The organism is uncultured Clostridium sp., from assembly GCF_910588715.1.
Lineage (GTDB): Bacteria > Bacillota > Clostridia > Clostridiales > Clostridiaceae > Clostridium.
Genome location: NZ_CAJURG010000003.1, coordinates 57,672 through 173,014, shown reverse-complemented (window position 1 = coordinate 173,014; position 115,343 = coordinate 57,672). Strand labels below are relative to the sequence as shown.

102 protein-coding genes, 1 tRNA gene, 1 pseudogene and 1 other annotated feature (2 of these 105 cut by a window edge) are annotated in these 115,343 nt (G+C 26.6%); of the genes and pseudogenes, 76 read left to right on the top strand and 28 right to left on the bottom strand.

The genetic code is table 11. From position 1 onward, the window contains the following. Positions 1–1,003, bottom strand: partial view of a glycoside hydrolase family 2 TIM barrel-domain containing protein gene (locus tag QZ321_RS07280; protein WP_291747163.1) — the start only. Its footprint begins 2,021 nt before the window's first position; the window shows 1,003 of its 3,024 coding nt (coding positions 1–1,003); it begins with the start codon at positions 1,001–1,003; its stop codon lies off the left edge, out of view. Positions 1,004–1,187: 184 nt separating this feature from the next. Here QZ321_RS07280 and QZ321_RS07275 point away from each other — a divergent pair, with 184 nt between their 5' ends. From QZ321_RS07275 to QZ321_RS07265, 3 genes are all read left to right on the top strand, one after another. Then, a complete protein-coding gene (locus tag QZ321_RS07275; RefSeq protein ID WP_291747162.1) occupies positions 1,188–2,021 on the top strand; it encodes an AraC family transcriptional regulator in 834 nt (277 codons plus the stop codon). A 521-nt stretch (positions 2,022–2,542) separates the two neighbouring features. Further along, positions 2,543–3,415, top strand: coding sequence for a UTP--glucose-1-phosphate uridylyltransferase GalU (gene galU / locus QZ321_RS07270; protein ID WP_291747160.1), 873 nt, complete (start codon positions 2,543–2,545; stop codon positions 3,413–3,415). A 112-nt stretch (positions 3,416–3,527) separates the two neighbouring features. Next, positions 3,528–4,091 carry a VanZ family protein gene (locus QZ321_RS07265; protein WP_291747157.1) on the top strand — a complete coding sequence of 188 codons (564 nt, stop codon included), beginning with the start codon at positions 3,528–3,530 and terminating at the stop codon, positions 4,089–4,091. A 211-nt stretch (positions 4,092–4,302) separates the two neighbouring features. Here QZ321_RS07265 and rbr read toward each other — a convergent pair whose 3' ends face one another. Continuing rightward, the gene (gene rbr / locus QZ321_RS07260; RefSeq protein ID WP_291747155.1) at positions 4,303–4,896 is read right to left on the bottom strand and encodes a rubrerythrin; all 594 of its coding nucleotides are present in this window, start codon (positions 4,894–4,896) and stop codon (positions 4,303–4,305) included. Between the two features lie 190 nt (positions 4,897–5,086). Between rbr and QZ321_RS07255 the strand changes: the two genes are divergently transcribed. The 3 genes from QZ321_RS07255 (at position 5,087) to QZ321_RS07245 (ending at position 7,589) form a co-directional block, all read left to right on the top strand. After that, positions 5,087–5,293, top strand: a complete 207-nt coding sequence (locus QZ321_RS07255) for a hypothetical protein (RefSeq protein ID WP_291743809.1) — start codon at positions 5,087–5,089, stop codon at positions 5,291–5,293. 204 nt (positions 5,294–5,497) lie between these two features. Further along, positions 5,498–6,622 (top strand): UDP-N-acetylglucosamine 2-epimerase (non-hydrolyzing), encoded by a 1,125-nt coding sequence (gene wecB, locus QZ321_RS07250; protein WP_291747152.1) that lies wholly within the window; start codon positions 5,498–5,500, stop codon positions 6,620–6,622. 196 nt (positions 6,623–6,818) lie between these two features. Beyond that, complete coding sequence (locus tag QZ321_RS07245) at positions 6,819–7,589, top strand: hypothetical protein (protein WP_291747149.1); 771 nt, start codon at positions 6,819–6,821, stop codon at positions 7,587–7,589. A 135-nt stretch (positions 7,590–7,724) separates the two neighbouring features. On the opposite strand, the gene QZ321_RS07240 is transcribed toward QZ321_RS07245, so the two are convergent. Beyond that, the gene (locus tag QZ321_RS07240) at positions 7,725–8,699 is read right to left on the bottom strand and encodes an LCP family protein (protein WP_291747146.1); all 975 of its coding nucleotides are present in this window, start codon (positions 8,697–8,699) and stop codon (positions 7,725–7,727) included. A gap of 263 nt (positions 8,700–8,962) precedes the next feature. Here QZ321_RS07240 and galE point away from each other — a divergent pair, with 263 nt between their 5' ends. Beyond that, on the top strand, positions 8,963–9,973 hold the full coding sequence (galE, locus tag QZ321_RS07235) for a UDP-glucose 4-epimerase GalE (protein WP_291747143.1): 1,011 nt from the start codon (positions 8,963–8,965) through the stop codon (positions 9,971–9,973). A gap of 97 nt (positions 9,974–10,070) precedes the next feature. On the opposite strand, the gene QZ321_RS07230 is transcribed toward galE, so the two are convergent. Then, complete coding sequence (locus tag QZ321_RS07230; RefSeq protein ID WP_291747141.1) at positions 10,071–12,137, bottom strand: LTA synthase family protein; 2,067 nt, start codon at positions 12,135–12,137, stop codon at positions 10,071–10,073. A 282-nt stretch (positions 12,138–12,419) separates the two neighbouring features. On the opposite strand from QZ321_RS07230, the gene QZ321_RS07225 reads away from it, so the two are divergent. From QZ321_RS07225 to rfbB, 13 genes are all read left to right on the top strand, one after another. Then, entirely contained in the window at positions 12,420–13,298 is an 879-nt protein-coding gene (locus QZ321_RS07225) for a glycosyltransferase family 2 protein (protein WP_291747138.1), read from the top strand. Positions 13,299–13,320: 22 nt separating this feature from the next. Continuing rightward, positions 13,321–14,232: a glycosyltransferase family 2 protein gene (locus tag QZ321_RS07220; protein WP_291747136.1), complete on the top strand. Its 912-nt coding sequence runs from the start codon at positions 13,321–13,323 to the stop codon at positions 14,230–14,232. Positions 14,233–14,248: 16 nt separating this feature from the next. Beyond that, on the top strand, positions 14,249–15,415 hold the full coding sequence (locus QZ321_RS07215; protein WP_291747132.1) for a glycosyltransferase: 1,167 nt from the start codon (positions 14,249–14,251) through the stop codon (positions 15,413–15,415). A 1-nt stretch (position 15,416) separates the two neighbouring features. Continuing rightward, the gene (locus QZ321_RS07210) at positions 15,417–16,859 is read left to right on the top strand and encodes a flippase (RefSeq protein ID WP_291747130.1); all 1,443 of its coding nucleotides are present in this window, start codon (positions 15,417–15,419) and stop codon (positions 16,857–16,859) included. A 62-nt stretch (positions 16,860–16,921) separates the two neighbouring features. Then, complete coding sequence (locus QZ321_RS07205) at positions 16,922–17,917, top strand: glycosyltransferase family 2 protein (protein ID WP_291747128.1); 996 nt, start codon at positions 16,922–16,924, stop codon at positions 17,915–17,917. Positions 17,918–17,934: 17 nt separating this feature from the next. Beyond that, the gene (locus QZ321_RS07200) at positions 17,935–18,822 is read left to right on the top strand and encodes a glycosyltransferase family 2 protein (protein ID WP_291747125.1); all 888 of its coding nucleotides are present in this window, start codon (positions 17,935–17,937) and stop codon (positions 18,820–18,822) included. An 18-nt stretch (positions 18,823–18,840) separates the two neighbouring features. Continuing rightward, positions 18,841–20,169 (top strand): O-antigen ligase family protein, encoded by a 1,329-nt coding sequence (locus QZ321_RS07195; protein WP_291747122.1) that lies wholly within the window; start codon positions 18,841–18,843, stop codon positions 20,167–20,169. Between the two features lie 388 nt (positions 20,170–20,557). After that, on the top strand, positions 20,558–21,187 hold the full coding sequence (locus tag QZ321_RS07190) for a sugar transferase (protein ID WP_291747290.1): 630 nt from the start codon (positions 20,558–20,560) through the stop codon (positions 21,185–21,187). A 26-nt stretch (positions 21,188–21,213) separates the two neighbouring features. After that, positions 21,214–22,059, top strand: a complete 846-nt coding sequence (locus QZ321_RS07185) for a glycosyltransferase (protein WP_291747120.1) — start codon at positions 21,214–21,216, stop codon at positions 22,057–22,059. Between the two features lie 16 nt (positions 22,060–22,075). Further along, on the top strand, positions 22,076–22,942 hold the full coding sequence (gene rfbA / locus QZ321_RS07180) for a glucose-1-phosphate thymidylyltransferase RfbA (RefSeq protein ID WP_291742244.1): 867 nt from the start codon (positions 22,076–22,078) through the stop codon (positions 22,940–22,942). Between the two features lie 5 nt (positions 22,943–22,947). Further along, complete coding sequence (rfbC, locus tag QZ321_RS07175) at positions 22,948–23,523, top strand: dTDP-4-dehydrorhamnose 3,5-epimerase (protein WP_291742246.1); 576 nt, start codon at positions 22,948–22,950, stop codon at positions 23,521–23,523. 47 nt (positions 23,524–23,570) lie between these two features. Then, entirely contained in the window at positions 23,571–24,464 is an 894-nt protein-coding gene (gene rfbD, locus QZ321_RS07170; protein WP_291747117.1) for a dTDP-4-dehydrorhamnose reductase, read from the top strand. Positions 24,465–24,520: 56 nt separating this feature from the next. After that, complete coding sequence (gene rfbB / locus QZ321_RS07165) at positions 24,521–25,573, top strand: dTDP-glucose 4,6-dehydratase (protein WP_291747114.1); 1,053 nt, start codon at positions 24,521–24,523, stop codon at positions 25,571–25,573. Positions 25,574–25,681: 108 nt separating this feature from the next. Here rfbB and QZ321_RS07160 read toward each other — a convergent pair whose 3' ends face one another. Continuing rightward, entirely contained in the window at positions 25,682–26,944 is a 1,263-nt protein-coding gene (locus QZ321_RS07160; protein ID WP_291747112.1) for a hypothetical protein, read from the bottom strand. Between the two features lie 391 nt (positions 26,945–27,335). Between QZ321_RS07160 and QZ321_RS07155 the strand changes: the two are divergent. Both QZ321_RS07155 and QZ321_RS12480 read left to right on the top strand, forming a co-directional pair. Continuing rightward, positions 27,336–27,845, top strand: a pseudogene (locus tag QZ321_RS07155) (glucosaminidase domain-containing protein); the annotation flags it as partial. Between the two features lie 1,914 nt (positions 27,846–29,759). After that, a complete protein-coding gene (locus QZ321_RS12480) occupies positions 29,760–30,521 on the top strand; it encodes an N-acetylmuramoyl-L-alanine amidase (protein WP_366665122.1) in 762 nt (253 codons plus the stop codon). A 119-nt stretch (positions 30,522–30,640) separates the two neighbouring features. Here the strand turns inward: QZ321_RS12480 and brnQ are convergent, their stop codons facing one another. Then, a complete protein-coding gene (gene brnQ, locus QZ321_RS07145) occupies positions 30,641–31,894 on the bottom strand; it encodes a branched-chain amino acid transport system II carrier protein (protein ID WP_291749971.1) in 1,254 nt (417 codons plus the stop codon). Between the two features lie 294 nt (positions 31,895–32,188). Here brnQ and galU (QZ321_RS07140) point away from each other — a divergent pair, with 294 nt between their 5' ends. Continuing rightward, positions 32,189–33,061 carry a UTP--glucose-1-phosphate uridylyltransferase GalU gene (galU, locus tag QZ321_RS07140; RefSeq protein WP_291749975.1) on the top strand — a complete coding sequence of 291 codons (873 nt, stop codon included), beginning with the start codon at positions 32,189–32,191 and terminating at the stop codon, positions 33,059–33,061. Positions 33,062–33,125: 64 nt separating this feature from the next. On the opposite strand, the gene trpS is transcribed toward galU (QZ321_RS07140), so the two are convergent. From trpS to QZ321_RS07125, 3 genes are all read right to left on the bottom strand, one after another. After that, on the bottom strand, positions 33,126–34,136 hold the full coding sequence (gene trpS / locus QZ321_RS07135) for a tryptophan--tRNA ligase (RefSeq protein WP_291750017.1): 1,011 nt from the start codon (positions 34,134–34,136) through the stop codon (positions 33,126–33,128). 182 nt (positions 34,137–34,318) lie between these two features. Further along, positions 34,319–34,483 (bottom strand): zinc-ribbon domain-containing protein, encoded by a 165-nt coding sequence (locus QZ321_RS07130; protein ID WP_133016848.1) that lies wholly within the window; start codon positions 34,481–34,483, stop codon positions 34,319–34,321. Positions 34,484–34,667: 184 nt separating this feature from the next. Further along, entirely contained in the window at positions 34,668–35,738 is a 1,071-nt protein-coding gene (locus QZ321_RS07125) for an endospore germination permease (RefSeq protein ID WP_291749978.1), read from the bottom strand. 98 nt (positions 35,739–35,836) lie between these two features. Between QZ321_RS07125 and QZ321_RS07120 the strand changes: the two genes are divergently transcribed. The 8 genes from QZ321_RS07120 (at position 35,837) to QZ321_RS07085 (ending at position 44,173) form a co-directional block, all read left to right on the top strand. Next, positions 35,837–37,258, top strand: coding sequence for a spore germination protein (locus tag QZ321_RS07120; protein WP_291749982.1), 1,422 nt, complete (start codon positions 35,837–35,839; stop codon positions 37,256–37,258). Next, positions 37,245–38,372 (top strand): Ger(x)C family spore germination protein, encoded by a 1,128-nt coding sequence (locus QZ321_RS07115; protein WP_291749987.1) that lies wholly within the window; start codon positions 37,245–37,247, stop codon positions 38,370–38,372. Before QZ321_RS07120 ends, QZ321_RS07115 begins: the two co-directional genes overlap by 14 nt. A gap of 204 nt (positions 38,373–38,576) precedes the next feature. Then, complete coding sequence (locus QZ321_RS07110; RefSeq protein WP_291749989.1) at positions 38,577–39,722, top strand: RNA-binding domain-containing protein; 1,146 nt, start codon at positions 38,577–38,579, stop codon at positions 39,720–39,722. Positions 39,723–39,907: 185 nt separating this feature from the next. Next, the gene (locus QZ321_RS07105; protein WP_291749991.1) at positions 39,908–40,321 is read left to right on the top strand and encodes a hypothetical protein; all 414 of its coding nucleotides are present in this window, start codon (positions 39,908–39,910) and stop codon (positions 40,319–40,321) included. 151 nt (positions 40,322–40,472) lie between these two features. Further along, positions 40,473–41,693: a tyrosine--tRNA ligase gene (tyrS, locus tag QZ321_RS07100; RefSeq protein ID WP_291744274.1), complete on the top strand. Its 1,221-nt coding sequence runs from the start codon at positions 40,473–40,475 to the stop codon at positions 41,691–41,693. 128 nt (positions 41,694–41,821) lie between these two features. After that, positions 41,822–42,511, top strand: a complete 690-nt coding sequence (locus QZ321_RS07095) for a metallophosphoesterase (protein WP_291749994.1) — start codon at positions 41,822–41,824, stop codon at positions 42,509–42,511. 140 nt (positions 42,512–42,651) lie between these two features. Then, complete coding sequence (locus QZ321_RS07090) at positions 42,652–43,449, top strand: GTP pyrophosphokinase family protein (protein ID WP_291743862.1); 798 nt, start codon at positions 42,652–42,654, stop codon at positions 43,447–43,449. 52 nt (positions 43,450–43,501) lie between these two features. Next, positions 43,502–44,173 (top strand): hypothetical protein, encoded by a 672-nt coding sequence (locus tag QZ321_RS07085; RefSeq protein ID WP_291749996.1) that lies wholly within the window; start codon positions 43,502–43,504, stop codon positions 44,171–44,173. Between the two features lie 78 nt (positions 44,174–44,251). Here the strand turns inward: QZ321_RS07085 and QZ321_RS07080 are convergent, their stop codons facing one another. Then, a complete protein-coding gene (locus QZ321_RS07080) occupies positions 44,252–44,584 on the bottom strand; it encodes a HesB-like protein (protein WP_291743868.1) in 333 nt (110 codons plus the stop codon). A gap of 176 nt (positions 44,585–44,760) precedes the next feature. Here QZ321_RS07080 and QZ321_RS07075 point away from each other — a divergent pair, with 176 nt between their 5' ends. The 5 genes from QZ321_RS07075 to QZ321_RS07055 all read left to right on the top strand — a co-directional run bounded on the left by QZ321_RS07075 (position 44,761) and on the right by QZ321_RS07055 (position 49,091). Further along, positions 44,761–46,254, top strand: a complete 1,494-nt coding sequence (locus QZ321_RS07075; protein WP_291749999.1) for a hypothetical protein — start codon at positions 44,761–44,763, stop codon at positions 46,252–46,254. Positions 46,255–46,496: 242 nt separating this feature from the next. After that, complete coding sequence (locus QZ321_RS07070) at positions 46,497–47,243, top strand: hypothetical protein (protein ID WP_291750002.1); 747 nt, start codon at positions 46,497–46,499, stop codon at positions 47,241–47,243. Between the two features lie 273 nt (positions 47,244–47,516). Then, positions 47,517–47,873, top strand: a complete 357-nt coding sequence (locus tag QZ321_RS07065) for a DUF5658 family protein (protein WP_291743874.1) — start codon at positions 47,517–47,519, stop codon at positions 47,871–47,873. Positions 47,874–48,000: 127 nt separating this feature from the next. Next, positions 48,001–48,312: a hypothetical protein gene (locus tag QZ321_RS07060; protein WP_291750005.1), complete on the top strand. Its 312-nt coding sequence runs from the start codon at positions 48,001–48,003 to the stop codon at positions 48,310–48,312. 161 nt (positions 48,313–48,473) lie between these two features. After that, a complete protein-coding gene (locus QZ321_RS07055; protein WP_291750008.1) occupies positions 48,474–49,091 on the top strand; it encodes a VanZ family protein in 618 nt (205 codons plus the stop codon). Positions 49,092–49,228: 137 nt separating this feature from the next. Here the strand turns inward: QZ321_RS07055 and leuS are convergent, their stop codons facing one another. Then, positions 49,229–51,679 carry a leucine--tRNA ligase gene (gene leuS, locus QZ321_RS07050; protein ID WP_291750011.1) on the bottom strand — a complete coding sequence of 817 codons (2,451 nt, stop codon included), beginning with the start codon at positions 51,677–51,679 and terminating at the stop codon, positions 49,229–49,231. A 140-nt stretch (positions 51,680–51,819) separates the two neighbouring features. Next, positions 51,820–52,078 (bottom strand) — a binding site (T-box leader). 204 nt (positions 52,079–52,282) lie between these two features. On the opposite strand from leuS, the gene QZ321_RS07045 reads away from it, so the two are divergent. The 17 genes from QZ321_RS07045 to QZ321_RS06965 all read left to right on the top strand — a co-directional run bounded on the left by QZ321_RS07045 (position 52,283) and on the right by QZ321_RS06965 (position 71,983). After that, positions 52,283–52,645: a YccF domain-containing protein gene (locus QZ321_RS07045; RefSeq protein ID WP_291750014.1), complete on the top strand. Its 363-nt coding sequence runs from the start codon at positions 52,283–52,285 to the stop codon at positions 52,643–52,645. 338 nt (positions 52,646–52,983) lie between these two features. Beyond that, entirely contained in the window at positions 52,984–53,694 is a 711-nt protein-coding gene (locus tag QZ321_RS07040; protein ID WP_294196469.1) for a response regulator transcription factor, read from the top strand. Beyond that, the gene (locus QZ321_RS07035) at positions 53,669–55,990 is read left to right on the top strand and encodes a histidine kinase dimerization/phospho-acceptor domain-containing protein (RefSeq protein ID WP_291750397.1); all 2,322 of its coding nucleotides are present in this window, start codon (positions 53,669–53,671) and stop codon (positions 55,988–55,990) included. The genes QZ321_RS07040 and QZ321_RS07035 overlap by 26 nt, the downstream gene beginning before the upstream one ends. Positions 55,991–56,380: 390 nt before the next feature. Then, positions 56,381–56,923, top strand: coding sequence for an NADH peroxidase (locus QZ321_RS07030; protein WP_294196467.1), 543 nt, complete (start codon positions 56,381–56,383; stop codon positions 56,921–56,923). A gap of 121 nt (positions 56,924–57,044) precedes the next feature. Continuing rightward, positions 57,045–57,587, top strand: coding sequence for an NADH peroxidase (locus tag QZ321_RS07025; protein ID WP_294196467.1), 543 nt, complete (start codon positions 57,045–57,047; stop codon positions 57,585–57,587). Between the two features lie 225 nt (positions 57,588–57,812). Further along, a complete protein-coding gene (gene cls / locus QZ321_RS07020) occupies positions 57,813–59,240 on the top strand; it encodes a cardiolipin synthase (RefSeq protein ID WP_291746573.1) in 1,428 nt (475 codons plus the stop codon). Between the two features lie 139 nt (positions 59,241–59,379). Next, positions 59,380–60,393, top strand: coding sequence for a 3-deoxy-7-phosphoheptulonate synthase (gene aroF, locus QZ321_RS07015; RefSeq protein ID WP_291742411.1), 1,014 nt, complete (start codon positions 59,380–59,382; stop codon positions 60,391–60,393). 13 nt (positions 60,394–60,406) lie between these two features. Then, positions 60,407–61,456 (top strand): 3-dehydroquinate synthase, encoded by a 1,050-nt coding sequence (aroB, locus tag QZ321_RS07010; RefSeq protein ID WP_291746576.1) that lies wholly within the window; start codon positions 60,407–60,409, stop codon positions 61,454–61,456. Between the two features lie 13 nt (positions 61,457–61,469). Continuing rightward, positions 61,470–62,765, top strand: a complete 1,296-nt coding sequence (gene aroA, locus QZ321_RS07005; protein WP_291746571.1) for a 3-phosphoshikimate 1-carboxyvinyltransferase — start codon at positions 61,470–61,472, stop codon at positions 62,763–62,765. Beyond that, on the top strand, positions 62,743–63,813 hold the full coding sequence (gene aroC / locus QZ321_RS07000; RefSeq protein ID WP_291746567.1) for a chorismate synthase: 1,071 nt from the start codon (positions 62,743–62,745) through the stop codon (positions 63,811–63,813). Before aroA ends, aroC begins: the two co-directional genes overlap by 23 nt. 135 nt (positions 63,814–63,948) lie before the next feature. Beyond that, a complete protein-coding gene (gene pheA, locus QZ321_RS06995) occupies positions 63,949–65,118 on the top strand; it encodes a prephenate dehydratase (RefSeq protein WP_291746564.1) in 1,170 nt (389 codons plus the stop codon). 17 nt (positions 65,119–65,135) lie between these two features. Continuing rightward, positions 65,136–65,951 (top strand): shikimate dehydrogenase, encoded by an 816-nt coding sequence (gene aroE / locus QZ321_RS06990; protein WP_291746563.1) that lies wholly within the window; start codon positions 65,136–65,138, stop codon positions 65,949–65,951. Between the two features lie 17 nt (positions 65,952–65,968). After that, complete coding sequence (locus tag QZ321_RS06985) at positions 65,969–66,457, top strand: shikimate kinase (protein WP_291746560.1); 489 nt, start codon at positions 65,969–65,971, stop codon at positions 66,455–66,457. A gap of 28 nt (positions 66,458–66,485) precedes the next feature. Continuing rightward, entirely contained in the window at positions 66,486–67,499 is a 1,014-nt protein-coding gene (gene aroF / locus QZ321_RS06980) for a 3-deoxy-7-phosphoheptulonate synthase (protein WP_291742431.1), read from the top strand. Positions 67,500–67,520: 21 nt separating this feature from the next. Then, positions 67,521–68,354 carry a prephenate dehydrogenase gene (locus tag QZ321_RS06975; protein WP_291746557.1) on the top strand — a complete coding sequence of 278 codons (834 nt, stop codon included), beginning with the start codon at positions 67,521–67,523 and terminating at the stop codon, positions 68,352–68,354. 357 nt (positions 68,355–68,711) lie between these two features. Next, positions 68,712–70,634, top strand: coding sequence for an FUSC family protein (locus tag QZ321_RS06970; RefSeq protein WP_291746554.1), 1,923 nt, complete (start codon positions 68,712–68,714; stop codon positions 70,632–70,634). A 386-nt stretch (positions 70,635–71,020) separates the two neighbouring features. After that, positions 71,021–71,983, top strand: a complete 963-nt coding sequence (locus QZ321_RS06965; protein WP_291746552.1) for a polysaccharide deacetylase family protein — start codon at positions 71,021–71,023, stop codon at positions 71,981–71,983. Positions 71,984–72,098: 115 nt separating this feature from the next. Here the strand turns inward: QZ321_RS06965 and QZ321_RS06960 are convergent, their stop codons facing one another. After that, a complete protein-coding gene (locus QZ321_RS06960) occupies positions 72,099–72,656 on the bottom strand; it encodes a CYTH domain-containing protein (protein ID WP_291746549.1) in 558 nt (185 codons plus the stop codon). Between the two features lie 221 nt (positions 72,657–72,877). Between QZ321_RS06960 and aroQ the strand changes: the two genes are divergently transcribed. After that, a complete protein-coding gene (gene aroQ / locus QZ321_RS06955; protein WP_291746547.1) occupies positions 72,878–73,324 on the top strand; it encodes a type II 3-dehydroquinate dehydratase in 447 nt (148 codons plus the stop codon). Positions 73,325–73,446: 122 nt separating this feature from the next. Here aroQ and QZ321_RS06950 read toward each other — a convergent pair whose 3' ends face one another. Genes QZ321_RS06950 through sdaAB (QZ321_RS06940) form a run of 3 tightly spaced genes read right to left on the bottom strand, consistent with a single transcriptional unit; the run spans position 73,447 to position 76,061 of the window. Then, positions 73,447–74,472, bottom strand: a complete 1,026-nt coding sequence (locus tag QZ321_RS06950) for a PTS sugar transporter subunit IIC (RefSeq protein ID WP_291746544.1) — start codon at positions 74,470–74,472, stop codon at positions 73,447–73,449. Positions 74,473–74,493: 21 nt separating this feature from the next. Continuing rightward, complete coding sequence (sdaAA, locus tag QZ321_RS06945; protein ID WP_294196462.1) at positions 74,494–75,381, bottom strand: L-serine ammonia-lyase, iron-sulfur-dependent, subunit alpha; 888 nt, start codon at positions 75,379–75,381, stop codon at positions 74,494–74,496. Between the two features lie 2 nt (positions 75,382–75,383). Then, entirely contained in the window at positions 75,384–76,061 is a 678-nt protein-coding gene (gene sdaAB, locus QZ321_RS06940; RefSeq protein ID WP_291743125.1) for an L-serine ammonia-lyase, iron-sulfur-dependent subunit beta, read from the bottom strand. Between the two features lie 255 nt (positions 76,062–76,316). On the opposite strand from sdaAB (QZ321_RS06940), the gene QZ321_RS06935 reads away from it, so the two are divergent. The 9 genes from QZ321_RS06935 (at position 76,317) to QZ321_RS06895 (ending at position 86,667) form a co-directional block, all read left to right on the top strand. Continuing rightward, positions 76,317–76,685, top strand: coding sequence for a sulfite exporter TauE/SafE family protein (locus tag QZ321_RS06935; RefSeq protein ID WP_291746539.1), 369 nt, complete (start codon positions 76,317–76,319; stop codon positions 76,683–76,685). Beyond that, entirely contained in the window at positions 76,685–77,053 is a 369-nt protein-coding gene (locus tag QZ321_RS06930) for a sulfite exporter TauE/SafE family protein (protein ID WP_291746535.1), read from the top strand. The genes QZ321_RS06935 and QZ321_RS06930 overlap by 1 nt, the downstream gene beginning before the upstream one ends. Before the next feature lie 279 nt (positions 77,054–77,332). After that, on the top strand, positions 77,333–80,089 hold the full coding sequence (locus QZ321_RS06925; protein ID WP_291746532.1) for an immunoglobulin-like domain-containing protein: 2,757 nt from the start codon (positions 77,333–77,335) through the stop codon (positions 80,087–80,089). Between the two features lie 46 nt (positions 80,090–80,135). Next, complete coding sequence (locus QZ321_RS06920) at positions 80,136–80,561, top strand: CHC2 zinc finger domain-containing protein (RefSeq protein ID WP_291746529.1); 426 nt, start codon at positions 80,136–80,138, stop codon at positions 80,559–80,561. A 2-nt stretch (positions 80,562–80,563) separates the two neighbouring features. Then, positions 80,564–81,532 (top strand): hypothetical protein, encoded by a 969-nt coding sequence (locus QZ321_RS06915; protein ID WP_291746526.1) that lies wholly within the window; start codon positions 80,564–80,566, stop codon positions 81,530–81,532. Between the two features lie 190 nt (positions 81,533–81,722). Further along, complete coding sequence (locus QZ321_RS06910; RefSeq protein ID WP_291746521.1) at positions 81,723–82,400, top strand: ABC transporter ATP-binding protein; 678 nt, start codon at positions 81,723–81,725, stop codon at positions 82,398–82,400. Continuing rightward, complete coding sequence (locus tag QZ321_RS06905; protein ID WP_291746517.1) at positions 82,400–84,907, top strand: FtsX-like permease family protein; 2,508 nt, start codon at positions 82,400–82,402, stop codon at positions 84,905–84,907. Before QZ321_RS06910 ends, QZ321_RS06905 begins: the two co-directional genes overlap by 1 nt. Before the next feature lie 61 nt (positions 84,908–84,968). Beyond that, positions 84,969–85,640, top strand: coding sequence for a response regulator transcription factor (locus QZ321_RS06900; RefSeq protein WP_291746514.1), 672 nt, complete (start codon positions 84,969–84,971; stop codon positions 85,638–85,640). A gap of 4 nt (positions 85,641–85,644) precedes the next feature. Further along, entirely contained in the window at positions 85,645–86,667 is a 1,023-nt protein-coding gene (locus QZ321_RS06895; protein WP_294196456.1) for a HAMP domain-containing sensor histidine kinase, read from the top strand. Positions 86,668–86,817: 150 nt separating this feature from the next. Here QZ321_RS06895 and QZ321_RS06890 read toward each other — a convergent pair whose 3' ends face one another. Further along, positions 86,818–87,822: a helix-turn-helix domain-containing protein gene (locus QZ321_RS06890; RefSeq protein WP_291746508.1), complete on the bottom strand. Its 1,005-nt coding sequence runs from the start codon at positions 87,820–87,822 to the stop codon at positions 86,818–86,820. A gap of 250 nt (positions 87,823–88,072) precedes the next feature. On the opposite strand from QZ321_RS06890, the gene QZ321_RS06885 reads away from it, so the two are divergent. From QZ321_RS06885 to QZ321_RS06865, 5 genes are read left to right on the top strand one after another with little or no spacing between them, the layout of a single operon-like run. After that, positions 88,073–89,023 (top strand): iron-hydroxamate ABC transporter substrate-binding protein, encoded by a 951-nt coding sequence (locus QZ321_RS06885; protein WP_291746505.1) that lies wholly within the window; start codon positions 88,073–88,075, stop codon positions 89,021–89,023. After that, positions 89,010–90,002, top strand: coding sequence for an iron ABC transporter permease (locus QZ321_RS06880; RefSeq protein ID WP_291746502.1), 993 nt, complete (start codon positions 89,010–89,012; stop codon positions 90,000–90,002). Before QZ321_RS06885 ends, QZ321_RS06880 begins: the two co-directional genes overlap by 14 nt. After that, on the top strand, positions 90,002–91,009 hold the full coding sequence (locus QZ321_RS06875; RefSeq protein ID WP_291746499.1) for an iron ABC transporter permease: 1,008 nt from the start codon (positions 90,002–90,004) through the stop codon (positions 91,007–91,009). The genes QZ321_RS06880 and QZ321_RS06875 overlap by 1 nt, the downstream gene beginning before the upstream one ends. A gap of 2 nt (positions 91,010–91,011) precedes the next feature. Further along, positions 91,012–91,806, top strand: coding sequence for an ABC transporter ATP-binding protein (locus QZ321_RS06870; protein ID WP_291742533.1), 795 nt, complete (start codon positions 91,012–91,014; stop codon positions 91,804–91,806). Further along, a complete protein-coding gene (locus QZ321_RS06865; RefSeq protein ID WP_291746497.1) occupies positions 91,803–93,077 on the top strand; it encodes an MFS transporter in 1,275 nt (424 codons plus the stop codon). The genes QZ321_RS06870 and QZ321_RS06865 overlap by 4 nt, the downstream gene beginning before the upstream one ends. Before the next feature lie 467 nt (positions 93,078–93,544). On the opposite strand, the gene QZ321_RS06860 is transcribed toward QZ321_RS06865, so the two are convergent. From QZ321_RS06860 to QZ321_RS06815, 10 genes are all read right to left on the bottom strand, one after another. Beyond that, positions 93,545–94,189, bottom strand: coding sequence for an abortive infection system toxin AbiGii family protein (locus QZ321_RS06860; RefSeq protein ID WP_291746494.1), 645 nt, complete (start codon positions 94,187–94,189; stop codon positions 93,545–93,547). Between the two features lie 211 nt (positions 94,190–94,400). Next, entirely contained in the window at positions 94,401–95,321 is a 921-nt protein-coding gene (argF, locus tag QZ321_RS06855; RefSeq protein WP_291746491.1) for an ornithine carbamoyltransferase, read from the bottom strand. Between the two features lie 19 nt (positions 95,322–95,340). Further along, positions 95,341–96,519, bottom strand: a complete 1,179-nt coding sequence (locus tag QZ321_RS06850; protein WP_291746489.1) for an aspartate aminotransferase family protein — start codon at positions 96,517–96,519, stop codon at positions 95,341–95,343. 23 nt (positions 96,520–96,542) lie between these two features. Further along, positions 96,543–97,397, bottom strand: coding sequence for an acetylglutamate kinase (gene argB / locus QZ321_RS06845; RefSeq protein WP_291746487.1), 855 nt, complete (start codon positions 97,395–97,397; stop codon positions 96,543–96,545). Positions 97,398–97,477: 80 nt separating this feature from the next. Then, a complete protein-coding gene (argJ, locus tag QZ321_RS06840; RefSeq protein WP_291746574.1) occupies positions 97,478–98,704 on the bottom strand; it encodes a bifunctional ornithine acetyltransferase/N-acetylglutamate synthase in 1,227 nt (408 codons plus the stop codon). A 21-nt stretch (positions 98,705–98,725) separates the two neighbouring features. After that, positions 98,726–99,760: an N-acetyl-gamma-glutamyl-phosphate reductase gene (gene argC, locus QZ321_RS06835; protein WP_291746485.1), complete on the bottom strand. Its 1,035-nt coding sequence runs from the start codon at positions 99,758–99,760 to the stop codon at positions 98,726–98,728. After that, positions 99,748–101,148: an argininosuccinate lyase gene (gene argH / locus QZ321_RS06830; RefSeq protein ID WP_291746483.1), complete on the bottom strand. Its 1,401-nt coding sequence runs from the start codon at positions 101,146–101,148 to the stop codon at positions 99,748–99,750. Before argH ends, argC begins: the two co-directional genes overlap by 13 nt. 1 nt (position 101,149) lies before the next feature. Next, positions 101,150–102,373, bottom strand: coding sequence for an argininosuccinate synthase (locus tag QZ321_RS06825; protein ID WP_291746478.1), 1,224 nt, complete (start codon positions 102,371–102,373; stop codon positions 101,150–101,152). 295 nt (positions 102,374–102,668) lie between these two features. Continuing rightward, positions 102,669–103,049, bottom strand: coding sequence for a DUF4363 family protein (locus QZ321_RS06820; RefSeq protein ID WP_291740870.1), 381 nt, complete (start codon positions 103,047–103,049; stop codon positions 102,669–102,671). Continuing rightward, complete coding sequence (locus QZ321_RS06815; protein ID WP_291746475.1) at positions 103,046–103,915, bottom strand: DUF421 domain-containing protein; 870 nt, start codon at positions 103,913–103,915, stop codon at positions 103,046–103,048. Before QZ321_RS06815 ends, QZ321_RS06820 begins: the two co-directional genes overlap by 4 nt. Before the next feature lie 278 nt (positions 103,916–104,193). Here QZ321_RS06815 and QZ321_RS06810 point away from each other — a divergent pair, with 278 nt between their 5' ends. The 4 genes from QZ321_RS06810 to QZ321_RS06795 all read left to right on the top strand — a co-directional run bounded on the left by QZ321_RS06810 (position 104,194) and on the right by QZ321_RS06795 (position 108,322). Next, positions 104,194–105,690 carry a nucleoside kinase gene (locus tag QZ321_RS06810; protein WP_291740868.1) on the top strand — a complete coding sequence of 499 codons (1,497 nt, stop codon included), beginning with the start codon at positions 104,194–104,196 and terminating at the stop codon, positions 105,688–105,690. Between the two features lie 167 nt (positions 105,691–105,857). Beyond that, positions 105,858–106,535, top strand: coding sequence for an L-serine ammonia-lyase, iron-sulfur-dependent subunit beta (gene sdaAB / locus QZ321_RS06805; protein ID WP_291746472.1), 678 nt, complete (start codon positions 105,858–105,860; stop codon positions 106,533–106,535). A gap of 1 nt (position 106,536) precedes the next feature. Further along, the gene (gene sdaAA, locus QZ321_RS06800) at positions 106,537–107,415 is read left to right on the top strand and encodes an L-serine ammonia-lyase, iron-sulfur-dependent, subunit alpha (protein ID WP_291746469.1); all 879 of its coding nucleotides are present in this window, start codon (positions 106,537–106,539) and stop codon (positions 107,413–107,415) included. A gap of 85 nt (positions 107,416–107,500) precedes the next feature. Continuing rightward, on the top strand, positions 107,501–108,322 hold the full coding sequence (locus QZ321_RS06795; protein ID WP_291746467.1) for a hydroxyethylthiazole kinase: 822 nt from the start codon (positions 107,501–107,503) through the stop codon (positions 108,320–108,322). Positions 108,323–108,374: 52 nt separating this feature from the next. Here the strand turns inward: QZ321_RS06795 and fba are convergent, their stop codons facing one another. Next, positions 108,375–109,238: a class II fructose-1,6-bisphosphate aldolase gene (gene fba, locus QZ321_RS06790; protein WP_291740861.1), complete on the bottom strand. Its 864-nt coding sequence runs from the start codon at positions 109,236–109,238 to the stop codon at positions 108,375–108,377. A 338-nt stretch (positions 109,239–109,576) separates the two neighbouring features. On the opposite strand from fba, the gene QZ321_RS06785 reads away from it, so the two are divergent. Both QZ321_RS06785 and QZ321_RS06780 read left to right on the top strand, forming a co-directional pair. Then, positions 109,577–110,413 carry a PHP domain-containing protein gene (locus tag QZ321_RS06785; RefSeq protein ID WP_291746464.1) on the top strand — a complete coding sequence of 279 codons (837 nt, stop codon included), beginning with the start codon at positions 109,577–109,579 and terminating at the stop codon, positions 110,411–110,413. Positions 110,414–110,538: 125 nt separating this feature from the next. Beyond that, a complete protein-coding gene (locus QZ321_RS06780) occupies positions 110,539–112,497 on the top strand; it encodes a HAMP domain-containing sensor histidine kinase (RefSeq protein WP_291746461.1) in 1,959 nt (652 codons plus the stop codon). Positions 112,498–112,538: 41 nt separating this feature from the next. Here QZ321_RS06780 and QZ321_RS06775 read toward each other — a convergent pair. Then, positions 112,539–112,625 (bottom strand) — tRNA-Leu (locus tag QZ321_RS06775). 132 nt (positions 112,626–112,757) lie between these two features. Between QZ321_RS06775 and recQ the strand changes: the two genes are divergently transcribed. After that, the gene (recQ, locus tag QZ321_RS06770; protein ID WP_291746458.1) at positions 112,758–114,512 is read left to right on the top strand and encodes a DNA helicase RecQ; all 1,755 of its coding nucleotides are present in this window, start codon (positions 112,758–112,760) and stop codon (positions 114,510–114,512) included. Positions 114,513–114,751: 239 nt separating this feature from the next. Beyond that, positions 114,752–115,343, top strand: the beginning of a protein-coding gene (locus QZ321_RS06765; RefSeq protein ID WP_291740857.1) for a PrkA family serine protein kinase. It continues 1,331 nt past the right edge of the window; 592 of the gene's 1,923 nt are visible here — the first part of the coding sequence; it begins with the start codon at positions 114,752–114,754; its stop codon lies off the right edge, out of view.

Here is a 115,343-nt window from a genome sequence, read left to right as displayed (position 1 = left end):
TAGTTGGACTAAAATCGTGATGATTAACACCTTTAAGTTTTATAGGTACATTATTAATCTTTAAAATAGAGTTTTCTATTTTAACTTCTCTCATACCTATTCTTTCTTTTATAACTTCATTTTTTGTTTCTATTAATAAAGTATATAATTTAGGTGATTCAGCATCCCAAAGCTCTACATTTTCAATATTTATTTGTAAATTATTATTTTTTATATTTCCAATTGAAATTACATTGTTGTTAGGATTAATTAAAGTATATTTAATATTTGGATTACCAATTACAGAAAGAATATCAATATCTAATATACCTTTTTTTAGTGATATATCTATTTTAGGATTTATTTTATAGTCTACAATTCTTGATTTAGCTCTTGTTAATATATAAACATCTCTAAAAATACCAGACATTCTGAATTTATCTTGATCTTCAAAGTAGGTACCATCACACCACTTTAATACTAATACAGTAATTTTATTTTTTCCATTTACTAAAAATGATGAAATATCAAATTCGGATATGCTGTGAGATATTTGGCTATATCCAACAAACATTTCATTTATCCAAAGGTAAAAACAAGAATCAACACCTTCAAAATTTATATGATAATCATGTTTTTCTGAATTTATGTTAAAGTCAAATTCCTTTTGATAAATTGCACATGGATTATCTTTAGGAACAAACGGGGGATTATAAGGAATAGGATATTTTACATTAATATATTGATTATAATCATATCCATTTACTTGCCAAACAGAAGGAACTTCCATTGTAGTTGATAAATTAATTTTATCTATATTTTCAGCTTCTTTAATTAATTGTAGGCTAGTGAAATAATTAAATTTCCATTCGCCATTAAGTGAAAAAAAGTTATTTTGATTACTTCTATCTTTAATATTAAGAGCTTCATTAGTATTAATAAAAGGAATATAGTAACTCCTTCTTTCCATCATATTTACATGTAATTTAGAAATATCTTCATGGTACTCATTTAATAATAGCATTTTTTCCTCCCCACAATTAATAATATTTTTTATGAAACATAATTCTATATTTATGAAACATAATTCCATAAAATTTATTTTTATTATTTATAATTTAATATTAATATGATGATTAATCTTTTAAAATAGTTAAAAGATTCTAAAATATGTTATAATGTTTCCTGTGGAAAGGGATGAGGTATATATGCAAATATTATGGAAAAAATATACTAAAGAAAATTTTGAGATGAATTTAGATGAATGTGGGATAGAGCAGGGTATTCCTGGATTTGGATATAAGTATGAGGTTTTAAAAAATGCTGTTATGCATTATGTAAGTAAAGGAAAGGGTACCTTTAAGGTTAATAATAAAATATTTAATTTAAAACAAGGGGGTATTTTTATTATATTAAAAGGGATGAGTGTTGAATATATGGCATCTATGGATGATCCCTGGGAGTATTATTGGATAGGTTTTAGTGGTTCAAATTCTATTGAATATTTAAATAGAACATCTATAATAGATTCTTATGTTGTTACATGCACAGAGAATTCAAAGATACCAAATATAATATTAAATATGTGTGAAATATCAAAAAATTATAATCCTTCATGTTCTGATGATATTGTTTTATTAAGAGAACTTTATTCATTATTATATACATTTATAAAAGAGTTTCCTAAGGAGTTTGAGTATAAGGATAAAGAGTTACATACATATATACAAGATGCTATTAATTTTATTAATTCTAATTATATGAATAGTATAACAGTTAATGAAATTGCTAATCATGTAAATTTAAGCAGAAGTTATTTATATAAAATGTTTATAAAAAATCTTAAGGTTTCTCCACAAAAATATTTGATAAATCTTAGAATGTATAAGGCAACCCTTTTATTGAAAAATACTAAGCTTCCTATAGGGGAAGTAGCTAATAAAGTTGGATATACCGATTCTTTATTATTTTCTAAAACTTTTTCAAAATATTTTTCTATGTCACCATTAAATTATAGAAATAATAAGTTAAGTAATAAATGATTTTTCATTTGAAGATTTTAAATTAATCAATTAAAATTTCAATATTGAACTATAGTTTAATATCCCCCTATTGAACTATAGTTTAATATTCATTTTTTAAAATCTCTTTTTCAATTATTATTTAATTAATTTTCCCTTAAGCTCTTTGCATTAATGAATTAAAGTTATTTTTTAATTCTTTTAGACTATTTTCAATTTAAAATTTTAATTTTTAAATTAGTATAATATAGTGCTTTAGATGTGAATAGGTTAAAATTATTGTTTTAACGTGAAATTATTATTATATTATAATTTATAATAAAAAATTACATAAACAATCCAAAGTGTATCCTGTTTGTTGAAACTTATCGTAAATATTTATGTTTAGAATACCTTTTAGAATGATATAATATACTAGTATGAAAAATGGAAAATAAATAAAGTTATAGTAGAATATTTGAAGAAAAGAACGCAAAATATATATTTATTGTTATAAATTTTGTGTTAAATTTATAGTAAAAAAGAAGGAGATATTAAAAACTATGGAAAAGAGAATAAGAAAAGCAATAATACCTGCAGCAGGGCTTGGAACTAGATTTTTACCAGCTACAAAAGCACAACCAAAGGAGATGCTTCCAATAGTTGATAAGCCAACATTACAATACATAATAGAAGAATGTGTTGCATCAGGTATAGAAGAAATTCTTATAATAACAGGAAGAAATAAAAAGAGTATAGAAGATCATTTTGATAGAAGTGTTGAGCTTGAAATGGAGCTTGAAAAAGCAGGAAAACAAGGAATGCTTGAAATGGTTAGAGAAATATCTGATATGGTTAATATTCATTTTATAAGACAAAAAGAGCCAAGAGGATTAGGACATGCTATTCTTTGTGCAAAGACTTTCGTAGGGGATGAGCCTTTTGCAGTATTACTTGGAGATGATGTTGTTTATAACGATCAAAAACCATGTTTAAGACAACTTATGGATTGTTATAATGAATATAAAACTTCAGTTTTAGGAGTACAAACAGTAGCGCCACAAGATGTTAATAAATATGGAATAGTTGGTGGATTACACATTGAGGATAGAGTTTATAAGGTTAAGGATTTAGTTGAAAAGCCATCATTAGAAGAAGCACCTTCAAATGTTGCAATATTAGGAAGATATATAATTACTCCAAAGATATTTGAAATATTAGAAAATACTAAACCTGGTAAGGGAAATGAAATTCAACTTACAGATGCTTTACTTAAATTAATTGAAGAAGAAGCAATGTATGCTTATGATTTTGAGGGAAGAAGATATGATGTTGGGGATAAACTTGGATTCCTTGAAGCTACAGTTGAATATGCTCTTAGAAAAGAAGAGTTAAGGGATGGATTTATTGAATACTTAAAGAATATTATAAAATAAAAAGAATTTTAAATTTTTATTAGAGCTATACTTTGTATAGCTTTTTTTCTTACATATATCAAAGGGGGGAATTAATATTTTTACTATAAATAGAATAGAGTTTTTTACATTAGTGACTGTAATAATTTTATATATTAATTTAGATGTATTACTTCAAATTATATTTAGTGAAAATAAAATTAGTATTGATTTATTAAAAAAGAAATTCATGAAGATGATATTTAATATATATATGACCTTAGTGATTTCAACAGTTTATTTTCCATTTACTATAGCATGGGGGGAGCATATAAAATATAAAAGGCCTAATATTCATATTGTTTTGTGGGAAGGTACTATTGGAATGTATAAAAAGGATGGATTGGATGTAGTTATTAAAAATATTGGCGGTAATTTATTATTATTAGCTCCAATGATTTTCTTTTTGTGTTATTACTTAAATAAGATACATTTTAATGTAAAAAGAGTTTTAATTATATCATTTTTTATATCTTTATTTATAGAGTGTAGTCAGGTTACTTTATCTGTTATAATCCCTAATTATTCAAGAACATTTGATACTATGGATTTACTTTGCAATAGTATTAGTGGATTAATAGGATATGGTTTATATTTATTTTATAAAAGGATAGTTTCAGAAAATATTGAGTTAGAAGATTCAAGTGATGTTGTTTAGTAATTTTAAAAAATGAAATGTGTTAAAATAAATTTTTATAAAATTATAAATAAAAATTCAATATAATAAAAAGGAGCTATATCAATGTTGAATTAAAAAATTTCACTATGATACAGCTCTTTTTTATTTTATGAAAAATTATCTTTTAAATAATAGTTTTATAAAATTAAAAAGATGATTTTTTAAAAAATTTTTTATGAATTATAATTTTTTATTTTTCAAATTCGGATTCTGAAAATCTTATAAAGTAACCTTGTGGATGAGCACAAACTGGGCATTTTAAAGGGGCTTCTAATCCTTCATAAATAAATCCACAGTTAGTACACATCCAAAGTGAATTAGATGTATCTTTAAATAGTGAGCCATTTTCTAGCATATCGGCATATCTTTTAAATCTTTCAGAATGAACTTTTTCTATTGAAGCAATATTAGTAAACAGTTTTTCTATATCTGGATAACCTTCTTCTTTAGCAACTCTAGCAAATTCATTATAAACATGTTCAAATTCGTTATTTTCGTGTTTTTCAGCAAGTCTTAATAAAGTTAATGTGCTAGTTTCAACAACAACAGGATATGAAGCTGTTATTTCTATTTCTTCTCCAGAAAATTCTTTTAATTTATCCATGAATTGTTTAGCATGAGCTTTTTCTTGATCTGCAGTATAGTTAAATAAATCTTGTAAAATAGAATATCCTTCTTTTTTAGCAGCGGATGCAGAAAATGTATATCTATTTCTAGCTTGGCTTTCTCCAGCAAATGCTTTTAATAAATTTTCCTTAGTTTTACTTGTATTAAAATCAGTCATTAAAATTACCTACCTTTATTTAAATTTTAAATATAATATCTTAGTTTCATATTTTTTATTCTTGTCATTGTAAAAATTTTTTATACTTATATATGTTAAATCTAAAAAATATATGATAGAAATTAATTGAATATATTAAGTTTATTAGGAAAGAATTATAATAAATTTTATATTATTTAGAGGTGATTTTTTGATTAAATATATTTTAATTGGTGGATTTATATGTTTAGTCTTAGTGGTTATTTTTGCTTTGTTAAAGGTTGCAAGTAATTTTGATGATGAGGTAGAACAGTTTTATAATAATTTTTCTAAAAATGATGGTTTAAATGAAGAATTTGACTATTATGATAATATGTATAAAGATATAGTAGATAAACATAAAAATAATGATATTTAGTACGTATTAATTTAAGTTCTAAAATCATAGTATAATATTTTACATAGAATTAGAACTAGGTTTTAAGTAGCACATTTTTAAAGCACGTAGGTTTACTATTTTTATTTATTTTGACAATTTAAATTATATGATATAATTAAAAACATGAATAATATGGATAAAGTAATTTGAAAATAGCATTTAGTTACTTAGGAGGGTTTTATTTTGAATAAAATAAAGGTTTTAAGTGTATTTGGAACAAGACCAGAAGCAATAAAAATGTGTCCTTTAGTTAAAATTTTAGAAAAGGATGATAAAATAGAATCAATTGTATGTGTTACAGCTCAACATAGAGAGATGCTTGATACAGTACTTGACATATTTAATGTTAAACCACAATATGATTTAGATATAATGGCACATGGTCAAACAATAGTTGATGTATCTAATAAGGTTTTAACAGGTGTTGATAAGGTAATAAAAGAATGTAACCCAGATATAGTTTTAGTACATGGAGATACTTCAACAACATTAAATGGAGCATTAGCGGCATTTTATAATCAAAAGCCAATAGGGCATGTTGAGGCAGGTCTTAGGACTGGGGATATTTATTCTCCATTTCCAGAAGAAGCAAATAGAAAATTGACAGGAGCAATTGCTACATTACACTTTTCAGCAACTAAAAGTAATAAAGTTAATTTAGAAAAGGAAAATATACATAATAATATATACATAACTGGTAATACTGTAATTGATGCTTTGCTTAGTGTAATAAACAAAAATCATACATTTAATGATGAAGTATTAAATAATATAGATTTTGAAAATAAAAAAATAGTTTTATTAACTGCACATAGGAGAGAAAATTGGGGTAATCCAATGAAGGATATATTTGAGGCAGTTAAAGAACTTGTAATTAAAAATGATGATGTAAATGTAATATTTCCAATGCATAAAAATCCATTAATAAGAGAACTTGCAAGTGGGGTTTTTAAAGGTATAGAAGATAAAATACATTTAATTGAACCACTTGAATATGTTGATTTTGCAAATCTTATGGCTAAGTGTTATCTTATAATGACAGATTCTGGTGGGATACAAGAAGAAGCACCAGCACTTGGTAAGCCAGTCATTGTTTTAAGGACGGAAACAGAAAGACCAGAGGCTGTTGAGGCTGGAACTGTAAAGCTAGCAGGAATTAAGAAGAATAATATATTTAATATTGCTAATGAACTTGTAAATGATAAAGAAGCTTATAATAAAATGGCACATGCTGTAAATCCATATGGAGATGGAAAAGCATGCTTTAGAATAGTTAATCATATAGTAGATTATTTTAAAAATAAATAAAAGTAAAATGGAGTTATATAATATTGAAGTTTTTAATTTAATATTATATAGCTCCTTTTATTATATGTAAATTTGCTTATAAACTATAAATGTAGTTATTTTTATATAATGCAATTTTTAAGATGTAATAATTATTGTGTTTATGGCAAGAATTAAGATAAATTAATTTATCTATAAAGGAGCCACATAATTAATTATGAAAAAAGTCTTTAGAATACTTATATTTTTGATATTAAGTTTATCACCTAAACTTGTACATGCTGAAATTTTAAGTTTAATAGGAGAAAGGTTAGAAAGTATAGGAATTGAAGAAAATTATAGTGATAATATTATTAGTCATATTAATAATTTAAATTTAAGTAAGGAAGAATTACAAAAAATATCAGAAGATATAGATAATATGATTGTAAGTATACAAAATAAAGAAAGTTATACTGATTTTAGTTTTAAAGAAATGATTAATATTTATGGAAAAACTTTAAATATAATGGATTCTTTAAACATTAACGTTGATTTAGATTTAGATAAAAAGGAAGTTGTATTAAAAGGTAAGGATAGTAAATTAACATTAATTAACTGTGACATAAATGAAGCAAAAAAATATTATGAGAATTATAAGCAATCACCATTTACAATTCAAGATTATGAAGAATTAAAAAGTTTTATTGAAGATAATAGTAGAACAAATAAAGAACTAGAAAATGAAAATATTTATAATAATAAATTTGAAAATAATGACAATACTTATTTAAATGATAAAGAGTTAATTGAAGATATTAAAGAAGAGATTAATACAGATGATTCTATTGAAAATAATAAAACTTTTAATACGGTTAGTGCTATAAAAAAAAGAAATATGAATAGAGTATTAGGAATAATATTTTTAGTTTTATTTGCTTGTGTATCTATATCTGTATTAATAAATTATGTATTTTTTAATAAGGAAGATGAAAAAAAGTATTATTAGTTATTAAAAAAGGTATATTTCTATTAAACATCTTTGTTTTAATAGAAATATACCTAATTTTATTTGTATATAATTTTTACTAAAATACTATATAGAAAGTTCTGATTTAATATAATTTCATTTTAAATTAAAATATTACTCTAAAGAATATAAGAATTTGTGTATATCACTAGTTGTTTCATCTATATCGATAGTTAAATGAAGCATATCAGTTGCAATCATTTCAGATTTGCCATCAAGGGGAAATCTAGATTGTTCAATTTGGGGTACTCCCATTCCTAAAACTTTACTTACTATTGATATTATTTCGGTATTTGTAAGGTTAGTTGAAACTAATGGCAATATTTCATTCATCATAATAGTTAAATCAGAAATTGAGGCAGTTTTGAATTTTTGAAATAAAGCAGATAAAACATCTCTTTGTCTTTCTGTTCGTTTAAAGTCTCTACCTTCAGTATATCTTATTCTACAATAAGCAGAAGCTTGTGTTCCATTTAATGTTTGAAGTCCTGTATTTGTTAGCTTTTTAGTGCTTGTACCATTTTCTTTATCAATACTAGTTATATAATTATTAATATAGTTTAGTTCCTCACTTGTTATATTTAATTCAACACCACCTAGCTTATCAATTATTGTTGGTAGAGTATGTAAGCTTACATAAATAAATTTATCTACAGTAAGGTTAAAATTAGAGTTAATAGTTTTTAATATAAGTTCAGGGCCACCATAAGCCATAGTGTAATTTAAATTTTGTTTTTTACCACTTCCATCTGGTAAATCTAAATAAAGATCTCTCATAAGTGAAAATAATTTAAGTCTATTATTTTTAGTGTCAATTCCTAAAATCATAGTAGCATCAGATGCTCCATAAAGGTTATCATACTTTTCATTTTGTGTAAAATCTGTACCAAATAAAGCAATAGTAATTACGTCTTTATCTTCTTTTGCAGGTTCTTTTCCAGTTTCAGTAACCACAGTTCTATCAATTTCAACTCTTTCAATTTTTGAAGTTAAATGATTAAATGCAAATACAGTTAAAGAAATTAATATTATAAATATTATTAAAATACTTATAATGACCTTTTTGGTTGTTGATAATTTTTTCTTCATAAGTTTCCCCTTTAATTTTATTAATATAGTTAATGTAATAATTATACTATAAAAAGTAAATTTACATATAAATTTGAATAAATAATTATTTTAAAAAAACAAAATATTATATAAATTAAGGTTATTATAAAAATATAATACAAGTAAATTATTATATAAATTAAAAACTTTATTAATTAATTTAAAAAAGTTATTTTAAAGATGTTGTAATTGTTATATAATATTAATGAGGAAATAAAACTTTTGTTGGGAGGAAATTGTATATGGCAGTTTTAGTATCAGGTGGAATGGGTTACATAGGTAGTCATACAACAGTAGAGCTTTTAAATGCTGGTTATGATGTTGTAATTGCTGATGATTTAAGTAATAGTAAGGAACTTGTTAAAGATAGAATAAGAGAGATAACAGGCAAAAATGTTAAATTCTATAATGTTGATTTAACAGATGTAGAAAAGACAGAAGAAATTTTTAGAGATAATAAAATAGATTCAGTTATTCACTTTGCAGCTTTTAAAGCAGTAGGAGAATCAGTAGAAAAGCCATTAGAATATTATTATAATAATTTAACAAGTGCATTAGTAGTTTTAAAGGCTATGAAGAAATATGGATGCAGAAATTTTGTATTTAGTTCATCTGCAACTGTTTATGGAGATGCTAAGGTTGTTCCAATAACAGAGGATTCATCATTATCAACTACAAATCCATATGGAAGTACTAAGCTTATGATTGAAGATATGTTAAGAGATATTGCTAAGGCAGAACCTCAATTTAACATAGCAATTCTTAGATATTTTAATCCAGTAGGAGCTCATAAGAGTGGAATAATAGGGGAAGATCCAAATGGAATTCCTAATAATTTAATGCCTTATATAACTAAGGTTGCTATTGGTGAGTTAGAGAAGCTTAGAGTATTTGGTAATGACTATCCAACTAATGATGGAACTGGAGTAAGAGATTACATTCATGTTGTAGATTTAGCTGTAGGTCATGTTAAGGCTTTAGAAAAGTTAGCTTCTAATCCAGGGCTTGTTACTTATAATTTGGGTACTGGTAATGGATATTCAGTATTAGATGTTGTTAAGGCATTTAGTGAAGCATCAGGAAGAGAAATCCCTTATGAAATAGCACCTAGAAGAGCTGGAGATATAGCAACATGTTATGCTGATCCAAAGAAGGCTAATGAGGAATTAGGATGGAAGGCTGAAAGAGGAATCAAAGAAATGTGTGAAGACTCTTGGAGATGGCAAAGTAATAATCCTAAGGGATATAACTAAAAAGTAAAACAATTAATAGAAATAAAAAAAGTAGAGGATTTTAATATTACTATAATAAATGTTAATAGTAAATTTTAAAATCCCCTATTTTATTATACTATTTAAATATTACTTCATTTGAATATGAAAATATAGTTGAACCAGTTGCAGATGGTTGACAAACTTGAACTATGCTATTAGGCTTACAAATATCTTTTGTAATAGCAAGAGTATTGCTATCTATAAAGGTTTTTTCAACTGGTTTCCCATCAATATATATACTGCTATAATTATTGAAGTTTTCACCTTTAATTAAAATATTATTTTCATTATAATTTTCCACACTATCAATTTTTACGTCTTTAAAACCTACTCTATATTCACTTGATGGAATAAGCTTTTCATATTCAGAAGTATAATTTTTTCCATAAAGCATATCATATTCTAATTGATTAAGATATTCTATTTTAGTCTTTGTATCAAGATTGCTATTATGAAGCATGCTTAATGTTGTATTTGTTAAGGATAATTTATTTAATATTAATGAAGTAAGATCATAAGCTTCAATATCTTTATCAGTTTTAGGCAAATTAATATTATCCCATATTAGGTAAGGTGTTGATTTAAGAGTATTAATAGAAATTTCATGACTTTCTATTCCTACAGCTGGAAAGTGATCACCATAAAAAGCAATTACAGTAGGTTCATTTAATTTATCAACAGCGTCTATTAAATTGCCAACAAATTGATCCATTTCATAAACTTGATTTATATAATATTCTAAACTATTTTTATTACTTTTAGAATAATCATTAGTAATATAAATTTCTTTATCTTCTATATAATCACTAGGGTAATTTCCATGTCCTTGAACTGAAACTCCAAATACTAAATCAGGGTTATCTGTAGATGAAATTATGTTACAAATTTCATCTATTAATACACTATCTTTTGCCCATCCTACAGGTGTTTTTTCGGGAACAGCCATGCATTCAATTGGAGTAAAGCTATCAAATCCTAAGTTTTTATAAACAACATCTCTTGAATAAAATTTTCCTTCATGATTATGAAGTGCATTAGCACTATATCCTAAGTCCTTTAATGTATAAGCAAGAGATGGCACAGCTTTTTTAGATGCTATAGTGTTAAATGGAAATTCTCCAGTACCAAAGAAGTCTGTAGACATTCCAGTAATAACTTCAAATTCTGTATTTGCTGTTCCACCACCTAAAGCAGGTACAGAAAATAGTCCTGAGGTAAATTCTTGTGATAATGAATCAAAATTACTAACTGGATTTTTATTAAAGGTAACATTATTTATCCAGTTAGGATTTATAAATGATTCAAGTTGTATTAATATAATATTAGGTTTAATTATTGAATTAAAATCGTTATTATCTAATGTTAATGTTTCTATAATATTGTTATTATCTAACTTATCTGAATTTAAAGTCATTGTGTTAGAACTTTCTTCATCTAATAAAGATAATTCATCTTTTATATTATTAATGGTGTTTTTTGAATAGCCGTTAGGTTTATTTATACCAGTATTAATAACACTATTAAAAAATGAATAAGAAAATCCATATTGTTTATATCCACCAGTTATATCCCAAAAATTTTTACTTATTATATTTGATTTTAATCCATAGTTTAATATGAAAGAAAAAGCTATATAAAACAAAAATAAAAGGGATATATTTCTGAAATATTTAACTTTTATTTTTTTAGATTTAAAAAATAATAAAATTAAGGTTAGAATAATTAGCAATAAAGATATACTTATTAAAATAATATAATTTTTAGTAAGATATTGATTACTAAGTTCTAAGCCGCTTTTAATCATTCCTAAATCTGCAAAGGTTAAAGGTGTTTCTCTAAAATTAATTAAAAAACTATTAGCTATTCCTAAAATAATCCAAATTAAAGAAATCACACTAAATGAAAATACTCTTCTTTGGAATAAAAAACATGGACTTAAAGTTAATGATACAATTAATACATTGTATAAGAAGGCTTTGAAAAAATGCCTTAAAAATTCGTAAGCACCATTAATATTTCCACGAGAAAACCATTCTATTGCAAACGTTAAGATTAAAGAGTACGTAATAAAAATTAAGATTTTCATTAAAAAATCTTTTTTAAAAATTTTTTTGTAATTTTTCCACCTATTATAAATTGTCATTCTTCCACCCATTATAAATTTTTATATGTTATATATGTATTATAAATGGTAGAAATAATATATACAATGTCAAAAATTATGAGAAAATGTTAAAAATATATAAACAGCAAAGCTATAGGAAAGACTATATATTATATTAAGAAAATCAAATAAACTAATAAATTCATAAAAAATTTCAAATGAATTTCATTATATGCTATAATTACTAAGATTAGACAAAATATTATAATGTTTTTAACTAAATTTAATAAGAAAATTTTTATATTAATAAGGAGAATGTTTATGGATAAAGTTGCAGCAATTATAGTTTCCTATAATCCTGATAATAATTTATTAGATAGTGTAAATTTGCTTATAAATCAGGTAGAAAAAATAATAATTGTGGATAATGGATCTGAAAATAAAAAGAAAAAAGATATAAATTTAATTAAGGATATAGATAAACAAAAAATAAATGTAATATCTAATGAAGAAAACTTAGGTATTGCTACGGCTTTAAATATAGGAGTTAAGCAAGCTTTAAAAGATGGATATGATTGGGTATTAACCATGGATCAAGATAGTAAAGCTAGTTCTAATATGATTGAAAAAATGCTTGAGGTATACAATAATATAGATAAAACTGAAAGGGATAATATATTAAGTATTTTTCCTAACTTTGTTGATGAAAGAGTTCAATCTATTGAAGAAAATTCTAATATGGATTCTTATGAGTATGTAGATGCAGATATTACATCAGGTAATCTTTTAAAAGCAGAAGTTTTTGATAAGGTTGGTTTTTTTGATGATAGTTTGTTTATAGATTTAGTTGATACTGATTTTTGTATGAGATTAAATGAAAAAAATATTAAAATGATAAAGGTAAGAGATGCTATTCTTTATCATAGTTTAGGGGAAAGTAAATCAGTAAAAAGTGGATTTTTAAAGTTTAATACATCTAATCATTCAGCTTTAAGAAGATATTATATGACAAGAAACAGATTTTATACTTGGGAAAAATATAAAGACTTAGATAGTTTTACTTTAAATAGAGATAAAAATTTATTTAAAAAGGAATTTGTAAAGATTATTTTAGGTGAAAAGGATAAAGTAAATAAAATAAGGATGGTTTTCAAAGGATATAAAGATTATAAAAAAGGCATTAGAGGCAAACTAAAATAGAGTAATTAAAAGGAGAAGAAATATGCTAGGAATAGTAATTGCTAATTGGAATGGTGAAAAATTAATTGATAAATGTCTTCTAAGTTTAGAAAATCAATCTTTTAAGGACTTTAAAGTTTATATAATTGATAATGATTCTAAAGATAATTCTAAAAAAGTGATTAGAAGTTATAGCAAGAGATTAAATATAGATTTAATAGAAATGAGTTATAATAGTGGTTTTGCCCCAGCTAATAATATTGGAATAAAAAAAGCTATTAATGATGGATGTGATTATATTTTAACATTAAATAATGATGTTGAAGTTCCAGTAAATTCTTTAAAAAATGCTATGAATGAAATATATAGTAATGAAGAGTTTGATGTATTTCAATTATTTATGATAAATTATTTTAATAAAAACGTTTGTGATGCAGCAGGTTTGAAATTTAAAAAGGATTTAATTCCAGTTCAAGTAGGATTTAAAGAAAGTGTATCAGATATCTTAAGTAAAGATAATATAATCATAGATGGAGTATGTGCCGGAGCTGCAATTTATTCAACAAGAGCACTAGAAAAAGTAAAGCTAGATAATAATAACTATTTTGATAGCAATTTTTTTGCATATTTTGAAGATGTTGATTTATCTTTAAGGCTTAAGTCAGCAGGATTTAAGTTTAAATTATTAAGAGAAAGCATTGTATATCATATGCATTCAGCAACTGGTAGTAAAACAAGTGGATTTAAGGAATATTATTTAACAAGAAATTTATTTATGTATACTAAAAGAAATCAAACTATTGAGGATTATAAATCACATAAAAAGGAATATTATATAAGGTTTTTAAAAACTCTTATAAAAAATATAAATAATTTTAATGCTATAAAATCTACTTTAAAAGGATTAAATGATGGTTTAAAAGAAAGTAAAAAAATCGAATATTTGAAGAACTAAACAAGGAGGCATTATTGTGAGAAAAATAGTAAAGGCGATGAGAAAAGTTATTTATTTAAGAGATCAAAGTAACTTTAAAAGATATATAAATAACTTATTGGAAGAAGTAGATTTTACTCCAATTGTAAATAAATTACCAAAACAAATAAAAAGTATAACATTTGTTATACCAGGAATGCCTGCTTTTAGTGGAGGACATACATCTATATTAAGGTTAGGGACAGAACTTAGTAAAAGGGGTTATGATGTAGGATATGTTTCTTTTGCACCTCAAAATATAGGTGATATGAAGAAAAATGCAGAGATAAATTTAAGCAATTATAAGGGAAATATTATTGGTGATGATATTACAAAAGTAAAGAGTGATATAGTAATCGCCACATCATGGGAATCTGTGTATTATTCAAGAAAAATGAGTGGATATAAAATGTATTTTATACAGGATTATGAACCATATTTTAATTTATATGGAGAGAGTTATATTATGGCTCAAAAAAGTTATGAAGTTGGATACCATATGGTTAGTTTGGGAAAATGGAATAAACATATGATAGAAAAGGAATGTTTCGTAAATTCAAAATTAGACTTTATTACTTTCCCTTATGAAAGTAAGGAGTATTTTGCAAAGAAAAGAGATTTTGATTCATATAAGGATAAAAAAGAATTTAATTTTGCTGTATATATTAAAGATGTTGGTAAAAGAGCTCCATATTTAATTCAATATTTACTTACGAAATTAAAAAATGATTTTAGCAAAGAAGATATCAGCATAAATATTAAATATTATGGTGAGGATAAGAATTTTAAATGTGAAGGTGGAGAAAACTTAGGGAAATTAAATAAGAGTGAACTATTAAATTTATATAATAATTCAGACTTTGGATTAGTTGCATCATTAACAAATATTTCATTAGTACCTTATGAAATGTTAGCTACAGGTTTACCAGTAATAGAGTTTAAAGAGGGTACTTTTGAGTATTTTTTCCCGGAAAACACTGCTATTATAACTTCTTTTGATTATAATGAATTTTACAAACAAGTTAAAGAGGTAATTAACAATCCAAAAAGATTAAAGGACATGAATCAAAATTCAATAAAATTTTTAAAGAAATTAAGTTGGGAAAAAACTACAGATGAATTTGTTAAAATTTTAGAAGGTATCAACGAAAGAAGAGGAGAGTAATATGGCAAGAAGTGTTAGGACAAATTACTTATATAATTTGATATATCAAATTACTGCTATTTTATTGCCTTTGATAACTATGCCATATGTATCTAGAGTATTAGGTCCACAAGGTGTAGGAACTAATAGCTTAACTAATGCAAATACACAATATTTTATGTTACTTGGAACACTTGGAATAACTATGTATGCTACTAAAAAAATTGCTACAGTTAGAGAGAATAGACGAAAATTAAGGCAAACTTTTTGGGAAATATTTTCAATTCAGTTTATTGGTTGTATGATTTCTTATATTATATTTGTATTAGTATTAGGTATTAGAAGTTCTTTAGGATTATATTATATGTTGCAAGGATTCTTTATTTTATCTAGTGCAATAGATATATCATGGTATTTTGTTGGAATAGAGGATTTTAAAAATGCATCAATAAGAAGTTTTTTAGTTAAAATTATATCTGTATTTTTAATATTTATTTTTGTAAAAGATAGTAATGATTTATGGCAATATATTCTTATAAATAGTTTAACTATGTTTATTGGTCAATTTGTAATGTGGATATATGTAGATAAGAGTACTTTTTCTTTTAAGTCTTTAGATAAATTAAAGTTAAGAAGACATATAACTCCTATTTTAGTTCTTTTTATACCTCAAGTAGCAACACAAATTTACACAGTTTTAGATAAAACTATGTTAGGTGTATTTTCACCTACTGTAGAGGTAGGATATTATGATCAATCTCAAAAGATTGTTAGAATATTACTTACAATATTGACTTCCTTAGGTACAGTAATGATGCCTAGGATAGCTAGTTTAATTAGTAAAAATCAACACGATATAGTAAAGAATACTCTTAAAAAATCATTTACTATTATAAGCTTTCTAGCGATACCAATTGCATTTGGAATAATGGGGGTAAGTGATAGGTTTATTCCTATGTTTTTTGGATATGAGTATCTTAGTGTTATACCTTTGTTAAAGATATCTTCAATTCTAGTAATAATAATTGGAGTAGGAAATGTTTTTGGTACACAATATATGATAGCTGTAGGAAAAAATAAAGAATATACAATTTCAGTTTGTGTTGGTGCTGCTGTTAACTTTATTCTTAATTTAATTTTAATTCCTAAGTTTTCAGCTTTAGGGGCAGTAATTGCAACAGTATCTGCAGAATTTTCAATTGCATTAATTCAATTATGGTATTCGAGAGAAATAGTAGATATTTCTTGGATTAAAGAAACATATAAGTATTGGATTTCAGGAATAGTTATGTTAATAATAGTTTCTTTTTTAGGTGAAGGAACTTATAGAAATATTTTTATATTGGCAAGACAAATAATAATTGGTTCTATAGTATATTTTGGAATTTTAATATTATTAAAAGATAATATTATTAAGAATTTTTTTAATTTATTAAAATCAAAACTAAAGAAAACAATCAATTAGGAGTTTTATATAATAATATTATAATTTTTAAATATTTACATTAGGAAGAGAGAATTTTATATATGGAAAAACTAGTTTCTATAGCGATAGTTAATTGGAATGGGGAAAAATACTTATATAAGTGTATAAAATCATTATTAAATCAAAATTATAAAAATATAGAAATAATAGTGATAGATAATGATTCTACAGATAATTCTGTAAAAATAATTGAAGAAAATTTTTTAGATAATGTTAAATTATTTAAAAATAAAAATACGGGATATGCTGGTGGAGCAAATAAGGGAATTGAATTATCAAAAGGTGACTATGTTATAATAGCTAATCCTGATATTGTTTTTGGAGAAAATTATATAGAAAATTGCATTAAAAAGTTTAAAGAAGATATTACTATTGGGGCAGTAACAGGAAAGCTTCTTAAATATGACTTTGATAATGATAAAAAATTAAACATAATTGATTCTGCAGGAATATCCTTTAATCATTACAGACAAGGAATTGATATTGGACAAAATGAAGCTGATGAAGGCAAATATGAAAAAGATAAAAGAGTATTTGGGGTTTGTGGAGCCGCTGCCGTTTTCAAGAAAGAAGTATTAGAAAAAATAAAAATTAATGGTGAATATTTTGATAATGATTTTTTTGCATATAAAGAAGATATAGATATTTGCTGGAGATTAAATCTTTATGGATTTAAATGTTATTATGTACATGATGCAATTGCTTATCATGGAAGAGGAATGAATAGCAGTAAAGGAATAATAAACACTATAAAAAATAGAAGAAGTCAGTCGGAATTTTTAAAGGGTATTTCTTTTAGAAATCACTATTTAATGATTATAAAAAATGAAACAAGTTATGCCTTTAAAAAAGACAAGAGTAAAATATATATAGGCTTAATGAAATACCTAGTATTTTTTACGATATTTGATTGGAAATGTTTAAAATATGTTAAAGAAATTAAAGTTAAAAAAAGCTTAATGGAAGATAAAAGATGTCAAATATTAAAAAATATAAATATATCTGATAAAGAAATATATAAATTATTTGATTTATAAATATGGAGGTATAATCCTTGAATAGTGTAGCAGCAGTTATTATAACTTATAATGTAGAAAATGATTTTAAAAAGCGTATCAATAAGCTTAAAGGAAAAGTAGATGAAATTATAGTTGTTGATAATGGTTCTAAAGATAAAACAATTAGTATGTTAAAAGAACTTGAAAGAGAAACTACTATAATATATTTGGAAGAAAATAAAGGAATAGCATATGCCTTAAATAAGGGAATAAATTATTCAATAAAAAAAGGATATAACTGGATATTAACTTTGGATCATGATAGTATTATTACAGATGACATGATTAAAAATATGTTAAATTGTTATGAAAGTTTTGATGAAGATTTCAAAGAAAAGGTAGCAATGCTTGTACCGATACATGTTGAGGAAAAGGAATATAAAAGCAATGCTAGTAGTATCACTCAAGTTTCATCAGTTTCTTATAGGGAGGTGTTAACAGAAATTACTTCGGGAGCATTAACAAAAGCTGAAATATATAAAAATATAGGAATGTATGATGAAAGATTATTCATTGATTTAGTGGATCATGATTATTGTTTATATTTAAATAAGAAAGGTTTTAAAATAATACAAGTTAAGTCAGCTATTTTAATACACAATTTAGGAGAGAGTGTGAAAAAAAGTTTGCTTGGACTAAAAATGACACCTACTAACCACAGTCCTTTAAGAAGATATTACATGAGTAGAAATAGACATTATATCTGGGATAAATACAAAAATGATTTTCCTAAATGGGTATTGAAGGATAAAAGAAGATTTATCACTGAGAATTTAAAAATCATTTTATTTGAAGATAGTAAAATAGAAAAATTTAAATACATTAGAAATGGGATAAAAGATTATAAAAATAATGTGTTTGGTGAATTTAAAAATAATAAATAAAATAGAGGGGAGAAAAAGATGGAAGGTAAAAAAGATGCTATAAGAAATGTTTTTAATGTGGTTACAGCATTAATTTTTATTGAATTTGTATTAGGGGGACTTGGTCATATATTAAATCTTCCAATTAGAAAGGGATTATTTGCAGTAGGAATACTTTTCTCATTATATATGATTTTTAGAGAAAGAATAAAAATTGAAAAAAGATTTTTAATTCCTATTATTGTAGTATGTATATATATTGCATATGGTAGTATTATTGGATTAATTAATGGTAATAGTTTTGGTGATATATTTTCAGATGTAAATTCGTTTTTAGGAGTATTATATATACTTCTTTTAATAGTTTATGTAAGAGGTAAAAGCGAAAATATTAGTAAGATATTAAATATATTTGTAAATTGTGCAACTATAGTAGCTGTTATAACAATTGCTTTGTTTGTAATAAGTAGAATTTATTTACCTAATGATTTGCATATAATAGCAATTTATAATGATTTAAACACTAAATTACAGTATGGACTTATAAGTGGATTAGTATTATCTAATAATTATGCTAGAGTATATTTATATAATGGGATTTTTATGCAACTTGCAGTAGCAATAATATTTATTAAATTATTTAATAAAGAAAAAAATATATTTGGAATATTAAAATTAGCAATTCTTTTAATTGGAATATATGTATCAAATACAAGAGGTTTTTGGCTTGGAACAATAGGTGTAGTATTTTTATCATTTGCTTATTATTTATGGAGAGTTAAAAAGTATAAATTAACTATAAAAAATGTTTTAATTGCTATAATACCATTAATTTTAGTAGCAATTATATTACCTAAGACTATAGTATCTGTAAGTCCAGAGCAAAATTTACCACAATCATCTGGCAGTATAAAAGATAGAGTAGAGTCTATTACAGATTTTGAAAATGATGAGTCTAATAAAGTTAGAGCAATTCAACTTAGATTTTTAGTTGATAAGATAAAGGAAAAACCAGTTTTAGGATGGGGATTTGGTTCTCATATTTATGAGTATCCTCAATATATGCAAGATAATGGTCTTCAACCTGTTAGCAGTAGTAGCTTTGAACTTTATTATGTAGAATTATTATTTAAAACAGGAGTAATTGGAGTATTAATATTCTTTGGATACTTAATATATAATTTTGTTAAGTTATTAATTATTTTATTTAAGAAGGGGTTAAAACAAAAAGATGAACAGATGTTAGTAGGGTGGACAATAGGAACTATGTCAATTTTAGCATCATCAATTACAAATCCATATATTGCAGGTTTATCAGTATTCTTTGTTTTAGTTATGGAAGTTTATTTGATACAACTATATGATTAAAAGATTTAAAATTTTATATATAATTTATTAAGATTTAATTAAGGTGCACAGTATAGTGCGCCTTTTATATTGACATTAATATTATTAAATAGTAAGATTTACTTTATGTATGACTATAATTAGAAATTAATCTAAATTTAAGGTATAATAAACATAAAAAACTTAAAAATTGTAGAAAAAGTGCTACTATATGGAATAAAAATAAGGTAGTATAGAGAGGGTTATTATAATTTTAAGGAGGTTCAAATGGGAATTAATTATATAAAAATTAAATATTAATTTTTATATTATAGTAATTATAAAGGAATTTGATAATAATAAATATATGGGAGTATTAACGGAGATTCATATGGAGTGTGATAATATGACTAGTTTTAGAGTTAATGATATGGGAGATGACAAAAGAGGAATAAAGGTTTATTTGTTTTTTAAAAGATTTATAGATATAGTTGGTTCGTTAGTAGGATTAATAATATTAAGTCCGATTTTTCTTATTGTTACAATAGCTATAAAATTAGACTCAAAGGGTCCAGTAATATTTGGCCATACTAGAAAAGGAATAGGTGGAAAAGATATAAAGGTTTATAAATTTAGAACTATGTATCAAAATTCTCAAGAGATATTTGATAATTTTACAAAAGAACAAAAGGAAGAGTTTTATAAAAATTTTAAATTAGAAAATGATCCTAGAGTTACTAAGGTAGGGGATTTTTTAAGAAGAACAAGTATAGATGAATTACCACAGTTAATAAACATATTAAATGGTACTATGAGCATAGTTGGACCTAGGCCAATAGTTGAAAAAGAAGTAGCACTTTATGGAAAATATGCACCTAAATTATTTTCAGTTGTTCCTGGGCTTACGGGATACTGGCAAGCTAATGGAAGAAGTGATACTACATATGAGGAAAGAATTAAAATGGATATGTATTATATAGATAATAGAAGTTTGTGGTTAGATTTAAAAATAATTTTTAAAACCTTTGGTTCTGTAATTAGAGGTGAAGGCGCTATTTAAGACATATAAAGTCGGAGGAAAAATAAATGAAAATATCCATAATATGTCCTCTTTATAATGCTGAAAATTATATTGAAGATTTATATTTAAGCATTATAAAGCAAAAAGATGTTTGTATTGCAGAAATAAAGTTTATTTTAACTGAATCAAGTGATAATACAGAAGATAAATTGAAAAAATTACAATGTAGATATAAGAAAATTTCAAAAAAAGAATTTTCGCATAGCTTAGTAAGAGAAAAAGCAGCATTTGAATCTACTGGTGAAATAATAGTATTTATAACTCAAGATATAAAAATAGTAGATGAATACTGGTTATATTATTTAACAAAAGATATAATTGATGGTAAATGTGAAGCTGCGTTTAGTAGACAAATAGGATATGAAGAACACAAGATAGAAAAGTATACTAGAGAAATAAACTATCCAAATGAAAAAAGAATTGTAAGTAAAAGTGATATTGAAAGATTAGGACTTATGACCTTTTTCTTTTCAGATGCTTCAAGTGCTATTTCTAAAGAAATATTTATGAAATTAAATGGATATGATAATAAAAATTTACCTACCAATGAAGATATGTATTTTGCATATAAACTTATTATGAATGGTTATAAAATTGAATATGCAGCAGAATCTAAAATAATTCATTCCCATGATTTGTCCTTTAAGGAAACTTTAAAAAGATATGGGGATATTGGTAAATTTTTTGATGAAAATAAATATTTAAAAGAATATAGTGCAGGAGAGCGTGGACTTACTGTTCTTAAATATATAGCAAAGAGAAGTTTAGAAGATAAAAAACCGTTAATTATTGCAGATGCAATAATTAATTTTGGAGCAAGATTTATAGGAATGAAATTTACAAAAAAATAAAAAGTGAGGTATTTTTATGAAGGGTATAATATTAGCAGGAGGGTCAGGAACAAGACTATATCCAGTAACAAAGGCAATGTCAAAACAAATGGTGCCAATATATGATAAACCAATGATATATTATCCAATGTCAGTATTAATGTTGGCAGGAATAAGAGATATTTTAATAATATCAACACCAAGAGATATAGTTAACTTTAAAGAACTATTTAAAGATGGATCAGAATATGGTTTAAATATTGAATATGCAATTCAAGAACAACCAAATGGATTAGCAGAAGCATTTATAATTGGAGAAAAGTTCATAGGTAATGATAACGTAGCAATGATATTAGGAGACAATATATTCTACGGGCAAGGTTTTAGTGAACATTTAAAAGATGCAGCTAAGTTAAAAAATGGTGCAATGGTATTTGGATACTATGTTCAAGATCCAAGAGCATTTGGAGTAGTAGGTTTTGATGAAAATGGAAAAGTAACTTCATTAGAAGAAAAGCCAGAGAATCCAAAATCAAAATATGCAGTACCAGGACTTTACTTCTATGATAATTCAGTAGTAGCAAAGGCAAAAGCGTTAAAGCCATCACCAAGAGGTGAACTTGAAATAACTGATTTAAATAAAGAATATATGGAAGAAGGAACATTAAGAGTAGATTTATTAGGCAGAGGAATGGCGTGGCTAGATACAGGAACTCATGAATCAATGCTTAAAGCATCAAACTTTGTTGAAGCAGTACAAACTACTCAAGGAACATTTATAGCTTGTTTAGAAGAAATTGCTTATAGACAAGGATGGATTTCAAAAGATGAAGTTAGAAAGTTAGCTAAGCCTTTAATGAAAACAGAGTATGGAAAATATTTAATAGATATAATTGAGGAGTAAAGATAATGGTTGAAGTAGGAAATTTCAAATTTATAGAAACTAAAATACCAGATTTATATATAGTTGAACCAAAAGTATTTGGAGACGCTAGGGGATATTTTATGGAAAGCTATAATAAAGAGCATTTTGATAAAGCTGGATTAACAATGACTTTCGTACAAGATAATGAATCAAGATCAAAAAAAGGTGTTTTAAGAGGACTACATTTCCAAACTAAGCATACTCAAGGGAAACTTGTAAGATGTACAGAAGGTGAAGTTTGGGATGTTGCTGTTGATTTAAGAAAAGGATCACCTACATATGGGCAATGGGAAGGTGTATATTTAAGTTCAGAAAATAAGAGACAATTTTATGTACCAGAAGGATTTGCTCATGGATTCGTAGTATTATCAGAAACTGCAACATTTAACTATAAATGTACAGATTTCTATTCACCAGAACATGATGGTGGACTTCTATGGAACGATGAAGACGTTGCAGTAGAATGGCCATTAGAAGGAATTGAAGAAGTTTTACTATCAGAAAAAGATAAAAAGCAAAAAACATTTAAAGAATTAGATTTACCATTTGTTTATAAGTAAGAATAAAAATCTTTGATTTTTTAACTTAAGGTAGTGGAGGTTATCACGTGAAAATATTAATAACTGGTTCAAATGGACAATTAGGAAATGAACTTCAAAAGATAATAGCTACTGGAACAGCAGAAATTGGATCTGTTTCAGATGAGATTAAAACATCAGAAGTTTTTGCAATGGATGTAGATAAATTAGATATAACTAATTTAGAGCAAGTAAAAATAGTTTTAAAAGAAATAAAGCCAGATGTAGTTATAAATTGTGCAGCAGCAACAAATGTTGATGGATGTGAAGCAAATAAAGATTTAGCTTTAAAAATAAATGCACTAGGGGCTAGAAACTTAGCTATGGTTTGTGAAGAAATAGGAGCTAAAATAGTTCAAGTTTCAACTGATTACGTATTTAGAGGTGTTGGTGATACACCATTAAATGAAGCAGATATAGTTGATCCAGTAAGTTCTTATGGAAAAACTAAACTTTTAGGTGAAGAATTTGTAAGAGAATTTTCATCAAAATACTATATAGTTAGAACAGCTTGGCTTTATGGATATGTAGGACATAACTTTGTTTATACAATGATGAAGTTAGGAAAAGATAGAGAAAACTTAAGTGTTGTAAATGATCAACTTGGAAATCCTACACATGCTAATGATTTAGCATATCATATATTAAAACTTATAGAAACAGAAGAATACGGAATATATCACTGCACAGGAAAAGGAGAATGTAGTTGGTATGACTTTGCATCAGAAATAATGAAGCTTTCAGGAAGAAATTGCAAAGTAAATCCATGTACTTCAGAAGAATATAAAGAAATGTATCCTAATTCAGCAGATAGACCAGCATATTCATCACTTGACAATATGATGCTTAGATGCACAGTTGGAGATGAAATGAGAGATTGGAAAGAAGCATTAAAAACTTTCATGGATAACGTTGAAAAATAATTAAAAAATTATAAATAAAAACTTAAACTTTTAAAAGATATAAGGAGAACTAAATTATGAAAACTTATTTAGTAACTGGTGGAGCAGGATTTATAGGCTCAAACTTTGTATTATACATGTTAAACAAATATGAAGATATAAGAATAATTAACTTAGATAAATTAACATATGCAGGAAACTTAGAAAACTTAAAATCAATTCAAGATGATCCAAGACACATATTTGTACATGGAGATATATGTGATAATGAACTAGTTAATTCATTATTTGAAAAACATGAAATAGATTATGTTGCACACTTTGCAGCAGAATCACATGTTGATAGAAGTATAAAAGAACCAGAAATATTTGCAAAGACAAATGTTCTTGGAACAGTAAACTTATTAAACTGTGCAAAAGCAGCATGGGAAAAAGAAGATGGAACATGGAAAGAAGGAGTTAAGTTCTTACACGTTTCAACAGATGAAGTATATGGTTCATTAGGAGATACAGGATACTTTATGGAAACAACTCCACTTGATCCACACAGCCCATATTCATCAAGTAAAGCAGGATCAGACTTAATGGTTAAGGCTTACCATGATACTTACAAGATGCCAATGAACATAACAAGATGTTCAAACAACTATGGACCATTCCAATTCCCAGAAAAATTAATACCGTTACTAATAAACAATTGTTTATCTCATAAAGATTTACCAGTATATGGAGATGGAATGAACATAAGGGACTGGTTATATGTTGAAGATCACGCTAAAGCTATAGATATGGTTATAAATAATGGTAGAGATGGTGAAGTGTATAACGTTGGTGGACACAATGAAAGAACTAACATAACAATAGTTAAGACAGTAATTGCTTACTTAAATGAAAATGTAGATAAAGCAGTAACAGAAAACTTAATTAAATATGTTGAAGACAGAAAAGGTCACGATAGAAGATATGGAATAGATCCAACAAAGATTAAAGATGAATTAGGATGGTATCCTGAAACTACATTTGAAGTAGGAATTAAGAAAACTATTCAATGGTATTTAGATAACCAAGAATGGATGAAGAATGTTACTTCAGGTGAATACATGAATTATTATAATGAAATGTATAAGTAATTTAAAATAATTTTATAAAGCTGGCTTTATACCAGCTTTTATTTTTATATTTATGTTAAGCAAAAAGTGCTATATTGAAAGCTTAATGACTTTCAGTATAGCACTTTTTTAATGTTTTGATGGTTTATTTATAAAATTATTTAGTGTATAAAGAAATATTATAATAAATAAAGGTAACCACATAAGAGCAATTCTATTTATAATAAATAAATCTTTAGCTAATACTATTAAACCAGTTAATACTGTATAATATGTTGTAAATTTAAATAGTAAGATTGCCTTTTTATCTTTAATTTTTATTATAAAGTAAATAAAAGATAGGAAAGAAGCGATGCTTACAATAGTTCCTAAGATATTACCTAATGAATATAATATTAAATACACAATTCCTGATTTTATAAAATTAAATAGTGGTGGATCGTATACAACATGTAAAATTAACTGAGAAAATAAGTTAACTATCATTTTTGGTCCACTTCCAAATTGAGCATTAAATACATCTTGTAGATGAGTAATTTGGAAAAAGGAAAAAAAGGTATTTGAATGTTGTAATTGAAATTTAAAGTTTACAAAAAAGTAAATTGTGGCGATTATAGTAATAAAATAAAATATATCTTTAAAACTTAAAATTTTCTTGTTATTTTTAAAGGTAAAAATAACACAGGCGATAAAAACTAGCAATAAATAAGATCTAAACTCTAACAAAAATACAGATAGCAATAAGATTAAAATAATTGATTTATAGTTTATTTTTCGAGAAAGTATATAGTAAATTAATATTATTGCTATTGCAATTATTATATTGTCTCTCATAAGTAAGGAATTACATAATATATATCCAGGTAATATACTAAAAATATTTAAGCTTATTAAAGAAAGTTTTTCATTTAAATATAGTCTAGAAAGTTTATATAAAAATATTGAAGTTGGAACATATATGAATAATTTTATTAAAATTAAATTTAAAGTAGATTTTATTCCTATATATTTAAGCAACGTTAAGAATATTACAAATATATTATAATTTCCATAACTAGCATGACCTTCTGGATCAACAAACTCATAAATAGGTAATTCTTTATTTAACCATGCATTAAAATCTCCAGTTTTTAAATGATTTAATAATATGTCAGAATCTATGTAATATTTATATTCATCACAAAAATGATTATTAGCTATATTTCCAAATAATATTCCATGTTCAAAGTCGTGAGATAAATTATTGTAATATATAATTATAGAAAATACAGAGTAAATAATTAAAAAGCTAGTAGAAATTAAAAAGAAACTTTTTGAATATGAATTTCTTTTATATAAATAATAATTCAATAATATTATAAAAATAATTATTAATGGTGTAAGAAAATTCATAATAACCTCCTTTATATTATGTTGTTTCCTTATATTAGTATATATTATTAAGCATAATATAACAATAATGGACAAGTTATTTAAGTAAGATATATTTAATGATAAATATTTAGTGTTTTATATATAATATAACTTTTAATATACATTTAATCATAAATATGACATCTGTTTACAAATATATTTATAATATGTTACTATTATATTTGTATACTATAACGAAAAATGGGGGGATGAAATGAAAAAAAATAAATTATTTTTAGCATTAGTGTGTTTAATATTTATGTTTAATTCATTTACCTTTAATGTTTATGCACTAAGTGATGAGACAAGCAGTAAAGCAATTGAAAATGTAAAGATTATTTCAAGTGTGAATGCTTCTCTAGACGCTGTTGAGGCTTGGGCTAGAAGTAAGAATGCTACTGAAACATTTGTTAATTTAGCAAAGATATACAAAAAGTATGCTGAGTCAAGGGGAGGTGTTAACTGGGTAGTAGCTTATGTACAAGCTGCAAAAGAAACAGGTTATGGAAAATTTGGAGGAGTATTAGATGAATCTTATCATAATCCATGTGGATTAAAAAATCCAAGCGGGGGAGATGATAATGATGCAAATGCACATAAAAGGTTTGACAATTGGGATCAAGGTGTAATAGCTCATTTAGACCATTTAGCACTATATGCAGCTGCAAGTGGTTATCCTAAAACAGTTTATGTAGATAGTTGGAAGGATAGTTCATTATCATCAAATGAAACATATGATCCAAGACATATAGGCTGGTTTGGTACAGTTGATGGTATTTTTGGTAAAGCAAAGGATGTATTAGGCTTAACTGGAAGTTGGGCTTCTGATCCTAATTATGGAGAGTCTTTAGTTAGATTATATTGTGATGCAATTAATTTTAAATATTTACCTACAAGAAGTGATTTAGAGTTACCAGCAAATTCAGAAGTTATTACAAATGATAAATTAAGAATTAAAGGTTGGGCTTTATCTGAAGGTGGAGTTAAAGAAGTTAAGATTTTAATTGATAATTCTCAAGTAGCAACTATTAATACTGGTATTAATAGGCCTGATATAGACTTAAAGTATCCAGGATATATTAATGGTGCTAACTCAGGATTTGATAAAACAATAGATATAAGTAAGTTTGATACTGGGAATAAAACTGTAGAGGTTAAGATTGTTTTTACAAATGGTGAAATTCAAAGTTATAAAAGAAATATAGTAATTAAGAGAGCTGAAAGTGAAAAAGAATTGCCATTTAGATCTACATTAGATGAGCCAGTTGCAGATAAAAAAGTAACATCAGATAAACTAAAAATAAGAGGATGGGCATTAGCTAACTCTGGAGTAAAAGAAGTAAGAGTATATGTTGATGGAAAAGATTTAGGAACAGTTCCATACGGAACATTAAGAGCAGATGTAAATAAAGTATATCCAGGATATTCAAGTGGAAATAATCCAGGATTTGATGGAACTATTAATATATCAAGTATATCAGCAGGAAATAAAAATTTAACAATAAAAATAACAGCAAATGATGGAACAACACAAACAATTGAAAGAGCAATAAAAGTTGAAAAGTTAGCATCAAGAAGTTGTTTAGATGAACCTACTAATAACTTTACAGTAAAGGCGGACAAATTAAAAATAAGAGGATGGGCACTAGCTAACTCTGGAATAAAAGAAGTAAGAATATATGTTGATGGAAAAGATTTAGGAACAGTTCCATATGGAACATCAAGAGCAGATGTAAATAAGGTATATCCAGGATATTCAAGTGGAAATAATCCCGGATTTGATGGAACTATTAATATATCAAGTATATCAGCAGGAAATAAAAATTTAACAATAAAAATAACAGCAAATGATGGAACAACACAAACAATTGAAAGAGCAATAAAAGTTGAAAAGTTAGCATCAAGAAGTTGTTTAGATGAACCTACTAATAACTTTACAGTAAAGGCGGACAAATTAAAAATAAGAGGATGGGCACTAGCTAACTCTGGAATAAAAGAAGTAAGAATATATGTTGATGGAAAAGATTTAGGAACAGTTCCATATGGAACATCAAGAGCAGATGTAAATAAGGTATATCCAGGATATTCAAGTGGAAATAATCCCGGATTTGATGGAACTATTAATATATCAAGTATATCAGCAGGAAATAAAAATTTAACAATAAAAATAACAGCAAATGATGGAACAACACAAACAATTGAAAGAGCAATAAAAGTTGAAAAGTTAGCATCAAGAAGTTGTTTAGATGAACCTACTACTAATTTTACAGTAAAAGCAGGAAAACTAAAAATAAGAGGATGGGCATTAGCTGACTCTGGAGTAAAAGAAGTAAGAGTATATGTTGATGGAAAAGATTTAGGAACAGTTCCATACGGAACATTAAGAGCAGATGTAAATAAAGTATATCCAGGATATTCAAGTGGAAATAATCCAGGATTTGATGGAACTATTAATATATCAAGTATATCAGCAGGAAATAAAAATTTAACAATAAAAATAACAGCAAATGATGGAACAACACAAACAATTGAAAGAGCAATAAAAGTTGAAAAGTTAGCATCAAGAAGTTGTTTAGATGAACCTACTACTAATTTTACAGTAAAAGCAGGAAAACTAAAAATAAGAGGATGGGCATTAGCTGACTCTGGAGTAAAAGAAGTAAGAGTATATGTTGATGGAAAAGATTTAGGAACAGTTCCATACGGAACATTAAGAGCAGATGTAAATAAAGTATATCCAGGATATTCAAGTGGAAATAATCCAGGATTTGATGGAACTATTAATTTAGGTGGAATGCCGTCTGGAACTAAGAAGTTAACAATAAAAATAACAGCAAATGATGGAACAGCTCAAACTATAGAAAGAAGCTTTACTTATAGAAAAACAAAATTAGTAGTTATTGATCCTGGGCATGAAATTGAATCCGTAGATAAAGGTGCTGTAGCTACTCATAATGGAGTTAGTTATATAGAGGGAAATTTAAATCTGCAAATTGCTGTTAAGTTAAAAGCTGAATTAGAAGCTAAAGGAATACAAGTTTATATGACAAGAGAAGGTAATAAGGTAATAGATAATGATTCTAGTGAAAGCTTAAGAAAGAGAGTTAATGTTGCAAATGAAATGAATGCTGATTTATTTGTTTCAATACATCATAACTCATTTACTAATCCATCAGCAAATGGATTTGAAGTATATTATAGTACAGGAACTCCTATTACAACAACTTATATTAGTAATAGAATGATTACTAAAGATGGAAGAGATTTAACACTTGAAACTAGGTCTTATTCTTCAAGAAGTAATACTGAAAAGGTTGCTGTTAGCAAGGAGTTAGCAACTGAAATAACTAATGAATCTTCAGCTACATTAGATTTATATAATAGAGGAGCAAAAGATAGTAATTTTTATGTTTGCAAAAATACTAAGATGCCTTCAATATTAATAGAAAATGGATTCTTAACTAATCAAATAGAGGCTGAAAAGGTAAGTACTTCTAAACATCAACAAAGATTAGCAGAAATAACAGCTAAAAGAATTATTGAAGTATTAAATTAGAAAAATAAATAAAGTTGTATTAAAATAACTTTTTATAAAGATTAAAAATTTTATATAATAAAATGAGTTGTATTTATATTGAATTAAAAATTTTCAATATTGTACAACTCATTTTTGTTTTAAGATGTTTTATTTGTTTTTATAAATAATCCAATAATTAAGGCTATTAAAGTCGGAATAACCCAACCAAATCCAACACTTGCTAAAGGCATAAAGCTTAAGCTATCTCCGAAGAATGAGAATAGTAATCCACAAACTAAGGAAGCATAAACTGCTATTTTTATAGCAATTATATTAGTTAAAAACTTATTAATCAGAGTCACAAAAATAATTGTAATAGCTACTGGATATAATACATTTAATATAGGAACTGATAATTTAACGATATTATCAACACCTTGACAAGCTATTATATAACTCATTATAGAGATAACTATAGCATTAAATTTATATGATAATTTACCATTAGTTACTTTTTCAAAGAATGTAGAACCAGCAGTTAATAATCCAATTGAAGTAGTTAAACAAGCAAGACCTATTGCAGCACCAATTAATGCTACTCCAAAGGTTCCTAGTATTTTTCTTGCGATAAACACTAATAATGCAGTATTGCTTATATTAGAATCAACTAAATTAACAGTATGAGCACCTATAAATGTTAATCCTCCATAAACAAATGCTAATCCAATAACAGCAATTAAACTAGCTTTTAATAATATAGAATTTGCTTCTTTACCTTTATAGCCCTTTTGAATTATGGAAGAAGAAATTACTCCTGCAAATAGTAATGCACCAAGTGCATCCATTGTTTGATATCCTTCAAGTAAAGACATTGAAAGTATGTTATTAGCATCTGTAGAAGATATTTCTCCAATTGGAGATACAATACCTTTAACAATTATTATAGTTAAAATAACTATTAATGCTGGAGTTAAGAATTTACCTATTGTATCTATAATAGAAGAACGCTTTAAAACAAAAAATAAATTTATTATAAAGTAAATTGCCATTACTATTATAGGCGACCATGTTGGAAATAATGGTTGTATTGAAATTTCAAATGTGGTTGCGGCAGTTCTTGGTATTGCTAATAATGGGCCAATAGCAAAGAATAGGACTGTAGTAAGAATTAAAGTAAACTTATTACCTATTTTATTTGTAATACTTTCAAAAGTACCATTTCCTTTAGAACACGCTAATATAGCAAGTAAGGGTAGTCCAACTCCTGTCACAATAAATCCTATTATTCCTAATAAATATTGATCTCCTAGTTTATTTCCAAGGGATGGTGGAAAAATTAGATTTCCAGCACCAAAGAACATTGAAAATAAAGCAAATCCTACTACTATAGAGTCTCTCATTTTATTTTTCATATGTATTCCTCTTTCTAATTTTTTAGTTTTTTCTTTATTTAATTAACAAACTATTAAAAAATAATTGATAATATGTGAAATTTGATATAATAATAACATTTTTTGTGATAATTTTCAACTAAATATTATAGGAAAAATTGAATAGTTTTTTTATAAATGGTTATATGCATAAATGGATAGGTAATTTATATATGAAAATTATCTAATTATCTACAAAAAATAGTATTGAATAGTTTGATATGTTATTATAAATTTATAAATATTAAATTTACTTAAATTAGAGAGGTAATCACCATGAAAGTAAGAAAAGCCATAATACCAGCTGCTGGTCTTGGAACAAGATTTTTACCAGCAACAAAGGCACAACCAAAAGAAATGCTCCCAATAGTTGATAAACCAACAATTCAATATATTATTGAAGAGGCAGTTGCATCTGGAATTGAAGAAATATTAATAATAACAGGAAGAAATAAAAAATCTATAGAAGATCATTTTGACAAATCTGTTGAATTAGAAATGGAGTTAGAAAAATCAGGTAAGAAAGAGATGCTTGAATTAGTTAGAGGAATATCAGACATGGTAGATATCCATTATATAAGACAAAAGGAGCCTAGGGGATTAGGTCATGCTATTAATTGTGCAAAATCTTTTGTAGGAAATGAACCATTTGCTGTAATGCTTGGTGATGATGTTGTTGATAGTGAAGTTCCTTGTTTAAAGCAATTAATAAATTGCTTTAATGAATATAAGACAACGATATTAGGTGTTCAAACTGTAGAATTTGATAATGTAAATAAATACGGTATAATCGATGGACTTCCTATTGAAAATAGAGTTTATAAAGTTAAAAAATTAGTTGAAAAACCATCAGTAGAAGAAGCACCAAGTAATATTGCTATTTTAGGAAGATATATAATAACACCTCAAATATTTAAAGTTTTAGAAAATACTAAGCCTGGTAAGGGAAATGAAATACAATTAACAGATGCTTTAGAAACTTTAATAAAAAGTGAAGCTATGTATGCTTATAATTTTGAGGGTAGAAGATATGATGTTGGAGATAAATTAGGCTTTTTAGAAGCAACAGTAGAGTTTGCATTAAAGAGAGAAGGACTTAGAGAAGAATTTATTGAATATTTAAATACAAAGCCTTGGGAAAATAAATAAAATCATATAAATTAAAAGTCGGTTTGAAGCCGACTTTTATTACTTAGTATTTAAATTGTAAAAATTATCTTGGAATAAAGCCAATTTTCTTTTGCATTTTTCTTAATGTTTTCATTGCAGCATAATTAGCTTTTTCTGCACCAAGCTTATATATTTCTTCTAAAGATTTTTTATCCTTAAGTAAGTTATTAATCTTTTCTTGAATTGGTGCTAATTCATCTATTATAGCATCTGCAACATCTTTCTTTAAATCTGCATAGCCTTTTTCTTTATATAATTCTACAACTTCATCTTTGCTATATCCTTTAATTGCAATTAATATATCAAGTAAATTTTTAATTCCAGGTTGATCATCAGAATAATTAATAACCCCAATACTATCAGTAACAGCTCTAGCTATTTTCTTTCTTATGATATCTGGAGAATCCATAATTAAGATATAGCTATTTGGATTATCATCTGACTTTGACATTTTCTTAGTTGGATCTTGCAAACTCATGATTTTAGCACCAACTGGTGGAATATATGGATTTGGAACTTTGAAAGTGGGGCTGTAAGCATTATTAAATCTATTAGCTAAGTCCCTAGCAAGTTCTAAATGTTGTTTTTGATCAATTCCAACAGGAACTAAATCAGTATTATATAATAAAATATCAGCAGCCATAAGTACAGGATAAGTAAATAAACCTGCTGGAATAGAATCGCCATGTTTTTGTGCTTTATCTTTAAATTGAGTCATTCTTGAAAGTTCACCCATATAAGTATTACATGTTAAAAGCCAAGCACCTTCAGAATGAGCTGGTACATGAGATTGAATAAATAATGTATTTTTTTCAGGATCAATACCACAAGCCACATAAATAGCTAAAACTTCGAGTGTTCTTTTTCTTAAATCAGCTGGAATTTGTTTAACTGTTATTGCATGTAAATCAACTACGCAAAAAAAACAATCATATTCATCTTGAAGCTTAACCCAATTTTTTAAAGCTCCTAAGTAATTTCCTAAAGTTAAATTTCCAGAGGGTTGAACACCACTAAAAATAACCTTTTTCTTTTCTGCTACGTTTTCCAAAATAGCACCTCTTTTCTTTTTTATAAAAACGCTTATTTTATTTAGTATATTCTCTTAGTTAAATTATAGTTACTATTATAAAATTACCAAAATTTTATGTCAAATAAAACCTTAATTTTATATTATCAGCATTAAATTAACAAAAAAAGAGCTACTAATGTAGCTCTTTTATTAATTTAAAAGAATTATCTTCTTTCTCTATTCATCTTTTGAGCTTTTCTAGCTCTTCTGCAATCAGGACATCTAACAGGATCATTTTCAAATCCTTTTTCTTTGTAGAATTCTTGTTCTCCTACAGTAAAAATAAATTCCTTTCCACAGTCTTTGCAGATAATCTTCTTATCTTCCATATTAATATACCTCCTTAAAATCCATAGGGTGAATCTTGATAACTACTAACTATACACCTAAGGAAAAAGGGGTACTTTAATGATATTATCATAGAATTTCCTAATGATTTTTATTACAATACTATTATAGCATAATTTGGTAAAAATGCAACAAACATACTTTTATGAGCTTAATAAAGCTATATTATTTTTTCTTATATTTTAAAGCAAATGTAGTAAATACAATTAGAGGAATAGCTATAAATAATACTAAATTAATATATTGATAATATTTAAGAATATTAAATAAAATATAATTATTTCTTGATAAAAATGTTCCGAATATAAATATTGCTAAGGTATAAACAGTAATAAAATATTTGTGGTTTTTTATATGATTTTTATAAATTATATATATACCATAAGTTGCAATTGCATACTTTAGGAAAAATCCAGCTACTGTTTGATACAAAAAAAAGAAATCTCCAAATTCTAAAAATCCACAAAGTTGAACTCTTTGACTTTGAACAAATTCGGGATAAAACAAATTAGCAGCTCTAAGTGGACCAAATGTAGATAATATTCCAATAAGAATATAAACACATACAGCACCTAATATTCCAAAAGCAATAAAACTATGTTTTCTTAAATTTTTTCCTGTATTTAAATATCTTAAATATGGTAAAGATATAACAAAAGTTGAAAGTGAACCTAAAACTAGTAAAAAGGTTGATAAAAATTCACTTATTACATTCCCAGAAAAAACAGGCATAATATATTTTATATCCTTATACTTTTCAGTAATTATAGATAATATTAAAGTATTAACTCCTAATGAAGATATAAGAATTATTATGAAAATTAAAAATGAACGAATACTTTTTCCTATCAAAAATATTAATGGTAAAATAAAGAAAAAAATTATATACCAACTAGGAGTTCCAAGAAAAAAGCAGGATTTAACTACATTAGCTTCTACTGAAGCAGATTCAAGGGCAGCTAAAAATAATCCAAATGAAAATAAAAATAAAAATATGTTTCCTAAAGGTTTAGGCATACTTTGAGTAAAAATATCATTTATATTATAAACTTTTCTAGAATCCATAACATAAATTAGATACATGGCAAATGCAAAGAATATTAAATATATAATTAACGTATATAGCCACGTATCTCTTCCCCCTTCTTTGATAAACAAAGATGGATAGGTTTTAAAAGATATATATGTAACACCAAATACAAATAGTATAAAGTGTTTTGCTGATAATTTATTCATTTTTCTACCTCCAACTAAATAAGCTAAGTCTATCTTATTATTCTCAAAAAAATGAATATTAAACATGGTGAGAGGAATAATATCCTTAGGTGATGTAAATGGATAATTTAAATTATATAAAAGAAAGATTTGAAGGATGTTTCGACGTTAAATATAGGGACGTTAAAACAATAATAGGTGATGGTACTTTAGTATTCATTGATGATTTATGCAATGGTCAATGGATGATGGAGTATTTAATATTACCACTAAGAGGATTTGGAGAATTAAAAGATTCGAGTATAAAAAATCCAAATGATTTATTAGAAAAGGTGCTTGATATAAGTGCAACTGGGATGGTAAAGGATTTAGATGATGCCCTTATGCATGTTTTATCTGGTGATGTAATATTAATTTTAAAAGATTTTAAGGAAATTATATTTTGTGAAGTTAAGAATTTTCCAAGAAGAGGCATAGGGATTCCAGAAACTGAAGCTGTTTTAAAAGGTCCTAGAGAAGGATTTAATGAGCTTATAGTGGATAATGTTGCATTAATTCGTAGACGTATTAAAAATCCAAACTTAAAATTTGAAACTGTTGTACTTGGAGAAGAATCACAAACAGCAGTTGCAATTGCATACATAAATGGAGTGGCTCCAAAGGAATTAGTTAATAAAGTAAAGGATACTCTTAAAAAATTAGATTTAAGATTTGTTTTAGATTCAAATTATATAGAAGCAAATTTAAAGCATCAAAATTCATTTTTTGATACAGTAGGTTATACTGAAAAGCCAGATGAAGTTGCAGCAAAGATTTTTGAAGGTCGTATAGGTATTTTAGTTGATGGAACACCATTTGTAATTACTGTGCCTTATTTCTTTTTAGAAAACTTTCAAATGCCAGATGATTATTATATAAATAGATATTATACAAACTTTAATAGAGTATTAAGATGGTTTGCGTTTTTAATTGCTTCATTTTTACCAGGGCTTTATGTAGCAATTATAACATATCATTTTTCAATGATACCTAGTCTTTTTGTATTTAGATTAGCAGTATCAAGGGCAGGAGTTCCATTGCCAACAGTTGTTGAAGTGTTTATTATGATGGTAGCTTTTCAACTTATAAAAGAAGCTGGATTAAGATTACCCCATCCAATAGGAGGTGCAATGAGTATAGTTTCTGCACTTATTTTGGGAGATGCAGCAGTAGGTGCGGGGATAGCATCAAGAATTACAATTATAATAGTTGCAATAAGTACATTAAGTTATTTCTTAATACCTAAGTTATATGGTGCTGTTTCATTTTGGTCAGTAATTATAATGTTATCTTCATCATTACTTGGAATACCAGGATTTTTGTGTGCATCATTTATTTATATTATTCAAATATCAGAATTAGAGTCAGTGGGATATCCATTTTTATTCCCTCTAGGAAGTTTAAGTGAGTATAGATTTAGAGATGTATTTTTTAGAGGAAGGTTAGATAGAATTTCAAGAAAAATAATACCAACAGGGGGTAAAGAGAATGTTAAAAAATAAAAGAAGAAAAGCTTCTGTATTGTTAACTTTGTTGTTTATCCCAATGCTTTTAACGAGTTGTTTTGATTACCATGATATTAATAAAGTAACATTTCCAACAAGTGTTATCTTTGATATAAATGACTTAGGTCAAGAAGTGGTTTATTTAGATTGTATTAAACCATATAGAAGTACTAATGATAGTTCAGATAAGGGAAGAAGAATAATTTATAAGGGGGAAGGAAAAACTGCTTTAGTAGCTTTAAATGATATAAATAGAGCATCAAGCTTTAAATTAGATTATAGTCAAATAAGAGCATATATTTTTACAGAAAAGGCATCTAGAAAAGGTATTAAAAAGTTTTTGGATTTGATTAATAATAATAGTGAATTTTCTATGAAACCAAGTGCCTTTGTGTATTATGGGGATGTAGATGAATTATTAAAAACTGTATCAACAGATGAAGAGTATTTAGGATTATTTCTAAATGATTTAGTAGGAAAAGCAAAATATAATCCTAGGGCTGTTCGTTCCAATATAAATTATTATTTAAGTAATATTTTAATGGGAAGTAATACAGCATTATTGACATCTATAGTATTAGATGACAATGCCTTGGACAAAAAGATTCAAATACAAGGTTCATCTATTTTTAAAGATAATGTATTAGTTGAAAGAATAGATATGGAAAATAGTTTGATTTATAATATTATGATGGGAAATGCAAAAAGTGGAACATTAGAAATTAGTAATCCTCAAAGTAAGGAAAATTTTGTTACATTACAAATATTAGATAGTAGCATGAAAGATAAGTTAGAATTTAAAGATGGAAAGCTTAAATTAATAAAGGATGTTAATGTTGAGGTATCTGTAAGTGAAATACAAGGAAATTTAATAGTGGATACTAATGCATTAGATTATATTAAATTTAATGAAGAAGCATATATAAATGGTTATGCTGAATATTTATTTGATAAATATAAGAAAGAAAACTTAGATATTTTTGATATTCATAGATTAGCAGAAATGTATTATCCAAACGAAAATATAGATAATCCTTTAAGTATTACTGAAATAGAAGTTAATACTAACTTAATTATAAAGGGAACTGGAGTTGCTAAAGATAGTATTTAAAAATAAAAAATATCAAATTAAAATTTAATAAAATAATTAAAGAACAAAGAAAAATATTTATTAAAATTAATTTCTTTGTTCTTTTTTTTAATATTATAAATATAATATATTACTATAGAAATTTTTAACTAAATATAAATCTAAAATATCAGTTTTGGTTTAAGATGAATATTATATATTAGAGAGATCTTAAGGTAAGATATTATGAATAAGAAGAAGTTACTATCTTTAATACAACAAAGGGAAGGAAATAAGTTAGACTTTAAGCTAAAAATAGATATTTCATCAGAGTCCGGTAAAAAAGAACTTGCAAAGGACGTATGTGCTATAGCAAACTCTAAAGGGGGAAGAGGCTATCTAATAATAGGCGTTGAAGACAGAACAAAACGATTAGTTGGAATTAATAAGCTTAAACCATTAGATGAAGAAAAAATCCAACAGGTTGTAAGTTCAAGGTGTGAACCACCAATTCCAATAAAAGTGGAAGTGGTAAATTTAGATGAAATTGATATTGGAATAATAACAATATTTGATGGGGGACAAAAACCTTATCAAATAAAAGAAACTGGAGCATTTCATATAAGAAGAGGTTCTATTACTGATACTATGAGAAAATCAGAGTTGGTAGCAGCATTTGAAGAAAATCAATTATTAACTGTTGAAACATGTAAGGTTGTAAATAGTAGTGCTGAATTTTTAAATAGAGAATTAATAGGAAAATATTTTAAAAGTAAAGGAATAATTATTAATAAAGAAAATGAAAAGTTTCTCTTGGAAAGTGCAGGTATAACCTATTTAGATAAGATAAATAGAAAGGTTAGATGTACTTTTGGGGGACTATTAGTGTTTTGTGATAATAATAATATGTTTATTCCTAATAATTCGATAAGAATAATAAATAAGATAAATGATAATTATCCTAGGTCAATTATGATAAATGGTAATTTGTTAGACATGATAGATAAAACAGAAAAAGAAATGTATACGTTATTACCGAGTGAATATCCAGTTTTTGCTGTTATGGAAGCTGTGAAAAATTCTATAATGTATAGGGAATATTCAATTATAGACAAGTTAATAGAAATAATATTAACAAAAAATTCAGTAATAGTTATAAGTCCAGGACAATTAGTTTCTAAAAGTAACATTTTTAGTGATGTAGTATATAACAAAAGAAATATGTGGATTTATGATAAGTTAATATCTTTAGATGAAGGTAAGAGATTTATCAATGATGGAAATGGATTAGTAAGAATAAAGGAAGCATTTACGGGAAAAAGAAAGGTAAGACTAATAAATTCAAGTTTAGATGATTGTTTTAAGGTTATTTTGCCTATGATTATTGAATAATAAAAATTATATAGCTAATAATAGATTTAAATAAAGATAAATATGATTTAATTAAAGTTTAATTTGCTAAAATTATGTTACTAAAATTTTTAATTATATGTAAAAAAGTTTAAATTGTATCTTCATCAAAATAGTGAAGATAATTAACTATAAAAAAATAATTAAAAAAAGAAGGAGTGGTTCCAATGATTCAAGTTTTTTGTGCAAGAAGAGGTTCTGGAAAGACAAAAAGGTTAATAGAATTAGCCAACCACAAACAAACAAGTGCTAAAGGTGATTCAGTTTATATTGATGATGATTCTAGACCAATGTTACAACTACAAAGAGGTATAAGATTTGTTGATACAAATGAGTACAAGGTAGATGATTGCCAAAGTTTTTACGGAATGTTGTGTGGGATAATTTCATCTAATTATGATATTGAAAATATTTATATTGATGGATTATTAAATATTGTTAAGTGTACTATGAAGGAATCAACAGAATTATTTAGAAAGATAGCTGGGATAACAGATAGATTTGGTATTGATATATATATTAATATTAATGTTGATACTGTCGAAGAAGTACCATCATGTATTAAAGAATACGTAGCATAGAATTGAAAATAATTAAATTTAAATAAAATATAAAAGAGCTATTCAGAAATGAGTAGCTCTTTTATATGGTTTAAAACGTTAAATTTTCTTGATAAAAAGGTATAATAAATATATACTAAGTATTATATAAAATTTTATAGGAGGCAAGGAGATGGCTAACGTTTTAGACGAGTTATTAGATCGTGGATACATAAAGCAATTTACTCATGAAGAAGAAACAAGAGAGTTGCTAGAAAAGGAGAAAATAACTTTTTATATAGGATTTGACCCAACAGCAGATAGTTTGCATGTAGGTCATTTTATAGCAATGATGTTCATGGCTCATATGCAAAAGGCTGGTCATAGGCCAATAGCTTTACTTGGTGGTGGAACTGCAATGGTTGGAGATCCATCAGGAAAAACAGATATGAGATCTATGCTTACAAAGGAACAAATAGAACATAATGTTTCTTGTATAAAGAAGCAAATGGAAAAGTTTATAGATTTTTCAGATGATAAGGCTATATTAGTAAACAATGCAGAGTGGTTACTAGATTTAAATTATGTTGATTTCTTAAGAGAGGTGGGAGTACACTTCTCAGTAAATAGGATGTTAACAGCTGAATGCTTTAAGCAAAGATTAGAAAAAGGATTATCATTCTTAGAATTTAACTATATGTTAATGCAAGGATATGATTTCTATGTATTAAATCAAAAATATAACTGTAAGATGGAGCTAGGTGGAGATGACCAATGGTCAAATATGATTGCTGGTGTTGAATTAGTTAGAAGAAAGGCTCAAGGTCAAGCTATGGCAATGACTTGTACATTACTAACTAATAGTCAAGGCCAAAAAATGGGTAAAACAGTTGGTGGAGCATTATGGTTAAATCCAGAAAAAACATCACCATTTGATTTCTATCAATACTGGAGAAATATAGATGATGCTGATGTTGAAAAATGTTTAGCATTATTAACATTCTTACCTATGGATGAAGTAAGAAGACTTGGAGCTTTAGAAGGTGCAGAAATAAATAAGGCAAAGGCAATTCTTGCTTACGAAGTAACTAAACTTGTTCATGGTGAAGAGGAAGCAAACAAAGCTAAATCAGCAGCAGAAGCATTATTTGCTGGTGGAGTTGATATGAGCAATGTTCCAACAGTTACAGTTACAACTGAAAGTTTTGGTAAAACTGTTCTTGATGTTATTGCTGAAACTAAAATAGTTCCTTCAAAGGCTGAGGGAAGAAGATTGATCCAACAAGGTGGTCTTTCTATAAATGGAGAAAAGGTTGCAGAAGTATCAAGATTATTCACTGAAGAGGATATACAAGATGGAGCAGCCTTAATTAAAAGAGGTAAAAAGAATTACAATAAGATTGTAGTTGAATAAATTAATATAGTATATTTAATCTCCAAGGTCGATTTAAATATAAATTGACCTTGGAGTATTTTTATTTTAATATTAAGTGGTTATAATATATAAGTAATAAATTTAAGCATTAGTTAAGGGGGAGTACTATGGCTTTATATGCTATTTCTGATTTACATCTTGCATTAAGTACAGATAAACCTATGGATATATTTGGTGGCCATTGGATTAACCATGATGAAAAGATTAAAAAAAATTGGATAGATAAGATAAAAGAAGAAGATACAGTACTAATAGCTGGGGATATTTCTTGGTCCATGAAATCAGAAGATAGTAAAATAGATTTAGAATGGATAAGCAGTTTACCTGGTAAAAAAATTATAAGTAAGGGAAATCATGATTATTGGTGGAGTAGTATATCAAAATTAAATGCTATGTATGAAAATATGAATTTCTTACAAAATAATTTTTATATATATGATGATTATGCTATATGTGGAACAAGGGGTTGGATTGATCCAAGTAATGATAAGTTTAACTCAAAAGATGCAAAGATATATGCAAGAGAGCAAATAAGAATAAAATTATCATTACATTCTGCAAAAAAGGCTGGGTTTAATAAATTTATAGTAATGATTCATTACCCTCCATTTAGTAACAATAACGAGGAAAGTGAATTTATGAAAGTTTTTCAGGAATGTAAAGTTGAAAAGGTTATTTATGGACATTTACATGGACCAACTAATGTAAGAGCAATAGAAGGAAATATTAATGGGGTTGAGTATATAATGACTTCATGTGATTTTATTAATTTTGATCCAATTAAAATATTAGATTAAATTAATGTGAGTTAATTTATAAGTATTAGTATTTTTTGATTTAAAAAAGAAAATTGAAATTACAATAATATGATTTTTAGTTACAGTTTTTGGTGTTTTTGATATAATGTATTTGTACTAAATATAAGGGTGATGTTTTTATGGCAATGCAAAGTTGGAAGAGTTTCCTTATGCCTTATGAACAAGCAGTAGAAGAGCTTAAGGTTAAACTAAAGAGTATAAGAAAAGAATATAGAAAAAGAAATGAATATTCTCCAATTGAATTTGTTACAGGAAGAGTTAAGGAAGTTTCTAGCCTTTTAGAAAAAGCAAATAAGTTTGGGATTCCACTTGATAGAGTTGGGCAAGAGATGGAGGATATAGCTGGTATAAGAATAATGTGTCAATTTGTTGACGATATAGATACAGTTATTGAACTTATAAGAGCAAGAAGAGATATGCAAATACTTTATGAAAAAGATTATGTAAGAAATGTTAAAGCAAGTGGATACAGAAGTTATCACATGATTATAAAATATACTGTTTACATGGCAGAAGGCCCTAAGGATATATTAGCAGAATTTCAAATAAGAACTTTAGCAATGAACTTTTGGGCTACAATAGAGCATTCTTTAAATTATAAATATAAGCAGCATATTCCTAAAGAAATACAAGAAAAGTTAAAAGAAGCTGCTGATTCAGCTTTTAATTTAGATGAGCAAATGTTAGAAATAAAGGATGAAATAAAAGATGCTCAAAGATTGTTTGAGGTTAAGTCCGATATTATAACTAATATAATGAATAATATAATGACATTAATGTCTATAGGAAAAACAGCAGAAGCAAGTAGATATCAAGTTATGTTAAATAAACTTGTAGACGAAGGTGAAGTTTGGGAATTAAACAATCTTTTAAGTAGTATAAAAAAAGATATTATAAGATATAAAGAAAACGAGTAATTTGGTCAATAATCTTATAAAATCACTATATAAAGAATGATAGAGGTGGCAAATGAAAGTTAAAACTAATATAAAGGATAATTGCTTTATAGTTATTATTCTTATATTAATGATAAGTCTTATATTAAATATTTATCAAAATATTTCAAACAAGAAATATTTTTATGAATTAGGAAAACAAAATTTTAGTAATATTGAAGAAATACGATCTAGAAATGAATCAATACTTTCAATATTAGATAGTTGTATTGTAGCAGGTAGTGTAAATAATGTAGATTTGTTAACACTTTATAAAAATTATACTAAAATTTCTGAAGCAGAACTTAATCTTTGGAATAATTATATTGCTGATGATAATATTTTAAGAAAACTTAAAAATAAAAGTAAAGATAAAGTTTTAGATATTAAGCCTAAGAATGAAATATACTCAGAAATAGAAGAATTGCTTTATTCACATATACAAAATGATATGACAGAAAAAATTGATGTTATTGAATTAAAGGGAAAAGTATTAGAAGATTTTAAAGTACTAAGAAGTTTGTCATCAGATTTAAATAATTATTTTAATAATTTTTATAAAGAAAATTGTAGTGTTAGCGAAAGTAAAAAAGAGAAGTTAATAATTAATAAAGAGTATTGGATAGATATGCTAAAGGGTATTGAAGAAATTAATAATAAATATGTAGAGTATAGTTTTACATATGAAAATAAATCAAAAAATTAAATTTTAAAGTTATTTATTAGTTTTTAATATTTAAGTTTATAAAAAAGGCTAAGCAAATTTTTGCTTAGCTTTTTTATTTTAGTGGTGACATCCTCCACCACAAGAACCGCAACCACCTTCAACTTCGATAACTGGCTTTAAAGATAATCCTCTACCACCATTTTCTTCAGATGAAAGTAATCTAAATCCACCAAATTCATCAACTAACTTTTCTTCAGCAATTAAAGTAATATCATTAATTTTTTCAGAAATATCTCCTTCTTTTGCTTCATCAACAGTTATGTTAAAAGCTGGTCCACTACAACCAAATCCAGCTAAATTAATTCTTATGCTAAAGTTTTCTACTTCATTTTCTACAAGAAAAGCTTTGAACTCATTATATGCTTCTTCACTTACTAAAAATTTATTCATTATATTCACCTCTTGAATTTATTCAAATTATGTTTATAGTATACCATATTACTCTGAAATAGCAATATGTTTTTTATTAGCAAAATGTAAAAAAATGACTTGTGGGTATGAAAGCTATTATCAATTATAATAATCTTTGAATAGTATATCTTGTACAATTGATTTGGAGGATACTTATGGATAACCATATGTTAAAACAAAATGTATCAAGTGGAGACTTAAATAATGAGTATTATAACAGAATTCATTCAATTATAGACAATATTAATGATGTAATATTCTTAACAGAAGATAAGGGATGGATAAATGGTAATGGAGAAAAAGTAAATTGTGGAACTTGGAATAATGAGTCTAGGATTGCAACATTAGATAATTCCATAAACCAACAGGGAAAATTATTTATAATAGCAGTTAGTAATGTTACAATAGATGGTACAGGAACAACAATAGGTAATAATGACATTGCAGTAAGTATTTTAAGTCAAAGAGACATAGCTTTAAAAAATTTTATAGTAGAGGGCTGTGAGCTAGGTGTTTATATAGAATTTTGTCAAGGAATTTCTGTACAATACATTTCCTTTAAGGAAAATAAACAATCAATTTCAATAAATAGAAGTACTGAAGTAAAAATAAAAAATAATTTAATAGAATCAGAGAAAAATTCCTCTCTGGGAATATATGTATTAGATTCAGGAAAAATTTTAGTACAAGATAATTCAATATATATTAAAGTGAATATCCATGATGAAGGTGAAGAAAGTAGTTATTGTGGAATAATTACTGAAAACTCGACAGCTATATTTATATTAAATAATGAAATTGATATTTCAAAAGGATATAGTGAGGTTAAAAATTTAGAATCTTATTGTGTAAATTCATATTGTATTAGTTGTTATTCAAGTTATGATACTCTTATAAAATCTAATAATTTATATATTAAAAATAATAATTTAAATTTTTATGATTGTAATGTGTTAGAACTTAATTTTTCTCCTATTTATTTAGATTCTAATAATGCAAAAATAGATATTGAGGAAAATAATATTGTAGTAGGATTTAATAAGTTTGATGTTCAATGTAATATTGGAGGAATAGGTTTTTATGGTATTGTTTATTCTAATAAAAATAATGCTAATTCTATAAAAAATAATTATATCTCAATAGAAAGTAACACTTATGATTTAAATTCAGGTGAAAATCCAGCTAAATATATTTGCTTTATGGGAATTTTACTAGATTCTTATAATAATTATAATGAAATAAAAGAAAATCAAATATATTTACAAGGAAATACAACATCATTTAAACAAGATTCAAATAGAGCTGTAAATTTATTATGTGGAACTTATTTAAATGATAAAAATAATACGAATAATATAATTGACAATGACTTTATTATTAAAGAAAATAATATAGATGAAAGAGAGTCTATAATAACTACTTTTTCATTAATTTATTTATATTATGATAATATTTGTAATACTATTAAAGGAAATAATTTAAATGAAGGTCAAGGAAATAAAATTAAATTAATTAATAAAAATGATATTACAGAAATTTTAGAAAATAATATAATCACTAATTTATCTAATGAAGTATTATTATCAGAATTAGAAACTATAAAAGAAACTAATATGGTTGTAATAAACGGAAATAATATAATTAATTAGTACTGATTACAAAATAATTAAAAACTAATATATTAAAATAGAGATTAAATTAGTAATAAAGTCGGCTAAGGTCGACTTTATTATTGAAATTTCAATAAATTGGTAATATAATATAAAATGTGTAGAAGTTATTATTTATAAATATAATAATTTAACATTTGTATTTTTATAAATAAAGTATTATTTAACATAATGTTTAAGTTAAAATAAATTATTAATTTGTAAAGAAAGGATTGTTAAGTTTGAAGCCTTTTGATAAAAGTTATGTTTTGGACAAGATGAATGAATATAATGGTAAAATAAATAAAAATAAAATTGGTGATTATGAAATAAAAGCTATTAATGGATTGAAGGGAAAAGTTCAGGGCTATTTATATAAAATAGAAGATGAATATGATGTAGAAATACTAGAGCTACATGGACCTAGTCATATTTGGATGAGATTAACTCCACTAGAGATACAGGCATCTTATTTTGCTATAAAAATGGCAAAGGGAAAGGTTGGGGTTGTAGGCTTAGGACTTGGATATGTTGTAGAAGAAATTGCTAAAAAGTCTGAAGTGGAAGAAGTAGTTGTTTACGAGATTAGCCAAGACATTATAGATTTATATTATAGTAATTTTCCTAAAAATCCAAAGATAAAGATAATTTGTTGTGATGCATTTGAGGCAGAAAGCACAAAGTTTGATTTCTTCTATGCTGATATTTATGAATATAAGATAACATCACAAATAGTTGATGATTATAAAAGGTTTAATGAACTTCATGAAATTGAAGAGTATAGTTTCTTTGGAATGGAACACTTTTTATTAAGTTGTAGCTATACAGAAATAGTATGGGTTTATATCCCAGAAAATTGGATGAAATCAAGTAGAAAAGCATTTGAAGCAATACAGGAATCTAATCTTTTGGATAGTTATGAAAAGTTAGATGAAAATTTGGTATCTCAAGTATTAGAAGAGTTTAAGGGCGTTTTAAATAATATTTAGAAAAATAATCTTCATAGTTAATTATGAAGATTATTTTATTTTTTACAAAAAATGTTTAAAATTATGTTTAAGATTTTGAAAGATGGCAATATTATAGGTATCCCCTAATAATTTAAATATATGTTTTACTAAGAAAAGTGCAGGTCTCTCCCCCTTTGCACTTTTTTTATTATCAAATTAAAAAAAGGAATAAACATATTGACTTATTTACATAAAATGGAAATAATATAATTATAAAGTATTTAAAAATTAATTTTGTTTGAGGTATGGTTTATGAAGTGTGAAGTAATAGATATAAGAGGAAATAAGAGAGAAAAGTTAGGAAAATTTTTAATTGCTTTATATGCATTAAATATTGTGGAATTAATATTTACGAAGATTTTATTATGGAAAGTTCCTGATTTATTTAATGATACGAATAAATTTTTAAGACCTTTATTATATGGATTAGAGCCATACTTTTTTAAGATAGGTATAGCAGCTTTATTATTGATTTTTTGGTATTGGAGAAGTGAAAATGCCAATATTACTCAAATAAAGAGATCAATATTAATAGGTCAGGTATTAATTGGAGCATATATTTTAATGAATATAGGTCATTTAGTGAATTTAGTTATATATTTAAAGTAATATGAATGCAATAAAAATAAAATTTTAATTAAACATTATTATATTAAGCTTTATTAGAATATATATATCTTATGTAATAATTAATATGTGAGTTAATAATCTTATATAAAGGGAGTTGATTATTATAGTGAAGTTAAAAAAGTATAAATATTTAAGTTTAGCTATATCCATATTTTTTGTATTAGGTTTAATTATTAATATATCAAATAATAATAAGCCCAAAGATAAAGGTAAATTAGTTATTATAGAAGATAATAAAGATTTATTTAAAGAAAATTATAAAAGTAACTTAATTATTGAAAGTGATGATAATAATGTGGTTAGTAATGAAAATGAAGATGATAAGAGTATAAGAGTTTTACCAGAAAACATTGTAGATGATATAATAACATTACCAAATCCTAATATAAATGAAGAAGTTATTTTAAAAAAGTTATAAAACTTAAAGGTATTTTAATATTATTTATTTAAGTTGAAATTGAATAATATGAGTAAAAAATATATTATTTGTAATAATATTTTAAGAATTTTGAAAAGGTATTTTAAGTATTAAGTATTATACTAACATTATTGAAGTTTAATTCTAAGGGGGCAGTTAGTATGATAGAAGGTTATATATTATCAATCACATTATCAATGGCAGTATTAACCTTTTTTAATATTATTTTAAAAAGAAATGATACTAAGAATAAATTTAAAGTAAGATGGCAACATTATTTGTTTGGATACCTTTTCATGTTATATCTTGTAATATCACTAAAAGATATAGTTGGATTTCCAGTATTAAGTGATTTAGAAAGAGTAATAATGTCTGGTAGATCAATATTTTATCCTGTACTTAATTTTATACCGTTTAGTAGTGGAATTGAAATTTCATCTATACTTAATATAATATTTTTTATGCCATTTGGATTTTTATTACCAACACTTTGGAAAGAGTTTAGAAGTTTTTTACCAACAGTACTTGCAGGATTTTTATTTTCATTGATTATTGAAGTTGGACAATTATTTACTATTAGGGCAACTGATGTTGATGATTTAATAATGAATACATTAGGAACAGCTTTAGGGTTTATTATATTTAAATTAGCAAGTAAAATATTTAAAAATATTTCAAGTAAAACAGTATTTGAAGCTCATAACAAGAAGTGTTCAATTATAAAATATGGACCGTATTTATATATTTTAATTGCAATTATTAGTGTATTTTTAAGTTAATAAAAAGAGACTATATCAAAAATTACGGGTGTGTAAATTAATTTGATATAGTCTTTATTTTTTATATAGATTATGTTTTAAAAGAAAGTCAATTTCTTAGTTGTTGAAAGTTTAAATAATTAAATTTAAATTTTCACTTATTTTACAACTATATTTACAAGTCTTCCTTTAATAACAATAACTTTAACTATAGTTTTTCCTTCAGTAGCTAAGATTATTGCTTCATCAGCTAAAGCAGCAGCTTTAATTCCTTCCTCGTTTAAGTCAGAAGCAACATTAATTCTGTTTTTAATTTTACCATTAACTTGGATAGCTATTTCAATTTCATCTTTAACTAAAGCTTTAGCATCAAATGTTGGCCAAGCTTCATTAAATACTGAATATTTACCAGTTAATAGTGACCATTGTTCTTCAGCAAAGTGAGGTGCAAATGGAGCTAAAATTTTAATAAAGCTTTCACATACAGTCTTTAAAAATGCTAAGTTTTTAGTTTTTTCTTGAACATACTTAGATAATGCATTTATAAACTCCATCATTCTTGCAATGGCAGTATTAAATTGCATTTTTTCACTATCTTCAGTAACACCTTTAATAGCGTTATTTAACCAGAAGTTTAATTCTTTTTCTGCTTTATCCATAGTATCTTTATTGTTATCTCCAGACTCAATAGCTTCTCTACAAATAGTTAAATATCTTTCGATTCTATCTACAAATCTAGCTACAGACTTAATACCATCATCACTCCAAGCTCCACCTTCAGTGTAAGCAAATCCAAACATTAAGTACATTCTAAATACGTCTGCACCATATTCTTTAATATAATCATCTGGAGATATAGTATTTCCTTTAGATTTAGACATTTTTAATCCATCTGGACCTAAGATAAGTCCTTGGTGAGTTAGGCTCTTAAATGGTTCATCAAAGCTTAAATATCCCATGTCTCTTAAAGCTTTAGTTATAAATCTTGCATATAATAAGTGCATACAGGCATGTTCTGGACCACCAACATACTTATCAACTGGAAGCATCTTATCTACTTTTTCTTTGTCAAAAGCAATTTCAGTATTTTTGTTATCTACATATCTCATTTGATACCAAGAAGAGCAAACGAATGTATCTAAAGTATCACATTCTCTTTTAGCTGGTTTGCCACAACAAGGACAAGTAGTATTAATAAATTCATCGCATTTAGCAAGTGGTGATTTACCATCAGGTGCAAACTCAACATTGTATGGTAATTCAACAGGAAGATCTTTTTCTGGAACAGGAACAGCACCACAATCTTCACAATATATTATTGGAATAGGAGCACCCCAATATCTTTGTCTTGAAACTAGCCAATCTCTTAATCTGTAATTAACTTTAGCAGAACCTAAATTATTTTTAGCTAATTTTTCAACAATTGCTTCCTTAGCTTGTTCTGTAGTTAATCCATCAAATTCACCAGAGTTAACTAAAACACCATATTCGCAGTATGGTAATTCAATTTTTTCACCTTTTTTATTAGTTATAACTTGCTCTATTGGTAAGTTAAATTTAGTTGCAAAAGCATAGTCTCTTTCATCATGAGCTGGAACAGCCATAACAGCACCAGTACCATAAGTTGCAAGAACATAATCACCTACCCAGATAGGAACTTCCTTGCCGTTTATAGGATTTATAGCATATGAACCAGTAAATACACCAGTTTTTTCTCTTGTAAGAGATTGTCTTTCTATATCAGATTGTTTTTTTGCTGCTTCTTTATACTCTTCAACAGCAGCTTTATTTTCAGAAGTTGTTAACTCATCAACTAATGGATTTTCAGGGGCTAAAACAACATAAGTAACACCATTTAATGTATCAACTCTTGTTGTAAAAACATTAAAGTTAATATCCGAATTTTTAACTTTAAAGTTAACTTCAGCACCAGTAGATTTTCCAATCCAATGTTTTTGCATAGCAACTGTTTTTTCAGGCCAATCTAAAGTATCTAATTTTTCTAATAATTCATCAGCGTATTCAGTGATTTTAAAGAACCATTGAGTTAAATCTTTTTTAGTAACTTCTGTTGAACATCTTTCACAAGCACCATCAACAACTTGTTCGTTAGCTAAAACAGTATTACAAGATGGGCACCAGTTTACAGGAGCTTTTTTTCTGTAAGCCAATCCATTTTTTAGTAATTGTAAGAATACCCATTGAGTCCATTTATAATATTCAGGAGTACATGTTATAACTTCATTTTCCCAGTTAAACATTGCACCCATAGCTTTTAATTGTTCTTCCATAGTTTTTATATTTTTTTCAGTAGAATCCCAAGGATGAATTCCAGTTTTAATTGCAAAGTTTTCAGCTGGTAAACCAAAGGCATCAAAGCCCATTGGTTGGAATACATTATATCCTTGCATCTTCTTTAATCTTGCCCATGAATCAACAGGTCCATAGTTAAACCAGTGACCAGCATGTAATTGGCTTCCTGATGGGTAAGAGAACATTTCTAAAACATAAAGTTTTTCTCCCTCTGCATCTGGATTAAATTTGTAAAGTTCAGTTTCTTCCCACTTCTTTTGCCATTTTTTATCTATAGCAGTTCCGTAGTTACTCATATTCTTAAATCCTCCTTAAATAATTGAGAACAATATATTAAAATTATAAATCAATTTAAATATATATAAAATTTATCTTTTCATTTAAATAATTGTTCCCTAATTTTATAAAAATATATAAAAAAATCCTTTCATCTCAATTAAGAGACGAAAGGATATATTTCGCGGTACCACTCTTATTAGAACTAATTTTTAGATAAAAGAAAATGATTAATGATATTTTATGATTTTCTTTTATTTTAAATAGTTCTCACTTAAATCCGTAACGGGGATCCCGTACTTGCTTCTAAACAAGTAAGCTCCAAGGCAAGTTCCTATAAATGTAACACTGTTTTACAGCACCCAACAGCTCTCTTAAGAATACAATATTATAGTACTACTCCTTTTCAAAGCAGTTAATAATTTAAATAATAATTAATTATATAGTAATTCGTTAGATGAAGTCAAGATATGTGTATATTTTGAAGTTATATGAGAAAAATTAATAAATTACATTATAGTAAGAAGTAAAGCACTGTAAATCATTATTGATATTTATAGTTGTATAAAGATATAATTTATAAAGTATATTCCTTATTACAAAATTAAATTAGGAGTGAGAGTATGTCGTGTTTAGGAAATATAATTTGGTTTATATTTGGAGGATTTATTGGAGCTTTAGGCTGGCTATTGGTAGGAATACTTTGGTGTATTAGCATAATAGGAATACCAGTAGGATTACAATGCTTTAAGATGGCAAAACTTCAACTTGCACCCTTTGGCAAAGATGTAGTTACAGTAAATGATGGTAGTGGAAGTCTTATATTGAATATATTATGGATAATATTTGGTGGATTAGAATTATGTATTACAAATTTAATTAGTGCATTATTTTTATTTATTACTATTATTGGAATACCTTTTGCAATACAATCTTTAAAAATGGCTAAGTTATCATTAATGCCTTTTGGAAAAGAAATTAGATAACTAATTTTAAGTAAATTTTAAATTAAATTCTTATGAATTAGGAGTAGTTAATGGTATAGGCAATTTAGATATTATATTAATTAATATAATATCTAAATTGCCTATATTTTTTAATTAAATTGTGCTAAATCATATAACATTTTAAATTGAAAAATAGATAATGCGTTAAAGAATTAAGTAATAGTAGTTTTATGCTTAAATATTAATTTAGGAAAATAAGTCTTAATAAATTCTTAATAATTATGATAAATTTTTTGTAAGACTTATTTGTTAGTATATAAATATAAATTAATTGCCATGGTATAATAGTACTTTATGAAGGGAGTGTGTTTTGAGAAATGATAAATAATAATGTTTTAGTAGTAGATGATGATAAGGAAATTGTTGATGCAATTGATATATACTTAAGAAATGAAGGAATTAATGTAATTAAGGCTTATGATGGGGTAGAGGCATTAGAAGCTTTAATGGAAAAGGAAATACATCTTATTTTAATGGATATAATGATGCCAAAGATGGATGGATTAAGAACAACAATGAAAATAAGGCAAGAAAAGAATATACCAATTATTTTAATTTCAGCAAAGTCTGAAGATACAGATAAAATATTAGGTTTAAATATGGGAGCAGATGATTATATAACTAAGCCATTTAATCCATTAGAACTTATAGCAAGAGTTAAATCACAATTAAGAAGGTATACTGTTTTTGGAAATTATGGTGGTCAAAATAAAGAAGAGGAACAATCAATAATAAGTAGTGGTGGGCTTTCTTTAAATCAAGACACTAAAGAAGTCTTAGTAGATGGTGAATCAATAAAGCTTACAGCAACTGAGTTTGGAATATTAGAATTGTTACTTAAAAATCAAGGTAGAGTATTTTCAATAGATGAAATTTATGAAAGGGTTTGGAAAGAGCCAAGTTATAATGCTGAAAACACTGTGGCAGTTCATATAAGAAGGATTAGAGAAAAAATTGAAATAAATCCTAAAGATCCTAAATATTTAAAGGTGGTGTGGGGAATTGGATATAAAATTGAAAAATATTAATAAAGAGAATAAGGATAATTTAGAGTTAAAAAAAGAAAAGGTAAATCGTAAGAGAATATTTAATGAAAATAGTAATAAAAATTATATAATTTATATTTTAACTGCTATATTATTATCTCTTACAATATTATCAGGATTAGAAATTAAAGATAATTTGAGAAATGTTATACCAAGCAAAATATATACCGAAACTGAAATTGATGAGAATATATATAATTATAATAATTTAGTAGAAAGATATTCATTATATTATAAATCACCTGACTATACTCAAAATAAAGATAATATAACTAAAAATGATTTAGAAATATGTAAAGAAGAATTAAAGAATAAAGCAGATAGTGAATATGAAAATTATAGAAATGAAAAATACACTGATAATAGCTTTAATAATTTAACTTATGAACAACAGGAAAAGATTTTAAATGAAGAAAAAGAGAAAATAAATCAAAAGTATAATTTAACTGATGAAGAATTAAGAGATTATGTTTTAAATAGAAAAACTAATAGTGAAAAAGATCTATATAATCAAATAAAATCTTATGTAAATTTAAATTTTAGGTCTTATGATAAAATAAATGATGTTTGGATTGGTGGAGCTGAAATTAATCCTAATGAAATTATATCTAATAGTAGATATTTTCAAGAAATAAATATTGATTACAACGGAAATATAATAGAAAAAATATTTATAAATGGTAAAAGATTTAATAAAAATTTAAATAAGTTTAGAAATCGTCATAATAGATTTAGTTATATTGGATTTTCTTCATATGAAAGTATGAACACTCAAGAATCTATTTATGAATACGATGATACTGATAAGCATAATGTAACTTTATATATATGGATGCCAAAGGAGCTTAAAGCAGGAGATGTAATTTATGAAAGCTTTATGGGGATTAAGAAAAATGAAAATAGATTTTATTTAACTTGTGTTTTATTTATAATATTCTTTGTATTATTAATTTTTAGTATAAGATATTTGAGTAAATATAAGGTAAAATCAAAGTTTATAGAAGAAATAATAAATAAACTTAAGATTTATCCTATTGAATATAAAGTTGGAGTTGCAATATTAGCTTGGATTATGTGGAATATCACTAGTAATATACAGTATAGTTATAATAATGGTTATAATAATTATATAATTAGATTAAATTTAAGTTCAATAGTTTGGTTAACTATAATTGTAGCTATTTTTTATTTTTTAGTTAGAATAATAATAGATAATTATAATGAAAGAACATTGTTTAGCAACAATATTACAATTAGAATTTGGAACTATTTAAGTGATGTAATGAAGAGAGGATCTATAATAAGAACCTTATTAATAATGACATCTTTATATATTGTAATAGGATTATTCTTATTCTTTATGTCAGCAGTATTATATATATGGCCAATTGGAGTACTAGCAGGGCTAATATTAACAATTGTATATATTGTCCTATTAATTAAAAATTTAGTTTATCTAGATAAAATAATGGTTGGTGTAAAAGCAGGAGCAGAAGGAAAACTAAATTATAAGATTGATGAAAAGGGAAGAGGACATCTTAGGGAATTAGCACATGATATAAATAATATAAAAGAAGGCTTAAAAAAATCTGTTGAAAATGAAATGAAAAGCGAAAATATGAAAACAGAGCTTATAACTAATGTATCTCATGATTTAAAGACTCCATTAACTTCAATTATTAATTATATTGATTTATTAAAGAGAGAAAATATTGAGCCAGAAAGCGCTAGAGATTATGTAAGCATATTAGATAAAAAATCTCAAAGGCTTAAGGTTTTAATAGAGGATTTATTTGAAGCTTCTAAGGCAGCAAGTGGAGCAATGGAACTTAATATTACTAAAATAGATGTTGGTCAATTATTAAAACAAGCATTAGGAGAAAATGATGAAAGATTTATAGAAAGTAAATTAGAAGTTAAATTAAATATTCCTAATGAAAAGATATTTATAAATGGTGATGGAAAAAGATTATATAGAGTATTTGAAAATCTTATTTCTAATATTGTTAAATATTCTTTAACTAATACTAGAGTATATATTGATATGTTTAAGGAAAATGATGAAGTAACAATAGTGATGAAAAATATATCAGCTTATGAATTAAGTTTTGACACAAATGAAATAACTAATAGATTTAAACGTGGAGATGATTCAAGAAGCACAGAAGGTTCTGGATTAGGTCTTGCCATTGCTAAGAGTATAGTTGAGCTTCACAATGGAAGCTTTAAGATTGAAGTAGATGGAGATTTATTTAAATCTATCATAAAATTAAAATAAATAATAATAAGGGTTAATTAAGGTTGGAGTATTTATATTGAAATGTTTTAATTCAATATAAATACTTCAACTTTTTTTATTATCTGTAATTCTTATTAATAATATATAAGGATTATTTTAATAAATCTTCTTTATTTTATACTTTTATTTCAATTGATAATCAGTATCTGTTTAAGTGTGTATAAATATAGTAATTACAATAATTGAGATGTATTATCAATTAGAAAATTTTTTTAAAAAATTTTAAAAAAAGACTTGTAATTAATAATTATTATTATATAATAATAAATGTAAGGTGATTCGAAGGAATCAAATAAATAAAAAATAATTAAAATGAATTTAAGTAAATGAATTATATAGATTGATTAAAATTTTAGGAGGAAAAATATTATGAAAAAATTTGTATGTACAGTATGTGGATATGTTCATGAAGGAGAAACAGCACCAGCAGAATGTCCATTATGCCATGTTGGAGCTGATAAGTTTGTAGAACAAGCTGGAGAATTAGTATTTGCTGATGAGCATAGAATCGGAGTTGCTCAAGGAGTAGATGAAAGAGTAATCGAAGGATTAAGAGCAAACTTTGTTGGAGAATGTACAGAAGTAGGGATGTACTTAGCAATGTCAAGACAAGCAGATAGAGAAGGGTTCCCAGAAGTAGCAGAAGCTTATAAGAGAATAGCAATAGAAGAAGCAGAACACGCTGCAAAATTCGCTGAATTATTAGGAGAAGTAGTAGTAGCTGATACAAAGGCAAACTTAGAAGCAAGAGTAGCTGCAGAACATGGAGCAACTCAAGGAAAGAAAGATTTAGCAACATTAGCTAAACAATTAAACTTAGATGCAATTCATGATACAGTTCATGAAATGTGTAAAGATGAAGCTAGACATGGAAAAGCTTTCGAAGGATTATTAAAGAGATACTTTGCTTAGAATTGTAAAAAAATAGTTAATAATACTATGCAGTTATAGTATTATAAGTTAATTGTATTATATAATGGAAAAGATATAAGAAATATTATGAAGTTAGTGAAAATTTAGGAGGAAAAATATTATGAAAAAATTTGTATGTACAGTATGTGGATATGTTCATGAAGGAGAAACAGCACCAGCAGAATGTCCATTATGCCATGTTGGAGCTGATAAGTTTGTAGAACAAGCTGGAGAATTAGTATTTGCTGATGAGCATAGAATCGGAGTTGCTCAAGGAGTAGATGAAAGAGTAATCGAAGGATTAAGAGCAAACTTTGTTGGAGAATGTACAGAAGTAGGGATGTACTTAGCAATGTCAAGACAAGCAGATAGAGAAGGGTTCCCAGAAGTAGCAGAAGCTTATAAGAGAATAGCAATAGAAGAAGCAGAACACGCTGCAAAATTCGCTGAATTATTAGGAGAAGTAGTAGTAGCTGATACAAAGGCAAACTTAGAAGCAAGAGTAGCTGCAGAACATGGAGCAACTCAAGGAAAGAAAGATTTAGCAACATTAGCTAAACAATTAAACTTAGATGCAATTCATGATACAGTTCATGAAATGTGTAAAGATGAAGCTAGACATGGAAAAGCTTTCGAAGGATTATTAAAGAGATACTTCGCTTAAAATATAAAAATTTCTATAAAAAGAAGTTTATAAAAATAATTTCTTAATATAGTATTTTAACAAAAGTTTCATATAACAAAAGGGAGTTGTATTCATATTGAATTAAAAAATTTCAATAGAATACGACTCCTTTTTTATATTCAATTTATATATATGGTATTAATTAGAACTTTATTGATATATAATAATAGGAAGAGGATGAGGAGCGAAAGGAATTAATTATTTATGGCATATATAGTATTATTAGCAATGTTTTTTTTACTAAATATATTGTCTGCATTATCATTAGTATTTATTGAAAGAAAAGAACCTACAACAACATGGGCATGGCTTATAATATTAATTGCATTACCAGGTATAGGATTTATTTTATACTTATTGTTAGGGCAAAATTTAAGTAGACAGAAAATTTTTAGAGAAAAAAAACTTGCAGATAAAATTAAAAGATATAAATTAAAAAGTAATGGCGACTTACCAATACATGATAGTGAAATAAATGAAAACTATGAAGATTTAATTTTAATGAATTATAATCATTCAGGTGCAATTTATACTACTAATAATGAAGTTAAAATTTATACTAACGGAGAAGACAAATTTAAGGATTTATTTAATGATATTAGGGAAGCAAAAAGTTTTATACATATAGAATATTATATTTTTAGGTATGATGAATTAGGGAAATCACTTATAAAAGAATTAAGAGAAAAAGTTAAAGATGGTGTAGAAGTAAGATTTGTAATAGATGGCATGGGATCAAAAAAAATTACTAAGAAAATAATTAGGGAAATAGAATCTTATGGAATAAAAATTTCTGTATTCTTTCCAGGTGTTTTACCTCATATTAATATGCGTATAAACTATAGAAATCATAGAAAAATAGTTGTTATTGATGGAAAAATTGGATATGTTGGTGGATTTAATGTTGGAGATGAGTATGTTAACAAGGGAAAGCAGTTTAAATTTTGGAGAGATACTCATATTAGGATTAGAGGAGAAGCAGTAAGTGAATTAAATAAAAGATTTATATTAGATTGGGATTATGCATCGGGAGAGAAAATGGGCAATATGTCAATGTATTTTCCCAATATAGATGTAATTGGAGATGTAGGAATTCAGATAGTATCTTCTGGGCCAGACCATATGGAAGAGTATATTAAAAATTCTTATATGAAGATTATAAATAATGCAAAGAATTATGTTTATATTCAAACTCCATATTTAGTGCCAGATAGTCCAATGATGGAAGCAATAAAGATTTCTGCTCTTTCAGGAGTTGACGTTAGAATTATAGTTCCTGGGGCTCCAGATCATTTTTTTATGGAGTGGATGTTAAGTGCTAATATTGGTTTATTAATAGAATACGGAGTGAAAATATATCGTTATGATAATGGATTTATACACGCAAAAACAATTGTTGCAGATGGGGAAGTATGTAGCATTGGAACTGCAAATTTAGATATAAGAAGTTTTAAGTTAAATTTTGAAGTAAATGCATTTATTTATAATGAAAAGGTGGCTAAAGAACAAGAAAATATATTTTTAGAAGACCAATTAAAATCTAAATTAGTTATAAAAGAAGAATATGATAAGAGATCTAGAAATTTAAAAATTAAAGAATCATTAATAAGATTATTAGCACCTATTTTATAAAATTAATATAAGTAAAATAAGACCATAAGGTAACATTGACAAAATGTAAAAATATGGTAAAATAGTTTAAAAGAATAGTTTATAATAGGGAGCTCATTAAGAGTTCTCTTTTTTATATAATTCTAAGGGGGCATTTAAAATGGTAGTAATATTAAAACCAAAAACAAGTAGTAAAGAAATTAGCAATTTAACAGGGGAATTAGAAGCTTTAGGTGTAACAGTAAATCCTGTTATAGGTAAGGAAGTAAGTATATTAGGATTGGTTGGTGATACAACAAAAATAGATCCATCATATATTGAAGCAAATCCTAATGTTGAAAGAGTAATGCATGTTCAAGAACCTTTTAAAAAAGCAAATAGATTATTTCATCCAGAAAATACTGTAATTGATGTGAATGGACATACTATTGGGGGAAATAAAATTGCAGTAATAGCTGGACCTTGTTCAGTTGAAAATAAAGATCAAATAGCTTTAGTTGCAAATGAGGTTAAAAAGCATGGAGCTAGTTTTTTAAGAGGTGGAGCTTTTAAGCCAAGAACTTCTCCTTATAGTTTCCAAGGATTAAAATTTGAAGGTTTAGAATTATTAAATGAAGCTAAAGCTAAAACAGGGTTACCAATAGTAACAGAAATCATGTCACCTTATGATATAGAAACATTTATTGAAAAAGCTGATATAATCCAAGTAGGAGCAAGAAATATGCAAAACTTTGATTTATTAAAAGAATTGGGTAGAATTAATAAGCCAATACTTTTAAAGAGGGGATTATCTGCTACTATAGAGGAGTTACTTATGAGTGCGGAATATATTATGGCAGGTGGAAATGAAGAAGTTATTCTTTGTGAAAGAGGAATAAGGACTTTTGAGACATATACTAGAAATACTTTAGATTTAAGTGCAGTACCAGCAATTAAAAAATTAAGTCATTTACCAGTGGTAATAGACCCAAGTCATTCCGCAGGAAAGTGGTGGATGGTAGAACCGTTGTCAAAGGCAGCAGTTGCAGTTGGAGCTGATGGTCTTATAATTGAAGTTCATAATGAACCACAAAAGGCATTATGTGATGGACAGCAATCATTAAAACCAGATGTATTTGCAAAATTAATGGAAGATTTAAGGGTTATTGCATCAGCAGTTGGACGTGAAATATAGAAAGGATAGCAATATGGAGTTAATAGTTGATTTAAAGGATAAGACTTATCCAATTATAATTGAAAGAGGAATTATTAATAGAGTTTCAAAAGAGATTGGAAAGAGATATACAGGTAAGAAAATATTTATTATTACAGACGATAATGTGAATAATTATTATGGAGATAAAGTTAGTAAAAATTTAAATGATGATGGTTTTGAAGTTAAGTTATTATCATTAAAGCCGGGTGAAGAAACTAAAAATTTTAATACATTACAAAGCCTATATAATGAGCTTTTAGATTTTAATTTAACTAGAAGTGACTTGATAATTGCTTTAGGTGGTGGTGTTATAGGTGATTTGGCAGGATTTGTAGCTTCTACTTATTTAAGAGGAATTGATTTTGTACAAATACCAACTTCACTTTTAGCTCAAGTTGATAGTAGTGTTGGCGGCAAGGTAGCTGTAGATTTAGATAGGGGAAAAAATCTTGTTGGTAGCTTTTATCATCCTAAATGTGTATTGATAGATCCAGAGGTTTTAAATACATTAGAGAATAGATTTTTTGTTGATGGAATGGCTGAGGTTATTAAATATGGATGCATTAAAGATGAAGAATTATTTAAATATCTTGAAAAAATAGAAAATTATCAACAGTTAAAAAATAATATGGAGATAATTATCCACAAATGTTGTGATATTAAAAGGCAGGTTGTGGAAAATGATGAAAAGGACAAAGGCGAAAGAATGATTTTAAATTTTGGTCATACCTTAGGTCATGCCATAGAGCAATATTATAATTATACTAAATACAGCCATGGTGAAGGTGTTTCAATTGGTATGTATGTAATAAGCAAGATTAGTGAAGAAAAAGGATTAACTAAAAGGGGTACAGCTAAAAGAATTAAAGATATTTTAGTTAAATATAATCTTCCTTATAATTTAAATATTGATATTGAAAAAACATTAAGTGCAATTAATTTAGATAAGAAAAAGTTAGGTAATGATTTAAATGTAATTATTTTAGATAAAATTGGAAGTTCAAAGATTTATAAAACTACAGCAGAATTTTTTAAAGAATAAAAGAGGAGATTTTATGGCGGATTTAAAGGTAAATCCATCAATGCTAAAGGGGGAGGTTAAAATACCTCCTTCAAAAAGTATGGCGCATAGAGCTATTATTTGTGCTTCTTTAAGTGATGGATTATGTATTATAGAAAATATAGATTATTCAGATGATATTATAGCAACTATTGATGCAATGAACTCTTTAGGAGCTAAAATAGTTAAGCATAAGGATTATATTGAGGTAATAGGTGCATATGGAACTGGTGAAAGTCTACAAAAAAATAGAATTATTGATTGTAACGAATCAGGTTCAACTTTAAGATTTTTAGTGCCTATTTCATTATTATTTGAAGGTAATAGTAAATTTATAGGTAGGGGTAATTTAGGTAAAAGACCATTAACTACTTATTATAATATATTTGAAAAACAGCAAATTAAATATTCCTATGAAGAAAATAATTTAAATTTAAGCATAAATGGTAAATTAAAACCTGGAATTTTTGAGGTAGAAGGTAATGTAAGTTCGCAATTTATAACTGGATTATTATTTACATTACCATTATTAAATGGAGATTCTAAAATTATAATTACTACTGAAATGGAATCTAAGGGATATATTGATTTAACGTTAAGGGCAATTAGTGATTTTGGTGTAGAAATAATTAATAATAATTATAGAGAATTTATTATTAAAGGAAATCAGAAATACAAATCTAGAAATTACATAGTTGAAGGAGATTATTCTCAAGCTGCATTTTTCCTTTGTGCAGATAGTTTAGGAAATGATGTATTGTGTAAGGATTTAGATTTAAACTCACTTCAAGGTGATAAAGAAATAATTGATATACTAGAAAGAATGAATGTTGTATTTGATACAAATAATGGTAAAGTAAGTGGAAGTGTTAATGGAGAATTAATTAGTACAGTAATTGATGGAAGTCAATGCCCAGATATTATACCAGTTCTTACATTAGTAGCTTCATTATCAAAGGGTACAACGAAAATAATAAATGCAGGAAGACTTCGAATTAAAGAATGTGATAGACTTTTTGCAGTGACGTCTGAATTAAATAAGTTAGGTGCTAAGATAATTGAAAAAGAAGATGGCTTGATAGTTGAGGGAGTTAGCAAATTAAATGGTGGAGTAGAGGTATGGAGTCATAAGGATCATAGAATAGCAATGACTTTAGCCATAGCCTCTACAAATTGTGAAAAACCAATAGTAATAAAAGATTATGAATGTATTGCAAAGTCATATCCAAACTTTTTTGAGGATTTTAAAGCTTTAGGAGGAAATGTACATGAGTGGAATGTGGGGAAATAATATAAGAATATCTATCTTTGGTGAATCTCACGGAAATGCTATAGGAGTAAATATTGATGGATTACCATCAGGATTTCCTGTCGATATGGATAAGGTAATTAATGAAATGGCAAGGAGAGCACCGGGAAAAAGCCCATTATCAACTACTAGGAAAGAGGGAGATATACCTGAAATATTAAGTGGATATTTTGAAGGGAAAACTACAGGAACCCCACTTTGTGCAATAATTAGAAATTCTAATACTAAATCTAAGGATTATTCAAAGCTTAAAAGTGTAATGAGACCGGGACATGCAGATTACACTGGTGCTATTAGATATAATGGATTTAATGATTATAGGGGAGGAGGTCACTTTTCTGGAAGAATAACTGCTCCACTTGTGTTTGCAGGTGCTATTTGCAGACAAATATTAGAAAGCAAAGGAATTATAATTTCAGCTCATGTAAGTTCTATAGGAAGTATTAAAGATAAAAGCTTTTTAGATGTAGAATTAAATGAAGAATTAATAAAGTCATTTAAAGGAAAAGAGTTACCATTAATTAATTCTAGTTTAGAAGAATCAATGAGAGAAGAGATTATTAATGCAAGAATGAATATGGATTCTATAGGAGGAACTATAGAATGTGTTGTTTTAGGGATAGATGCAGGAATAGGCAATCCGTTTTTTGATTCTGTAGAATCAACTTTAGCTCATTTAATATTTTCAGTACCAGCAGTTAAGGGAATTGAATTTGGAAAAGGGTTTGATATTTCTAAAATGAGGGGTTCTGAAGCTAATGATGAGTATTATTTAGATGGAAAAAATATAAAAACAAAAACTAATAATAATGGTGGAATTTTAGGCGGAATAACTAACGGAATGCCAATTGTGTTTAATGTTGCAATAAAACCAACAGCATCAATATTTAAAGAACAAAATACTGTTAATATTGCTACAATGGAGGAAACTAAGTTAAGTATAGAAGGAAGACATGATCCTTGTATTGTACAAAGGGCACTTCCAGTTATAGAAGCAGTAACTGCAATTGGAATTTTAGAATTGATGTAATATGTTTATCTTTAGGTTAGATTAAAATACTTAATTAGATTTTATAAAAATATAAATACTAAAATATTTTTATATACTAATTTAAATTTTGTTAGATTTTAAAAATAACCTAAAGAGCAAAAATGGAGGAGAAGAATGGATCTTTCAGAATGTAGAAATGAAATTGATAAAATAGATAAAGAGTTAGTTGAGCTATTTGAAAAAAGAATGGATGTAGTAATAAATGTAGCAAAGTATAAGATTGAAAATAATATTCAAATTTTTAATGGAGCTCGAGAAGCTGAAGTTATTAAAAAAAATATTAGTAGGCTTAATAATAAGGAGTATTCAGAGCTTACAGAAAAGTTTTTTATTAATTTAATGGAATTAAGCAGAAGCTTTCAAGCTGATATTATAAATAAGTATAACAAAAATAAGGATAAAAAAAATATTATAGAGAAACATATTTCAGCTAAAAAGGATAAAAAGAATCTTGTAAATATTAAAATTGGATATCAAGGTGTAAGGGGTTCTTTTAGCGAAGAAGCTATGATTAAATACTTTGGTGAAAATCACGTAACTATAGATTGTGAAGAGTTTGAGGATGTATTTATAGCTTTAAAAAATAATGAAGTTGATTATGGAGTATTACCTATAGAAAATTCATTTACAGGCGCAATAACTACAGTTTATGATTTATTAGTTAAATATGGTCTTTATATAGTTGGAGAAGAGTGTATAAAAATAGATCAAAACTTAATAGGAATTAAGGGAAGTAAGCTTGAGGATATAAAAGAAGTATATTCACATCCACAAGGATTTGAACAAAGTAGAGAATTTTTAAGTAAGAAAAGTAACTTAAAGCTTATACCTTTTCACAATACAGCCATAAGTGCTAAGTATATTTCGGAAGTTAATGATAAATCAAAGGCTGCAATTGCAAGTTTAAGAGCAGCAGAAATTTATGGATTAGATATAATTAAAAAAGAAATAAATGATAAGAATAATAATCATACAAAGTTTATTGTAATAGGAAAAGGACTTGAATCATATAAAGAATGTAATAAGGTTACTGTTGTATTTTCATTAGATGATAAGGCGGGTACTTTATATAATCTTTTAAGACACTTTGCAGAAAATGATATTAATATGATAAAAATAGAATCTAGGCCAAGTAAAAATGAGCCTTGGCAATACCTTTTATATGTAGACTTTGAAGGTAACATAGAAAACGAAGGTGTTAAAAAAGCAATTAAATTAATTGAAGAGAAAAGTGAATACTTTAAACTTCTTGGGTGTTATGAAGGAGTTAGTACTCACAATTAACATAGAGAGGTGATTAAATGGAGTTTTACGGATTGCTAGGAGAAAGGTTAAGTCATAGCTTATCTCCCAAAATTAATAAATTAATTTTAGAAAAAAATAATGATGAAGGTGCTTATAAGTTATTTGAGATTCCAAAAGATAAATTAGGTGATTTTGTAGACGCTATAAAGATACTTAAAATAAAAGGTTTTAATGTTACAATTCCATATAAAGAAAGTATAATGAAATATTTAGATTATATTTCAGATGAAGCTTCTAGGATTGGTGCTGTTAATACTGTAATGTTAAAAGACAATAAGCTTTATGGATATAATACTGATTATTTTGGAATTGAAATTATGATTAAAAGCAAGAATATAATTATAAAAAATAAGATAGCTGTTATTTTAGGTTCTGGAGGAGCTTGTAAGGCTATAGTTACTTATTTATTAGATAATGAAATAGAAAAAATATATATAGTAAGTAGAAACCCAATTAATATAGATTTAAATAATAAAAATAAAAAAATATCTATAATTAATTATGATGAGTTAAGGGATATTAAAGGAGATTTAATAATTAATACAACTCCTGTTGGAATGTATCCTAATATTAATGAAGCAATTGTTAATAATGAAATTATGAAAAATTTTGAAGTAGCAATTGATTTAATATATAATCCAACTAAAACTAAATTTCTTCAGATAGCGGAAGAAGAGGGAAGGCTTGCCTTAGGTGGGCTTCTTATGTTAGTTGGGCAGGCAGTTAAAAGCCAATCTATATTTAATGATAGGGAAATAAATGAAGAATTAATAAGCTATGTATATGATGATATAGTAAAATATTTTAATTAAGAAAGAGTAATAGTGATATGAAAAGAAGTATTACATTAATCGGGTTGCCAGGTTGTGGGAAAACTACAATAGGAAAACTACTTTCAGATAAATTGAATTATGATTTTATAGATATGGATTGTTATATTGAAGAAAAGCAAGGCAAAACTATTTCTGAAATATTTAAAAGTGGTGAGGAGTATTTTAGAAATATAGAAACTAAGTCCTGTATGGAACTTGGAACACGGGAAAAAACAATAATTTCCTCTGGTGGAGGAGTTATTAAAAAAGAAATAAATATAGAATATTTGAAGAAAAATTCTCTAGTTGTTTTTATTGATAGACCTGTTGAGAATATTTTAGATGATATAGAAGTTGAAAAGAGACCTTTACTAGCAAATGGTAAAGAAGTATTATATAAGTTATATGATGAAAGATATGAACTTTATAAGAAGTATTGTGATTATAGAGTTGAAAACATAGGAAGTTTAGAAAGTGTTGTAAATAGTATCTCAAATCTTATATAAAATTAAGTAATATGGAGGAATGGTAGAAATGATTATTGTAATGAATCCTAAATGTAGTGAAAGAGAAGTTGATGATGTAAAAAATGAGTTAACTAAACACGGATTAGGAATCCACCTTTCTCAAGGTGAAACTTTCTGCATAATAGGGGTTGTAGGGGATACTAGAAGTATAGATTCAAATAATATATTAACTTTTGATGGAGTAGATAAAATATTAAAAGTTGAGGAACCTTTTAAAAAGGCAAATAGATTATTTAAGCCAGAAGATACAGTTATTAATGTAAATGGAACTTTAATTGGTGGAAATAATTTAGGAATTATGGCTGGGCCATGTTCTGTTGAAAGTGAAGAACAAATAATAGAAATTGCAAAGTCAGTTAAGGAATCAGGAGCAAACTTTTTAAGAGGGGGAGCTTTTAAGCCAAGAACTTCACCTTATAGTTTCCAAGGCTTAGAGCTTGAAGGATTAAGATTATTAAAGAGAGCAAAAGAAGAAACAGGACTTTCAATAGTAACAGAAATAATGTCTACTGATTATATAGATGAATTTGTAAGAGATGTTGATGTAATTCAAGTTGGTGCTAGAAATATGCAGAACTTTGATTTGTTAAAGCAACTTGGTAAAACTAATAAACCTATACTTTTAAAGAGAGGTTTATCTTCAACTATAGAAGAATGGCTTATGAGTGCAGAATATATAATGTCTGGTGGAAATGAAAATGTAATTCTTTGTGAAAGAGGAATAAGAACATTTGAAGGATATACTAGAAATACTTTAGATTTAAGTGCAATACCAGTAGTTAAAAAGTTATCTCATTTACCAGTAATAGTTGATCCAAGTCATGCTTCAGGATATTGGCATTTAGTAAAACCTTTAGCAAAAGCAGCAATAGTAGCAGGGGCTGATGGACTTATGATAGAAGTTCATAATGACCCACAACATGCTTTAAGTGATGGTCAACAATCAGTAAAACCAGAATTATTCGATGAAATAATGAAGAGTATAAAAGTTTTAGCTGAAATGGAAGGGAAAAATCTTTAATTAAAGATTTTTATAAGAGTTATGAGAATAGTTATTGTTGGGCTTGGTGTTGTTGGTGGTGGGTACGCAATGGCACTTAAAGAAGCTGGATACACAGAGGTTTATGGTATAGATAATAATATAGAAACATTAAGAAAAGCAAAATCTTTGGGAATTATTAAGGAAGGATATACAGACGAAAAAGAAATAATTAAAATTGCTGATTTAATTGTATTAGCTGTATATCCTAATTTAGTTAAGAAGTTTATAATTAATAATAAGGAAGATTTTAAAGATGGTGCAATAATTACAGACGTAACAGGAATTAAGCAATTATTTATTGATGAAATAACTAGCATTTTACCTAAAAATATTGATTTTGTTTTTGCCCACCCAATGGCTGGGAGGGAAAAGAAGGGTATAGATTATGCTACAAATAAGGTATTTAAAGGTGCTAATTTTTTAATAACAGTTACGGATAATAATAAAGCTGAAAACTTAGAATTAATAGAAAATTTAGCATATAAAATGGGATTTAAAAATGTGAAAAAAATATCTCCTAAATACCATGATGAAATGATAGCTTTTACAAGTCAATTACCTCATGCTTTAGCTGTAGCACTTATAAATAGTGATGTTGAAGGGAGAAATACAGGAGAGTTTATTGGGGATAGCTATAGAGATTTAACTAGAATTGCAAATATTAATGAAGCTTTATGGAGTCAATTATTTTTAGGGAATAAAGAAAATTTATTAAAAGCTATTTATAATTTTGAAGAGGAACTAGATAAAATTAAAAATTGTTTAGAGCATGAAGACAAAGAAGCTCTACAAAATTTATTTATTAAATCTTCTTTAAGGAGAGAAAGGTTATAATATATAAAAATTATATTATTTCAAGGTAAATTTAATAGTAAAAAGAAGTTGTATTATATTGAAATTATTTAATTCAATATTAGTATGACTTCTTTTTTTATTTATAATTTTTAGTGATGAGTTATATAAAGATTTATTTTTATTATTATATATTTTTATATAAATTTAATATTTTGGGGGATATTATTTTGATAAGTTATTTTTATTATTAAAAATAAAATATTAATAATTTTTTGTTTAAAAGATAAAAATATAAGTAAATTTAATTATTAATATTAAATAATAAAATATAAAAAATAAAGTAATATTTAAGGCAAGATTTGAAGTGAATTTTTATTAAGAAATGGAGAGAGTATTTTGGCTGGTAAATCAAAAATAACTAAAAAGTTTATTATATCACAAACTATTTTATATATTTTTATAATAGCATTTGTAATAACATTTAAAATGATTTTTGGAGATAAAAATGTACTTGTAGGAGTAACAAGTATAACAGCAATATTAATGCTTACTCAAATTAATCTTGCTGTTTCACCAGTAAAAAATTTATTAAAATTATTTATTATTAATTTAGGCATGGGGGTTCTTACATATTTAGCTAGTTTTAATATATGGTTAGCTATACCAATAAATTTTATAGCTATATTTATAATATCTTATACATTTTATTATAACTTAAAATCACCAGTATATTTACCTTTTACATTACAATATATGTTTTTGACATCTGCACCTGTTAATATCTCAGAATTACCAATAAGATTGTTTTCGCTTTTAGTAGCACCAATTCTAATTATGGCAATGCAAATTATTTCTAATAAAGATAAAACTACTAAAGTGGGAAATAAATTAATAATTAATATTTGTGATAGTATTATAAAAAAGATTAACAATAATTCAAGTAAATTAGATATGAATAAATCAATAAAGAGTAATGCTACCGAGTTTAGAAAAATTATATATGATAACAGGAAAGATGATTTTTATGTAACTGAAGAAGGAAGAATAAAATTAAATATTGTTATAATTTTAGAAAAGTTATCAAATTTATTAGACGAAAAAATTAATAATTTAAATTTAGTAAATGATTTAATACTTTGTTTGCAAGAATTAAAAAATAGTTTAGAAAAAGGCGATGACTTTAAAAGTATTATTAATATTATAAGCAATATGATAAATAACTATAAAAAAGAAAATGTTTATGATTTAGTTAATTTAGAAATATTAAATAGTATTAATATGTTAAATATATCTTTAAGTGAATTAAAAGACTTAGGTAAGGAAAATTATAATACTATAAAAACTATTAAGGATATTCCAGAAGACTATAAAATGATTAATATTCATAAGAAGGAATTTTATACAAAATCAATAAAGTTTTCTTTTGCAGTCAGGTCAGCATTAGGAATAACTCTTTCTATTTTTATTGCAGATTATTTTAAGCTATCAGAAGGTAGATGGATATACTTTACAGCATTTGCAATAATAATTCCTATATATGAACTATCAAAGAAAAAATTAAAAGATAGAGTGTTTGCAACCTTTGTTGGTGGAATTATAATAGTCATATTATTTTCAATATTTAAAAGTATGGTAATCAGAATGTTAATAATAATGGTAGCTGGTTATTTAAGATCATACACATCAACTTATAAATATGGAACTATTTACACTACAATAAGTGCTATAGGAGCTGCAGCAATTACTGGAGGTGCAGTAGTTTTAACTATAGATAGAATGTTATTTGTTATATTAGGAGCCATAATAGCTATTATAATTAATAAATTTGTATTGCCTGTAAGATTAAAGAATGCAAATGAGGAGCTTTTATGTACTTATAAGGATGTAGTTACTAAGATGTTAGATAAAATTTATGAAGAAGCAATTAATAAAAATGATAATACTCATGAAATGGATACATTATTACTTGTAACTACAATGATAGAAGAAAGGTTAGCTATTAATAATATTGATTATGTTGTAGAAGAAAATAATAGTTATTTTGATAAGCTTAGAATTTTAATTATTGATATTTATCAACTACATAGATTAGTAAGAATGAATGACGTTAAGGATATTAAAAATATGATTGAAGATTTAAAATTATTATCAAATATAGATGATGTAAATATTAATGATACAATAAGATCAATTGAAGACCATGCAAAATCAGCTGATAAAATAAATAAAAAAATAATTTTTGCTAGTATTATTAAAATTTTATCAGAGATAAAAGAACTAAAGAGTGAAAATAAAATAGTTTATAAAGAAGCTATATAATAATTTAGTATGAAATAAAAAAATCTAGGTAATGCAATCCTAGATTTTTTGTTTTATTAATTATATGGTTATATTTATAATATGGATTTATTTTGAATAAATATTGTATAATATTTATTGTTTACTAAAGTGGTATAATTCTAATATAATTTTAAGTATGACTTACAAAAGTATCTTTTTTATAAAATTAGTATTAAATTATATAAAATAAATTTAGAAAGCTACTCTATAAAATGTTATTATAATTAATAGGGAATTAGTTTATACGAATTTGTAATACTTTTGTGGTTAAATTTGGTACTTATATGATTTATGTTAGAATCTTATATTTATCAAGTTTAGAAAAAAATTATATTTATATAAAATGGGGAGGAATACATAAAATAATGATTCAAGCAAATAAAAAATCTAATAAGAGAAAACAAAGAAAACAACAAATTTTAATATTATGTGTTTTTATTATAATTGGTGGAGTATTAGGAGCAAAGCTTATTTCTCAAGATAAACAGAAAAATGTACAAATTGCAAATAATAGTACAAGTCAAAATGGGACAAGTACTAATACAGAAAATAATAATGATGTTAACGAAAAAGAAAATAATAATTTAGATAATAGCGGTTATTTATCATTTAAAGATGATCCTAATGCAGATGATGCAGCAATAGTTAGTGAAAATACTAAAGCTCTTTTAAAGGGAGATAAGCATTATCCAGTAAGAACGGATGGAAAAAAGGTTGTATATTTAACATTTGATGATGGGCCGTCAACAACAAATACTCCAAGAATATTAGATATACTAGATAAATATAATGTTAAGGCAACATTTTTTATTGTAGGTTCTACACTTGATAAAAGTGAGCAATCAAAGGAATTATTAAAAGAAGAAGTTAAAAGAGGACATGCAATAGGAAATCATACATATGATCATAATTATTCTTACCTTTATCCTAATAGAGTTATGAATGTGGGAAATATTACTTCAGACCTTGAAAAAAATGAGAATGCAATGAAAGAAATATTAGGAAAAGACTTCTCTACAAGAGTTATTAGATTACCTGGTGGATATTGGTCATGGGAAGGTCGTGTTCCTATGAAAGAAGCAATGGAGAGAGAGGGATTATACAATGTGGACTGGAATGCATTAAGTAAAGATGCAGAAGGTAAAACAAAGAATGCCGATGAGTTATTACAATGTACTAGGGAAACAGTAGAATCATTAGGACCTAATGCAGATAATATAGTTTTATTAATGCATGATACGTATGGTAAGGAAGAAACTGTTAAGGCTCTTCCAAGGATTATAGAATATTTCCAAAGTAAGGGTTTTGAATTTAGAAGCATTAAGTAAAAAAAGAAGTTGTACCATATTGAAAATTTTTAATTCAATATGAATACAACTTCTTTTAATATACAAAAATTTATCAATGTATTTTATAAAGGGTATTTTGATAAAATTTTTTTATTTATCTTCCTTTAATTTTTCCTTCAATTCCTCTTTCGGCTAGAATCTCGTAAATTGTTTTTGAAGTAGTATCAGCTAAAGTGTATCCAATTAATTTTAAAATTTCTTCAAGTCTTTCTTCAGAAGTTGTTTCAATTTCTAAATAAGGAAATGGACAGAAGCTTTTATCATTAATATCAATTTCAATTAAAGAATCATTAAGTTTATAACTTTCTCTATACTTAGAAATAGATTCTTGAAGTATAAGTCCTAATGATTTAAATATTCTTCTAGCCATTTCTCCATCTTCAACAATAGTTTCGTTTTCTTCCATGACTTTAAATGTACCTTGACTTAACATTTTTTTAGTAGTCATAAATACAGTTTCTTTTCCAGTAAGTCTATCAATAGTGGTTCTAACTCTTGCATACCCTTTATTTTCTAAAAGTCTGCCATCTTCAAAGTCATATATTTCATTAACTTGGTCTTCAGATTTAACCTTAATTGCACCTAAGATATTCATTTTATTTATAATGTCATCAACATTAATATCTATTATCCTTGTTTCTAATTCTTTCATTAAGTAAAATCTCCTTTCATTTTTAAAATAATTATAGTTACTATATTATATAATAAAAGATATAAATAATAAAAATATAGTAGTAAAATTATAATGTATAATTTTGTATGTAGAAAAATATAAGAGTATTTAAGTATAATACAATAAAATCCAATTAGAATTAATTTTAAAAATTTAAATTAATTTAAAAATAGAATATATATTTTAAAGGAGTGATATACATGAAATTTATGATTATAAATGGACCTAATATAAATATGATTGGTGTTAGGGAAAAGAGTGTATATGGAAGTAAAAGCTTTACTGAAATATGCGAATATATAAAAGAAGAGGGAGAAAAAAGAGGTTATGAAGTAACTCTTCTTCAAAGTAATTGTGAAGGAACTATGATAGATTTTTTACAAAAAGCGTATTTTGAAAAGTTTGATGGAGTTGTTATAAATCCAGGGGCATACACTCACTATAGCATAGCCTTACATGATGCTATTAAAGGAAATGTTGGGATTCCAACAGTAGAGGTTCATATTTCTAATGTACATGCAAGGGAGGAATTTAGAAAGGAATCTAAGACTGCACCAGCTTGTATAGGACAAATATGTGGATTTGGTGAAAAGGGATATGTTTTAGCTATGGAAGCATTAGAAGATTATATAAATAAAAATAAGTAGAATTTAAATAAGAAGATTTAATTAAAATATAAAGTGAAAAATTATAAATAAATATTTAAATATATAAAATATTAAAATAAAAAGAGTATTCTATTTACTTAGAATACTCTTTTTAAAATTAATTAAGCAGCTTGTGTATTTCTAATTTCATCAGCAGTAAGTATTTTTTTGTTTCTAAATATTAAGTAACCGATATATCCACTGATAACACTTACTATAATACAACCAGCAGCAGCTATTAATACTTTTATAGCTGGGTTATAAGCAAACATAACTGCAAAACCTGCAATTGGAGTAGCAGTACCAGGAGTCATATTAACTAATCCCATAAGAGAAACTATTATTCCACTTAATGCACCACCTATAAAGTTTGTTACGTAAACTGGAATAGGATTAGCACTAATTATATCTGCTTGAGTTAATGGTTCTATTGCAACTGCAATAGTATCTTTCTTAGAACCAAATTTCATTTTTCCAAAGAATACATAGTTCATAAATGAAGAACCAAATACAGCTAAAGCACCTATAGCCATTGGAATACCTGTTAATCCAAGCATTGCAGTAAGAGCCATTGAGCTAAGAGGAGCAGTAGCAACTACTGTTAATATTCCACCAAGAATAATTCCCATAATTACAGGGCTTGAGTTAGCTGATGAAAGTAATACATTACCTATTTGTAATAATGTACTATCAACAATTGGTGTCATACCTGTTGCAATTAAACGAGAAAGTGGAGCAGCAATAATTATAATAGCAATAAGATCTAAACCAGCAGGTACTTTCTTTTCTAAGAATTTAATAACGTAAGATATTAAATATCCAGCAATAAAACCAGGTAAAATACCAAAACCAGAACATGCAAGTCCAACTAATACTGCATAAACAGGAGAAACACCAAGAGCTAGTGGTACAAGTATTGCAGCAGCAACACCGCCTAAACTACCATTAGCAGCACCAACGCCTTGTAAGAAGCTGATGTTTAATACTCCACCAAAGAAAGCATCATGAAATGCCTCAACTAAGAAACTGGCACAAGCTGCATTGGCTAGAGCTCCCATAGCTTTCATACCATTTGGAGCTTTGTAACTAAATAAAGTAAATAATCCAAGAACTATAAGTAAAAGAATTGTACCAAATATAATATTCATATTTAAATCTCCTTAATTTTATTAAATATTAGCATTTCCAAATACTTTTTCTTTAAGCTTTAATCCAGTTTCAGTAATAGCAACACCGCCTAAAGCAGTTTCTCTTAGTTCAGATGGCATTCCTGTTCCAACTTTATACATTGCAGAAAGAGCATCATCAAAAGGAATTTTTGAATCTACACCAGCCATTACTAAATCGGCAGTACAAAGAGCACTTATTGCACCAGATACATTTCTTTTTGCACAAGGGATTTCAACTAAACCAGCTACAGGGTCACATACAAGTCCTAATACGTTTTTAAAAATAATAGCTGCAGCATCTAAACTCATTTTTGGAGTTCCGCCCATAAGTTCTACAACTGAACCTGCTGCCATTGCTGCAGCAGAACCACATTCAGCTTGGCACCCACCTTCAGCTCCTGAGAAAGTAGCATTCATTCCAATAATCATTCCTATAGCTGAAGCTGCAAATAAACCAGAAATAAGTTCATCATCAGTTTTATTTAATAATTCTCCAGCACTTAAAATTACTGCAGGTAATATACCACATGAACCAGCAGTTGGACATGCTACTATTTTACCCATAGATCCGTTAACTTCAGAAGAGGACATAGCCATTGCCATTGCAGTAACAATTCCACTACCCATTAGTGATTTACCAGAATTACTATATTGTTGTAAACGATAAGCATCTCCACCAATAAGACCGCTAAGAGAATAAACCTTTTTTTCTCTACCTAAAGTAGCGCTTTCTCTCATTGCATCAAGTGTATGTTTCATTTGTGAAAATATCTCATCACGTGAAATACCTTTAGATTCAATTTCTGTTAAAATAGCATATTCGCTTAATGATATTTGTTCTTCTTCACATATTTTAATAAGTTCTTTACCTGAGTGTGCAATATTCATGGTTAAAATCCTCCTAAAGAATTAATTACAATAACACGGTTTACTCCAGCTATTGATTTTATTTCGTCTACAATTTCCTCTGAAATAGGATGGTCAACTTCTAATGTCATGGTAGCATCCTTACCTTTTTGGCTTCTTCCAAGTGACATAAAAGCAATATTTATTTTATTTTCATAGAAAAGGGTTGATATTTTTGAAACAGTGCCTGGGATGTCATCATGACAAGTAATAACAGTTGGATATTCACCAGTTATTTTCATCTTTTTACCATTAACCTCATTGATCTCAACTTGTCCACCACCAATGGAAGAACCAAGTATTTCCCAATTAGTATCATCTATATCTTTGATTAGAAATTTTACTGTATTAGGATGTGCTTGTCCTAAATCAGCAGGAAGAAATTTAACGTCAATACCCTTATCTCTTGCTATAGAAAGAGATTCTTTAAGATTAGGGTCATCAGGAGGAAATCCTAATATTCCAGCAACAAGAGCACGATCAGTTCCATGTCCCTTGTATGTTTCTCTAAAAGAGCCATGAAGAAGAAAACTTACTTCTTTAATAGGTTTATTGACAATTGTTCCTGCTATTTTTCCAAGTCTAGCAGCACCAGCTGTGTGTGAGGATGATGGACCAATCATAATTGGACCTAAAACGTTGAATATTCCCATATTTCCCATAATATCACCTTTCCTTTACATTTTTTAATTATGTTAATTAATTAGTTTTTACAAATCTTGATTACAATATACAATATACATTATTTAAAAAGCTTTGTAAAGGATTTCTTAAAGAAAATTCAGAATTTTTTTAAAGTTTAAATTTTGCAAAATATTTCAAAATAAAAGATATTTATTTTAGTTTGAAATTTTAATTAAAATAATTACTTTAATTAAAACAATATTAATTGGTTAAAATAAAATGAGGTGAATAATATGGAGAATAAGAAAAAATGTTTTAATATAAAAAATTCTTTAATAGGTTTATTTACAGGGTTTATAAATGGTTCTTTTGGTTCTGGTGGGGGAACTCTTTTAGTACCAATTTTAAATGATATTCTTAAAGTAGAAGAGCATAAGTCTCATGCAACTGCTTTAGCTATAATTGTATTTTTAACTATGGCAAGTTCTTCCATTTATATTTACAAGGGAACTTATGATTTTCAATTAACATGGAGAGTTGCACTAGGAAGTATAGTTGGTGGAATTATAGGAGCTAAATTATTATCAAAAGTTACTGGAAAGTTTTTAAGAATAATTTTTGGAATAATAATGATAATAGCTGCATTTAGGATGGTGTTTTAATGATATATACAATAATAGGTTTTTTTGCAGGAGTAATTGGTGGAATGGGAATGGGAGGAGGAACTATCCTTATACCAGCTTTAATTATGTTTACTCATATTGACCCTAAAATTGCACAAAGCATTAATTTGCTTTCTTCTATACCAATGGCAATATTTGCACTTATAATACATATTAAAAATAAAAATGTTGTACTTAAACTTGTAATACCTATAGCTTTATGTGGGGTTCTTGGTTCTATTGCAGGTGCTTTTTTAGCAAATTATTTATCATCTGAATTTTTAAAAAAGGCTTTTGGATTTTTCTTATTTTTAGTTGGATGCTTTGAAGTTAAAAAAGGATTTTCACAAAAGAAAGTTAAAAAATAAATATAAAATTAATAGATATTATAATTTTAAAATATGATTTAAATTATAATTTTAAATTTCCAATATTGCACTATAGTTTAATAACCCCCTATTAAACTATAGTGTAATATTTTTATTTAAAGATTTAAAATAGTGAGTTTAAAAATAAAGATTATTTACAAAATATTAACTTTTAAAAGTTTACATTTATTTGTATTTTTTTTTTTCTGTTAGAATTTCCTTGTGTTTCAAGTTAATTTATTAATTAATAAATTTAATAAAGTAATAGGGGGATAAATTATGAATGCACAAAAAATTAGAAGATTGATAGCGACAGGAATGGTACTAGCTGTATCATCTGGAATGGTAGCTTGTAAAGATAAAACTGTAGCTGTTAATAAGCAAGAGAACAATAAAAATGATAAAAAGGAAGAAGCAAATAAAGTACAAGAGAAAGAAACATTTAAAGAAGAAGATAAAAAGAATGAAGAGATAGAAAACTTAGAAATAGAAAATATTCAAGGTAAACATGGTTCTTTTGTAGTAACTAAATACAAAGAAAAGAAGCAAGGAAAAATATTAAATGTTGAAACATATTTAAACGTAAGAACGGAACCAACCAAGTCTGCTGAAACTATTGAGAAGTTACACAATGATGATACAGTAACAGTTTTAGGGAAAGCAGGAGATTGGTATCAAATAGAGTTAAATGATAAAGTTGGTTATGTTCATTCAAATTATGTAAAAGTTGATGGAGAAGCTTATAATTATAATGCAGATATGGATAAAACACCTACTTATGTAAGTGCAGGTGAAGTTACAGGAACAGTTTATGTAAAACCAGTAACAAGTGAAGATACATCAAATCCAAATATTGTTGTAGTTAAACCTGAAAAACCTAGTAAGCCAACAACTCCAACTAAACCAAGTACACCTAGTAAGCCAGAGGTTAAGCCAGAGCAAAAACCAACTACACCAAATAAGCCAGAGCAAAAACCAACTACACCAAATAAGCCAGAGCAAAAACCAACAACACCAAATAAACCAAGTACACCAAATAAACCAGAAGATAAACCTGAGCAAAAGCCTGAAGAAAAACCTGAACAAAAACCTGAAGAGAATACAGCTCCAGTTATAACAGGTAATGCCTTAGAGATAAATGGATTAGGTTCAGCTTTTGATATTAGTATGTTACAATTAAAAGCAACTGATAAAGAAGATGGAGATTTAACATCTAAAATAGTTATTGAAGAAAACACAGTTGATACTTCAAAAGCTGGTGAATATAAAGTTGTTGCAAGTGTAACAGACTCAAAGGGATTAAAGACTACAGTAGAAATTAAAGTTGTAGTTAAAGAAATAAAAGATGATACTACAGTTGAAGGCGGACTAATTAACAATGCACCAATAATTTATGGACATGACGTTACAATTGACCAATATTCACAATTTGATATTTCAATGTTAGAAATAAGATGTGAAGATAAAGAAGATGGAAACCTAGATTATGAAGTTATTAAAAATGATGTAAATGTTCAAGTTGCAGGAGTTTATGATTTTACAGTTAAGGTTACAGATAGCCAAGGTGCATCTTCAATGAAGACTTTTAAAGTAACAGTATTAGAAAAGAAGAAACCAAATACAGCACCAGTAATTAACATTACAGATAAACAAGTTAACCTAGTTGTTGGTGATAGCTGGAATTTAGGTTTACATGGAGTTACTGCTACGGATAAAGAAGATGGAGAAATTAAAGATATAAAAGTAAATGGAACAATTGATACTTCAAAAGCAGGAACTCAATTTGTTGAAATAGAAGTTGTTGATTCTGAAGGATTAGTTACAAAAGAAACTTTAACAGTAATAGTTAATGAAGTTATGGTTGACATAAATTCAGCTCCAACTATGGAAGTTGCTCATGAAACAGTTACCCTAGTTAAAGGTGATAAATGGTCAATAGACTTACATGGGGTTACAGCTACAGATAAAGAAGATGGAAACCTAGAAGTTAAAGTTGAAGGTGCTGTTGATATTAATACAGTAGGAACTTATAAAATTACAGTTACAGCAGTTGATAGCCAAGGAGCAAAAGTTGCAAGACAATTAACTGTAGTTGTAAACGATAAAAAGAATTCTGTACCAGTAATTGTAGCTCAAGATATAACAATTAATAAAGGTCAAAAGTATGATGTGGCTTTACACAATGCAACTGCTACAGATGCTGAAGATGGAAACTTAACATCAAAGATAACTTATACAACAACAGTAGATACAACAAGAGTTGGTAAATACCAAACTACATTTAAAGTTCAAGATAGTCAAGGAGTTGAAGCTTCAATAACTGTAAATGTAGAAGTCCTAGCTGTTAATCCTACCTTAAATTGTAAAGACCAAATTGAAATAAATCAAGGTGATAACTATTCAAATAATTTAATTGGAGCAACTGCAAAAGATGCAAATGGAATTGATATTTCAAGTTCAATTAAATTTAATGGAGATGTAAATCCTAGCGTGGCAGGAACTTATTATGTAAATGTAACAGCAACAGATGCTGATGGATTAACTACAACTAAGAGAGTTACAGTACTTGTTAAAGAAGTTAAACCCCAAGGAATGTTAGCAACTTCAAAAGAATTTAATAATATAGTTGTTGCTGAAATGGATAGACTTGTAAATCAACACAGAGCAAATAATGGATTACAAGCTTATGAAGTTAGAAGTATAGCAAGAGAGTGTGCAAGAGAAAAGGCTCAACATATGATAGATAATAATTATTTTGAGCATACATGGAATGGTTTACACATGTGGGAAATGAATTCCAAATATGAAGGGTCTAATATTTGTGGTGAAAATATAATTCAGCATAGAATAAGTTTATCGAAATATTATACTGAATCTGAAGCTAAAGAAGTTGCCTTAGATATGTTTACTAGATGGAAAAATTCTACAGGTCATAATAATGCTATGTTAAGTAAATGGAATAATGCTTACGGGTTTGATTTTAGAATAGATTCTAATGGTATTATATTTGGTGTTCAAGAATTTATAATAGATTAATAAATAATTGGGGAGTTAATTCTCCCCTCCTAAAAAGGAGATTTAAATGGAAAAGCAAGTTAATAAAGAAGCTTTAAATAAAGTAACTAATTACATAAGAAATGATAAAACAACCTATACTTTTGAGAAGTTTTTTACAGATAATAATTTGCTGGAAGGTTGCATAGATAATGGTAATGAGCTGAAAATAAAGTGTCCATTTCATACTGATGAAACACCTTCTCTTGGAGTAAATAAAGTTAAAAAAGTTTATAACTGTTTCTCCTGTGGTAGAGGTGGTGATTATATAAGTTTCTTAAAAGAATATAAAAAAGAAATAGAAGGTTATAATATTAGTTTCTATAACCTAGTAGACAATTTATTAAAATCAGATACTATAATGAGAGGCTTATTAGGTATAAATAGTATTTTTATAGACCAATTAGGTTGGACACCGTTACAAATATGGAGAAACCTACAAGGGGAGTATTAATTATGAAGAATTTAAAATTAAAACAACTTATAGAAAGTGCAAAGGGTAATAAGAAAGTGTTACTAGGGTTAGTAGCAGTATGTGCAATTGTATTAGGGACAGCCGGTGTTGCAGTTTCTCAATTCACAAGAGAAGAACCTAGCAAAGAAATTCAAAGTAATGTAGCAGTAGAAGTTAATAATGACGAACAAGAGTTGAAAATCCTAAGTGAGGACTTTAACAATATTAAAGTCGAAAATATGAACGAAGCTGAGGAGTCTGAGTTCAACAACATTAAAAGTAATTTTGATATTGCTATTAATGAAAAGAATATTGAAAATGCGAAAGCAGAATATTCTAATTTAGAAGATTTAAAAATCCGAGTGGATAACAGAATTAAAGAGGAAAATGTTCAAGAAGATGCAATTAAATGTCCAGTAGGTGAGGTTCAAAATGAACAACCTATAGAAACACCTAAGCAAGAAGAAGTAGTAAAAACACCAGTTGAAACTAAACCAGTTCAACAACCTGTAGAAACTAAGCCAGTACAGCAACCTGTGCAAACTAAACCTGCTGAAAGTAAACCTGTACAAAATAAACCAGTAGTTAATACACCTGTAGAAACTAAACCAGTTCATACTCATACTTGGGTAGAGAAGTTTAAAGATGTTTATCATGAAGCACAAGGTCATTATGAAAAGGTTTGTATTAAACAACCGTGGACAGAAAGTATACCTGTTTATGAAGAAAGAGATAGAGCTATTTGTAATACTTGTAGTGCTGATATAACAGATAATATCACTGCACATGGTAAGAATCATCTGTTAAATGGTGAAAACGATTCTTATAGAGTCGAATGGATAAATGTACAAGTTGGTACAAATACTATAAAGCATGACGGTGTTTATGAAGACAAATGGGTTGTGGATAAAGAAGCATGGACAGAGAAAGTATCAATTGGACATAGCTGTAGCTGTGGAGCTACAAAGTAATAGTAGGAGTGTAGAGTAATATCTACACTCTCCATACGATAGGGGGATATAGATGGGAAGAACTAAAAAGATAAAGAGAAAAATACCTAGTTTTTATGCTAGGTATTTTTTATTATGTCATAAGATTGTAAGAAGTTTGATTTAAAATACAAATTATAGTAAATACAAATTATTTATGGAGTGAGATAAAATGAGTATTTTAAAGACTAAAAACTTAGTTAAAGTATATGGAGAAGAGCCTAATATAGTTAAAGCATTAAATAATGTTAGTATAGAAGTAAATGAAGGTGAGTTTGTAGCTATTATAGGTACATCAGGTAGTGGAAAATCTACTTTATTAAATATGCTTGGAGGGCTTGATACGCCGACAAGTGGAGAAACAATTATAAATGGAAAAATGATTAGTAAAATGAAAGATGAAGAACTTACAATATTTAGAAGACGAAATATAGGATTTATATTTCAAAATTATAATTTAGTTCCTATATTAAATGTTTATGAAAATATAGTTCTTCCAATAGAGTTAGATGGATTAAATATAGATAAAGATTATGTAGATTCAATAATAAATATTTTAGGATTAAGCAAAAAGCTTACTAATATGCCTAACAATTTATCTGGCGGGCAACAACAAAGGGTAGCTATAGCAAGGGCACTAGCAACAAAACCAAGTATTATTTTAGCTGATGAACCAACAGGAAATCTTGATAGTAAAACTAGTATGGATGTTATAGGGCTTTTAAAGACAACTAGTAAAAGGTTTAATCAAACAATGCTTATGATAACCCATAATGAAGAAATTGCTCAGCTTGCAGACAGAATCATAAGAATTGAAGATGGTAGTGTTTCTGTAAGAGGTGAGAAATAATGAAGTTTGAAAATAATAATAAAGAAATTATTAAAAAGATAACGAAACGTTCTTTAAAAACAAATAAAGTAAGAAATATATTTGAAATACTTGCTATAGTATTAACAACTTTTATGATATCTTCGGTTTTTAGTATTGGAATAAGTTTTGTTAAGAATTATCAAAATATGAATATTCGTCTAGCAAAAACAACAGCTGATATTTCTTTAGATAAACCAACTTCAGAACAAATAAATAAACTTAATAGTTTAGATATTTTTAAAAGTACAGGTATATCAATTTTAGCAGGGAGAGTTGATTTAGATAGTTTAAGTAAAAATAAAACAAAAGTTTATTTAGAATATCATGATAAAAATGATTTTGAAAAGCAATTAACTCCTGCCCTTGGAGATATAGAAGGAAATTATCCGATAAATAAAGATGATATTATGATATCAAGATTAACTTTAGAGCTTCTTGGAAAAAGTAATTTAAAAATTGGAGATAAAATAAATATTCCATGCAAAATAAATGGAAGTATAACTAATAAGGAGTTTAATATAAGCGGATTGTTTACTTCTTATGGATTAAGTGAAGATACAGGATATATTTATGTTTCAGAAGATTTTATTAAAGATAACAATTTAACAGCAGAGAAAAATGGTGTAATTTTAATGACTTTGAAAAAGGGTTATAAAAATTTAGCTGAAGATATATTAAATAAAGAAGTTAAACTTAATAATAATCAAGAGTTTAGTTATTCATATGAAATTGATGATTTATCAGATACAGCATTAAGTGCAGGAATATTAGTTTTAGTTATTGTATCATTTATAATTTTAAGTGGATATTTATTAATTTATAATATTTTATATATTGCAGTAACAAAGGATATTAATTTTTATGGACTATTAAAGACAATAGGAACATCACCAAAACAAATTAAGAAAATAGTTAAGGGGCAATCACTTAGACTTTCATTAATAGGAATTCCTTTAGGATTAATATTTGGAGCAATTGTTTCTTTTGGTATAGTCCCTTTAGTTATGGGATTATTTTTTAGTGGTCCATCACAAACAGCAATGCCTAGGGAGGTATCTTTTAATCCATTAGTATTTTTCTTAGCAGCATTGTTTTCTTTAATAACAGTATCATTGAGCTGTAGAAGACCGGCAAAAATAGCAGGGAATATTTCTCCAATTGAAGCTATGAGGTATATAGGAAGTAAACCTAAAAAGCAAAAGAAAAATAGGAATACTACTAATGGTGGTAAGCTTTATAAAATGGCTTGGTACAATGTATTTAGAGATAAGAAAAGATCTATATTAGTATTTTTATCATTATTTATGGGGATAATTACTTTTTTAAGTGTTAATACATTTATTGATAGTTTAAAAGTTGAAAATTATATTAATAGATATGTTCAAAATGATTTTGAGATTCAAAATATTGGTGCAGTAGAAGGTAAAATGGATGATGAAATAATAAATGATATTAAAAACATGTCAGGTGTAAATGATGTAAGAGTTTTTAAATATGCAGAATTAAGATTAAGTTTTAATGAAGATATAATATTACCAGCCTTAAAAAGTTCTTTCATTAGATTTGGTCAAAATGAAGAAGATATTAATAACTTTATTGAAAATATAAAGATAAATCCAGAACTTATGGATACTAATGTTTTAGGAGTAGATGATAGAATTATTGAAAAAATATATAATGAAAATAAAGAAAAGTTTGATTTAGAATCCTTTAAGGAAGGTAAATTAATTCTTATAGATAATTGGTATTACGGAGAAAATTATAAAGATATAAAAGGTAAGCTTACTATTACAAATATAAAAACTAATGTTTCAGAAACTTATAATACTCAAGTTATTAATTTTGATAGTAATTTGCCAGATGGATTACCAAGACCATTAGGGATACCTACTATTTATATGAGTGAATCAGCTTTGGAAAATTTAGATAATAATACTGTTAATTATCTTGCTAATATAAATGTAGATAAAAAATATGAACCTCAAATAAAATCAGATTTAGAAAAGATAGCAAAAAATCAAGGTTTAAATTTAGAGTCAAAAACGACTAAAACAGAAGAATTTAATAAATCATCTATGGTTCAAAAAATCCTAGGTAGTGGTGTTTCAGCTATATTAATATTAATAGGAATTTTAAATTTTATTAATGTTATGATTACAGGTATTAATATAAGATTAAAAGAACTTGCTGTTATGGAAAGTATAGGAATGACTAAGAAACAAATTAAAAAGATGCTTGTATTTGAAGGATTATATTATGCTGGAATAACAAGCATATTAATTTCTACTTTAGGAACTAGTATTATATTAGCAATTTCAAATTTAACAAGAAATATTGCTGATTATGCTGTTTTTACTTTTCCGACAACTTCAATTATTAGTTTAACAATAATAATATTTATTATATGTTTAATAACTCCAACAATAGTGTTTAATGCTTGTTCAAAACAAAGTATAACGGAGAGAATTAGAGAAATAGAAAGTTAGCAAAAATGGCAGGTTATTTTAACTTGCCATTTTTTGTTATAATTAAAAGGAGGTGAGAAGTGTGAAAAGAGTTTTGATAATTGAAGATGATAAGATTTTAAATAGGGGAGTGGGGTTTGCTTTAAAAAGAGAAGGTTATGATGTTTTATCAGCATATAATAAAGCTGAAGGAAAACAATTAATTTTAAATAACAAAATAGACTTTTTACTTTTGGATATAAATTTGCCAGATGGAAATGGATTAGAGTTATGCAATGAAATTAGAGAAAAAGTAACTTTCCCTATAGTATTTTTTACAGCAAATGATACTGAAGAGGATATGCTAAAAGGATTTGAATGTGGAGGTGATGATTATATTTCAAAGCCATTTTCAGTAGAAGTATTAAAATATAAAGTTAATGCAATTTTAAAAAGAAATATTACTAATAAAAATATATTTGAATATAAGGATCTAAAAATAAACTTTGATAAAATGATAGTTTTAATAAATGATAATGAAGTTAATTTAACTGTAACAGAGTTTAAATTATTAGAGTTATTAGCTAAAAACAAGGGGAAAGTTATAACTAAGGAAGTGCTTTTAGAAAAGATTTGGGATAATAATGGAAACTTTGTTGATGAAAATACTTTAAGTGTTAATATAAGAAGGCTTAGAAAGAAAATAGAAAAAGACTCTAAAAAACCTAAGTATATAGAAACTGTATTTGGTATTGGATATACATTTGGAGACTAGATTTATGAAAGGTAATATTTATAAGATAGGTACTATAATAGAGGGTATACTTATATTAACAACAATTATTTTTAACATTATTATTTATATTTTAGTTAAAAATATTAAATTATCTTTTATAGTTTTTATTTTTTCAATGTTTATTATAGTTATATTTTTTATTTATAGGTTTATTTATAAAAAGTATATGGAAAATATATTTATTAATTTATCCAATATGTTATCAACTATTATAGACATAAGGGAAGATATAGTATTTTCAACTATAGAGGACAGTTTATTTTCAAAGCTTCAACATCAAACCATAAAATTAACTAATATCTTAAAAAATAAAAATAAACAAATTGAGGAGGAAAGAAATGAAATTCAAGAGTTAATTTCAGATATAGCTCATCAGTTAAAGACTCCATTAACAAATTTAAAAATGTATGGTGAATTTTTAAAGGATGAATCTTTGAGTGAAGATGAGAGAAAAGAGTTTTTTGAAATAGTTATGTATTCTTTAAATAGATTAAGTTTTTTAGTTGAAAGTATGATTAAGATGTCCAGATTAGAAAGTGGAGTTATAACGTTAAGACCTAATTTATCTAATTTAAATGACACATTATTAATGTCTATAAATCAAGTCCAAAAGAAAGCAAAGGAAAAAAAGATAAATATAAATTTAGAAGAAGTTGATAAGATTAAAATATATCATGATAAAAATTGGATATCTGAAGCTATTTTTAATTTATTAGAAAATGCAGTTAAATATAGCACTAATAATAGCAAAATAGATATAAAAATTCAATCTTATAAAATGTTTGTTAGAATAGATGTTAAAGATAATGGAATAGGAATACAAGAGGATGAATTACCTAAAATATTTAGAAGATTTTATAGAGGAAGTAATGTTGAGGATATAGAAGGAATAGGAATTGGATTATATTTAACAAGAGAAATAGTAAATAAACATGGAGGATATATAAAGGTTAAATCAAATAATAATGGATCAATATTTTCTATTTTTTTACCTAATAAATATTGATTAAAATTTTTAAGTTAAATTATGTTTATTTTAAAAAGGTAATTTATAAAAATAAATTTTTATAATATATATTAATAAAGATTTTATATAGTAAAAGGAGTTGTATTAATGTTAAATTAATTATACTTAATATTAATACAGCTCTTTTTATTAAAGTTTTAGTTTTCTAAAAGCAAGTGGAGTTTTTCCATGAGTTTTTTTAAACATTTTAACAAAGTTACCACTATAATTATATCCAAGCCTCTGGGCTATTTCCTCAATGCTTAAATCAGTTGTAGATAATAAATTTTCAGCTAAAGTCATTCTAATAGAGTTAGTATATTGACTGATTGACATATGATACTTTGCTGAAAATCCTGCTTTTAATTTTTGTTCATTTAAAAACACCATCTTACTTAAAGCTTTAATGGTTGGAGGATTACAAGCTTCTTTTGTTAATATGTCATAAGCCTTTTGTATTGCATGTGCATCTGATGCAGTTAAAGTTATGTATCTATTTTTTCCTATCTTTATATTTCCATAATTCAATTGATTAGTAAAAACATTTTCTGGCGAAGAATTTAATTCATTTTCAAGCAAGGCTATTGATTCTAATATTTTACTTTCTAAATAAAGTGGTGTTATTTTATCACTTTCAAACATACTTTTTAAACTTTTAATAATAGATGATATTTCAAGGGGTAAGTATCTATATGTATAATTTTTAATAAAACTATTAAAACATAAAGAATTAGGGAAATTTGGTTTTACTATTTCATCAAAGTATTTTTTATATATAGTTATTTCAGCACCATGAAAGTGTTCACCTTTTTTCCAAGTTTGTTTTCCTTTTATTCCTTTTTCACATACAAAAAATGATGAAGGAGTAAAGGATGAAACAGGATTACCTTCAATTTCAAATTGTGTTTCTCCAGTATAAACTGTGCCAAATCTCATTAACTCCTCATTATGTTCAAATGATAAAGAAAAATTACAAGGAATAGTATAGTCACCAATTCCAAACTCATAATATCCTTCTCTACTATATTTAATAAAATATCCTAGTTCGGGTCTAGCTTCATTTTTATAAATTATATAGTTTTTAGTTTTATAAGGTTTAAATGTCATTTTATTTAAGACTTTATTTTGAAATTCTTTTGTTGTTTTAACGATCATTAAAACACCTCAACATTAATTAATATAGGAATAATAAATAATATAACATAAAAAATGCTTGATTCACATACGTTTTGCAGTTGAGGGGAATAATATAAGAAATAAAGAAATTAAAAAATAATTATCTTAATAGATGATAAAATAATTAAATTAGATGCAAACATTGAAATGATAATCAATCTCATATAAAATTAGTTTACAGTAAGAGAGATAAATAAATGTTAATTATAAAAATATATGGAGGTATACAATGAAGAAGAAAATATTAAAAACTTTAGTAGTAGCTTGTATGACTGCTATGATGTTTGTTGGGTGTACAAGTAATAATTCAGCAAATGAAGAAAAGACTAACGAAAACACAGTAACAGTTACTGATGTAAGAGGAGAAGTAAAAATACCTGCAAATCCTCAAAGAATAGTAGATTTAAGTGGAAATAGTGATATTTTATCAATTTTAGGATATAAAGTTATAGGAACAGCAAATAGTGATGCTTATGATTATACTAAGTTTCCTTCGTATTTAGAAGAAACACTAAGTGGAGCAGAAATATTAGGGTATAGTATGCAAGATACTATAGATGTTGAAGCTGTTATGAATTTAAATCCAGACTTAATTGTTATTTCAACAGTTCAAGAAAAGATGTACGATTCATTAAGTGAAATTGCTCCAACAGTTATGATTCAATTAGAAGCTTTGAATTGGAAAGATGATGTTAGAGCTTTAGGAAAAGTGTTTGGCAAAGAAGAGGCTGCTAATGAGTGGATAGCTAATTATGAAGCAAAGGCAAAAGAAGCTGGAGATAAGATTAAGGCTAAATATGGTGAAAATACAACATACCTTTCATTCTTAGCTAGTGGTGGACAATTCTTTGTTTTTGATGGTGCAGGATTTGGTGACGTATTATATAACGATATGGGATTAGCTAAACCAGCAGGAATGCCAGAACAAACTGATATTAGTTTACCAGTTGTAACTTATGAAGGATTAGCTACAATACAATCTGATTATATTTTTGCAATTGCAACAGATGAAGATTTAGCTCAATTACAAGCAAATAATATTTGGAACAACCTACCTGCTGTTAAAAATGGTAAAGTAGTAATATTAGAATCATCACCATACTTTAACCAAGGGTATAGTCCAATTGGAAGAGAGATATTAGTAAGTGAAATAGGTGATATGTTAAATGAAACAAAGTAATAAACGTACAATAATATTTATAATTTGTAGTTTGTTACTCTTAATAGGAGGATTGACTTTAGCCATTAGGCTAGGGTCAGTCCATATTACGTTTGCGGATATTTGGAATAGTATCTTTAATTATGATGAAACTTTAGAACTTATGCTAGTTAGGGATGTACGTTTTCCAAGAGCGTTAGCTGTATTATTTACAGGTGGAGTATTAGGAGTGACAGGAGCAATGATTCAAGGTGTTACTAGAAATCCAATAGCTGAACCTTCTATATTAGGTATAAGTCAAGGAGCAACTTTAGTAATAGCTATTTTTTATGCAGCAGGAATAGGGATAACAACTCAAAATGTAATGATAGCTTCTTTTATAGGAGCATTAATAACTGGGATAATAGTTTTAGGATTTATATCAAAAAAAGCAAATAATAACTCTATTGCAAAGATACTTTTGGCAGGAACGGCTATGAGTACATTTTTTATTTCTTTAACTACAGTAATTGGACTTTTGTCAAATCAATCTCAAATGATAGGATTTTGGGTGTCTGGTGGATTTAGAAATGCAAGTTGGACAGATTTTAAATTAATTTTTGTAGTTGGAATTATGGGTCTTATTATAGCAATGTTATTATCACCAAAGATAAATATATTAAACTTAGGTGATGACGTTGCAATTGGGCTTGGAGAAAAGCCAGAAAAGATAAGATTTTTAACTCTTATGATTATGATACCAATGTGTGCAGCAGCAGTTGCAGTTGGTAAAAATATTGCATTTGTTGGACTTATAGTTCCACAAATAGTTAGAAAATTATTAGGTGAAGATTATAGGAAAAATATCCCATGCTCATTTTTACTTGGAGCAGTTCTTTTAACATTTGCAGATATTGCAGCAAGAATGATATTTGATCCATATGAAACACCAATTGGAGTATTTACGGCTTTAATAGGAATACCATTTTTTATATCAGTAGCTAGAAAGGAGAGAGGTTAATGAATAAGAAAAAGTTTAAATTAGTTATAGCAGTTTTACTTATTTTATTGGTAGCCTCTTTTATGGTTACATTATGTTGGGGTACATATAAGGTTTCACCTATGGAAGTTATTAATACTCTTTTAGGGAATGGAACTAAACTTCAAAATACAGCAATATTAACAATTAGGCTTCCAAGACTTTTAGTTGGTATTTTTGTAGCAATTGCATTATCAACAGCAGGAGCAATTCTTCAAACTATAACAAAAAATGATTTAGCAGATACAGGGATAATAGGTATAAATGCAGGTGCCGCAGTTGCAGCAGTATTATTTATCACATATTCAACTGGTGTATATTATAGTGAACTTGGACAAATATCTATTTTTGTATTACCTGCTATGGCTATAATAGGGGCAGCAGTTACAGCATTCATAATTTATATGATGTCTAGTAGAAATGGTGTAAAGCCTAAAAGACTTTTATTAATTGGAATTGGATTAAATGCAGGACTTAATGCCTTTATAACATTTTTTACGTTTAGAGGTGGAGTTGGAGACTATAATAGAGTATTGGTTTGGACATCAGGAAGTCTTTGGGGCTCGGGATGGAGTTATGCAAAAGTAATAATTCCAATAGTAGCTTTAATGTTTATAGTAGTTTTACTAAATCATAAAAAGTTAGATGTTTTAAATCTTTCGGATGAATTAGCAATATCTTTAGGTTTAAATTTAGAAAAAGAAAGAAAAAGATTTTTAAGCTTTGCAGTTATTTTAGCAGGAACAGCAACAGCTTTTGCTGGTAATATAGGATTTTTAGGACTTATATGTCCACATATTGCAAGAAAGTTAGTAGGGCCTTATCATAAGAAATTTATTATTGTTTCAGCAATGATAAGTATTATTATAGCGGTTATTGCAGATGCAGTTTCAAGAAATTTATTTTCACCAATTGAAATTCCTGTAGGAATAACAGTATCAATATTTGGAGTACCATATTTTATTTATTTAATGATGAAGGAGAAATAGTTATGGAAGCTATTAGTGTAAAGAACTTAAGAGTATCGTATGAGAATAATACTATAATTGAAGATATGAGTTTATCTATACCAAAGGGAAAAATAAGTATAATAATTGGTGCAAATGGATGTGGTAAATCAACTTTACTTAAAACTATAGCTAGAATTAATAAGCCTAAAAGTGGTGATATCTTCATTAATAATAAAAATATAAAAAAGGTAAAAGAAAAGAATATAGCAAAAGAGGTTGCGTTTTTGCCACAAGGGCCAGTTTGTCCAGATGGTCTTACAGTAAGGGAACTTGTTGCATTTGGTAGATTTCCACATCAAAAAATGATAGGGGGACTTACTACTCATGATAAGGAACTTATTGATTGGGCAATAAAAGAAACTGGTCTTACTGAATTTGCAGATAGAGAAGTTGAACATTTATCAGGTGGTCAAAGACAAAGAGCATGGATTGCAATGACTTTAGCTCAAGAAACAGAAATAATAATGCTTGATGAACCTACAACATATTTAGATATGTCTTACCAATTAGAAGTATTAGAAGTACTTCAAAAGCTTAATAAAGAGAAGAATATTACAGTAGTTATAGTTCTTCATGAGCTTAATAATGCTTGTAGATTTGCAGATAATATTATTGGACTTAAAAAGGGCAAAATAGTTTGTCAAGGAAGACCACTAGATGTAATTAATAAGGAGAATTTAAATACTATATATGGAATAGATGCTAATCTTACGATAAGTGAAGATGGTAAATATCCAATATGTATGGAATATGACTTGTTTAAGGGGGACAGATGAAAAATAAAAATTTTATAATAATAGTTATAGGACAAATTATTTCTTTATTTGGAAATGCAATTCAAAGATTTAGTATGTCACTATATTTATTAGCATTTACAGGTAGCACGTCTACTTTTGCTACTATATTATCATTATCAACAATCCCTTATATTATATTTGCTCCAATTGCAGGGAGGTTATCTGATAAGATAAATAAAAAAAAGATAATGGTATACTTAGATTTATTTTGCTTTGCATTAATAGGAGTATATGCATTTATATTATTTAAGGGAAATGATAATGTCTTAATAGTTGGAACTGTTATGTTTATATTATCAATATGTGCTACTTTATATGGGCCAGCAGTAACGTCTTCTATACCACAAATAGTAGAAGAGGAAAAATTAACTTCAGCAAATGGAGTTATAAATCAAGTTGGATCAATAGTTAATTTTGTTGGGCCAATATTAGCAGGTATTCTTTATGGATTATTAGGAATAAAGATAATTGTAATAATAAATGCAGTAAGTTTTCTTATTTCTGCTATAATGGAAATGTTTTTAAATATTCCAGATGTGGAAATTGAAAATATAGATATTAAAAATGAGGTTGCCGTTACTAAAGATAATGAAAAAATAATGTCATTAGATTTTATTAAGAATTCTTTTATGGGTTCTAAGGATGTTTTTATTTATCTAAAAAGGGAAAAGAAAATTGTACTTGGAATTATAGTTTCATATGCTTTGTGTAATATTTTCTTGTCACCAATATTAACAATAGTAGCACCATATTTTGTGAATATATTTTTAGGATTTTCTTCTGAAGTATATGGAATAGTTGAAGGAGTTTTTGTTTTAGGAATGATTTTAGGTGGATTTTGGATTAGTGTAAAGCCTAATATGTTTTCTATGAAAAAGGTACATTATACATACTTACCAATGATGGCAGGTGTTATTACAATGTCTAGTTTAGGATTTATAAACTTAAATAATTATGCTTTAGCTATAATATTTGCTCTTGGAGGATTTGCAATAATGTTATCTTTAGCTTTATCAAATGTATTAACTTTAACATTTATACAAAAGCAGGTTCCAGGAGAAATGCTTGGAAGTGTATCGGCATTTTCAACGGCAGTAGCAACTATAAGCGTTGCACCAGGACAATTATTGTTTGGTCAAGTTATAGATTTAGGTGTGCCAATAGGTATTATATTATTAGTATCAGCTATTTTAAATATAGGTCTTATGTTATTTGTTAAGTGGAATGTAAGAGATTTAAAAACTATATAAAAATAGGCTTTTAAATATACTTTTATATAGTTTGTTAATAAAAATTTTATAATAAAAAGAAGCTGTATTTACATTAAAAAATTTTAATATAAATAACAGCTCTTTTTTATATAATATGATTTAAAATTTAAGCTAATATAATAAAATAATGTATCTAATTATTTAATATTTTCTTTATTTGAAGTAAGTAATTTTTTTATAATATAAATTAAGTTATTTAATAGGTTTAATGCTATGAAAACAATAATCACATTTGTTAAGAAAGATAAAATTTGAAATTCTGAACAGAAAATCAAGGAATTCTCACGAGACTCAGGAAAAATTTTAAAAAATTTAAAGGGAAATCCATATATATTATAAGTTTTTGTAGGAATTACGTATGCTAAAATTAATGTTAACCAAAAGGATGAATTTAAAAATTTAATATTAAAATATTTTTTGAGATTCGTTATATTCATTGTGTTTAATTATAAATAAAATCTTTTTAAAAATACTTGATTAGGCAATGTTATATTTACACCGCTTACTGAATAAACTATAGTTCCTTTAGCACGTAATTCTAAAACGTTATTAATCCTACCTGATTGAGAAGTTATTGTAGCCCAAGAGTCTTGATGAGAATATGAACCAATAGCTATGCCTGCTGCATAGCTAACTCCAGTAGAGGCAGAAGAGAAATAAGGAGGATTTCCACCAGATTGTACTACATTATATTCATAAGGTATATAAACATTATATACACCTAGAGCTGGTATAGAAGCTCCTATTTTTGCAGTTCCACTAAACTTTTGATAGGCTTTTGATAAAAAATTTATTTTTTCAGGAATATTTAATTGAGCTTTAATTTTATTTAGTGATTCTATTGTATCTTTAATAGATGATTCAATTAAATATATATCATCTGCTGATATTTCTTTAGTTGGAGTAATTTCAATATCATATTTTGCTTCAAGATTTTTTATTTTTTGTAAAATTTGTATGTTATTTTCGATAATTGTTTTATTTTTATCTTTAGAAAGTGAAGAAATAGTATGTGCAGATGGTATAGCTTCTATGCTTGTACCAAAAATTATTCCTAAGCATATCATTTTAATTAACATTTTATTTTTCATAAAAATACTCAACTCCTCTGTATAAAATAAATATGTGTTATATAAATATTATACTATTAAATAAAAAATATGTAAACGATATAATATTTTGGTATTACAGTATTCAATTGATAATTACATCTAGTGTTAAATAAGTTAAAAAATTACGTAAGAATGGATTATTTCATAAATTTCATTAAGAAATAATTCATTTTTACGTAATTTAAAATAATTAAGACAATAATTTAACTAAAACTGCTTTTTGTGCATGTAGTCTATTTTCTGCTTCTTCAAATATTACATCAGCATTAGCTTCTAAAACTTCTTCAGTAATTTCTTCTCCCCTGTGGGCAGGAAGGCAATGAAGAACGATTGAATTAGGATTTGTTAATTTCATTAGCTCAGAATTAATTTGATAGCCTTTAAAATCAATTTGACGTCTTTTAGCTTCTTCTTCTTGTCCCATGCTAGCCCAAACGTCAGTTATAATTACATCAGCATTTTTAACTGCTTCTGCTGGAGATTCTGTCATTTCAAAAGAAACTCCATTTTTATAAGATAATTCAATTCCTTTTTCAATATAATACTTAGGTGGTTTATAGGAAAGTGGATTTGCAATTGATACATTCATTCCTAAGGTTAAGCAACCAACAATTAAAGAGTTACACATATTATTACCATCACCAATATATGCTACCTTTAATCCTTCAAGAATAAGCTTCTTTTCTCTTATAGTCATTAAGTCAGCTAAAACTTGGCATGGGTGTTCATCATCTGTCAAACCATTAATTATAGGAATAGAAGAGCATTCAGCTAAAGTTTCAATTCCCTTTTGAGAAAATGTTCTTATCATAATTCCATCTAAATATCTAGATAAAACTCTAGCTGTATCTTGAATAGGTTCTCCACGTCCTATTTGTAAGTCTTTAGAGCTTAAAAATAGGGGATGTCCACCAAGTTGATACATTCCAACCTCAAAGGAAACTCTTGTACGTGTTGATGCTTTTTCAAAAATCATTCCTAAGGATTTGCCTTTTAGTAAATGATGTTCTATACCATGCTTTTGCTCATATTTTAATTGATCAGCAAGATTTAATATATCTAAAATTTCTTCTTTTGAAAGATTATCCATACGTAACAAATCTTTATTCATAAATAAGGTCTCCTTTTTATTATTCATATTCTTTCAATACTTTTATTAATATTTTTACGCCATCTTTAACATCTTCGACTGATATATTTAATGGTGGTAATAATCTTATTACGTTTTTTCCAGCAGTTAAGACTAATAATCCATTTTCAAGAGATTTTTTTTGAACAATAGATGAATCCCCTTCTATTTCTATTCCAAGCATTAATCCTAATCCACGAACCTCTTTGATTATTTTTAAATTTTCATTTAATATACTTTCTTTTATTAGTTCACCTTTAAATATAATTTCACTATAAGAATTATTATTGCAAAGTTGATTTAATACTGAAGATGCACCTGCACATATAACTGGATTTCCACCAAATGTTGAACCGTGATCTCCTATATTAAAGGTTGTTGATAAATTTTCATTACATAATACAGCTCCTATAGGAAGCCCCCCACCTAAGCCTTTAGCACAAGTTACTATATCAGGCTCAATGTTAAAGTTATTATATCCAAATAAGTTTCCAGTCCTTGCAATTCCACATTGAACTTCATCAAAGATTATTAATATATCTTTTTCTTTGGCTAATTTATAGGTTTCTGTAACAAAATTTTTATCAAGTGGATGAACCCCACCTTCTCCTTGGATAGCTTCCATGATTATTGCACAAACATCAGAAGTAAGCTTTTCTTTTATGTCATCAATAGAATTAGCAGTTGCATAATTAAATCCATTAGGGAATGGGAAAAAATAATTATGGAATTTATCTTGTCCAGTTGCAGTTAATGTTGCTAATGTTCTACCATGAAAGGATTGTTTTAATGAAAGAATAGTTCCTCTTCCTTCACCATACTTATCAAAGCTATATTTTCTAGCAAGTTTTATTGCACATTCATTTGCTTCAGCACCAGAGTTAGCAAAGAAGACTTTACTCATTCCAGAAAGGGAACAAAGTTTTTTTGCAAGGGACACAGTAGAATTATTAGTAAAAATATTAGATAAGTGTTGAAAATTATTTAATTGAGATATTATGGAGTTTTTCCAATTTGTATTATTATAGCCTAAGGAATTAACTCCAATTCCACTAGTAAAATCTATATATTTATTATTATTTTTATCAAATAAATAAGAGCCTTGGCCATAGGATATTTCAATTGGTAAGGCATTATAAGTATTCATTAAATACTTATTTTCTTGTTCAAATAAAGTCATTTTAAGCACCTCATTTAAGTTAATTAATAAATTTCTGTTCCTATTCCTTTTTCGGAGAATAATTCAAGTAAGATAGAGTGTTTAATTCTGCCATCAATTATATGTGCTTTTTTAACTCCCATTCTTACGGATTCTACACAACAGTTTATTTTAGGAATCATTCCACCTTTAATTATTTTATCTACAGTTAGTTTAGGGATTTGGTGCAATCTTAATGTTGAAATTAAAGTAGAAGGGTCATTTTGGTCTAGCATTACACCAGGTACATCAGTTAAAAGAATTAGCTTTTCAGCTTTTAAGGCAGATGCAATTTTTGAAGCACAGGTATCTGCATTTATGTTATAACTATTATTATCATTTGCACCTATTGCAATAGATGAAACTACAGGAATATATCCAGAGTGCATCGAAAGGTTTAAAAGTTCTGTATTTATTGAGGTTATTTCGCCTACAAAACCTAAATCAACACCACAACTAAGTTTTTTAGCTTTTATTAGTGAACCGTCAATACCAGATAAGCCAATTGCTTTACCACCATTTTTTTCAATAAGCTTAACTAAGTCTTTATTAACCTTTCCAGCTAGTACCATTTGTGCAACTGTCATTGTAGTTTCATCAGTATACCTCAATCCATTTATAAATTTACTTTCATGATTCATTCTAGCTAATGTATTGCTAATATCAGGGCCACCACCATGAGCTATTACTGGATTTATTCCTATACATTTCATAAGGATAATATCATTTATTACTGTTTGAGTTAATTCATCATTAATCATAGCATTTCCACCATATTTAATTACAATGGTTTTACCATAATATTCTTGAATATATGGTAATGCTTGAATTAATATATTTGCATGTTGAGTGTAGTTCACTTATTAAGACCTCCTAATAATGAGGTTTTCTAATGAACTAATTTTTAAAAATTAGTTCATTAGTGCAATTAATTAGATTACTAACTTCGATAATCTCCGTTTATTTTTACATAATCGTAAGTTAAATCACAACCCCATGTTGTTGCTTCTGATGAAGCTAGTTTCATATTTATTAAAATTTTAATTTCATCTTGTAATAATATTTCTTTTGCTTTAGATTCATCAAAGTTTACAGAAGAACCATTTTGGCAAACAAGAATTTCACCGGCATTACTTGCAAAAGAAACATCAATCCTTTCAGGATCAAAGTCAACATTTGAATATCCTAATGCGCAAAGGATTCTTCCCCAATTAGCATCACTACCAAAGATTGCAGCTTTAACAAGACTTGAAGTAATTACACTTTTTGAAAGGGCTTCAGCGTCTTTAATAGAATTTGCATTTTTTACAGTACACTCTATAAGTTTTGTAGCTCCTTCACCATCTTTTGCAATCTTTTTAGATATATGAATATTTAAATTAATTAATGCATCTAAAAATAAGTTATAATCTTCATTTTTTTCAGTTACAGTTTTATTTAAAGCAAGACCATTTGCCATTATTAAAACCATATCGTTAGTACTAGAATCACCATCTACACTTACTCTGTTATAAGATATATTAACGCTTTCTTTTAATGCTTCTTTTAATAATTCAGGAGAAATTGAAATATCAGTAGTTATAAATGAAAGCATTGTAGCCATATTTGGATGAATCATACCAGAACCTTTAGCCATAGCTGAAATGGTAATCTTTTTACCATCGATTTCAAATTCAACACCCGCTTGCTTTTCAACTGTATCAGTAGTCATAATAGCCATAGAAGCATCTTTAGCGCTTTTAATATCATTAGATAAATTGTTAACCAGTTCTGGAATTTTATCTTTTATTGCATCTATATTAAGAGGAACACCTATTATTCCAGTTGAAGCAACTAAAACATCATCATTTTTTATGTTTAATTCTTTAGAACAAAGTTTTGTCATTTTTTGGGCTTTTAATAAACCATCATCTCCATTACAGGTATTTGCATTTCCACTATTAATAATTATTGCTTGAGCTTTTTTATTGGCTAAGTGTTGCTTTGTTACTATAAGGGGAGCTCCTTTTACTTTATTTTTTGTGTAAACTCCACAGCAATTGGCAACAACATCAGAATATATTAAAGCTAAATCTTTTTTTAGTAAGCTTTTTTTTAATCCACAATGAATGCCAGATGCTTTAAAACCAATTGGCGAAGTAATGCTTAAGTTTTCATCTATTTTTATCAATAAATTCACATCCTTTATTTAAAAGCTTGGAGCTATTAGTTTAAGTCCTGTATTCTCAGGTAAACCAAGCATAATATTCATATTTTGAATTGCTTGCCCAGCAGCTCCTTTGACCATGTTATCTATAATACTAACAATTACTATTTTATTTTTTCTATAATTTTCATGAATTGAAATATGACAATTGTTTGTATATTTAACATGTTTTATTTCAGCAGCTTGACCAAGTGGAAGTACATGGACAAATTCTTCGTTTTCATATTGTTTTTTATATATTTTGTGAATTTCTTCTAAGGTAAGTTGATTTTTAGGCTCACAATAAATTGTAGAGAGTATTCCTCTATTAATGGGTAATAAGTGAGGAGTAAATGTTACTTCTACATCTTCATTTGCCATATATGATAAGACTTGTTCAATTTCAGGAGTATGTCTATGACTACCAATTGCATACGCAGAAAAGTTTTCGTTTGCTTCTGCAAAGTGGCTTTTTAAGGAAAGTCCCCTTCCAGCACCAGTAATTCCTGATTTTGAATCACAAATTATGTTTTTAGTATTGATTAAATTATTTTTTAATAAAGGCATAATACCAAGAGAAATACTTGTTGGATAACAACCAGGATTTGCAATTATATTAAATTCATTAATTTTAGAACCATTAAATTCTGGTAATCCATATATGCTGTCTTTATGAAGGTTTTTACATATAAATTTTTTACCATACCATTTTTCATATGAATCTTCAGAATCTAACCTAAAATCAGCCCCAAGGTCAATAACCTTTTTATTTTTATTTATTGCTTCAATTGCTATTTCTTCACTTAATCCATGAGGAAGAGCAGTAAATATAACATCACATTTATCTATAACATCATTTTTATCTTTACAAATTAAAGCTGTTTTATTGAAAAAACTTTTATATACAGAACTTATCTCCTCATCTTTAAAAGTAGAGGAGGAGATAGCAGTAACTGTAACTTTATCATGATTAAGTAAAAGTCTTAACAATTCAACTCCAACATAGCCTGTTGCTCCAATAATACCTACTTTAAACATGATAAATTCTCCTTATTTTCTTTTATAAATTTTTCTAAAATTTCAATTTGCATTTTAACTGATGAAGAGCTAGGACCACCAATTACGCTTCTTTCTTCAACACAAGTTAATAAATCTATTGCTTTATATATATCTTCTTCAAAAACTGATGAGAAATTTTTAAATTCTTCAATACTCAAATCATCTATAGCAATATTTTTATCTATGCAATAAAGAACAATTTTTCCTACAACTTCATGAGCATTTCTAAATGCCATACCTTTTTTTACAAGGTAATCAGCAACATCAGTAGCGTTAGTAAAACCTCCAGATGCAGACTTTTTCATATTACCTTTTTTTACTTTCATAGTTTTAATCATTCCATTAAAAGTTTGAAGGGAAAGAAGGGCAGTATCTAAGCCATCAAATAATGCTTCTTTATCTTCTTGCATATCTTTATTGTAAGCTAAAGGTATTCCTTTCATAACATTAAGAAGTGTCATTAAATCACCATAAACTCTTCCTGTTTTTCCTCTAACAAGCTCTGCAACATCAGGGTTTTTCTTTTGAGGCATTATGCTACTCCCTGTACTGTAACTATCATTAAGTTCTATAAAATTAAATTCGCCAGTACACCATAGTATAATTTCTTCTGAAAACCTTGATAGATGCATCATTATTAGTGACAATGCAGATAAGGTTTCTATAGCATAATCTCTATCTGAAACGGAATCTAAACTATTAAGAGTTATTTTAGAAAAACCAAGCTCAGAAGCTACAAACTCCCTATCAATAGGATATGTAGATGTAGCTAATGCACCACTTCCAAGTGGCATTTCATCAAGTCTTTTATAAGAATCAAAAAGCCTTCCGATATCTCTTTTAAACATTTCACAATATGCTAGAATATGATGTGCAAAAGTAATAGGTTGAGCCTTTTGCATGTGGGTATATCCAGGCATAATGGTATTTATATTTTCATTAGCTTTTTCAAGTAAAGTTTCATGAAGATTAAGCAACTCATTTATTAAAACTTTTATATATTTTTTTAAATAAAGTTTAGTATCTAAAGTAACTTGATCATTTCTACTTCTTCCTGTGTGAAGTTTTTTACCTTCATCACCGATATAATAAGTTAATATACTTTCAATAAAGCTATGAATATCTTCAGATTCTTTATCTATTTGTATAGTTCCACTTTTAATTCTTATTAATATTTCCCTTAAACCTTCAACTATTTTTTGGCTATCTTCTAAAGGAATAATTCCTTGTTTTCCAAGCATTTTAACATGAGCTAGGCTTCCTTCTATATCTTCCTTATACATTCTTGAATCAATTGAAATTGAGGAGTTAAAGGTATTAACTAACTCATTAACTCCTTCTGTAAATCTTCCACCCCAAAGCTTCATTTTATTTATCCTGTTTCTTTAGGGAATCTTTCATTTTTGAATTTACTACAATTGGTAAACCATAAAGATTAATGAAGCCTTCAGAATCTTTTTGATTATATACACCATCTTCACCAAAGGTAGCATATTCTTCGCTGTATAATGAATAAGGAGATGTCATTCCGGCATTAACAATATTGCCTTTATATAATTTAAGTTTAACTTCACCACTAACAGTTTCTTGAGTTTTATCAACAAAAGCAGAAAGACTTTCTCTAAGTGGAGTAAACCATTCACCATTATAAACTAAGTCTGCAAATTTTAATGCAATTGTTTGTTTAAAGTGATGAGTAGCTTTATCTAAACAAATTTCTTCTAAGTCAGCATGAGCTTTATATAAAATAGTTCCACCTGGAGTTTCATAAACGCCTCTTGATTTCATTCCAACAAGTCTGTTTTCTACCATGTCTATGATGCCAATTGCATTTTCACCACCGATTTTATTTAACGTTTCAATTAGCTCAACACCATCCATTTTCTTTCCATTAAGAGCAACTGGTATACCTTTTTCAAAAGTTAAAGTAATATAAGTTGCTTTGTTTGGAGCATTTTCGAGTGTATTACACATTTCTAAAATCTTATCATATTTAGGTTCATTTTCAGGAAATTCTAAATCTAAACCTTCATGACTTAAATGCCATAAGTTTTTATCTTTACTATAGTTAGTTTCATAAGTAATTTTTATTGGAATTTCTCTGTCTAAGGCATATTGAATTTCTTCTTCACGAGATTTAATATCCCAAATTCTCCAAGGTGCTATAATTGGCATGTCAGGTGCAAAGTTTTTAACTGCAAGTTCAAAACGAACTTGGTCATTTCCTTTACCGGTACAACCATGGCAGATTGCATCCGCACCTTCTTTTTCTGCAATTTCTACAAGTCTTTTTCCGATTAAAGGTCTAGCAAAAGAAGTTCCTAATAGATACTTACCTTCATATATAGCTCCTGCCTTAATTGTAGGGAAGATATAATCGTAAACAAATTCCTTTGTTAAATCTTCAATATAAATTTTTGATGCGCCAGTTTTTAATGCTTTTTCTTCTAATCCTTCTAATTCATCAGCTTGACCAACATTTCCAACAACAGCAACAACTTCACAACCATAAGTTTCTTTAAGCCATGAAATTATAATTGATGTATCTAATCCCCCAGAATAAGCTAAAATTACTTTGTTAAATTTTTTCATATATAGAGCCCCCTTTTTAGTTAATTAATGATAAGTAGTTAAAATACATAGTAAATTTATAACTAGCAATCAATTAACTTTTACATTATTTGGAAAATGGTTTGTTGTTAATGATTATATGAAATAATGAATAATTATGCAATGGTTAATTTAAGATTTTTATAAATTTCTCATAATAATTATTTAAGATATTAATTAAAATTATAAATTAGTAATCTGGATAAAAATGTTTATGAAAAAATGATTAATTTTATTCATAAATAAAATTTAAAGAGATAATTTTTTAATTATCTCTTTAGAAAATATTTTCTATAGTGGGTACTTGGAGTTTTTTCATATAATCTGTAGTATATTTTAATAAATGAAGTGATGCTTCAGCTTCAGCTAAATCATCTTTTTCAATATAGACAGTTAACTTTAAAGCTTCGTTTAACATAGAATCATAATCCACATGGTTTATGTATATAGATGCTATTTGATCTTTATCTTTAATAAGATTGAAAATTTCTAAGGCATCTTCAAAATTTTTTTCTTTAGATGAATAATCTAAAGTTTCTTCCATTTTATCGCATCTTTCTATAACATCAGTACACATATTTTTAAAGCTTATATCAGCATAACTTAAAAAGCTTACGAGCAATATAAATAAAAAAATAGAGAATAATGAATTTTTCATTTTTTTACTCCTTTATCTTCTGTTTGTTTGTCATATAATTGATAAACAAATTTACCCTGTGTATCTTTCATTGCAATTAAAACATCTTTAATTGAGTTTATATTATGTTTTTTTAATTCATGTTCAATCCAAGATTTATTTTTACCGCTTGTTGTAAGTGAGTTTTTATTAATATGTCCATCTAATACATAAATTATAGGGAGCATAGGTGGCTTATTTGAATTGTTACTAGAAGTATTGTCATTAGCATAAGCATTATTTTTTTTATTATTTTTAGAAGAATTTTCATTTCTAGAGTGGTTACCATTAGTATTTTGACTACAACTTGGAGTAGTTTGATTATTAGTTGATTTTTGACTTCCTGATGATAATGGTTGCGTATTTGTATCACAAGAAGTATTACTAGAACCACCACCCATATTGCTTTGGGATGTTAAAAAGGATAATTGACCATTATTTTCTAAAATGGCATATTGAATTTCATTTAAATCAAAATAACCCGCAAGTCTTAGCTCTTCCATAAGTTCATCTAAATTAATTTGCTGTCTTTTTAAGGCTTGATAATTTATTTTCCCCTTGCAAACTAATATACAAGGTTCACCTTCTAATATTTTTCTAGTAAACTGACTTTTAAGCTGTAATTGAGTTAAGATTGTTTTAATAAATAGTAAAGTAATAATTGGAATAATGCCAAGAATTAAGGGTAATCTAGTATCTTGCATTGGAAGAGCTGCTAAATCAGAGATCATTATTGTTATAACAAATTCATAAGGTTGTAATTCTCCAATTTGCCTTTTACCCATAAGTCTCATTACAAGTATTACTAAGAAATATAAAAAGATAGTTCTTATTAGTACAATGAACATAAAAAAATCACCTCTAATTTTTAGTGTTTGTATAAAAAAATACTTTTATTCCAAATAAGGACTTAAATTTTATATTTAATATTTAAAGTTATAAATTTTAGAAAAATAGTGATTTTAATCGATAAAATAATAGAATAATTTTCAAACCAGTATATAATAAGAGTATGAAGAATTAATTAAAAAACTTATAATGAAACAAAATTTTTCACAAATTTTTATAATATGATTTTTTTAATTAAGCAATGGTATTATAAGGGTTTAGAAGGGTGGAGTAATAGATGAAAGAAAATAGTAATTTATTAAATAAAAAAAATGAATCTATTGAAAAAGACTATAGTAGAACATTACAATTTATTTTTATTAAAGCAACATTGGATTTATTTCCAGATGCTAAAATAAAAATTCAACATAGCATTGGTAAGGGGATATTTGGAGAAGTATCTAAAAAAAGCGAACTTGATGAAAATGATATAGAAAGTATAAAGAAAAAAATGCAAGAGTTAATAGACAGAGATTTACCTATTAATAAAATTAAGGTAGCAAAAGAAGAGGCAATTAATATTTTTAAATCTTATAATATGAATGATAAGGTACTTTTATTAGAACAAGTTAACTTTAAAACAGTTAATCTTTATGAATTAGATGGAAGATATGATTATTTTTATGGAAATATGACTAAAAGAACAAGTGATATAAAGGCTTTTGATTTAATTTATTATGAAAATGGATTTATATTAACAAGACCTAATGATTATGAAAATTATACCTTAACAAAGTTTGTAGAGCAAAAGAAAATAACTAAGATATTTAGAGAAACTGCAAAATGGTTAGATATTTTAGATGTTAAAAATGTGGGAGCTCTTAATGATAAAATTGATAAAGGTGAGTTAATAAATTTATTAATGGTTTCTGAAGCTTTACATGAAAAGAAAATAGCAGAAATAGCAGATAAAATTAGCTCAAAAGAGGAAATTAAATTAGTATTAATAGCAGGACCAAGCTCTTCAGGAAAAACAACATTTGCAAATAGATTAGGAATTCAATTAAGAGTTAATGGTATTACACCAGTGCCAATATCTTTAGATGATTATTTTGTAAATAGAGATCAAACTCCAATAGATGAAAATGGAGAGTATGATTTTGAAACTATTGGTTCAGTAGATACAGAATTGTTTAATAAGCATTTGAATGCAATATTGCAAGGTGAGGAAGTTGAAATACCTGAGTTTAATTTTATAAAAGGTGAAAGAGAATGGGTAGGTAAGAAAGTCAAGTTACCTGAAAATGGAGTTATTATAGTAGAGGGAATTCATGGATTAAATCCTATACTAACTTCTCACATAGATGAAAAGTATAAGTTTAGGGTATATATTTCAGCATTAACTCAATTAAATTTAGATAATCATAACAGAATAACTACTACAGATGTAAGAAAAATTAGAAGAATTGTTAGAGATCAATTATCAAGAGGACACGGGGCTGAAGATACATTAAAAATGTGGCATAAAATAAAAAGAGGTGAACAAAAGAATATTTTTGTTTATCAAGAAGAAGCAGATGTAATGTTTAATTCTACTTTAGTTTATGAATTATGTGTTTTAAAGAAATATGCAATTCAAGAACTTGATAAAGTTAAAGAAGATAGTATAGTTTATGATGAGGTTAAAAGATTAAAGGGATTATTAAATTTCTTTAGAGATGTTGATAAAGAAATAGTTCCACAAAATTCAATTTTAAGAGAATTTATTGGAGGAAGTATTTTTTATAAATATTAAAAATTAGATTTTAGATAAAAAATAATTAGTGAAGAGGTAAAAATGATAATAAAAATTAATCTTAAATATATAATTTTCATTTTAACTCTTCACTTATAAATTATAATAATATAATTATTATTTAATTTATTTTACATACTTAACATAATAATTTTGGAGGTTTTAATATGAAAAGTGTAGGAGTTTTTGATATATTAGGTCCAATAATGGTTGGTCCATCATCATCTCATACAGCAGGAGCTGCAAGGCTTGGAAAAGTTGCAAGGGCTGTTACTGGAGGAGATGTAGAGGATGTGACCTTTTATTTACATGGATCATTTGCTAAAACATATAAGGGGCATGGAACTGATAGAGCATTAGTAGCTGGAATATTAGGAATGGAGCCTAGTGATTTGAGACTTAGGGATTCTTTAGAAATAGCTAGAGAAATGGGATTAAAAATAAGATTTAGAGAAGCTGATTTAGGAGATGTTCATCCTAATACTGTTAAATTTGTTATAAAGGGCAAAGAAGGTACATATGAAATTATAGGTTCATCTATTGGTGGAGGAAGTATAGAAATTAACTCTGTTAATGGAAATTTAGTTAAGTTTACAGGAGCTTATCCTACTGTTATTATTTCAAATAGAGATGTTCCAGGTGTTGTATCAAAGGTAACATCAATATTTTATGATAATGATATAAATATTGCTTTTATGAAGGTTTTTAGAAATCAAAAGGGTAGAGAAGCTACTATGGTATTTGAAGTTGACCATGAAGTTCCATCAGAAGTAATAGGTAATATTAAAGCAATTGAGGGTATAAGTAAAGTAATAATGATTAATCCAATTAAGGACGGTGAATAATATGCTAGCAAGAACAGGTGAAGAGTTATTAAGAATATGTGAAGAGGAAAATATATCTTTGAGTGAATATGCAATAAGAGTTGAAATGGAATCTAAAGAGTTATCTAGAGAAGAAGTATATGAAAAGATGGCAAAAAACTTAAAGGTAATGAAAAGTGGTGCTAGTGAAGGAAGAGAAAAGGAAGTATATTCATTAAGTGGTCTTATTGGTGGAGATGGATATAAACTTCAAAAATATTTAGAAAAGGGAGAAAGCTTAACTGGAGATGTCACAGTAAAGGCTATGGCAATGGCTTTATCATCATCAGAGGTAAATGCTGGGATGGGAAGAATAGTAGCGTGTCCAACAGCAGGTTCTTGTGGTATATTACCAGCTGTAATTTTATCAGCCGGAGAAAAATTAGGTAAAACAGATGAAGAACTTATAGATGGATTATTTGCTTCAGCAGCTGTTGGTATGATAATTGGAATGAATGCTACACTTTCAGGAGCAGAAGGTGGATGTCAAGCAGAATGTGGTTCAGCAGCAGCTATGGGAGCGGCAGCAGTTGTTGAAATGATGGGTGGAACTCCTAAAATGAGTTTAGATGCAGCTGCAATAGTTATTAAAAATGTATTAGGACTTGTATGTGATCCAGTAGCAGGGCTTGTAGAAATACCATGTGCTAAAAGAAATGCAGCAGGAGCTATAAGTGCACTTTGCACAGCAGATATGGTTATGGCTGGAGTAGATAGTAAAATACCATTTGATGATACTGTATCGGCTATGTACAAGGTAGGAAAGAGTCTTCCATCTGCTCTTAGAGAAACAGCTATGGGTGGAGTTGCTATAACAAAAGCTGGACTTCAATTACGTAAAAAAGTATTTGGAGAAGAGTAAAAAATATTCCTCACGTTATGTATTTTGTCGAATATTATATTGTTAGGCAAAGATTGCACTATAGATAATAAAGTGAGGAAGAGCTATGAGGCTTAATGGAGAGTCTATAAAATATATATTAGACTTGCAAAAGAATATGCTACCTCTTGTTTATTGTTGTGCTAATACTGAAAGATTGATTACTTTAAAAGATACAATTAATCATTATAATGGCAGATTAAGTTATAAAGATAATAAAGAAGTTGATTTAATAAATACATTACTGATTTTTTTTGATGAATTAAATTCAGAAGGTATATTAGATATAGAAAAATCTTTGATAGCTGTAAATAAAAGAGGAATAGTATTATTAGAAGCCAATGGAATAGATTTAATGATTAACAAAAGAAATTTAGCATTAAGCATTATAAATAGATATAATATTAATGTTATTAAAGGAACAAAAAGTGAAATAGAAGCTTTGATAAAATTTCAAGAGGATAATAAAGCAGATGATATAAATAATGAAAATTGCAAAACGAAGTTTAGAAATTTTTCAAAGAAGAATAATAGTATAATAATTATAAAAAATGATAATTATTATATTACTGATGGTTACAGCGATTTTACTATAAAAAGTAATAAAAATATTTTATGTAATAGTGATATATTAGATGATATATATACAGGAATGATTGCTGTTAGCATTGGAGTTTGTAAAAGTAAAGAAGAAATGATTCAAGCTATACTAATTGCAACAATGGCTTTTTACATTGGGGAAAAAATAGTAATAAGTAATTTTGAAAATGATAAAAGTATAAAGAGTAAAGATATAGAAACTTGTATATTAAATGAAATATATAAAATCGATATAGATAAAATAAAATCCTATGGAGATATATGTTATTTCTTTAAAAGAGATATATAAATTATAAATATAAAAAAGAGCATAAATATGCTCTTTTTTATATTTAAAGGAATTAAGCTTTGTTAATTGATCCGAATAATTCCATTTTTTCTTTAACTGTAGCTTTTATAGCTTCAAATCCAGGATTTAATAATTTTCTTGGGTCAAATCCTTTTCCTTCTTTATCTTTTCCAGCTTCAATGTAAGCTCTTGTAGCTTCTTGGAATGCTAATTGACATTCAGTGTTAACATTGATTTTAGAAACTCCTAAAGATATAGCTTTCTTAATCATTTCTTCTGGAATTCCAGTACCACCGTGTAATACTAATGGCATGTTTCCACAAGCATTGTTGATTTCTTCTAAAGCATCAAAAGCAAGTCCTTGCCAGTTTGATGGGTATTTTCCGTGAATGTTTCCGATACCAGCAGCTAACATAGTAACTCCTAAATCAGCGATTGCTTTACATTCTTGAGCATCAGCAACTTCACCTTTACCAACAACTCCGTCTTCTTCTCCACCGATTGATCCAACTTCTGCTTCTAAAGATAATCCTCTTTCAGAAGTAACTTTAACTAATTCAGTAGTTTTTTCGATGTTTTCAGCGATTGGATAGTGAGATCCATCAAACATAACTGATGAGAATCCAGCTTCCATAGCTTTGTAGCATCCTTCGTAGCTACCGTGGTCTAAGTGTAGAGCAACTGGTACAGTGATGTTTAATTCTTCTAACATACCGTTAACCATTCCTACGATAGTTTTGTATCCACACATATATTTTCCAGCACCTTCAGATACTCCTAAGATTACTGGTGAGTTATTTTCTTGTGCAGTTAATAAAATAGCTTTAGTCCATTCTAAGTTGTTGATGTTGAATTGACCAACAGCGTATTTTCCTTCTCTTGCTTTGTTTAACATTTCTTTAGCTGAAACTAACATTGCAATACCTCCATATAATTTAAAATATTATAGAGAATTCTTTAGTTTTACTTAATGTTATAAAATTAACAATTATGTATAGTAATTTATTCTCCAATAATTATTATACCTTAAAATAATAAGAATGAAAACAAAAAAGTTAATTTACCAATTAAATTGCTTAACATAATTTAAATATATGTTATTATTATAAAATAAAATTTAATTAATTAAATGTTTTAACTAAGGAGGTGTGAAATTGTTGTTATAAATCTTAAAAAATATATTAATTTTAGGTAAAGTTTTTTATAAAATTTTTCTAAGATTTATGTATTTATAGATTTTTAGCAACTAAAGTTATGTTAACTGATTTACATATACACAGCTATTATTCTGATGGAACAATGTCTCCAAAGGAAATAATAAAAGATGCTAAAAATAAGAACATAGGTATTATTTCAATTACAGATCATGATGTTTTAGATTCCTATGAAGAAGCAAAAAAGGAAGCTGAAAAAGAGGGAATTATTATAATAAGAGGAGTTGAAATAGATTCAATATTTGAGGGTCAATTGGTACATTTATTAGCTTATAAATTTACTGATGATGAGGGATTTTTAAAATTAATAGAAAGGGCAAAACAAAACTTACTTAATACAAGTATAGAACTTATAAAAAGAATGGAAAAAGATTACGAAAGTATATCTTTAGAAGATTTTAATTCTTATGAATATGATAGAAGAAAAGGTGGATGGAAGGGAATTCATTATTTATTTGATAGAAATATTACAGAAGGACTTTTTGATGGAATGAAGTTTTATGGCAAATATGAATGTGGACATGAAAAGTTCGACTTTCCAAGTGTGAAGGAAGTTTGTGATGCTACTCATAAGGCTGGAGGATATGTAGTTTTAGCACATCCTTGTAATTATTATAAAGATAAGACTAAAGAGGAAATAATACAAAAACTTAAGATATTAAAAGAATTAGGCATCGATGGCATTGAATGTTATTATCCTGCTAATAGTGAGTTAATGACAGAAACATGTTTAGAATTTTGCAAGGAAAATAGTATGATAATAACAGCGGGTTCTGACGGACATGGGGATTTTGGAGCTGTAAGTAAAGGGGTTGAATATTATATTGGTGCTATAAATAAAGATAGTTGTATTTTAAATATCGAAAGATTACTTTAAGGTAATAGTAGAGTGTTAATTTTTATATTAGCGCTCTTTTTTATTTGACATATAATATTAAGTTTAATATTTTCTTAATAAATACACAATATATATAAAGAGTGTTAAAAGATAGGAGAAAATATATGAAAAGAAAAATGTTTTTAGTCTTTTTAGCTACGATTTTATATATTTTTATTTTTGTAAATTATAGTGAATGTTTTCCTAAACTTGAGGGTAAAAAAGTTCTTATAATAGGTTCTTATTCATCGGACAACAAATGGGAAAATTCTGTTTTGCAGGGTTTTGAAGAAAATAATGATAAATATATAGTAAAGTATGAATTTTTAGATAGTAAAGACTCAAAATCAAAAGAATATGATGATAGTTTTATGAATTTTTTAAATGTTAAATATAAAGATTCAAATATTGAATACATAATTACATTAGATGATGAAGCTTTTCAAGTGATTAGAAAAAATTTATTTAATAAGGATTTATTTACTTATGAGAAAAAAGTTATTTATGTAGGCGTAAATGAAGATATATTTTTAACTAAAAATGAAAGAAAATTTATTACTGGAATATTAGAATATCAAGATAATTTACCGATGGTAAATACTATTTTAAATGCAGGAAAAAATATTTCAGATATATATTTAATTTTAGATAATAGTATTTATTGCAATACTATTAAAGAAGAATTTTCAAGGATTGTAGGGATGGCAGAAAAGCCATTTAATTATCATATTATTCAAGAAACGTATTTTAATTATATTAAAGATTTTTGTAAGAAAATAGATAGTAAAAACTCTGTTTTATATTTATGTGGAACATTTAAGGATTTAAATACTTCGGATATAATTGAATCTAGTGATGTTATAAAAGAAATTAAAGAAATAACTAAGGCTCCTATTTATACAAAGTTAGAAGAGTACATTTATGATGGCGCTATAGGGGGAATAGTTAATGATGGGAATAAGTTAGGTGAAGTAATATATAAGCTTTTAAATAGTATTGTAGAAGAAGGCTTTGAATATACAGTGTTACCTGTATATGATACATTTAGTATACCAATTTTCAATTATGATGCAATTGTAGAATATAATATTAATCCCTTAAAGTTACCACCAGATAGTAAGTTTATTAATAAAGGGATATTTGATTTATTGCTTCCTAAATATTTATGTATAACAGTATGGTTATTAGTTTTATTAGCTATATCTGGATTAATTATTTTAATTTATATATCTATTGAAAATAATAAGAAAGCTAGAGAAAATAAATTATTATTAATAGAATCTATGGAAAGAGAAAAAATAAAGACAGATTTTATTGTAACAATATCCCATGAACTTAGAACTCCATTAAATATAATAATAAATGCAACTAACTTATTAAAAATTAAATTAGACTCTGAAGATTTTGATAAGGAGTTTTTTTATAAGAGATTGGATTATATAACAAAAAACTCTAATAGATTACGTAGATATATTTCTAATTTAATTGATGTTAGTAAATTAGAGATGGGATATATGAATGCAAATTTTAAAAATGAAAATATAGTAGAAGTAATTGAAGATATAACATTAACTATTATAGACTTAGCTAAATCTTATAATTTAAATGTAGTTTTTGATACTGAGGAAGAGGAGCTAATTACAGCTATAGATAAGCCAAAGATAGAGAGAGTTATATTAAATTTATTATCTAATGCTATAAAGTTTACCAATAATGGTGGCAATATAATGGTTTCAATAAAGAAAGAAGATGGCAATGTCGTTATAGAGATTAGTGATGATGGTATTGGAATGGAAGAAGAAATGAAAAAGCATATCTTTGAGAAGTTTAAAAGGGCAGATTTAACTCATGGACTTAAAAGACAAAATGAAGGAAGTGGATTAGGATTATTTATTGTAAAAGGTTTAATTGATTTGCATAATGGAGAAATATATGTAAGAAGTAATCCTAATAAGGGAACTACATTTATAATTAAGTTAGCAATAAGATTAGTAGAAGATAATGAAAGAGATAGTTTTATAGAGGATTCATCATTGAAATATATATCTGAAATGGAGCTTTCTGATATTGATAAAAAAGCATAAATATATAAATAAAAAGACTGTATAAATTATACAGTCTTTTTTGGTGCTGAAGACCGGAATCGAACCGGTACGGTATCGCTACCGCAGGATTTTAAGTCCTGTGCGTCTGCCTGTTCCGCCACTTCAGCAGGCAAGATTTATTTTAATATAATATTAACAGTAAGTCAATAAAAATTTAAAACTATACTAAAGTATATGCAATAAAAAGAAAAAAGGTGATAATATATAAAGAAATATTTTATGGAAATTGGTGATATATTATGAATAAAATTTTTGATGCACTTAATAGATATTACGGATATAATTCGTTTAGAAAAGGTCAATATGAGATTATAAGCAATATATTAAACAAAAGGGATTCATTTTGTATTTTGCCAACGGGTGGAGGAAAATCAATTTGTTATCAGATACCAGCTCTTTTGTTTAAGGGAGTTACTATAGTAATTTCACCTTTAATTGCTTTAATGAAAGATCAAGTAGATAATTTAAAATTAAATGGAATAAATGCAGAATATATAAATAGTACTCAAAATTTAGAAAGTATAGATAAGATTATGGAAAGGTGTAAAGAAGGGGAAATAAAATTGCTTTATATTGCCCCTGAAAGACTAGAAAATGAATTTTTTAAAAGAAAACTTAGAAAACTTAATATAAGTCAATTGGCGGTAGATGAGGCTCATTGTGTATCTATGTGGGGTCATGACTTTAGAAAAAGTTATGGGCTAATTAATGATTTTATAAATTCATTAAATGTTAGACCAGTAGTAACTGCATTTACTGCTACAGCAACAGAAGTGGTAAGAAAAGATGTAGTTAAGCTTTTAGGATTAAATAATCCATATATTTATGTGGGTGGTTTTGATAGAGATAATTTATCTATAAGAATACATATTGAAGAAGATAAATTAGAGCTTGTAAAAGATATAATCAGAGATAAGCAAAATGAAATTGGAATAATTTATTGTGCTACAAGAAAAGAGGTAGATGGATTATATTTTTATCTTAAAGATTTAGGATATGATGTACTAAAATATCATGGGGGATTAAAGGATGAAGAAAAAGAATATTATCAAGAGGAGTTTTTAAATGAAAACTCTAATATTATGATTGCAACTAATGCTTTTGGAATGGGAATAGATAAGTCGAATGTAAGATATATAGTTCATTTTACTATTCCTAAAAATATAGAAAGTTATTATCAGGAAATTGGAAGAGCGGGTAGAGATGGTGTTATTTCTGAATGCCACATTTTATTTAATAGAAGTGATATTAGAACATTAGAATATTTAATATACACAACTGTTCAAATAAATAGAAAAGAATTAGAAATAAAAAAGCTTCAAAGTATGATAGATTTTTGTGAAAGTAAAGAATGTTTAAGGGGCTTCATATTAAGGTATTTTGGAGAAAAAAATGTTAGAGAGTATTGTGATAATTGTACTAATTGTTTAAATAGTGATGAGCTTAGAGATTATACTATAGAAGCCCAAAAAATATTATCTTGTGTATATAGGAGTAGGGAGCGTTATGGAATTTCAGTTCTTGTTGATGTGCTTAGGGGAATGGTAGGCCCTAAGATAATTAATGATAAATTAAATGAATTAACTACATATGGAATAATGAAGGAGTATAGTAGTAAGTTTATAAGATATTTAATAAGGGGAATGATTGACTTTGGATATGTTAATTTAAGAGAAGGTACATATTCAATGCTGCAATTAAATGAAAAATCCTACAGTATTTTAAGGTCCAAGCAAAAAGTAATTTTGAAGTTAAGTTATCAAGATGAAGAAAAAATAATAAATAGTGAATTGTTTAATAAATTAAGAAATTGGAGAAGAGAAACTGCGATTAGAGAGGGGGTAAAGCCTTATATAATTTTTTCTGATGCAACTTTAATTGAGTTGTGTAATAAACTACCTAAGACACAAAAGGAACTTTTAGAAATTAGAGGAATGGGTGAAAAGAAATTTAATAAATATGGAGAAGAAATTTTAGAAAAGTTAAAAAATTAAAATATTATAAAGCAAACATAATATTCCTTATGAAAAAAATTGTATTTAATAATTTTTTCATAAGGAATTTTTAATATTAATAAAATATAAGGTAGGTAAAATTATAATAATTAAAAAAATAGCGTTAATAAGTAATAATTGTTAAAAATTAACATAAAAAATATATAGAAGTGTAATTAAAAAAAAGGAATATAACTTTTTAGAAATAATATATTAAATTAAAGGGGAGGGATGAGTTTATGAACTTTAAGGAATTTATAACTACAGATAGAGAAAGTAGAAATAAAGAAAAATTTGAGGGAACATTTTTAGATTATTTAGAGATAGTAAAACAAAATCCAGATGTAACAAAACTTGCACATAAAAGATTATATGATTTTATTATGAGCAAGGGTGTGGAAGTTTTAAAGGGTGATGAACATCCAAGAATAAGAAAAATATATGGAAATGAAACAATTAGACAATATGGATATTTTAAAGATGATTTCTTTGGAATTGATAAGATTTTAATGAAGCTTGTTAATTATCTACACTCTGCATCTATGAAAGGTGAAGAATCTAGACAAGTTTTATACTTAGTAGGCCCAGTTGGAGCAGGTAAATCATCATTAGTTGAATCTTTAAAGAGTGCATTAGTTCAATGTGAACCTATATATTCAATAAAAGGTTGTCCGATGCATGAAGAGCCTTTACATTTAGTTCCGAATCATTTAAGACCTAAATTTAATGAAATGTTAGGTGTTCAAATAGAGGGTGACTTATGTCCAGTATGTAAATATAGATTACTTCACGAATTTAATGGAGAATATGAAAATTTCCCTGTTGAAAGAA

What these genes read in the sequence shown, in the direction of transcription:
- QZ321_RS06920 (WP_291746529.1), top strand. Translation starts at nt 80,136, where the DNA reads ATGGAAAAGCAAGTTAATAAAGAAGCTTTAAATAAAGTAACTAATTAC.
- QZ321_RS06795 (WP_291746467.1), top strand. Translation starts at nt 107,501, where the DNA reads ATGAGGCTTAATGGAGAGTCTATAAAATATATATTAGACTTGCAAAAG.
- QZ321_RS06895 (WP_294196456.1), top strand. Translation starts at nt 85,645, where the DNA reads ATGAAAGGTAATATTTATAAGATAGGTACTATAATAGAGGGTATACTT.
- leuS (WP_291750011.1), bottom strand. Translation starts at nt 51,679, where the DNA reads ATGAGTAACTACGGAACTGCTATAGATAAAAAATGGCAAAAGAAGTGG.
- QZ321_RS07190 (WP_291747290.1), top strand. Translation starts at nt 20,558, where the DNA reads ATGGGAGATGACAAAAGAGGAATAAAGGTTTATTTGTTTTTTAAAAGA.
- QZ321_RS06870 (WP_291742533.1), top strand. Translation starts at nt 91,012, where the DNA reads ATGGAAGCTATTAGTGTAAAGAACTTAAGAGTATCGTATGAGAATAAT.
- rfbC (WP_291742246.1), top strand. Translation starts at nt 22,948, where the DNA reads ATGGTTGAAGTAGGAAATTTCAAATTTATAGAAACTAAAATACCAGAT.
- QZ321_RS06910 (WP_291746521.1), top strand. Translation starts at nt 81,723, where the DNA reads ATGAGTATTTTAAAGACTAAAAACTTAGTTAAAGTATATGGAGAAGAG.
- QZ321_RS06950 (WP_291746544.1), bottom strand. Translation starts at nt 74,472, where the DNA reads ATGAATATTATATTTGGTACAATTCTTTTACTTATAGTTCTTGGATTA.
- QZ321_RS07080 (WP_291743868.1), bottom strand. Translation starts at nt 44,584, where the DNA reads ATGAATAAATTTTTAGTAAGTGAAGAAGCATATAATGAGTTCAAAGCT.
- QZ321_RS06915 (WP_291746526.1), top strand. Translation starts at nt 80,564, where the DNA reads ATGAAGAATTTAAAATTAAAACAACTTATAGAAAGTGCAAAGGGTAAT.
- QZ321_RS07105 (WP_291749991.1), top strand. Translation starts at nt 39,908, where the DNA reads ATGATTCAAGTTTTTTGTGCAAGAAGAGGTTCTGGAAAGACAAAAAGG.
- rfbB (WP_291747114.1), top strand. Translation starts at nt 24,521, where the DNA reads ATGAAAACTTATTTAGTAACTGGTGGAGCAGGATTTATAGGCTCAAAC.
- aroB (WP_291746576.1), top strand. Translation starts at nt 60,407, where the DNA reads ATGGAGTTAATAGTTGATTTAAAGGATAAGACTTATCCAATTATAATT.
- aroF (WP_291742431.1), top strand. Translation starts at nt 66,486, where the DNA reads ATGATTATTGTAATGAATCCTAAATGTAGTGAAAGAGAAGTTGATGAT.
- QZ321_RS06985 (WP_291746560.1), top strand. Translation starts at nt 65,969, where the DNA reads ATGAAAAGAAGTATTACATTAATCGGGTTGCCAGGTTGTGGGAAAACT.
- QZ321_RS07045 (WP_291750014.1), top strand. Translation starts at nt 52,283, where the DNA reads ATGTCGTGTTTAGGAAATATAATTTGGTTTATATTTGGAGGATTTATT.
- QZ321_RS06925 (WP_291746532.1), top strand. Translation starts at nt 77,333, where the DNA reads ATGAATGCACAAAAAATTAGAAGATTGATAGCGACAGGAATGGTACTA.
- QZ321_RS07195 (WP_291747122.1), top strand. Translation starts at nt 18,841, where the DNA reads ATGGAAGGTAAAAAAGATGCTATAAGAAATGTTTTTAATGTGGTTACA.
- QZ321_RS06860 (WP_291746494.1), bottom strand. Translation starts at nt 94,189, where the DNA reads ATGAAAAATAAAATGTTAATTAAAATGATATGCTTAGGAATAATTTTT.
- tyrS (WP_291744274.1), top strand. Translation starts at nt 40,473, where the DNA reads ATGGCTAACGTTTTAGACGAGTTATTAGATCGTGGATACATAAAGCAA.
- QZ321_RS07160 (WP_291747112.1), bottom strand. Translation starts at nt 26,944, where the DNA reads ATGAATTTTCTTACACCATTAATAATTATTTTTATAATATTATTGAAT.
- galU (WP_291749975.1), top strand. Translation starts at nt 32,189, where the DNA reads ATGAAAGTAAGAAAAGCCATAATACCAGCTGCTGGTCTTGGAACAAGA.
- QZ321_RS06865 (WP_291746497.1), top strand. Translation starts at nt 91,803, where the DNA reads ATGAAAAATAAAAATTTTATAATAATAGTTATAGGACAAATTATTTCT.
- aroE (WP_291746563.1), top strand. Translation starts at nt 65,136, where the DNA reads ATGGAGTTTTACGGATTGCTAGGAGAAAGGTTAAGTCATAGCTTATCT.
- aroC (WP_291746567.1), top strand. Translation starts at nt 62,743, where the DNA reads ATGAGTGGAATGTGGGGAAATAATATAAGAATATCTATCTTTGGTGAA.
- QZ321_RS07120 (WP_291749982.1), top strand. Translation starts at nt 35,837, where the DNA reads ATGGATAATTTAAATTATATAAAAGAAAGATTTGAAGGATGTTTCGAC.
- sdaAB (WP_291746472.1), top strand. Translation starts at nt 105,858, where the DNA reads ATGAAAAGTGTAGGAGTTTTTGATATATTAGGTCCAATAATGGTTGGT.
- QZ321_RS07225 (WP_291747138.1), top strand. Translation starts at nt 12,420, where the DNA reads ATGGATAAAGTTGCAGCAATTATAGTTTCCTATAATCCTGATAATAAT.
- QZ321_RS06820 (WP_291740870.1), bottom strand. Translation starts at nt 103,049, where the DNA reads ATGAAAAATTCATTATTCTCTATTTTTTTATTTATATTGCTCGTAAGC.
- QZ321_RS06965 (WP_291746552.1), top strand. Translation starts at nt 71,021, where the DNA reads ATGATTCAAGCAAATAAAAAATCTAATAAGAGAAAACAAAGAAAACAA.
- QZ321_RS07030 (WP_294196467.1), top strand. Translation starts at nt 56,381, where the DNA reads ATGAAAAAATTTGTATGTACAGTATGTGGATATGTTCATGAAGGAGAA.
- QZ321_RS07125 (WP_291749978.1), bottom strand. Translation starts at nt 35,738, where the DNA reads ATGAATAAATTATCAGCAAAACACTTTATACTATTTGTATTTGGTGTT.
- QZ321_RS07055 (WP_291750008.1), top strand. Translation starts at nt 48,474, where the DNA reads ATGATAGAAGGTTATATATTATCAATCACATTATCAATGGCAGTATTA.
- QZ321_RS06850 (WP_291746489.1), bottom strand. Translation starts at nt 96,519, where the DNA reads ATGACTTTATTTGAACAAGAAAATAAGTATTTAATGAATACTTATAAT.
- sdaAB (WP_291743125.1), bottom strand. Translation starts at nt 76,061, where the DNA reads ATGGGAAATATGGGAATATTCAACGTTTTAGGTCCAATTATGATTGGT.
- QZ321_RS06960 (WP_291746549.1), bottom strand. Translation starts at nt 72,656, where the DNA reads ATGAAAGAATTAGAAACAAGGATAATAGATATTAATGTTGATGACATT.
- QZ321_RS07185 (WP_291747120.1), top strand. Translation starts at nt 21,214, where the DNA reads ATGAAAATATCCATAATATGTCCTCTTTATAATGCTGAAAATTATATT.
- galU (WP_291747160.1), top strand. Translation starts at nt 2,543, where the DNA reads ATGGAAAAGAGAATAAGAAAAGCAATAATACCTGCAGCAGGGCTTGGA.
- argC (WP_291746485.1), bottom strand. Translation starts at nt 99,760, where the DNA reads ATGTTTAAAGTAGGTATTATTGGAGCAACAGGCTATGTTGGAGTTGAA.
- QZ321_RS07090 (WP_291743862.1), top strand. Translation starts at nt 42,652, where the DNA reads ATGGCAATGCAAAGTTGGAAGAGTTTCCTTATGCCTTATGAACAAGCA.
- QZ321_RS07025 (WP_294196467.1), top strand. Translation starts at nt 57,045, where the DNA reads ATGAAAAAATTTGTATGTACAGTATGTGGATATGTTCATGAAGGAGAA.
- aroQ (WP_291746547.1), top strand. Translation starts at nt 72,878, where the DNA reads ATGAAATTTATGATTATAAATGGACCTAATATAAATATGATTGGTGTT.
- QZ321_RS07245 (WP_291747149.1), top strand. Translation starts at nt 6,819, where the DNA reads ATGAAAAAAGTCTTTAGAATACTTATATTTTTGATATTAAGTTTATCA.
- QZ321_RS07210 (WP_291747130.1), top strand. Translation starts at nt 15,417, where the DNA reads ATGGCAAGAAGTGTTAGGACAAATTACTTATATAATTTGATATATCAA.
- QZ321_RS06875 (WP_291746499.1), top strand. Translation starts at nt 90,002, where the DNA reads ATGAATAAGAAAAAGTTTAAATTAGTTATAGCAGTTTTACTTATTTTA.
- fba (WP_291740861.1), bottom strand. Translation starts at nt 109,238, where the DNA reads ATGTTAGTTTCAGCTAAAGAAATGTTAAACAAAGCAAGAGAAGGAAAA.
- QZ321_RS07275 (WP_291747162.1), top strand. Translation starts at nt 1,188, where the DNA reads ATGCAAATATTATGGAAAAAATATACTAAAGAAAATTTTGAGATGAAT.
- QZ321_RS06815 (WP_291746475.1), bottom strand. Translation starts at nt 103,915, where the DNA reads ATGTTCATTGTACTAATAAGAACTATCTTTTTATATTTCTTAGTAATA.
- recQ (WP_291746458.1), top strand. Translation starts at nt 112,758, where the DNA reads ATGAATAAAATTTTTGATGCACTTAATAGATATTACGGATATAATTCG.
- QZ321_RS07205 (WP_291747128.1), top strand. Translation starts at nt 16,922, where the DNA reads ATGGAAAAACTAGTTTCTATAGCGATAGTTAATTGGAATGGGGAAAAA.
- QZ321_RS07110 (WP_291749989.1), top strand. Translation starts at nt 38,577, where the DNA reads ATGAATAAGAAGAAGTTACTATCTTTAATACAACAAAGGGAAGGAAAT.
- QZ321_RS07095 (WP_291749994.1), top strand. Translation starts at nt 41,822, where the DNA reads ATGGCTTTATATGCTATTTCTGATTTACATCTTGCATTAAGTACAGAT.
- QZ321_RS06975 (WP_291746557.1), top strand. Translation starts at nt 67,521, where the DNA reads ATGAGAATAGTTATTGTTGGGCTTGGTGTTGTTGGTGGTGGGTACGCA.
- argF (WP_291746491.1), bottom strand. Translation starts at nt 95,321, where the DNA reads ATGAATAAAGATTTGTTACGTATGGATAATCTTTCAAAAGAAGAAATT.
- QZ321_RS07130 (WP_133016848.1), bottom strand. Translation starts at nt 34,483, where the DNA reads ATGGAAGATAAGAAGATTATCTGCAAAGACTGTGGAAAGGAATTTATT.
- QZ321_RS06890 (WP_291746508.1), bottom strand. Translation starts at nt 87,822, where the DNA reads ATGATCGTTAAAACAACAAAAGAATTTCAAAATAAAGTCTTAAATAAA.
- pheA (WP_291746564.1), top strand. Translation starts at nt 63,949, where the DNA reads ATGGATCTTTCAGAATGTAGAAATGAAATTGATAAAATAGATAAAGAG.
- QZ321_RS07040 (WP_294196469.1), top strand. Translation starts at nt 52,984, where the DNA reads ATGATAAATAATAATGTTTTAGTAGTAGATGATGATAAGGAAATTGTT.
- QZ321_RS06885 (WP_291746505.1), top strand. Translation starts at nt 88,073, where the DNA reads ATGAAGAAGAAAATATTAAAAACTTTAGTAGTAGCTTGTATGACTGCT.
- rfbA (WP_291742244.1), top strand. Translation starts at nt 22,076, where the DNA reads ATGAAGGGTATAATATTAGCAGGAGGGTCAGGAACAAGACTATATCCA.
- QZ321_RS12480 (WP_366665122.1), top strand. Translation starts at nt 29,760, where the DNA reads ATGCCGTCTGGAACTAAGAAGTTAACAATAAAAATAACAGCAAATGAT.
- QZ321_RS07220 (WP_291747136.1), top strand. Translation starts at nt 13,321, where the DNA reads ATGCTAGGAATAGTAATTGCTAATTGGAATGGTGAAAAATTAATTGAT.
- aroF (WP_291742411.1), top strand. Translation starts at nt 59,380, where the DNA reads ATGGTAGTAATATTAAAACCAAAAACAAGTAGTAAAGAAATTAGCAAT.
- QZ321_RS07065 (WP_291743874.1), top strand. Translation starts at nt 47,517, where the DNA reads ATGAAGTGTGAAGTAATAGATATAAGAGGAAATAAGAGAGAAAAGTTA.
- QZ321_RS06880 (WP_291746502.1), top strand. Translation starts at nt 89,010, where the DNA reads ATGAAACAAAGTAATAAACGTACAATAATATTTATAATTTGTAGTTTG.
- cls (WP_291746573.1), top strand. Translation starts at nt 57,813, where the DNA reads ATGGCATATATAGTATTATTAGCAATGTTTTTTTTACTAAATATATTG.
- QZ321_RS07085 (WP_291749996.1), top strand. Translation starts at nt 43,502, where the DNA reads ATGAAAGTTAAAACTAATATAAAGGATAATTGCTTTATAGTTATTATT.
- sdaAA (WP_291746469.1), top strand. Translation starts at nt 106,537, where the DNA reads ATGCTAGCAAGAACAGGTGAAGAGTTATTAAGAATATGTGAAGAGGAA.
- QZ321_RS07075 (WP_291749999.1), top strand. Translation starts at nt 44,761, where the DNA reads ATGGATAACCATATGTTAAAACAAAATGTATCAAGTGGAGACTTAAAT.
- argH (WP_291746483.1), bottom strand. Translation starts at nt 101,148, where the DNA reads ATGAAGCTTTGGGGTGGAAGATTTACAGAAGGAGTTAATGAGTTAGTT.
- sdaAA (WP_294196462.1), bottom strand. Translation starts at nt 75,381, where the DNA reads ATGAATATTGCACACTCAGGTAAAGAACTTATTAAAATATGTGAAGAA.
- QZ321_RS07115 (WP_291749987.1), top strand. Translation starts at nt 37,245, where the DNA reads ATGTTAAAAAATAAAAGAAGAAAAGCTTCTGTATTGTTAACTTTGTTG.
- QZ321_RS06825 (WP_291746478.1), bottom strand. Translation starts at nt 102,373, where the DNA reads ATGAAAAAATTTAACAAAGTAATTTTAGCTTATTCTGGGGGATTAGAT.
- QZ321_RS06810 (WP_291740868.1), top strand. Translation starts at nt 104,194, where the DNA reads ATGAAAGAAAATAGTAATTTATTAAATAAAAAAAATGAATCTATTGAA.
- aroA (WP_291746571.1), top strand. Translation starts at nt 61,470, where the DNA reads ATGGCGGATTTAAAGGTAAATCCATCAATGCTAAAGGGGGAGGTTAAA.
- QZ321_RS06930 (WP_291746535.1), top strand. Translation starts at nt 76,685, where the DNA reads ATGATATATACAATAATAGGTTTTTTTGCAGGAGTAATTGGTGGAATG.
- brnQ (WP_291749971.1), bottom strand. Translation starts at nt 31,894, where the DNA reads ATGAAAAATAAAATGAGAGACTCTATAGTAGTAGGATTTGCTTTATTT.
- QZ321_RS06905 (WP_291746517.1), top strand. Translation starts at nt 82,400, where the DNA reads ATGAAGTTTGAAAATAATAATAAAGAAATTATTAAAAAGATAACGAAA.
- rbr (WP_291747155.1), bottom strand. Translation starts at nt 4,896, where the DNA reads ATGACTGATTTTAATACAAGTAAAACTAAGGAAAATTTATTAAAAGCA.
- galE (WP_291747143.1), top strand. Translation starts at nt 8,963, where the DNA reads ATGGCAGTTTTAGTATCAGGTGGAATGGGTTACATAGGTAGTCATACA.
- QZ321_RS07230 (WP_291747141.1), bottom strand. Translation starts at nt 12,137, where the DNA reads ATGACAATTTATAATAGGTGGAAAAATTACAAAAAAATTTTTAAAAAA.
- QZ321_RS07240 (WP_291747146.1), bottom strand. Translation starts at nt 8,699, where the DNA reads ATGAAGAAAAAATTATCAACAACCAAAAAGGTCATTATAAGTATTTTA.
- QZ321_RS06780 (WP_291746461.1), top strand. Translation starts at nt 110,539, where the DNA reads ATGAAAAGAAAAATGTTTTTAGTCTTTTTAGCTACGATTTTATATATT.
- QZ321_RS06935 (WP_291746539.1), top strand. Translation starts at nt 76,317, where the DNA reads ATGGAGAATAAGAAAAAATGTTTTAATATAAAAAATTCTTTAATAGGT.
- QZ321_RS06785 (WP_291746464.1), top strand. Translation starts at nt 109,577, where the DNA reads ATGTTAACTGATTTACATATACACAGCTATTATTCTGATGGAACAATG.